The 108679-nt window shown below is 67.9% G+C and carries 114 protein-coding genes, 1 other RNA gene and 1 pseudogene (2 of these 116 running past the window's edge); 53 read left to right on the forward strand and 63 right to left on the reverse strand.

Features of this window, described 5'->3' with window-relative positions:
* The 3 genes in view from BLS74_RS03475 to BLS74_RS03485 are tightly spaced (each overlapping or abutting the next) and all read left to right on the forward strand, a layout consistent with a single transcriptional unit that may run on beyond the window.
* Positions 1-128: the final stretch of a branched-chain amino acid ABC transporter permease gene (locus tag BLS74_RS03475; RefSeq protein ID WP_093102977.1), read on the forward strand. Its footprint begins 901 nt before the window's first position; the window shows 128 of its 1029 coding nt (coding positions 902-1029); the start codon falls outside the window, past its left edge; the stop codon is at positions 126-128.
* On the forward strand, positions 125-1966 hold the full coding sequence (locus BLS74_RS03480) for a branched-chain amino acid ABC transporter ATP-binding protein/permease (RefSeq protein ID WP_093102979.1): 1842 nt from the start codon (positions 125-127) through the stop codon (positions 1964-1966). The genes BLS74_RS03475 and BLS74_RS03480 overlap by 4 nt, the downstream gene beginning before the upstream one ends.
* Positions 1963-2712 (forward strand): ABC transporter ATP-binding protein, encoded by a 750-nt coding sequence (locus BLS74_RS03485; protein WP_093102981.1) that lies wholly within the window; start codon positions 1963-1965, stop codon positions 2710-2712. The genes BLS74_RS03480 and BLS74_RS03485 overlap by 4 nt, the downstream gene beginning before the upstream one ends.
* Here the strand turns inward: BLS74_RS03485 and BLS74_RS03490 are convergent, their stop codons facing one another.
* Together BLS74_RS03490 and BLS74_RS03495 are read right to left on the reverse strand one after the other, a co-directional pair.
* Positions 2713-4908, reverse strand: a complete 2196-nt coding sequence (locus tag BLS74_RS03490; RefSeq protein WP_093103266.1) for a xanthine dehydrogenase family protein molybdopterin-binding subunit — start codon at positions 4906-4908, stop codon at positions 2713-2715. It abuts the gene before it with no gap.
* 14 nt (positions 4909-4922) lie between these two features.
* Positions 4923-5393: a (2Fe-2S)-binding protein gene (locus BLS74_RS03495; RefSeq protein WP_093103268.1), complete on the reverse strand. Its 471-nt coding sequence runs from the start codon at positions 5391-5393 to the stop codon at positions 4923-4925.
* A 211-nt stretch (positions 5394-5604) separates the two neighbouring features.
* On the opposite strand from BLS74_RS03495, the gene BLS74_RS03500 reads away from it, so the two are divergent.
* Positions 5605-6201 (forward strand): hypothetical protein, encoded by a 597-nt coding sequence (locus BLS74_RS03500; RefSeq protein ID WP_093102982.1) that lies wholly within the window; start codon positions 5605-5607, stop codon positions 6199-6201.
* Here the strand turns inward: BLS74_RS03500 and BLS74_RS03505 are convergent.
* The 6 genes from BLS74_RS03505 to BLS74_RS03530 form a co-directional block, all read right to left on the reverse strand.
* The gene (locus BLS74_RS03505; protein ID WP_093102984.1) at positions 6198-6869 is read right to left on the reverse strand and encodes a GntR family transcriptional regulator; all 672 of its coding nucleotides are present in this window, start codon (positions 6867-6869) and stop codon (positions 6198-6200) included. The genes BLS74_RS03500 and BLS74_RS03505 overlap by 4 nt on opposite strands.
* Before the next feature lie 79 nt (positions 6870-6948).
* The gene (locus BLS74_RS03510; protein WP_093102985.1) at positions 6949-7944 is read right to left on the reverse strand and encodes a TRAP transporter substrate-binding protein; all 996 of its coding nucleotides are present in this window, start codon (positions 7942-7944) and stop codon (positions 6949-6951) included.
* Positions 7945-7976: 32 nt separating this feature from the next.
* Positions 7977-9242 carry a TRAP transporter large permease gene (locus tag BLS74_RS03515; protein ID WP_093102987.1) on the reverse strand — a complete coding sequence of 422 codons (1266 nt, stop codon included), beginning with the start codon at positions 9240-9242 and terminating at the stop codon, positions 7977-7979.
* Position 9243: 1 nt separating this feature from the next.
* The gene (locus BLS74_RS03520) at positions 9244-9858 is read right to left on the reverse strand and encodes a TRAP transporter small permease (protein ID WP_093102988.1); all 615 of its coding nucleotides are present in this window, start codon (positions 9856-9858) and stop codon (positions 9244-9246) included.
* 35 nt (positions 9859-9893) lie between these two features.
* Complete coding sequence (locus tag BLS74_RS03525) at positions 9894-10808, reverse strand: dihydrodipicolinate synthase family protein (protein ID WP_093102990.1); 915 nt, start codon at positions 10806-10808, stop codon at positions 9894-9896.
* A gap of 212 nt (positions 10809-11020) precedes the next feature.
* A complete protein-coding gene (locus tag BLS74_RS03530) occupies positions 11021-12115 on the reverse strand; it encodes a substrate-binding domain-containing protein (RefSeq protein WP_093102992.1) in 1095 nt (364 codons plus the stop codon).
* A 129-nt stretch (positions 12116-12244) separates the two neighbouring features.
* Here BLS74_RS03530 and BLS74_RS03535 point away from each other — a divergent pair, with 129 nt between their 5' ends.
* The 4 genes from BLS74_RS03535 to BLS74_RS03550 are packed head-to-tail and all read left to right on the forward strand — an operon-like array spanning position 12245 to position 15309.
* Positions 12245-12994, forward strand: coding sequence for an ABC transporter permease (locus tag BLS74_RS03535; RefSeq protein ID WP_093102993.1), 750 nt, complete (start codon positions 12245-12247; stop codon positions 12992-12994).
* On the forward strand, positions 12991-13683 hold the full coding sequence (locus BLS74_RS03540; protein ID WP_093102995.1) for an ABC transporter ATP-binding protein: 693 nt from the start codon (positions 12991-12993) through the stop codon (positions 13681-13683). Before BLS74_RS03535 ends, BLS74_RS03540 begins: the two co-directional genes overlap by 4 nt.
* Positions 13680-14507: an ABC transporter substrate-binding protein gene (locus BLS74_RS03545; protein ID WP_093102996.1), complete on the forward strand. Its 828-nt coding sequence runs from the start codon at positions 13680-13682 to the stop codon at positions 14505-14507. The genes BLS74_RS03540 and BLS74_RS03545 overlap by 4 nt, the downstream gene beginning before the upstream one ends.
* Before the next feature lie 13 nt (positions 14508-14520).
* Positions 14521-15309 carry a molybdate ABC transporter substrate-binding protein gene (locus tag BLS74_RS03550; protein ID WP_244503736.1) on the forward strand — a complete coding sequence of 263 codons (789 nt, stop codon included), beginning with the start codon at positions 14521-14523 and terminating at the stop codon, positions 15307-15309.
* 20 nt (positions 15310-15329) lie between these two features.
* Here the strand turns inward: BLS74_RS03550 and BLS74_RS03555 are convergent, their stop codons facing one another.
* From BLS74_RS03555 to BLS74_RS34955, 3 genes and pseudogenes are all read right to left on the reverse strand, one after another.
* Positions 15330-15869: a methylated-DNA--[protein]-cysteine S-methyltransferase gene (locus tag BLS74_RS03555; protein WP_093102999.1), complete on the reverse strand. Its 540-nt coding sequence runs from the start codon at positions 15867-15869 to the stop codon at positions 15330-15332.
* A gap of 113 nt (positions 15870-15982) precedes the next feature.
* On the reverse strand, positions 15983-16492 hold the full coding sequence (locus tag BLS74_RS03560; protein ID WP_093103001.1) for a molybdopterin-dependent oxidoreductase: 510 nt from the start codon (positions 16490-16492) through the stop codon (positions 15983-15985).
* 15 nt (positions 16493-16507) lie between these two features.
* Positions 16508-16658: pseudogene (locus BLS74_RS34955) on the reverse strand (transcriptional regulator); the annotation flags it as partial.
* A 473-nt stretch (positions 16659-17131) separates the two neighbouring features.
* Here BLS74_RS34955 and BLS74_RS34735 point away from each other — a divergent pair.
* Positions 17132-19468, forward strand: coding sequence for a hypothetical protein (locus BLS74_RS34735; protein ID WP_212733617.1), 2337 nt, complete (start codon positions 17132-17134; stop codon positions 19466-19468).
* Between the two features lie 13 nt (positions 19469-19481).
* Here BLS74_RS34735 and BLS74_RS03570 read toward each other — a convergent pair whose 3' ends face one another.
* Positions 19482-19949 carry a winged helix-turn-helix transcriptional regulator gene (locus BLS74_RS03570; RefSeq protein WP_093103004.1) on the reverse strand — a complete coding sequence of 156 codons (468 nt, stop codon included), beginning with the start codon at positions 19947-19949 and terminating at the stop codon, positions 19482-19484.
* A 99-nt stretch (positions 19950-20048) separates the two neighbouring features.
* Here BLS74_RS03570 and BLS74_RS03575 point away from each other — a divergent pair, with 99 nt between their 5' ends.
* The 8 genes from BLS74_RS03575 (at position 20049) to rbsK (ending at position 26580) form a co-directional block, all read left to right on the forward strand.
* Positions 20049-21359 carry a D-amino acid dehydrogenase gene (locus BLS74_RS03575; RefSeq protein WP_093103005.1) on the forward strand — a complete coding sequence of 437 codons (1311 nt, stop codon included), beginning with the start codon at positions 20049-20051 and terminating at the stop codon, positions 21357-21359.
* Between the two features lie 68 nt (positions 21360-21427).
* On the forward strand, positions 21428-22207 hold the full coding sequence (locus tag BLS74_RS03580) for a FadR/GntR family transcriptional regulator (RefSeq protein ID WP_093103007.1): 780 nt from the start codon (positions 21428-21430) through the stop codon (positions 22205-22207).
* On the forward strand, positions 22204-22884 hold the full coding sequence (locus BLS74_RS03585; protein WP_212733618.1) for an amino acid ABC transporter permease: 681 nt from the start codon (positions 22204-22206) through the stop codon (positions 22882-22884). The genes BLS74_RS03580 and BLS74_RS03585 overlap by 4 nt, the downstream gene beginning before the upstream one ends.
* The gene (locus BLS74_RS03590; RefSeq protein ID WP_093103008.1) at positions 22884-23585 is read left to right on the forward strand and encodes an amino acid ABC transporter permease; all 702 of its coding nucleotides are present in this window, start codon (positions 22884-22886) and stop codon (positions 23583-23585) included. The genes BLS74_RS03585 and BLS74_RS03590 overlap by 1 nt, the downstream gene beginning before the upstream one ends.
* Entirely contained in the window at positions 23560-24321 is a 762-nt protein-coding gene (locus tag BLS74_RS03595; protein WP_093103010.1) for an amino acid ABC transporter ATP-binding protein, read from the forward strand. The genes BLS74_RS03590 and BLS74_RS03595 overlap by 26 nt, the downstream gene beginning before the upstream one ends.
* Positions 24322-24360: 39 nt before the next feature.
* Positions 24361-25152 (forward strand): transporter substrate-binding domain-containing protein, encoded by a 792-nt coding sequence (locus BLS74_RS03600; RefSeq protein WP_093103011.1) that lies wholly within the window; start codon positions 24361-24363, stop codon positions 25150-25152.
* A gap of 25 nt (positions 25153-25177) precedes the next feature.
* Positions 25178-25627: a ribose 5-phosphate isomerase B gene (gene rpiB / locus BLS74_RS03605; protein ID WP_093103013.1), complete on the forward strand. Its 450-nt coding sequence runs from the start codon at positions 25178-25180 to the stop codon at positions 25625-25627.
* Entirely contained in the window at positions 25624-26580 is a 957-nt protein-coding gene (gene rbsK / locus BLS74_RS03610; protein ID WP_093103015.1) for a ribokinase, read from the forward strand. The genes rpiB and rbsK overlap by 4 nt, the downstream gene beginning before the upstream one ends.
* 6 nt (positions 26581-26586) lie before the next feature.
* Here rbsK and BLS74_RS03615 read toward each other — a convergent pair whose 3' ends face one another.
* Positions 26587-27492, reverse strand: a complete 906-nt coding sequence (locus BLS74_RS03615; RefSeq protein ID WP_093103017.1) for a ketopantoate reductase family protein — start codon at positions 27490-27492, stop codon at positions 26587-26589.
* Between the two features lie 138 nt (positions 27493-27630).
* Here BLS74_RS03615 and BLS74_RS03620 point away from each other — a divergent pair, with 138 nt between their 5' ends.
* A complete protein-coding gene (locus BLS74_RS03620) occupies positions 27631-28008 on the forward strand; it encodes a nuclear transport factor 2 family protein (RefSeq protein WP_093103018.1) in 378 nt (125 codons plus the stop codon).
* Positions 28009-28011: 3 nt separating this feature from the next.
* On the opposite strand, the gene modC is transcribed toward BLS74_RS03620, so the two are convergent.
* From modC to modA, 3 genes are read right to left on the reverse strand one after another with little or no spacing between them, the layout of a single operon-like run.
* Positions 28012-29085, reverse strand: coding sequence for a molybdenum ABC transporter ATP-binding protein (gene modC / locus BLS74_RS03625; RefSeq protein WP_093103019.1), 1074 nt, complete (start codon positions 29083-29085; stop codon positions 28012-28014).
* The gene (gene modB / locus BLS74_RS03630; protein WP_093103021.1) at positions 29082-29756 is read right to left on the reverse strand and encodes a molybdate ABC transporter permease subunit; all 675 of its coding nucleotides are present in this window, start codon (positions 29754-29756) and stop codon (positions 29082-29084) included. Before modB ends, modC begins: the two co-directional genes overlap by 4 nt.
* 13 nt (positions 29757-29769) lie before the next feature.
* The gene (gene modA, locus BLS74_RS03635; protein WP_093103022.1) at positions 29770-30531 is read right to left on the reverse strand and encodes a molybdate ABC transporter substrate-binding protein; all 762 of its coding nucleotides are present in this window, start codon (positions 30529-30531) and stop codon (positions 29770-29772) included.
* 57 nt (positions 30532-30588) lie between these two features.
* Here modA and BLS74_RS03640 point away from each other — a divergent pair, with 57 nt between their 5' ends.
* A complete protein-coding gene (locus BLS74_RS03640; RefSeq protein ID WP_093103023.1) occupies positions 30589-31344 on the forward strand; it encodes a TOBE domain-containing protein in 756 nt (251 codons plus the stop codon).
* Positions 31345-31368: 24 nt separating this feature from the next.
* On the opposite strand, the gene BLS74_RS03645 is transcribed toward BLS74_RS03640, so the two are convergent.
* Complete coding sequence (locus BLS74_RS03645) at positions 31369-31836, reverse strand: nuclear transport factor 2 family protein (protein ID WP_093103025.1); 468 nt, start codon at positions 31834-31836, stop codon at positions 31369-31371.
* A 96-nt stretch (positions 31837-31932) separates the two neighbouring features.
* Between BLS74_RS03645 and BLS74_RS03650 the strand changes: the two genes are divergently transcribed.
* Positions 31933-32520, forward strand: a complete 588-nt coding sequence (locus tag BLS74_RS03650) for a TetR/AcrR family transcriptional regulator (RefSeq protein WP_093103026.1) — start codon at positions 31933-31935, stop codon at positions 32518-32520.
* Between the two features lies 1 nt (position 32521).
* On the opposite strand, the gene BLS74_RS03655 is transcribed toward BLS74_RS03650, so the two are convergent.
* Positions 32522-32872 (reverse strand): alpha/beta hydrolase, encoded by a 351-nt coding sequence (locus BLS74_RS03655; RefSeq protein WP_093103028.1) that lies wholly within the window; start codon positions 32870-32872, stop codon positions 32522-32524.
* 775 nt (positions 32873-33647) lie between these two features.
* Between BLS74_RS03655 and BLS74_RS34280 the strand changes: the two genes are divergently transcribed.
* Entirely contained in the window at positions 33648-34040 is a 393-nt protein-coding gene (locus BLS74_RS34280) for a hypothetical protein (RefSeq protein WP_170855487.1), read from the forward strand.
* A 448-nt stretch (positions 34041-34488) separates the two neighbouring features.
* Positions 34489-36207 (forward strand): tannase/feruloyl esterase family alpha/beta hydrolase, encoded by a 1719-nt coding sequence (locus BLS74_RS03665; protein ID WP_244503737.1) that lies wholly within the window; start codon positions 34489-34491, stop codon positions 36205-36207.
* A gap of 9 nt (positions 36208-36216) precedes the next feature.
* Here the strand turns inward: BLS74_RS03665 and BLS74_RS03670 are convergent, their stop codons facing one another.
* Both BLS74_RS03670 and BLS74_RS03675 read right to left on the reverse strand, forming a co-directional pair.
* Positions 36217-37440: a DUF418 domain-containing protein gene (locus tag BLS74_RS03670; protein ID WP_093103032.1), complete on the reverse strand. Its 1224-nt coding sequence runs from the start codon at positions 37438-37440 to the stop codon at positions 36217-36219.
* 34 nt (positions 37441-37474) lie between these two features.
* Positions 37475-37927, reverse strand: a complete 453-nt coding sequence (locus BLS74_RS03675; protein ID WP_093103034.1) for a carboxymuconolactone decarboxylase family protein — start codon at positions 37925-37927, stop codon at positions 37475-37477.
* 162 nt (positions 37928-38089) lie between these two features.
* On the opposite strand from BLS74_RS03675, the gene aspA reads away from it, so the two are divergent.
* Positions 38090-39514: an aspartate ammonia-lyase gene (gene aspA / locus BLS74_RS03680; RefSeq protein ID WP_093103035.1), complete on the forward strand. Its 1425-nt coding sequence runs from the start codon at positions 38090-38092 to the stop codon at positions 39512-39514.
* Between the two features lie 22 nt (positions 39515-39536).
* Here aspA and BLS74_RS03685 read toward each other — a convergent pair whose 3' ends face one another.
* From BLS74_RS03685 to BLS74_RS03695, 3 genes are all read right to left on the reverse strand, one after another.
* The gene (locus BLS74_RS03685) at positions 39537-39827 is read right to left on the reverse strand and encodes a GYD domain-containing protein (protein ID WP_093103037.1); all 291 of its coding nucleotides are present in this window, start codon (positions 39825-39827) and stop codon (positions 39537-39539) included.
* A gap of 149 nt (positions 39828-39976) precedes the next feature.
* Complete coding sequence (locus tag BLS74_RS03690) at positions 39977-40309, reverse strand: thioredoxin family protein (protein ID WP_093103038.1); 333 nt, start codon at positions 40307-40309, stop codon at positions 39977-39979.
* 27 nt (positions 40310-40336) lie between these two features.
* Positions 40337-41449, reverse strand: a complete 1113-nt coding sequence (locus BLS74_RS03695) for a helix-turn-helix domain-containing protein (protein WP_093103040.1) — start codon at positions 41447-41449, stop codon at positions 40337-40339.
* 131 nt (positions 41450-41580) lie between these two features.
* Between BLS74_RS03695 and BLS74_RS03700 the strand changes: the two genes are divergently transcribed.
* The 7 genes from BLS74_RS03700 (at position 41581) to BLS74_RS03735 (ending at position 49189) form a co-directional block, all read left to right on the forward strand.
* Positions 41581-42075 (forward strand): (2Fe-2S)-binding protein, encoded by a 495-nt coding sequence (locus tag BLS74_RS03700; RefSeq protein WP_093103041.1) that lies wholly within the window; start codon positions 41581-41583, stop codon positions 42073-42075.
* An 11-nt stretch (positions 42076-42086) separates the two neighbouring features.
* On the forward strand, positions 42087-44468 hold the full coding sequence (locus BLS74_RS03705) for a xanthine dehydrogenase family protein molybdopterin-binding subunit (RefSeq protein ID WP_093103043.1): 2382 nt from the start codon (positions 42087-42089) through the stop codon (positions 44466-44468).
* Positions 44469-44491: 23 nt separating this feature from the next.
* Positions 44492-45283 (forward strand): FAD binding domain-containing protein, encoded by a 792-nt coding sequence (locus BLS74_RS03710; protein ID WP_093103044.1) that lies wholly within the window; start codon positions 44492-44494, stop codon positions 45281-45283.
* A 9-nt stretch (positions 45284-45292) separates the two neighbouring features.
* The gene (locus tag BLS74_RS03715; RefSeq protein WP_093103046.1) at positions 45293-46222 is read left to right on the forward strand and encodes an AAA family ATPase; all 930 of its coding nucleotides are present in this window, start codon (positions 45293-45295) and stop codon (positions 46220-46222) included.
* Positions 46223-46340: 118 nt separating this feature from the next.
* A complete protein-coding gene (locus BLS74_RS03725; RefSeq protein WP_093103049.1) occupies positions 46341-47537 on the forward strand; it encodes a vWA domain-containing protein in 1197 nt (398 codons plus the stop codon).
* A gap of 13 nt (positions 47538-47550) precedes the next feature.
* On the forward strand, positions 47551-48159 hold the full coding sequence (locus BLS74_RS03730) for an SRPBCC family protein (RefSeq protein WP_093103050.1): 609 nt from the start codon (positions 47551-47553) through the stop codon (positions 48157-48159).
* A gap of 13 nt (positions 48160-48172) precedes the next feature.
* Positions 48173-49189 (forward strand): XdhC family protein, encoded by a 1017-nt coding sequence (locus BLS74_RS03735; RefSeq protein WP_093103052.1) that lies wholly within the window; start codon positions 48173-48175, stop codon positions 49187-49189.
* A gap of 17 nt (positions 49190-49206) precedes the next feature.
* On the opposite strand, the gene BLS74_RS03740 is transcribed toward BLS74_RS03735, so the two are convergent.
* The 4 genes from BLS74_RS03740 to BLS74_RS03755 form a co-directional block, all read right to left on the reverse strand.
* Positions 49207-49425, reverse strand: coding sequence for a hypothetical protein (locus BLS74_RS03740; RefSeq protein ID WP_093103053.1), 219 nt, complete (start codon positions 49423-49425; stop codon positions 49207-49209).
* Between the two features lie 73 nt (positions 49426-49498).
* Positions 49499-51133, reverse strand: a complete 1635-nt coding sequence (locus BLS74_RS03745) for a sulfatase-like hydrolase/transferase (RefSeq protein ID WP_093103055.1) — start codon at positions 51131-51133, stop codon at positions 49499-49501.
* On the reverse strand, positions 51130-51726 hold the full coding sequence (locus tag BLS74_RS03750; RefSeq protein ID WP_093103056.1) for a YceI family protein: 597 nt from the start codon (positions 51724-51726) through the stop codon (positions 51130-51132). The genes BLS74_RS03745 and BLS74_RS03750 overlap by 4 nt, the downstream gene beginning before the upstream one ends.
* Positions 51723-52505 carry a CDP-alcohol phosphatidyltransferase family protein gene (locus BLS74_RS03755; RefSeq protein WP_170855488.1) on the reverse strand — a complete coding sequence of 261 codons (783 nt, stop codon included), beginning with the start codon at positions 52503-52505 and terminating at the stop codon, positions 51723-51725. The genes BLS74_RS03750 and BLS74_RS03755 overlap by 4 nt, the downstream gene beginning before the upstream one ends.
* 18 nt (positions 52506-52523) lie before the next feature.
* Between BLS74_RS03755 and BLS74_RS03760 the strand changes: the two genes are divergently transcribed.
* Genes BLS74_RS03760 through BLS74_RS03775 form a run of 4 tightly spaced genes read left to right on the forward strand, consistent with a single transcriptional unit; the run spans position 52524 to position 55816 of the window.
* A complete protein-coding gene (locus BLS74_RS03760) occupies positions 52524-53522 on the forward strand; it encodes a zinc-dependent alcohol dehydrogenase (RefSeq protein WP_093103059.1) in 999 nt (332 codons plus the stop codon).
* Positions 53523-53547: 25 nt separating this feature from the next.
* Positions 53548-53946, forward strand: coding sequence for a 6-pyruvoyl trahydropterin synthase family protein (locus BLS74_RS03765; protein WP_093103061.1), 399 nt, complete (start codon positions 53548-53550; stop codon positions 53944-53946).
* Positions 53943-55013, forward strand: a complete 1071-nt coding sequence (locus tag BLS74_RS03770; RefSeq protein WP_212733619.1) for a glycosyltransferase family 4 protein — start codon at positions 53943-53945, stop codon at positions 55011-55013. Before BLS74_RS03765 ends, BLS74_RS03770 begins: the two co-directional genes overlap by 4 nt.
* A complete protein-coding gene (locus BLS74_RS03775) occupies positions 55010-55816 on the forward strand; it encodes a class I SAM-dependent methyltransferase (RefSeq protein ID WP_093103062.1) in 807 nt (268 codons plus the stop codon). The genes BLS74_RS03770 and BLS74_RS03775 overlap by 4 nt, the downstream gene beginning before the upstream one ends.
* 247 nt (positions 55817-56063) lie before the next feature.
* Here the strand turns inward: BLS74_RS03775 and BLS74_RS03785 are convergent, their stop codons facing one another.
* The 6 genes from BLS74_RS03785 to BLS74_RS03810 all read right to left on the reverse strand — a co-directional run bounded on the left by BLS74_RS03785 (position 56064) and on the right by BLS74_RS03810 (position 62513).
* Positions 56064-56921, reverse strand: a complete 858-nt coding sequence (locus BLS74_RS03785) for a RibD family protein (RefSeq protein ID WP_139191619.1) — start codon at positions 56919-56921, stop codon at positions 56064-56066.
* A gap of 23 nt (positions 56922-56944) precedes the next feature.
* Entirely contained in the window at positions 56945-57811 is an 867-nt protein-coding gene (locus tag BLS74_RS03790) for a hypothetical protein (RefSeq protein ID WP_093103065.1), read from the reverse strand.
* Positions 57812-57840: 29 nt separating this feature from the next.
* Entirely contained in the window at positions 57841-58512 is a 672-nt protein-coding gene (locus tag BLS74_RS03795; RefSeq protein WP_093103067.1) for a glutathione S-transferase family protein, read from the reverse strand.
* Positions 58513-58544: 32 nt separating this feature from the next.
* Entirely contained in the window at positions 58545-59522 is a 978-nt protein-coding gene (locus tag BLS74_RS03800) for a tripartite tricarboxylate transporter substrate binding protein (protein ID WP_093103068.1), read from the reverse strand.
* A gap of 26 nt (positions 59523-59548) precedes the next feature.
* Positions 59549-61543 carry an aconitase family protein gene (locus tag BLS74_RS03805; protein WP_093103070.1) on the reverse strand — a complete coding sequence of 665 codons (1995 nt, stop codon included), beginning with the start codon at positions 61541-61543 and terminating at the stop codon, positions 59549-59551.
* Between the two features lie 79 nt (positions 61544-61622).
* Positions 61623-62513: a LysR substrate-binding domain-containing protein gene (locus BLS74_RS03810; protein WP_093103071.1), complete on the reverse strand. Its 891-nt coding sequence runs from the start codon at positions 62511-62513 to the stop codon at positions 61623-61625.
* A gap of 65 nt (positions 62514-62578) precedes the next feature.
* On the opposite strand from BLS74_RS03810, the gene BLS74_RS03815 reads away from it, so the two are divergent.
* Complete coding sequence (locus BLS74_RS03815; protein WP_093103073.1) at positions 62579-63808, forward strand: NAD(P)/FAD-dependent oxidoreductase; 1230 nt, start codon at positions 62579-62581, stop codon at positions 63806-63808.
* On the opposite strand, the gene BLS74_RS03820 is transcribed toward BLS74_RS03815, so the two are convergent.
* From BLS74_RS03820 to BLS74_RS03840, 5 genes are all read right to left on the reverse strand, one after another.
* Positions 63809-64030, reverse strand: a complete 222-nt coding sequence (locus BLS74_RS03820; RefSeq protein ID WP_093103074.1) for a hypothetical protein — start codon at positions 64028-64030, stop codon at positions 63809-63811.
* A gap of 82 nt (positions 64031-64112) precedes the next feature.
* Positions 64113-65573: an MFS transporter gene (locus BLS74_RS03825; protein WP_093103075.1), complete on the reverse strand. Its 1461-nt coding sequence runs from the start codon at positions 65571-65573 to the stop codon at positions 64113-64115.
* Entirely contained in the window at positions 65570-66103 is a 534-nt protein-coding gene (locus tag BLS74_RS03830; protein WP_093103077.1) for an SRPBCC family protein, read from the reverse strand. The genes BLS74_RS03825 and BLS74_RS03830 overlap by 4 nt, the downstream gene beginning before the upstream one ends.
* A gap of 15 nt (positions 66104-66118) precedes the next feature.
* Positions 66119-66913 carry an SDR family NAD(P)-dependent oxidoreductase gene (locus tag BLS74_RS03835; protein WP_093103078.1) on the reverse strand — a complete coding sequence of 265 codons (795 nt, stop codon included), beginning with the start codon at positions 66911-66913 and terminating at the stop codon, positions 66119-66121.
* A gap of 123 nt (positions 66914-67036) precedes the next feature.
* On the reverse strand, positions 67037-67366 hold the full coding sequence (locus BLS74_RS03840) for a thrombospondin type 3 repeat-containing protein (RefSeq protein WP_170855489.1): 330 nt from the start codon (positions 67364-67366) through the stop codon (positions 67037-67039).
* Positions 67367-67532: 166 nt separating this feature from the next.
* Between BLS74_RS03840 and BLS74_RS03845 the strand changes: the two genes are divergently transcribed.
* Both BLS74_RS03845 and BLS74_RS03850 read left to right on the forward strand, forming a co-directional pair.
* Positions 67533-67721: a hypothetical protein gene (locus tag BLS74_RS03845; protein ID WP_139191620.1), complete on the forward strand. Its 189-nt coding sequence runs from the start codon at positions 67533-67535 to the stop codon at positions 67719-67721.
* Between the two features lie 107 nt (positions 67722-67828).
* Positions 67829-68653, forward strand: coding sequence for an alpha/beta fold hydrolase (locus BLS74_RS03850; protein WP_093103081.1), 825 nt, complete (start codon positions 67829-67831; stop codon positions 68651-68653).
* Here BLS74_RS03850 and BLS74_RS03855 read toward each other — a convergent pair.
* The 23 genes from BLS74_RS03855 to gyrA all read right to left on the reverse strand — a co-directional run bounded on the left by BLS74_RS03855 (position 68643) and on the right by gyrA (position 91349).
* Positions 68643-69164 (reverse strand): hypothetical protein, encoded by a 522-nt coding sequence (locus tag BLS74_RS03855; RefSeq protein WP_093103083.1) that lies wholly within the window; start codon positions 69162-69164, stop codon positions 68643-68645. The two genes, BLS74_RS03850 and BLS74_RS03855, sit on opposite strands and share 11 nt — an antisense overlap.
* A 75-nt stretch (positions 69165-69239) precedes the next feature.
* The gene (gene mnhG / locus BLS74_RS03860) at positions 69240-69587 is read right to left on the reverse strand and encodes a monovalent cation/H(+) antiporter subunit G (RefSeq protein ID WP_093103084.1); all 348 of its coding nucleotides are present in this window, start codon (positions 69585-69587) and stop codon (positions 69240-69242) included.
* Positions 69584-69862 carry a K+/H+ antiporter subunit F gene (locus tag BLS74_RS03865; protein ID WP_093103086.1) on the reverse strand — a complete coding sequence of 93 codons (279 nt, stop codon included), beginning with the start codon at positions 69860-69862 and terminating at the stop codon, positions 69584-69586. Before BLS74_RS03865 ends, mnhG begins: the two co-directional genes overlap by 4 nt.
* Positions 69859-70350: a Na+/H+ antiporter subunit E gene (locus tag BLS74_RS03870; protein ID WP_093103272.1), complete on the reverse strand. Its 492-nt coding sequence runs from the start codon at positions 70348-70350 to the stop codon at positions 69859-69861. The genes BLS74_RS03865 and BLS74_RS03870 overlap by 4 nt, the downstream gene beginning before the upstream one ends.
* Complete coding sequence (locus BLS74_RS03875) at positions 70350-72056, reverse strand: monovalent cation/H+ antiporter subunit D (RefSeq protein ID WP_093103087.1); 1707 nt, start codon at positions 72054-72056, stop codon at positions 70350-70352. The genes BLS74_RS03870 and BLS74_RS03875 overlap by 1 nt, the downstream gene beginning before the upstream one ends.
* Positions 72053-72406 carry a Na+/H+ antiporter subunit C gene (locus BLS74_RS03880; RefSeq protein WP_093103089.1) on the reverse strand — a complete coding sequence of 118 codons (354 nt, stop codon included), beginning with the start codon at positions 72404-72406 and terminating at the stop codon, positions 72053-72055. The genes BLS74_RS03875 and BLS74_RS03880 overlap by 4 nt, the downstream gene beginning before the upstream one ends.
* Positions 72406-75345 (reverse strand): monovalent cation/H+ antiporter subunit A, encoded by a 2940-nt coding sequence (locus BLS74_RS03885; RefSeq protein WP_093103090.1) that lies wholly within the window; start codon positions 75343-75345, stop codon positions 72406-72408. Before BLS74_RS03885 ends, BLS74_RS03880 begins: the two co-directional genes overlap by 1 nt.
* A gap of 43 nt (positions 75346-75388) precedes the next feature.
* Positions 75389-75766, reverse strand: a complete 378-nt coding sequence (gene crcB / locus BLS74_RS03890) for a fluoride efflux transporter CrcB (RefSeq protein WP_093103092.1) — start codon at positions 75764-75766, stop codon at positions 75389-75391.
* A gap of 5 nt (positions 75767-75771) precedes the next feature.
* Positions 75772-77085: a TRAP transporter large permease gene (locus BLS74_RS03895; protein WP_093103093.1), complete on the reverse strand. Its 1314-nt coding sequence runs from the start codon at positions 77083-77085 to the stop codon at positions 75772-75774.
* Positions 77086-77619: a TRAP transporter small permease gene (locus BLS74_RS03900; RefSeq protein WP_093103095.1), complete on the reverse strand. Its 534-nt coding sequence runs from the start codon at positions 77617-77619 to the stop codon at positions 77086-77088.
* 3 nt (positions 77620-77622) lie between these two features.
* Complete coding sequence (locus BLS74_RS03905) at positions 77623-78591, reverse strand: TRAP transporter substrate-binding protein (protein ID WP_093103096.1); 969 nt, start codon at positions 78589-78591, stop codon at positions 77623-77625.
* Positions 78592-78764: 173 nt separating this feature from the next.
* On the reverse strand, positions 78765-78935 hold the full coding sequence (locus BLS74_RS34960) for a hypothetical protein (RefSeq protein WP_244503738.1): 171 nt from the start codon (positions 78933-78935) through the stop codon (positions 78765-78767).
* Positions 78932-79102, reverse strand: a complete 171-nt coding sequence (locus BLS74_RS34965) for a helix-hairpin-helix domain-containing protein (RefSeq protein WP_244503739.1) — start codon at positions 79100-79102, stop codon at positions 78932-78934. Before BLS74_RS34965 ends, BLS74_RS34960 begins: the two co-directional genes overlap by 4 nt.
* 147 nt (positions 79103-79249) lie before the next feature.
* A complete protein-coding gene (gene lapB, locus BLS74_RS03915) occupies positions 79250-80434 on the reverse strand; it encodes a lipopolysaccharide assembly protein LapB (protein WP_093103098.1) in 1185 nt (394 codons plus the stop codon).
* Positions 80424-80735, reverse strand: a complete 312-nt coding sequence (locus tag BLS74_RS03920) for a LapA family protein (RefSeq protein ID WP_093103099.1) — start codon at positions 80733-80735, stop codon at positions 80424-80426. Before BLS74_RS03920 ends, lapB begins: the two co-directional genes overlap by 11 nt.
* Before the next feature lie 32 nt (positions 80736-80767).
* Positions 80768-81082 (reverse strand): integration host factor subunit beta, encoded by a 315-nt coding sequence (locus tag BLS74_RS03925; RefSeq protein ID WP_093103101.1) that lies wholly within the window; start codon positions 81080-81082, stop codon positions 80768-80770.
* A 48-nt stretch (positions 81083-81130) separates the two neighbouring features.
* A complete protein-coding gene (gene rpsA / locus BLS74_RS03930) occupies positions 81131-82816 on the reverse strand; it encodes a 30S ribosomal protein S1 (protein WP_093103102.1) in 1686 nt (561 codons plus the stop codon).
* Between the two features lie 169 nt (positions 82817-82985).
* On the reverse strand, positions 82986-84983 hold the full coding sequence (locus BLS74_RS03935; protein WP_093103104.1) for a bifunctional 3-phosphoshikimate 1-carboxyvinyltransferase/cytidylate kinase: 1998 nt from the start codon (positions 84981-84983) through the stop codon (positions 82986-82988).
* A gap of 2 nt (positions 84984-84985) precedes the next feature.
* On the reverse strand, positions 84986-85864 hold the full coding sequence (locus BLS74_RS03940) for a prephenate dehydrogenase (RefSeq protein WP_093103106.1): 879 nt from the start codon (positions 85862-85864) through the stop codon (positions 84986-84988).
* Between the two features lie 8 nt (positions 85865-85872).
* Complete coding sequence (pheA, locus tag BLS74_RS03945) at positions 85873-86991, reverse strand: prephenate dehydratase (protein WP_093103107.1); 1119 nt, start codon at positions 86989-86991, stop codon at positions 85873-85875.
* Positions 86992-87010: 19 nt separating this feature from the next.
* Positions 87011-88126: a 3-phosphoserine/phosphohydroxythreonine transaminase gene (serC, locus tag BLS74_RS03950; protein ID WP_280142598.1), complete on the reverse strand. Its 1116-nt coding sequence runs from the start codon at positions 88124-88126 to the stop codon at positions 87011-87013.
* Positions 88123-88704, reverse strand: a complete 582-nt coding sequence (locus tag BLS74_RS03955; RefSeq protein ID WP_093103109.1) for a DUF2059 domain-containing protein — start codon at positions 88702-88704, stop codon at positions 88123-88125. Before BLS74_RS03955 ends, serC begins: the two co-directional genes overlap by 4 nt.
* Positions 88701-91349: a DNA gyrase subunit A gene (gene gyrA / locus BLS74_RS03960; protein WP_093103110.1), complete on the reverse strand. Its 2649-nt coding sequence runs from the start codon at positions 91347-91349 to the stop codon at positions 88701-88703. Before gyrA ends, BLS74_RS03955 begins: the two co-directional genes overlap by 4 nt.
* Before the next feature lie 223 nt (positions 91350-91572).
* Between gyrA and ompA the strand changes: the two genes are divergently transcribed.
* The 16 genes from ompA (at position 91573) to ntrC (ending at position 107753) form a co-directional block, all read left to right on the forward strand.
* Complete coding sequence (gene ompA, locus BLS74_RS03965; protein ID WP_093103112.1) at positions 91573-92229, forward strand: outer membrane protein OmpA; 657 nt, start codon at positions 91573-91575, stop codon at positions 92227-92229.
* Between the two features lie 114 nt (positions 92230-92343).
* Positions 92344-93066, forward strand: coding sequence for a bifunctional 2-polyprenyl-6-hydroxyphenol methylase/3-demethylubiquinol 3-O-methyltransferase UbiG (gene ubiG / locus BLS74_RS03970; protein ID WP_093103113.1), 723 nt, complete (start codon positions 92344-92346; stop codon positions 93064-93066).
* Entirely contained in the window at positions 93066-93734 is a 669-nt protein-coding gene (locus BLS74_RS03975; protein ID WP_093103275.1) for an HAD family hydrolase, read from the forward strand. Before ubiG ends, BLS74_RS03975 begins: the two co-directional genes overlap by 1 nt.
* Positions 93735-93746: 12 nt before the next feature.
* Positions 93747-94134: a transfer-messenger RNA gene (ssrA, locus tag BLS74_RS03980) on the forward strand.
* Between the two features lie 173 nt (positions 94135-94307).
* Positions 94308-95900 (forward strand): class I SAM-dependent methyltransferase, encoded by a 1593-nt coding sequence (locus BLS74_RS03985; protein ID WP_093103115.1) that lies wholly within the window; start codon positions 94308-94310, stop codon positions 95898-95900.
* A 52-nt stretch (positions 95901-95952) separates the two neighbouring features.
* A complete protein-coding gene (gene ggt / locus BLS74_RS03990) occupies positions 95953-97662 on the forward strand; it encodes a gamma-glutamyltransferase (protein ID WP_244503751.1) in 1710 nt (569 codons plus the stop codon).
* Positions 97662-98420 carry a pseudouridine synthase gene (locus BLS74_RS03995; RefSeq protein WP_093103277.1) on the forward strand — a complete coding sequence of 253 codons (759 nt, stop codon included), beginning with the start codon at positions 97662-97664 and terminating at the stop codon, positions 98418-98420. The genes ggt and BLS74_RS03995 overlap by 1 nt, the downstream gene beginning before the upstream one ends.
* Positions 98421-98492: 72 nt before the next feature.
* On the forward strand, positions 98493-99437 hold the full coding sequence (locus tag BLS74_RS04000) for a YVTN family beta-propeller repeat protein (RefSeq protein WP_244503752.1): 945 nt from the start codon (positions 98493-98495) through the stop codon (positions 99435-99437).
* Complete coding sequence (locus BLS74_RS04005; RefSeq protein ID WP_093103119.1) at positions 99424-100221, forward strand: polysaccharide deacetylase family protein; 798 nt, start codon at positions 99424-99426, stop codon at positions 100219-100221. Before BLS74_RS04000 ends, BLS74_RS04005 begins: the two co-directional genes overlap by 14 nt.
* A 16-nt stretch (positions 100222-100237) precedes the next feature.
* Complete coding sequence (locus tag BLS74_RS04010) at positions 100238-101209, forward strand: sterol desaturase family protein (RefSeq protein ID WP_093103120.1); 972 nt, start codon at positions 100238-100240, stop codon at positions 101207-101209.
* Positions 101210-101245: 36 nt separating this feature from the next.
* Complete coding sequence (locus tag BLS74_RS04015; RefSeq protein ID WP_093103121.1) at positions 101246-102118, forward strand: EI24 domain-containing protein; 873 nt, start codon at positions 101246-101248, stop codon at positions 102116-102118.
* Positions 102115-102918 (forward strand): competence/damage-inducible protein A, encoded by an 804-nt coding sequence (locus tag BLS74_RS04020; protein ID WP_244503740.1) that lies wholly within the window; start codon positions 102115-102117, stop codon positions 102916-102918. Before BLS74_RS04015 ends, BLS74_RS04020 begins: the two co-directional genes overlap by 4 nt.
* A gap of 147 nt (positions 102919-103065) precedes the next feature.
* Entirely contained in the window at positions 103066-104481 is a 1416-nt protein-coding gene (gene glnA, locus BLS74_RS04025; RefSeq protein WP_093103124.1) for a type I glutamate--ammonia ligase, read from the forward strand.
* Between the two features lie 131 nt (positions 104482-104612).
* The gene (locus BLS74_RS04030; RefSeq protein ID WP_093103126.1) at positions 104613-105116 is read left to right on the forward strand and encodes a hypothetical protein; all 504 of its coding nucleotides are present in this window, start codon (positions 104613-104615) and stop codon (positions 105114-105116) included.
* Positions 105116-106192, forward strand: a complete 1077-nt coding sequence (gene glnL / locus BLS74_RS04035) for a nitrogen regulation protein NR(II) (protein WP_093103127.1) — start codon at positions 105116-105118, stop codon at positions 106190-106192. Before BLS74_RS04030 ends, glnL begins: the two co-directional genes overlap by 1 nt.
* 22 nt (positions 106193-106214) lie before the next feature.
* Positions 106215-107753: a nitrogen regulation protein NR(I) gene (gene ntrC / locus BLS74_RS04040; protein WP_093103129.1), complete on the forward strand. Its 1539-nt coding sequence runs from the start codon at positions 106215-106217 to the stop codon at positions 107751-107753.
* Positions 107754-107769: 16 nt separating this feature from the next.
* On the opposite strand, the gene BLS74_RS04045 is transcribed toward ntrC, so the two are convergent.
* Positions 107770-108282, reverse strand: a complete 513-nt coding sequence (locus BLS74_RS04045) for a hypothetical protein (RefSeq protein WP_093103131.1) — start codon at positions 108280-108282, stop codon at positions 107770-107772.
* A protein-coding gene (gene xth / locus BLS74_RS04050) for an exodeoxyribonuclease III (protein WP_093103278.1) crosses the window boundary here: on the reverse strand, positions 108279-108679 show its 3' portion. Its footprint extends 379 nt past the window's final position; only the last 401 of its 780 coding nucleotides appear in the window; its start codon lies beyond the right edge, outside the window — the gene reads right to left on this strand; its stop codon occupies positions 108279-108281. The genes BLS74_RS04045 and xth overlap by 4 nt, the downstream gene beginning before the upstream one ends.

Genomic DNA, 108679 nt, shown 5'->3' on the forward strand with positions numbered 1-108679 from the left:
TGGGCCAGCTCGAGGCCTTCTCCTCCTTCTGGGCCAGCGCCTTCAAGGAGGTCTTCGTCTTCACGCTGATCATCCCGGTGCTCTGGTGGCGCTCGCTGAGCAGCCGCCATGTGGAGGACGAGGAATGACGCGCCGGCATATGGCCATCGCCTTCGTAGTCCTGCTCGCGGCGGTGTGGGGTTTCCTGCCGGACTTCTCGGTCACCGTGCTCAGCTACATCGGCCTCTACGCGCTGGTCGCGGCCGGCCTCGTGATGCTGACCGGCGTGGGCGGCATGACTTCCTTCGGCCAGGCCGCCTTCGTCGGCACCGGCGCCTACGCGACCGCCTGGGTCTGCACCTCGCCCGCGGTCGCCGCCGCGATCGGCACGGTCGTGAGCCCCGCGCTGCTGCCGTGGATCGGGCTCCTGTTCGGCATCCTCGTGACCTTCTTCGTGGCCTGGGGGCTGGGCGCGATCACGCTGCGGCTTTCCGGGCACTACTTGCCGCTGTGCACCATCGCCTGGGGCCTGAGCTTCTACTTCCTGTTCGGCAACCTGGAATTCCTGGGCGGCCACACCGGCGTGGCCGGCGTGCCGCCGATCGTGGTGGCCGGCCTGTCCTTCGCATCGCCGCGCTCGTTGGGCCTGGTGATCTGGGGCGTGCTGCTGCTCGCGCTGTGGGCGTTGCACAACCTGCTGGATTCGCGCGAGGGCCGTGCCATCCGCGCGCTGAAGGGCGGCCGCGTGATGGCCGAATCGATGGGCGTGGACACTGCGCGCTACCGCATCAAGGTCTTCGTGCTGGCAGCGCTGCTGGCGGCGGTGTCGGGCTGGCTCTATGCGCACATGCAGCGCTTCATCAACCCCACGCCCTTCAACCTCAACATCGGCATCGAGTACCTCTTCATGGCGGTGGTCGGCGGCGCCGGCCATCTCTGGGGCGCGGTGCTCGGCGCCGCGCTGATCACCTTGTTGAAAGAGCAGCTGCAGGACATCCTGCCGCGCCTGCTGGGCTCCAGCGGCAACTTCGAGGTGATCGTGTTCGGCCTCCTGATGCTGGTGGTGCTGCAGCGCTTTGCCGACGGCCTGTGGCCGACCGTGGCGCGCCTGGGCGGGCGCTTCCTGAAGCCGGTGAAGCCGCGTGCTCCGCGCCAGACCCTCACGTTGCCCGAGGCCACCTTGCCGCCGCGCGGGCAGGTCGTGCTGCAGGCCGACGCCGTGACCAAGCGCTTCGGCGGCCTGGTCGCCAACGACGCGGTCAGCATGGATGTGAAGGCGGGCGAGATCCACGCGCTGATCGGTCCCAACGGCGCCGGCAAGAGCACCTTCTTCAACATGATTTCGGGCGTGGACGATCCCACCTCGGGCGAGGTGCGGCTGATGGACCGGCCGATGACCGGCCAGCCCTCGCGCGCCTTCGCCGCGCTGGGCCTGGGTCGGACCTTCCAGCACGTGCGTCTGCTGGGCCAGCGCCGCGTGATCGAGAACGTCGCGCTCGGCGCGCACCGCCGCGGGCGTCGCGGATGGATCGCCTCCATGCTGCGGCTGGATCGCGCGGAAGAGGCCGCCTTGCTCGCGCAGGCGCGGCGCCAGCTCGAGCGCTGCGGGCTCGGCGAGTTCGTGGAAGTGCCGGCGGGCTCGCTGGCGCTGGGCCAGCAGCGCGTGATCGAGATTGCACGCGCATTGGCGGGCCATCCCGCGGTGCTGCTGCTCGACGAGCCGGCCGCGGGCCTGCGCCATCTGGAAAAGCGCGCGCTCGCCACCCTGCTCGACCAGCTGCGCGCCGAGGGTCTGGCGATCCTGGTGGTCGAGCACGACATGGAGTTCGTCATGAACCTGGCCGACCGCGTGACCGTGCTGGAGTTCGGCGCCGTCATCGCGCGCGGAACGCCGCTCGAAGTGCAGGCCGATCCGAAGGTGCTGGACGCTTATCTCGGTGGCGTCGACGAGCCGGCGGAGCAAAAGCTGATGGAGCAGGTGGCATGAGCAAGGCACTCCTCCAACTCGAAGACTTCTGCGTCTCCTACGGCGCGGTGGAGGCCGTGCACCACATCGACCTGCGCGTCGACGCGGGCGAGATCGTCACGGTGATCGGGCCCAACGGCGCGGGCAAGACCACGCTGCTGTGCGCCGCGATGGGCTTGCTTCCTTCGCGCGGCGGCGTGCTGCTCGACGGCGAGCGCATGGCGCGCACCAGCGTGGAAGCGATGGTGGCGCGCGGCGTAGGCCTGGTGCCGGAAAAGCGCGAGCTCTTCGGCGAGATGTCGGTCGAGGACAACCTGCTCCTGGGCGGCTTCTCGCGCTGGTGGCGCGGCGAGCGCGACCAGCGCCAGCGCATGACGGAGGTCTTCGGCATCTTCCCGCGCCTGCAGGAGCGTCGCGCGCAGCTCGCGTCCACTCTGTCCGGCGGCGAGCGGCAGATGCTCGCGATCGGCCGGGCGCTGATGGCGCGGCCGCGCCTGCTGATGCTCGACGAGCCCTCGCTCGGCCTCGCGCCGCTGATCGTGCGCGAGGTGCTGCAGGTGGTGTCCTCGCTGCGCCAGCATGGCGTCTCGGTGCTGCTGGTGGAGCAGAACGCCCGCGCCGCGCTGCAGGTGGCGGACCGTGCCTACGTGCTCGAAATGGGCGCGGTCGCGCTGCAGGGACCGGCCAAGGAGCTGCTGCACGACCGCCGCATCATCGACACCTACCTGGGGCTGGGCGCGCGCACCGACGAAACGCCGGCGCGATAGCTAGGCCAGCAGCGCCTTCAGCTTCGCGCTGGTAAAGGGCACGCTGCGCAGCCGCACGCCGGTGGCGTCGAACACCGCGTTGGCCAGCGCCGCCGGCACCGGGCTGGAAGCCGCTTCGCCGGCACCCAGCGGCGGCTCTTCGCGCCGGTCGATCAGTTCGATCTCCAGCCGCGGCACTTCGGTGAAGTTCAGCAGCGGGTAGCTGACCCAGTCGACGCTGGTGACGCGCGAGCGGTCGAAGGTGGTCTCCTCGTGCAGCGTGCGCGAGAGCGTTTGCAGGATGTTGCCCTCGACCTGGGCGCGCACGGCGTCGGGGTTGATCATCAGCCCGCAGTCGTGGGCGCAGCAGACCCGGCGCACCGCGATCTCGCCGTTCTTGCGGTCGACCTCGACCTCCATCGCGATGGCGACATAGGTCTCGTTGTTCTTGTAGTGGATATAGGCCATGCCGCGGCCCCTCGCGATGCCGCCGCCGCGCGTGGCGGCAGGCGAGGGCCGGGCCTGCCAGCCGATCATCCGGCCCGCGCGCCGGATCACCTCGGCGCCGCGCGGGTTCGCGGTGTCGCGCAGGCGGAAGGCCAGCGGGTCCATGCGCGCCTTCGCCGCCAGTTCGTCGACGAAGCTCTCGACCGCGAAGCAGTTCGCGACCTTGCCCGGCGCGCGGATGTTGGAAGGCCTGAGCGGCGCCGGCCCCAGCCAGTGTGCCGTGACCTTGACCGCGTTCGCGCCGTAGGGCGGATCGCCGTTCTGCGACACCAGCCCGACGGACTGGCCCACCGGCTGGCGCAGGCCGGCGGCGAGCGGCGACAGCAGCGGTATCCATTCGAGGTTGGCCGTGGCGCGCGGCACCCACATGTCGGTTTCCCAGGCGTCGATGCGGCCCTCCGGCGTCAGCGTGGCCTTCATGTCGAGCAGCTGCGGCGGGCCCTTCGGGTCCCAGCCCAGCTCGTCCTCGCGGCTCCACTGCACGCGCACCGGCCGGCCGACCGCCTTCGACAGCAGCACCGCATCGGCCGCCGCGTCGTCGTGCCCGTTCATGCCGTAGCAGCCGGCGCCGTCGAGGTAGACCACGCGCAGCTTGTCGCGCGGCAGCTCGACCAGTGCCGCGAAGACGTTGAGGAAGCGATGGCTGGCCTGCGACGCCGTCCACACCGTGCCGCCGTCGGGGCGCACGTCGGCCACGGCGCACGAGGGGCCGATCGAGCCGTGCGACTGGATCGGCCACGCATAGCTCGCGCGCAGCACTTCCGCCGCATCGCGCAGGCCGGCCAGGCGTTGCGCGTCGCCCTTCGACGCGATGACTTCCTCGGCCACGAAGGGGCCGCTGCGGGCCCAGTCGACCAGCGCCGCGTGGCCGATCAGCGGCGCGCTGTCGCTCCATCGCAGCTCGAGTTCGCGCGCCGCGCGCACCGCGGCCCATTCGTCGGGGCTCACGACGCCGACGAAATCGGCGATGCGCACCACGCGCACGCCGGGCAGCCGAGCCACCGAAGCCTCGTTGACCGACAACAGCTTCGCGCCCACCGCCGGCGGCCGCAGCACGCGGCCGTGCAGCATGCCGGGCACCACGTGGTCGTGCACGTAGACATGGCGGCCGGTCACCTTGGCCGGCACGTCGGGCCGCGGCAGCGAGCGGCCGACCAGCACGTACTGCGAAGGCCGCTTGAGCGGTGCCTTCGGATTCATCTTCAGCTCGAAGCCGCGGCCGCCCAGGAGGACGGAGCAGCCGATGCTGCGGCCGTCGGCCGCGCGCACCGCGCCGTCGGCGAGCGTGAGCTGTTCGGGCGGCAGTTGCAGCTGCTGTGCCGCCGCCGCAATCAGCGCCTCGCGCGCCGTCGCCGCGGCCTGGCGCAGCTCGACGCCGCCGCGCATCACGCCGGTGCTGCCGGCCGTGGGCCCCTGGTTGGGCGTCAGCGCCGTGTCGCCCTCGATGAGTTCGATGCGCTCGACACCCACGCCGAGTTCCTCGCCCACCATCTGCCGCATTGCGATGCGGTGGCCGGTGCCGAGGTCGACCTTGCCCGAGTAGACGACCACGGTGCCGTCGGCACGCAGCGCCAGGAAGGAATCGACCTCGCCGAGCGCGAGCGAACGTTGCGCGCCGGCGATCGGCTGTGCATGCGCGGGCTGAATGGGCACGAGCCCGCAGCCCACGACCAGTGCGCCGGCTTCGAGCAGGGCGCGGCGTGTCAGCATGAGCGTCTCCATGCTCAGGCCCTCTCTGAATCGGCAGCGCGCTGCACGGCGCGCAACACCCGCTCGTGCGAGCCGCAGCGGCAGAGGTTGCCGGCGAGCGCCTGCTTGGCCTCGTCGCGGCTCGGCCGCGGCACGGCGCGCAGCAGCGCGACGGCCGTCATCACCATGCCGTTGGTGCAGTAGCCGCACTGCGCGGCCTGCTCGGCGATGAAGGCAGCCTGCACGGCGTGCGGCTTCTCGGGCGAACCCAGCCCTTCGGCCGTGACGACGCGGCGCCCGGCCGCATCGGCGATGCGAATGCTGCACGAGCGCACGGGCATGTCGTCGAGCAGCACGGTGCAGGCGCCGCACTGCGCGAGCCCGCAGCCGAACTTGGCCGCGTGCAAGCCCAGGTCGTTGCGCAGCGCGTAGAGCAGCGGCATGTCCGGATCCCAGGCCTCGAGGCTTTTCGAGGCGCCATTGACGATGAGGGTGATGCTGGGCATGCGGACCTCCTTGGGCGGCGGTGCAGATTGCCACAGCGTGCCCATCGCATCAAGCGACGTCCGGCATCGGGTCCATGACGAATTCTTTCAGGCTAATACCTTCGTAAGCCGCGCCAGATATGCGTTTGTCGCTATGGATTTGATAGCCAATTTGTCATCGACTCGCCTTAACATCGGCCGGTTTTTTCAACTCGCAAGAAAGGCGAACAACATGAGTGAATGGCTCTATCAGGTCACCGGCAAGGCTTGGCTCGCGCTGCTGTTCGGCATCGGCATCCTCGGGTGGGCCGGCTATGCGCAGTGGAAGGCCTCCGCCGACACGCACGGCACCGCGGTCGAAGACCTGGTCGTGCGCAGCGGCTCGATCACCGGCGGCAGCGAGGTCACCGAAACGTCCAAGCGCCGCCGCGGCGGCACGACGACCCGCCGCTACTTCGTGCTCGATGCCAAGCTGGCCAGCGGCAGCACCGAGAAATGGCGCGTCGACAACGCGGTCGGGCGCAGCAAGCTCGAACCGCTGATCGACGAGGCCATCGAGGTCAGGCTCGATCCGTCGGACAACAACATGGTCTACGAGATCAAGCACAAGGGCCGCACCGTGGTCTCCCTCGCCGACGTCCAGAAGATCATGGAATCGAAGGACAAGGTGGCCGCCACGATGGCCACCGACAAGGTGACGCTGGTCCTCGGCCTGATTGCCTTGCTGCTGGGCATCGTCGGCCTGGTGATCCGCCAGCGCCTGAACAAGGGCCTCGCCGCGGCGCAGGCCGCTGCCGTGCCCACGCCGGCCATCGGCGAAAAAACCTAGTTGTCGATCACCCTGCGGGCGAAGCGCTCCAGGTAGTCGAGCAGCCTGTTCGCGCCCGCGACGGCTGCCGCCTCGTCGCCGGTGGCGATGCCCTGGGCGAGTTCCATGTGGGCCTTGGCGGCTTCGACGATCTCGCCCTCGTGCTGGTAGGCGTACCAGAAGCGGCGGCACTGCACGATCAGCGGCGCCACGCTCTTGACGGCGGAGTGGTTCTGGCTGGCCTGGTGATTCACGCGGTCGAGCTCATGGTCGGCCTGCATGTAGTCGTCCAGGTGGCCGCGTGCGGCTGCCTTGACCATCTTTTCGGCGCAACGCAGGATTTCCTTGCGCTGCGCGGCGGTGGCCCGGCGTGCCGAGCAGCAGGCGATGAGTATTTCCAGCACGCGCCGCGTCTGCAGCACATCGAGATGGTCGGCCAGGTCGATGCTGGAGACCAGCAGGCCGCGCCGCGGCTGCTGCACGATCAGCCCGATCGAGCTCATGCGCAGCAGCGCCTCCCGCACCGGCGTGCGGCCGAGCCCGGTACGTTCGGCGATCTCGGCCTCGACCACCTGGCTGCCGGGTTCGAGTTGCAGCGTGCATATCAACGCCTCTATCGCGTCGTAGGCGATGTCGGCGGCGCGCCGCGGGGCGGCGGCACTTGGGAAAGACGTGGCTGCAACGGGCATCGTGGAGGGCTGAGGCTGGGGTCGGAAAGGCGGTCGCATTCTCCCATCGGCAGCGACCGGGTGGCGAAGGGGGCCTGGCTTACAGTGCGGCGCCGATCTTGCGCAGTTCGGCGATCTGCGGCGCCTTGGGCAACCAGAGCTTGTCGAACTCCCGGATGACCGGCGCAGGGTCGAAGCCGCTGTCGCTCTTGAAGGCGATGCCGCTCGCCTTGAACTTGTCGATCAGCCCGAGCTCCGTGGTCACGATGTCCTTGATCTGCGCGTCGAGCGATTGCTTGATCAGGTCGCGGATCAGCTCCTTGTCCTTCGCATCCAGCGTCTGCCAGATCCGGCCCGACACCAGCGGCGCGAAGGGCATGAAGAGCGCGTTCATCGGAAGCAGCACCTTCGACACCCGGTCGAAGCGCTGGTTCCACGAGAACTCGATGTCGGCCTCGAGGCCGTCCACCTGGCCGTTGGACATGGCATCGAACACGGCGGGCGTGGGAATGGGCGTCGGCGCCGCGCCCAGCAACTGATAGAAGTCGCGGTACACCGGCGTCGGATTGATGCGCAGCTTCAGGCCCTTGAGCTCGGTCGGGGTCGAGATGTTCTTGGTCGAGAACACCACGCGCATGCCGGTGATGCCCCAGCCCAGGCCGATGGTTCCGGTTTCGCGCGGCAGCACCTCGAGCAGCTTCAGCGCGGCCGGCGTGCGCACCAGCGTGGCGACGTTGGTGGTCGAACGCACCAGGTAGGGCGCATTGATGGCTGCCACGCTCGCGACGCGCGAGCCCAGCTCGGCCGCCTGGATCCAGCCCATGTCCAGCGCGCCCGATTGCAGCTGCTGCATCATGGCCGACTCGTTGCCCAGCTGGCCGGAGTGGAACACCGTGGCGCTCAGGCGGCCGTCGGTGGCCTTCTTCAACGCCTCGCCAAAGCCCAGCGCCGCGCGGTTCCACGAATGGCCCGCCGGCGTGATGAGGCCGAGTCGGAAATCCTTGGCCGCGGCCGCGCGCGACGGCGTACTGAAGAGAAGGGACGAGGCGGCGGTGCCGGCCGCAGCCTGGACGAAGTGTCGGCGTGAGAGGGACATGCAATGCTCCGGTTGGGGGGAAGAAAAGAGGCCTACTTGAGAAGACCGAGCGACAGGCTCGGGAAGATCGACAACAGCACCAGCGCCACGCAGCAGATGAGGAAGAAGGGCAGCGTGACGATGAACATCTTTCCGGGCTTGGCGCCGGTGACCGCGGCGGCGACGAAGAAGCTCAGGCCGACGGGCGGCGTCATCAGCCCCAGCACGAGGTTCACCACCACCACCACGCCGAAGTGGCGCGGGTCGATGCCGTAGATCTCGGTGGCGATCGGCAGCAGGATCGGCACCGTCATGATCAGGCCGGGAATGCCGTCGATCACCGTGCCGATCACCAGCAGGATCGCGTTCGCGAGCAGCAGGAAGGTGACCGGGTCTTTGGCGACGGTCTGGATCCATGCCGCGATGGCCTGCGGCACCTTGCCGTAGATCAAGAGCCAGGAGAACACCGCCGCGGCGGCCACCAGGAACAGCACGACCGCCGAGTAGATCGCCGACTTGAGCAGGATCTCCGGCATCGTCCTGAAGCTGAATTCCTTCGTCACGTAACGCCCGACCAGGGCCGCGGCCAGCGCGCCGACGGCCGCGGCCTCGGTGGGGTTGGCGAAGCCGGTGAGGATGGAGCCGACGATCACGATCGGGATCAAGAGCGTGGGGCAGGCCGTCGCGATGGTGTGCAGCCGCTGCCGGAGGGTCCGCTTCTCGGTGCGCGGATAGTTGTAGATCACGCCCATGCAGGCGATCACGACGAAGAACAGCAGCGTGAGCACGATGCCGGGCAGGATGCCGGCGATCAGCATGTCGCCGACCGCGACCTGCGCCAGCACGCTGTAGACCACGAACATCACCGAAGGCGGGATGATCGGGCCGAGCATGCCGCCGTACACGGTGAGGCCGGCGGCGAAGGTCTTGTCGTAGCCCTTCTTCTCCATCTCCGGCACCATGATCTGGCTCATGATGGCCACCTGCGCAGTGGCCGAGCCGATGATCGAGGACACCAGCATGTTGGCGAGGATGTTCACGTAGGCGAGGCCGCCCTTGACCGAGCCGATGAAGGCCAGAGCCAGGTCGACCAGGCGCCTGGTGATGCCGCCGCCGTTCATGATTTCGCCGATCAGGATGAACAGCGGAATCGCGATCAGGCCGTAGCTGTCGATCCCCGAGAACATCTGCAGGGGATAGGACTGGAACAGCACCGTGTCCCCGGAATTCAGGATGTAGACGATGCCGGCCAGGCACAGGCAGGCGCCGATGGGCACGCCGATCAGCATCACGACGAGGAAGAATGCGGAGGTCAGCATCTCAGTTCACCGCGTCGGCGTTGAGCACGTGGAACTCGCGGTGCACGCGCTTGGGCTGCAGGCCGAGGTCTTCCAGCAGGTTGGCCAGCGCATGCACGCTGAGCGTGAGCGAGAAGATCGGCAGGATCAGCTGCACGACCCAGGTCGGCCAGTTCAGCGTCTGCGTGGTTTCGGTGTAGAGGAAGTTGAAGGACTCGGCCGCGTAGTCCTTCGCATCGAAGCCGTGGCGCGCGATGCCCACCGGGTCCATCCAGACCCAGCACATCGCCAGCAGCCCGAAGCCGAGCAGCAGCACGCCGCCGGAGGCGCAGGCCTTGGCGGCCGCCGCTGCCTTGGCGCCGAGCTTGTCGGTCAAGAGCGTCACGGCGAAGTCCAGCCGCAGCCGGGTCATCGCCGAGGCGCCGATGAAGGTGAGCCAGACCACCGAGTACACCGATGCCTCGTCCACCCAGTACAGCGGTACGCCCGTGTAGCGCGTGACCACGTTCAGCAGGATCAGCGCGACGAGCAGGCCCATGAGGCCGGTGAGCAGATAGCGTTCGCAGCGCAGGATCGCGTCCGAGGCATCGAGCACGAAGCGGCTGATGCCCGGCGGTCCGAGGGCGTTGTTGTTCATGGCGTTCTTGCGGCCTGGCGGTGCTGCGGCCCGGATCAGGCGACCGACCGGTACTGCGCCGGGCGGGTCGCGAGCGCCTTGCCGACGATGGCTTCGATCGCTGCGCGTTCCTCGCCGACGAGCGGCAGGCGCGGGCGGCGCATGTGCTCGGTGCCGACGCCGACCAGCAGGTCGATGAGCTTCAGGTTCTGCACCAGCTTGGTCGACACGTCGAGATGGAGCATCGGCGTCATCCACTGATAGAGCTTGAGCGCTTCGGCGAACTGGCCGGCCTTCATCAGGTCGTAGAGCGCCACGGTCTCGCGCGGAAAGGCGCAGCCGACGCCGGCGAGCAGGCCGTCGCAACCCAGCGCCAGGCCTTCGTAGGCCAGGTCGTCCACGCCCAGGAAGAGCTGGTAGCGGTCGCCCACGGTGTTGCGCAGGTCGGTGATGCGGCGGATGTTGTCGGTGCTCTCCTTGATGGCGACGATCCATTCGCAATCGGCCAGCTCGACCATGTGTTCGGGCTTCAGGTCGACGCGGTAGGCGACCGGGTTGTTGTAGACCATCACCGGCTTCTGCGCGGCTTCGGCCATGGTGCGCACGTTGAGCATCGCCTCTCGCGCGTCGGCCACGTAGATCACGGAGGGCATCACCATGTAGCCGGCGACGCCGAGCTTGTTGGCGCCGTCGATGTAGCGCAGCGCTTCGCGCGTGCTGGTCTCCGAGACATTGGCCAGCACCGGCACACGGCCGGCGCTGGCTTCCAGCGCGATCCTGGCGACCTCCAGCTTTTCCTCCAGCGTCAGCGTGCTGGCCTCGCCGAGCGAGCCGCAAGTGACGAGGCCGTGAATGCCGTTCCTGATCTGGAAGTCGATGTGCTTCGCGGTACCTTCGGCATCGATGCGCTCGTCGGCGTGGAATTTGGTGGTGATGGCGGGGAAGATGCCTTGCCAGCGGGGGTTGCTCACGTGCTTGCTCCTGGGGATGGATAGGGTTGGAAGTGTCTTTTAAATATATTAGTGAGATATTAGAAATATCTTGCCAGGGTATTTAGCAGGTTGCATGCCAGGCTGTTTTGATGGAAATGGCGGGTACGGAGGGCCGCGGCGCGGCATGGCGATGCAAGGCGCATCGTTGAAGTGCGCGGCGCGCACTTGTTTGGTCCGTCAGGGATGCAGCGTCACTTCGGCCGCTTGAAGCTCCACCACGGCAGCAGGGCGTTCAGCGACTGCACCTCGCCGCTGCCGGCGCTCTCGTAGCCGGCGAGCGTGCCGAGGCGGTGCTGCCACGCGGCGCCGCGCAGCAGCGTGAGCAGGGCCAGGATCGCGGGCTGGTCGAGCGCCGACTTGAGGCAGGCTAGGTGATAGCGCTCGTGCACCAGCGGCACGAAGCCCAGGCCCGCGCTGCGCGCGACCGATTCGATCCCGAGCCCGGCGTCGGCCTGGCCGGCCGCCACTGCGTGGGCGACGGCCGCATGCGAAGGCTCGCAGTGCGCATAGCCTTCGAGCGCATCGGCGTCGAGCTTCTGCGCTTCGAGCAGCTCGTCGAGTAGCACGCGCGTGCCGGTGCCGAGCGCGCGGTTCACGTAGCGTGCGCGCCGGCTCGCGACATCGGCCAGGCTGCGCAGGCCCAGCGGATTGCCCGGCGCGACGATCAGGCCCTGCGTGCGCCGCGCGAAGCCGATGATCTTGTGCAGCCCGGGCTTGAGCAGCGGCTTGTAGGTGCGCTGCGCCAGCGAGCCGCGCGGCGGCCGCTCCAGTGTGTGGAAGCCCGCCATCACGCAACGCCCCTCATTGAGCGCGCTGATCGCGTCCACGCTGCCGGTGAAGCGAATGTCGAGCTGCAGGTGCGCGCTCTCGGCCGCGTGCGCGCGCAGCAGCACCAGCGCATCGTCATGGCTCGCATGCAGGCTCAGCACGTGGATGCTGTCGTCGAAGGCGAGCGCGAAGGCGCGTTCGAGATCGGCATGCAGCGCCTCGATCTGCGGTGCGAGCCGGGCCTGCGCCTGGCGCTCGGCCCACAGGAGCTTGTCGCCGAACTCGGAGAGCTGCGCCGAGCGGCCCTGCGCGCCGGTCACGAGCGGATGGCCCAGGGTCTGCTCCCAGCGCTTGAGTTCGCCCCACACGTGCCGGTACGACAGGCCCAGCACCCGTGACGCGGCCGAGATGGAGCCGTGCTCGCGCACCGCGTGCAGCAGCTCCATGAGCGGATTGCGGATCAGCGTCCGGCCGTTGCGGCGCGGTGCGATGGCATAGGAAAGTTCGATCTGTTGCACGGAGAAAAGAGGAGGGCGGGATGCCGCGAAGGATTATGCAGAGGCCGACCCTGACCTATGCATGCGATTGCATAAGTTGGCTCCCTGCGTTTGCCCATACTGCCCCGGCTTCCAAACTCCACCACCTGCATGAACACCTTCACCGACAGCGCCGCCGCGGCCTGGCAGCTCGTCGTCTCGGCCGATCCGGTGCTGCTCGCCATCGTCGGGCGCTCGCTGGCCGTCAGCGGCACCGCCTGCGCGCTGGCCTGCGGCTTCGGCCTGCTTCTGGGGGCCTGGCTCGCGGTGGCCCGCTTCGCCGGCCGCGGCCTGCTGCTCACGCTGCTCAACACGCTGCTGGCGCTGCCCTCGGTGGTGGTAGGGCTGGTGATCTACCTGCTGCTCTCGCGCTCGGGGCCGCTGGGCTTCCTGGGCTGGCTGTTCACCTTCAAGGCCATGGTGCTGGCGCAGGCGCTGCTGGTGCTGCCGGTGGTCACGGCCCTCACGCGCCAGACCGTCGAGGACGCCGATCGCGCACATGGCGAGCAGCTGCGCTCGCTCGGCGCCGGCGGGCTGGTGCGCGCGCTGCTCCTGGTGTGGGACGAGCGCTATGCGTTGATCACGGTGCTGATCGCTGCCTTCGGCCGCGCGGTGTCCGAAGTCGGCGCCGTGATGATCGTCGGCGGCAACATCGACGGCTTCACGCGCGTGATGACCACCGCGATCGCGCTCGAGACCAGCAAGGGCGACCTGCCGCTCGCGCTTGCGCTCGGGCTGGTGCTGCTGGGCGTGGTGCTGCTGCTCAACCTCGCGATCTCGGCCGTGCGCGGCTGGCGCGAGCGCGTCGACGGCGGCGCGGCCGATGCAGCAGCGGCTCGGCGGGTGGAGGTGCTGTCGTGAGCGAAGCGCTCTTCAGCCTGCACGAGATCGACGTGCATTACGGCCGTGTGCCGGCGCTGGTCCGCGCCACGCTGTCCATCCATGCCGGCGAGCGCGTCGCGCTGATCGGCGCCAACGGCAGCGGCAAGAGCACGCTGCTGCGCGTGCTGCACGGGCTGGTGCCGCATGCGTCCGGCGCCTTCGTCGGCAAGGTGCCGCTGCGTGCGCAGGCCATGCTGTTCCAGCGGCCGCACATGCTGCGCATGAGCGTGCGCAACAACGTCGCGCTCGCGCTCTGGCTGCATGGCGCGCCATGGCGCAGCGCGCAGCGCGAGGCCACGGCGGCGCTCGGGCGCGTCGGCCTTGCCGCGCTGGCCGGCCGCAACGCCCGCACGCTGTCGGGCGGCCAGCAGCAGCGCATGGCGCTGGCGCGCGCCTGGGCGTTGAAGCCGGCCGTGCTGCTGCTCGACGAACCGACGGCGAGCCTGGATCCCACCGCCAAGCGCGAGGTCGAAGCCCTGATCGCCGATGCGGCGCACGGCCGCACGCTGGTGTTCGCAAGCCACAACCTCGGCCAGGTCAAGCGGCTCGCGAGCCGCGTGATCTATCTGGAGCACGGCCGCGTGCTGGCCGACCTGCCGGTACACGATTTCTTCAATGGGCCGTTGCCGGAAGAGGCCCGTCTGTTCGTCAAAGGAGAGTTGGTATGAAGTCATTCAAGTTTCTTGCGCTCGCGCTCGTCTTCTCGGCCGGCGCCTTCTCGGCGAATGCCGAGACCATCACCATGGCGTCCACCACCTCGACCGAGCAGTCGGGCCTGTTCTCGCACCTGCTGCCGGCCTTCAAGCAGGCCAGCAACATCGACATCAAGGTGGTCGCGGTCGGCACGGGCCAGGCGATCGACATGGCCAAGCGCGGCGATGCCGACGTGCTCTTCGTGCACGACACCGCGGCCGAGGAGAAGTTCGTTGCCGAGGGCTTTGCGGCCAGGCGCTTCCCGGTCATGTACAACGACTTCGTGCTGGTCGGGCCGAAGAACGACCCGGCCGCGGTGAAAGGCAAGGACATCGCCGCCGCGCTCAAGAAGGTCGCGACCAGCAATGCGGCCTTCGTCTCGCGCGGCGACAAGAGCGGCACCGATGCCGCCGAGCGCCGGCTCTGGACGCAGGCTGGCGTGGCCGACGCAGGCCAGCAAGTGCCCAACGACAAGAAGGGCGCGGGCTACAGGGAATGCGGCTGCGGCATGGGCCCGGCGCTCAACATCGCGGCCTCGAGCAATGCTTACGTGCTGGCCGACCGCGGCACCTGGCTGAGCTTCAAGAATCGCGCCGACCTGGCGGTGCTGGTGGAAGGCGACAAACGCCTCTTCAACCAGTACGGCGTGATGGTCTTGAGCCCGGCGAAGTTTCCGCAACTCAACAGCGCCGGCGCGCAGAAGTTTGTCGACTGGGTGATCTCGCCGGCCGGGCAGTCGACCATCGCGAGCTACAAGATCGGCGGCGAGCAGCTGTTCTTTCCCAATGCGGGCCAGTAGGGCCTGGCGCGCGGTGGCTCTCGCCTCGGGTCTGGTCGCCGGCGCGGCCGCTGCACAGCAGCAGACGCTCGCGGTCCATGCGGCGGGCAGCCTGCGCGCGCCGATCACGCAGGCGGCGCAAGCTTTCGAACAGGCGAACCCGGGCACGCGAATCGCGCTGACTTTCGGTGCCTCGGGCCTTCTGCGCGACCGCATCGCGGCCGGAGAAAAGGCCGATGTGTTCGCCTCGGCCAACATGGCGCATCCGCAATCTCTCGGCGCCGACGGCGCATGGGGGCCGACCCGTGCCTTCGCTCGCAATGCGCTGTGCGCGCTCGCGCGGCCCGGGCTGGCGGTGACGCGCGACACGCTGGTCAAGACGATGCTCGACCCGGCGATCAAGCTCGGCACCTCGACGCCCAAGGCAGATCCCTCGGGTGACTATGCCTTCGAACTGTTCGAGCGCGTCGAGCGCACGGGCGCGGCGCCTGCAGGTTCGGCGCGTGCGCTGGCCACCAAGGCGCTGCAACTGAGCGGTGGCCCGAACTCGCCCGCACCGCCGCCGGGACGCAATGTCTACGGCATGCTGGTCGCGAGCGGGCAGGCCGATGTGTTCCTGACCTATTGCACCAACGCGGTGGTGGCCATCGCCGAGGCGCCGGGGCTTCAACTTGTCGAGGTGCCTGCGGCCATCAACGTGAGCGCGGAATACGGGCTGGCCGTGCGCAGCGGCGCGGCCCCGGCGGCGCAGGCTTTTGCGGACGACCTGGTCCATGGCGCAGGGCAGGGCGCATTGCGCAAGGCCGGCTTCCTCGCGCCCTGATATCGACAACCGGTCTTGCCCTAAAGGAGGCTGTGCGCGGCCGCGGTGGCTTCGAGCCTCAGCAATTTCCTCTTGCGCCGCACGCCCCAGCGATAGCCCGAGATCGATCCATCGGCCTTGAGCACGCGGTGGCAGGGGATGGCAACCGCGAGCACGTTGGCGGCACAGGCGGCGCCGACTTCCTGCGCGGTCGCAGTCACGGGCAAGGCCTTGGCGATCCGGCCGTAGGTGATGGTCTCGCCGGCAGACACGGCGCGCAAGGCTTGCCAGACCGCCAGCTCCAGTGCCGAGCCGCGGATGTCCAGCGGCAGATCCAGGCCCTCTTCCGGCGCTTCGAGAAAGGCGACGACCTTCGCCGCCGAATCCTCGAGCCCGGCTTCATCGAGCACGAGCCGCGCATCCGGAAACGCGCTCGCCAGCTCGCGGCGCAGCGCGTGCCGGTCGTCACCCATCAGGATGGCGGCGACGCCCGTGGCGCTGGCAGCGATCAGTGCGCTGCCCAGCGAGAAGGTTCCGTACGCGAAACGGAGTTCTTCCCGGTGATCAACAGTTGTGTTCATTGCGATGTCCTCATTGCTTCCTGTGAGGATTCACTGTGGCATCGCGTCAGCCTGATCGCACTCCGGTCCTTGCTTTCGAATCGCCGCTTCCTTGTGCCCTGCGCGGTGAGCGCTCAATCGAGCGCGCGCACCTCGATGCGCATCAGGTTGCGCACGTGCCGTGCACCCAGCCGATGGTCGGCCGCGGAGATCAGTGCGATGCGTCCCTCGCGTTCGTCGAGCGCCTTGCCGTCGCGTTCGAACAGCACCAGCACGCCTTCGCCCACCGCGGTGTTGCTGATCTCCGGCCAGGAGAAGAGGGCGCGGTAGCCGTCGGTTGCCGTCGCGACGACGACGAGGGTCTTCCAGTCGTTGCGCCCGGGTGCGGCGAGACCTGCGCGAGCGACCAGTGCGGAAACCTTGACCCCGCGCACCGAGCTGCGTGTTTCGGTGCCTTGCCCGCTGCGCGATTGCGTGAACTGGCCGATCTCCGCAGCCGGGAAGGCTGCGAGCGCTGCGGCGTCGAGCCGGAGTTGCTGCCGCACCGCGCCCGCCACTTCAAGCTGCTGGCTGGGCTGCGCCGTCGCGATCGCAGGGGCGGTGAACAGCGTCAGGCAAAGGATCAGACGGAGAAGGAGGTGCATCAGGGCTCCGGGGAGTCATCGATCCATCGGAAGGTACAGGCTTTCCTTGACCTCTTCCATCACGACATAGCTGTGCGATCGGCCGTCACCGGCAGCTTCTTCGGCAGGTCGTCGAAGCCACCCGACACGAGGTGCATTCCATCACCTCGGGCACGTGCAGCAACTCATGCGCGACCCATGACGTGCAGCAATGCGCCGGGGCCTGGCTTTTTGTCCATCGGCCGGGTTTCCAGAAATCCCTGAACGCCAGACCAGATCAGGAGTTCTGATGTAAGTATTTGCGTTTAACAGGTTACTAAATGAAACATACGTAACGCAAACGGCGATAAAAGGGCATAAACGAAACAAAATGCAAGCATTGTTGGAACGCGTATCAGACCGCTCCTGCACCCGGCCTCGATCCTTTTTGGAGGGTATTGGATGAAATCCACTGGAAAAAGCGCGCTTCTGCTTGTTACTGCAGCAGCCGCGCTCGCAGCGTGTGGGGGTGGAGGAGGCGGTGGAAGTGGATTTCCGGTGATGCAAGGGATGGCATCGGATACGACTGCAGCACCGTCCACCTCTGCTGCGCCAACCGACCCTGCCGTCGAAAAAGAAGCGGCACCGGTCGAGAAGGCGCTTGATTCGAGCTGGACCAAGGTGGCTGTCGAGAATCAGCGATTCACACTGGCTTCGACGACGACCGTGCAGTACGGGGCCAACTCGACCTGGAGGAAGAGATTGCTCTCGGGTTCGGTCGAGTGCAGCAATGCGACCTTTGGCGATCCGCTGCCCTATGTGGCGAAGGCGTGTTACATCCAAGGCCCCGCGCCCGCGCCCGCGCCCGCGCCCGCGCCTGCACCTGCACCTGCACCCGCGCCCACCGCGCCTGCAGCAGGCACGCTGCTCGCGGGCGAGGGCTCGTCGTTCACCGTCGCTGCTGCCACCCTTGTGCAGTACGGGTCCGGCTCATCGTGGGTTCAAAAGACAGTCAGCGGCACCGGCCAGTGCACGAACGAATTCTTCGGCAAAGACCCTTCGCCTTTTGTCGTGAAGGCTTGCTATTCCCTCGGCGCAGCACCCGGCACCGCTCCCGCTCCCGCGCCGGCTCCCGCCCCCGCGCCGGCTCCGGCACCCGCCCCGGCTCCAGCGCCGGCCCCGGCGCCCGCGCCCGCACCCGCACCCGCACCCGCACCCGTCTCCGGCGATGTCGTCGACAGCGCCGGCCGAGTGGTGGCCGATAGCTACCGCGCCCTGGCGCTCAAGTTGGCCACGGCGGAGGGCATCGCCTACCGCTACGGCAATGCGCCGTCCGTGAACAACACCGGCATCCCGACGCTGTTCAAGCGTGCGGACCAGACCATGAGTTACCACGGAGGCACCTGGCAACTGGGGGGACCTCTTCTCGAAGATCCCGGCCTCTACATGACCAACCAGGCCCACGTCGGTTTTGTCGCCGACAACACCGCGGTGCGCATGGGGGTGGGCGATCTGCAGATCTCCGCCATCGACCACAACACCTTCGCGCAAGCGCCGCAATTGCCCTGGCAGGAAGCGGCCGCGTGGGACGGCAGCGCCGGACGCACCAACTACAACGTCAGCACCTACAAGACCGCCGGCCTCACGACCGGCGAGCCGGTGGCGGTGGCGCGTTGCGGCGGGCGCGTAGGCTTCTGCGCCACCTCGCTGGTGGCTTTCCAGAACGGCCTGATCGGCACCGCCGGCAGCAACACGGCGAACAACCGGGGCTCGGTGAAACTGCCCGCCAACAAGGTGCCGACCGGCATGGCCATCACCAACACCAGCGAATACGCGCTGGTGACGGTGTGGGACACGACGGCGCTGAAGGGCCAGGTGGCGGTGATCTCGCTGGCGGGTCTGTGCAACAACTGCAACCCCTACAACTCGGCCCAGAACGGCAGCTACGACGCCTGGTACGACTGGTGGCACGAGTGGATGGGCGTGTACCCGGGCCTGCCGAACATGGGCAACATCGCCTTCATGAAGGTGCTGGGCTACATCGACCTGCCGGGCATGAACGCACCGACCGAGATCGCCGTCACCACGGGCTTCGACCAGTTCCAGACGGCACTGCCGGAAAAGTACGGCGAGTTCATGGGGCAGACCTACTCCCCGTTGACCGACCCGGCCAAGCGCGCGACGTTCTCGGGTTCCGGCACGAACGCCAATAGGTATGCCAAGGCAGGTGTGGCGGTGGTCATCTCCAAGTCGGAGAAGAAGGTCGCCTTCATCGACCTGAAGCCGTTGTTCAGCTACGTCAACAGCGTCTACTTCGGTACCGGTCCGACGGAGTTCACCAACCTGGGTCAGGCCGACAACCAGTGGCCGTACACCTTCGCGTACAAGCCGCAACAGACGCCGACGGTGATCACGACGGTGGCGCTGGACAGCAAGCCGACCGCGGTGAAGACCACCATCTTCGGGCCGACTCACCGCGCCTGGATCGCCACGGAAGAGGGTTCGCTGCGCATCTATGGCCTGGGCAACGTGCCCACCGGCACCACGGTCACGGACGTCGTCGAGAAGGGCCGTGTCGCGATCGGGAAGAACCCGACCTCGCTGGCGATCTCGAAGATCGACCCGGAGAACAGGACCTTGGAGCCCTTGAACGAGCAGGTGCTGGTGGCTTCGCGCGGCGATCGCAAGATCCAGTGGGTGAGGTTCGCAGGCGACGGCAACAGCGGCAGCGTGGTTCGCACCCTGCAGGACTCGCGCATCGTCGACCCGATCGCGGTCGAGGATGCCGACAACTTCGCAAGCGACAACATGGTCTTGAGCATTGCGGACTACACCGGCAAGGTGGTGTCGAACTACCGCTACGGCTCGGTGATCTTCGCGAACCGCGGCGGCTCCTGGGCCTGCCAGCCGCCGGGCGGCTGTCCGGTGCAGGGCACCGGCGGCATGAACATGGAGTTCGGCGGCAGCTTCACGATGGAGGGCCGGCCCTTCCATATCAGGACAGCCAACGTGCCCTGATCCGCCCGAAGCCTCAGCGATCGAGCGGCAGGTACAGGCTTTCCTTGACCTCTTCCATCACCACATAGCTGTTCGACTCGGCCGGCACCGGCAGCTTCTTCAGCAGGTCGCCCAGCAGGCGGCGGTAGTCGCTCATGGCGCGCAGGCGCGCCTTCACCAGGTAGTCGAAGCCACCCGACACCAGGTGGCATTCCATCACCTCGGGCACGTGCAGCAATTCCTTCCTCACCTTGTCGAAGACGTCGGCCGACTTGGAGGACAGCGTGATTTCCACGAACACCAGGAGCGTCTTGCCGATCGCCTGCGGATCGATGCGCGCGTGGTAGCCGGTGATCACGCCTTCGCGTTCCATGCGCCGCACGCGCTCGGAGCAGGGCGAGGTCGAGAGGCCGATCTGCTCGGCCAGTTCGGTCATGGAGATGCGGCCCTGGCGCTGCAGGATGTCGAGGATCTTGCGGTCGGTGCGGTCGAGTTCGGTCATGGGCAGCAAAAAGCACTGGAATGTGTCGATATTTCAGTGGAGTTTATGGCAGATGAATGAATACGCTTGACCCTTCTCTCGCAGCGAAGGTGTCTTGCCATGAAAGTGATCGTTCTGGGCGGCGGTGTCATCGGTGTCACGACCGCCTATTACCTGGCCCGTGCCGGCGCGGAAGTGACGCTCGTCGATCGGCAGAGCGGCCCCGCGGAAGAAACCAGCTTCGCCAACGCCGGCCAGGTGTCGCCCGGCTATTCCACGCCCTGGGCCGCGCCGGGCATTCCCTTCAAGGCCCTGAAGTGGATGTTCCAGAAGCACGCGCCGCTCTCGATCCGGCCCGACGGCAGCCTGTTCCAGTTGCGCTGGATGGCGGCCATGCTGAAGAACTGCTCGCCCGAGCGCTATGCGGTCAACAAGGAACGCATGATGCGCGTGGCTGAATACAGCCGCGACTGTCTGCGCGAGTTGCGCGCCGAAACCGGCATCCGCTACGAGCATCGCACCCAGGGCACGCTGCAGCTGTTCCGCACGCAGGCCCAGCTCGACGCCGTGCAACGCGACGTGGCCGTGCTGCAGGAGTGCGGCGTTCCCTACCAGTTGCTCGATCGCAGCCAGCTGGCGACGGTCGAGCCGGCGCTGGCGCGCACGGGCGACCTGCTGGCCGGCGGCCTGCGCTTGCCGAATGACGAGACCGGCGACTGCCACCTGTTCACGCGCGGACTGGCCGACGTCGCGCGCGGGCTGGGTGTGGATTTCCGTTTCGAACAAGACGTCGAAGGGCTCGCCACCGAAGGCGGCCGCATCACCGGCGTGCGCCTCGCCGGCCCGGCGCGCGAAGTGCTCACGGCCGATCGCTACGTGCTCGCCTTCGGCAGCTATTCGCGCGACTTCGCAGCCAAGCTGGGCCTGGACATCCCGGTCTACCCGGTCAAGGGCTATTCGATGACCGTACCGCTCGTCGACCCGGCCGCGGCGCCGCAGTCCACCGTGCTCGACGAGACCTACAAGGTCGCCGTCACGCGCTTCGACGACCGCATCCGCGTCGGCGGCATGGCCGAGCTCGGCGGCTTCGACCTGCGCCTGAACCCGCGCCGGCGCGAGACGCTGGAGCGGGTGATCACCGACCTGTTCCCCTGCGGCGACCTGCCGCGCGCCACTTTCTGGACCGGCCTCAGGCCGATGACGCCCGACAGCACGCCGATCGTCGGTGCCACGCCGTATGCCAACCTGTTCCTCAACACCGGCCACGGCACGCTGGGTTGGACCATGGCCTGCGGCTCGGGCAAGCTGGTGGCCGACCAGGTGATGGGGCGGCGGCCCGACATCCGCACCGACGGCCTGGCGATGGACCGCTACCTTTCGCCCGCGCCGCGTGGTCCTGTCGGCGCGTTGCCGAGCGGCGCCTCGGCCTGAGCCTTCGGGTTTTTCCGTAGAGGGATAGCCTGGATGCGCCGTGGTTTTGCCGCTGGTAAAACCACGGCATGACAAGAAAGATCCAGCCGCCCACGATCACGCGGACGCAAGAGGCCGAAGGCACCGGCTTCTCCAAGGTGTTCGCCTTCCTGCGCGACAAGCTGCTCGAAGGCAGCATCCGTTCGGGAGATCGGCTGGTGCCCGAACGCGAACTCGCGCTGCAGCTGGGCGTGAGCCGGCCCATCGTGCGCGAGGCGCTGCGCGCGCTGTCGATGATGGGCGTGGTCGAGATCCGCGAGCGCGTGGGCACCATCGTCCGCAAGCCCGACGTGTCGGTGCTCGGCGACTTCTTCGCGTTCTCGATGGCGCAGCAGGCCGATATCGTGGACGACGTGATGCAGGCGCGCATCGCGATCGAGGTGCAGGCCGTGCGCCTGGCCTGCCGGCACGCATCGACATCCGACCTGGAGCGCATCGCCGCGGCGGTCGACCGGATCGAGGCGACAGTCGACGACTCCGAAGAGGGCAGCCGCGCCGACTACGAGTTCCACACCGCATTGGTGCGGGCAAGCCGCTCCGAGACCTTGATGCAGCTGTATGCCGCGATGTCGACGCTCCTGATGCGCTCGCACCATGAGCGCCGCGACGTGGTCGGCGGCGATCCGGCGGTCAAGCAGTACCTGGTCGAAGACCATGCGCGCATCTTTCAGGCGCTCGTCGCGCGCGACGAAGACCGGGCCGACCAGGTGCTGCGCAAGCACTTCAGCATCGGCGACGAATACCGGCGCAAGGCCGCCACCGGGCCTGCCGCGCGCGGCCGGCCGCCGACGCGCGAGGAGGTGGCGTGATCGATTTCGACTTCGGGGTCGTGCTCGAACGCTGGCCGCTGTTCGTCGAGGGCGCGTGGCTGACCGTGCGCCTGGCATTGGTCGCCACGCTCTCGGGCTTTGCGATCGGCACGCTGTGCGCGGCCGGCAGGCGAAGCAGCCACCGGCTGCTGGCGCGTGCCTGCGGCGCCTATGTGGAACTGATCCGCAACACGCCGCTCCTGGTCCAGATCTTTCTCGTCTACTTCGGCCTGTCGAGTCTCGGCCTGTCGCTGTCGGCGTTCACCGTCGCGGTGATCGCGCTCGCGGTCAATGCCGGCGCCTATGCGACGGAAATCATGCGCGCCGGTTTCGATTCGGTGAACCGCAGCCAGATCGAGGCTGCCGAATGCCTCGGGCTCTCGCGGCTGCAGGTGTACTGGCACGTCGTGCTGCTGCCCGCGATGGAACGCGTGTACCCGGCGCTGACCAGCCAGTTCGTGCTGCTGATGCTGGCCTCGTCGATCTGTTCGCAGATCTCGGCCGAAGAGCTCACCGCGATCGCCAACCACGTGCAGTCGGACACCTACCGGCCTTTCGAGACCTTCATCCTCGTCGGCGCCGCCTACATCCTGCTGTCGCTGCTGATGCGCCTCGGCTTCTGGGGTCTGGGCGCGCTGCTGTTCCCGCGCCGCCGCAGACTGGGCACCGCGCTGTGATGACCGGCACCGCGTTCAACGCCAACCACCTGCTGTTCCTGCTGCAGGGCGCCGGGTGGACCGCGATCCTCTCGCTCATCGCCTTCGTCGGCGGCGGGCTGTGCGCGTTCATCGTCGCGCTGGCGCGGGTCTCGCCCCATCGCTGGGTGCGCGCGGCGACGGGGCTGTGGGTCCAGCTGGTGCAGGGCTCGCCGCTCCTGGTCATCATGTTCCTGGCCTTCTTCGGGCTGCCGACCCTGGGCATCAAGGTCTCCGCACTCGCCGCGGCCGGCGTGTCCCTGACGATCTACGTGTCGGCCTATCTCGGCGAGATCTGGCGCGGCGCCATCCAGGCGGTGCCGCGCGCGCAATGGGAGGCTGCGGAATGCCTGGCGCTCGGCCGCACGCAGCGCATGTTCAAGGTCGTGCTGCCGCAGGCCGTGCGGCTGGCCACGCCGCCCACGGTCGGCTTCATGGTGCAGATCGTCAAGAACACCTCGCTGGCGTCGGTGGTCGGCTTCGTCGAACTCGCGCGCTCGGGGCAGATCATCAACAACTCGATCTTCGAGCCCTTCATCGTCTACCTCTTCATCGCGGCGATCTACTTCGCGCTGTGCTATCCGCTCTCGGTCTGGAGCCGCCGGCTCGAGCGCAGGGCCGTCGCGTCTCCCACTGCGGCGAAAGCCGTCTTCACCCATGACCCAGTCCTCGCCCAATCCTGAGTGCGCCGCGGCGCCGGTCGTGCGCCTGCACGACGTGCACAAGAGTTTCGGCGCGCTGAAGGTGCTCGAAGGCGTCGGCTTCGAAGTCGGCCGCGGCGAGGTCACGGCGATCATCGGCCGCAGCGGCTCCGGCAAGAGCACCGCACTGCGCTGCATCGATCGCCTGGAACGCATCGACAGCGGCGAGATCGTGGTCTGCGGCCATCGCGTCGACGCGGCCGGCGTCGACCTCAAGGCGCTGCGGCTCGATGTCGGCATCGTCTTCCAGAGCTACAACCTCTTTCCGCACCTGACCATCGAGCAGAACATCATGCTCGCGCCGCGCTCGGCCAAGGGCGTGGCCAAGCAGGCTGCGCGCACGCTCGCACACGAGGTGCTGGCCAAGGTCGGCCTTGCGGAGAAGGCGTCCTGCTATCCCGAGCAGCTCTCGGGCGGCCAGCAGCAGCGGGTTGCCATCGCGCGCTCGCTGGCGATGCAGCCGAAGGTGATGCTGTTCGACGAGGTGACCTCGGCGCTCGATCCGGAACTCACCGGCGAGGTGCTGCACGTCATCGAGGACCTCGCGGCCGGCGGCATGACCATGGTCATGGTCACCCACGAGATGGCGTTCGCGCGCAAGGTCGCAGATCAGGTGCTGTTCATGCACCGCGGCAGGGTTTGGGAGCGCGGCGGCCCCGAGATCCTGTCATCCCCGCAAACCGCCGAGCTTCGGCAGTTCGTGGCCAGCGAGCTCTGAAGGCTGGCCTTCTTTCGAAAACATGGAGACAACACCGTCATGAAGCCTTTCCGTTCACTGCCCACCCTGTTGGCCGCCGCCTGCCTCACGCTGGCGGCTGCCGCGCATGCCGACGTGCTCGACGACGTGATGAAGGCGAAGAAGATCCGCATCGCAACGGACTTCTCGATTCCACCGTCCGGCATGCTCGACAAGGACCTCAAGCCGACCGGCTCCGACGTCGAAACCGCGCAGCTGCTCGCCAAGGACTGGGGGCTCGAACTGGAGTTCGTGCAGACCACCGGCGCCACGCGCATTCCGAACCTGCAGACCGGCAAGGCCGACATCGTGGTCTCGACGCTGTCGGTGACCCCGGAGCGCCAGAAGGTCATCGACTTCTCGAAGCCGTATGCGGCGCTGGTCTCCGTCATCGGCGCGCGCAAGGATCTGGCGATCAAGGACTGGCCCGACCTGAAGGGCAAGTCGGTCACCGTCACGCGCGGCACCACGCAGGACACCGAACTCACCCAGCTGGCGAAGGACAGGGACTTCAAGGTGGTGCGCTACGACGACGATGCGACCATGGTCACCGCCGGCGTCAGCGGCCAGGCCGACATCGTCTCCACCTCGGTCACGATCATGAATCAGATCACCGCGAAGAACCCGCAACGCCCGTTCGAGCAGAAGATCGTGCTGCGCAATCTCGATCTTGCCATCGGCGTCAAGAAGGGCGAGGAGCGCATGGTCGCCAAGCTCAACGAGTGGGTCACGGCCAATCTCCAGAACGGCAAGCTCAACGCCATCTACAAGAAGTTCCACGGCAGCGATCTGCCCGCGAACATGCGTCCCTGATCATTCACAACCCGAAGAGGAATTCATGCGTCTCGTCATCGGTTCGGACCACGCCGGCTGGGTGCTCAAAAGCGCTGTGGTCGACCACATCAGGAAGCTCGGCCACGAGGTCGTCGACGTCGGCAGCCACGACGACCGACCGGTCGACTTTCCGGATGTGGCGCGCGCGGTGGCCGCCAAGATCGTCGCCGGCGAGGTCGAGCGCGGCATCATGGTGTGCGGCACCGGCGTCGGCGCGTCGATCGCCGCCAACAAGATGAAGGGTATCCGCGCGGCGGTCTGCCACGACGTGCATTCGGCGCACCAGTCGGTCGAGCACGACGACGTGAACGTCATGTGCATCGGCGCGCAGATCGTCGGCCCCTGGCTCGCCGCCGACCTCGTCACCTCCTACCTGGGGGCGCGCTTCGCGGCGGAGGACGAGGATTTTCGCCGCCGCGTCGAGAAGCTCCACCAGATGGACGCCGAGTCTTGAACTCCGACCACGCCACGCCCGAGGTCGTGGTGTTCGGCAGCCTCAACATGGACCTGGTGCTCCGTGTGCCGCGCGTGCCGGATGCCGGCGAAACCCTCGAGGCTCGTTCCTTCATGAGCAATCCGGGCGGCAAGGGTGCCAACCAGGCCGTGGCGTGCGCGCGGCAGGGCGCCCGTGTGGCCATGGTCGGCCGCGTGGGCGACGACGCCTTCGGGCTTGCGCTGAAGGCCTCGCTCGAAGCCGACGGCGTGGATGCCCGCCATGTGGCCACCGATGCGGCGTCGACCGGCGTGGCCTTGATCATGGTCGACGACGGCGCGCAGAACCGCATTGCGCTGAGTCCCGGCGCGAACGCATCCGTCGGCACCGAAGACATCGGCCGGCTGCGCAGCGCTCTCGCGGCGGCGTGCATCCTGTCGCTGCAGCTCGAGGTTCCCATGCCGGCGGTGTGCGAGGCGGCGGCGATCGCGCACGCCGCCGGCTGCACGGTGGTGCTGAACCCGGCCCCTGCGCAGCCGCTGCCCGACGCGCTGTGGCCGCTCGTGGGCATCCTCGTGCTGAACGAAACAGAAGCCGCCATGTTGAGCGGCATCGCGGTCCGCGACACGGCGAGTGCCGCGCGCGCGGCCGATGCCCTGCGACAACGCGGTCCGGCGCAGGTGATTCTCACGATGGGCGGCGACGGCGTCGTGGTCGCCAACGCCGACGGCTGCCGCCACTTCGCGGCCTTGGCAGTCCAGGCGGTCGACACCACGGCGGCCGGCGACACCTTCATCGGCGCGTTGTGTGCCGCGCTCGCGAACAAGGAATCCATCGATGCAGGCATCGCGCTTGGCATCCAGGCCGCGGCGCTCAGCGTGACGAAGGCGGGCGCGCAGGTGTCGATGCCGCATCGGCAAGACCTCGCGGCACTGCCTGCGGTTCCGCGGCCGAGTCCGGTGGCACTGGGCTGATGCGGCTCAGGCCGCGGCCTCGGGCGACCGTCCCTCGATCAGCTTCACCAGCGTGTGCAGCACGCGATTGGCCGGCGTCGCGATGCCCAGCGCTTCACCCTTGCGCAGCACGTAGCCGTTGAGGTGGTCGATTTCGCTGCGTTTGCCGCGCGCCAGGTCCTGCGCGGTGGAGGAGAACTGGGTCGGCATCGATTGCGCGATGCGCTCGACGGCGGCCCAGCTGTCGCCGGGCACGGTCACGCCGCTGGCCTCCGCCACGGCCAGGCATTCCTGCACCACGTCCCGCATCACGGCGTCCACGCCGGCGCCCTGCACGAGCCGGCCGTAAGGCAGCTGTGAAATCGCAGACAGCGCGTTGTAGGCGCAGTTGAGGATCAGCTTGGCCCACAGCGCGCCCGCCACGTTGCCGGAGATCTGCGTCGGCACGCCGGCCTCGATGAAGAGGCGCGCGGCCTCATCGCTGCGGGGCGACGGCGCGATGACCAGCTCGCCGCGGCCGTGGTGCTTCACGTGGCCAGGCCCCGCCATCTCGGTGGCGACATACACCACCGTCGCCGCGACCTGCTGGCGCAGCGCCGCCTGCAGCCGGTCGGCGTTGTCGACGCCGTTCTGCAGCGTGAGCACCAGCGCATCCGGCATCAGGTGCGGACCCATCAGCGCGGCAGCGCTCTCGGTGTCGGTGGACTTGACGCAGAACAGCACCAGCTGCGCGCCCTGCACGGCGCTGACTTCCGTGCTGGCCTCGATCGGCACATGCGCCTTGAAGGACTGCGTATCGAGCAGCAGGCCGTCGCGGCGTATCGCCTCGACGTGCTGCGCCCTGCCGATCAGCACTACCGAATGGCCGGCGCGCGCCAGCATGCCGCCGTAGTAGCAACCCACTGCGCCCGCACCCATCACCGCGATCTTCATGACCTGCTCCGAAAAAGTCCTCCCTGCATGGTAGTGCCGTTGCGCCCATGACCTCCCACGTCATCGACCCGCGGCGCGCTCGCGGGGACCATTCATTCACCCCGCGCCGTTGCGGGCCCTGAACAGAAAGGAAACGCCATGAACACCGCCGCCCCCGATGCCGCGCGCATTGCCGAACACTACATCGCCGTCTGGAACGAGACCGACGCCGAGCGCCGCCTCGCGCTGCTCGAAACCCACTGGAGCGCCGACGCGCGCTACGTCGATCCGATCATGCAGGGCAGTGGCCGCGCGCAGATCAGCGCACTGGTCGGCGGCGTGCACCAGCGCTATCCGGGCTTCCGCTTCAGGCTCAAGGGCGAGGCCGATGCGCACGGCGACCACCTGCGCTTCTCGTGGACCCTGGGCCCGAGCGGCGCCGAAGACCTGATCGAAGGCACCGATTTCGTCCAGCTCCAAGCGGGCAAGCTGCAGTCGGTCACGGGCTTCCTCGACAAGGTGCCGGTCGGCGCCTGAGGCCTATTCGAGAATCGCGACGCCCTTGACCTGCGCATGCACGGCCGAGCCCACGCCAAGGCGCAGCAGCTCGGCCGACTTGCGCGTGATGCGCGCGAGCAGGCGTGCGCCGCCGAGGTCCAGCCCGACCATGACCTGGGCCGGTCCGTCTTCGGCCAGGTCGGCCACGGTCGCGGGCAGGATGTTGAGCACGCTGGTCGCGGCTTGGTGCTGCAGCGTGAGGCTGACGTCGCGCGCCTGGATGCGAACCCGCACCGCCTGCCCCACGCGCGCGCCGCTGTGCGGCAGGCAGAGCGTGCCGCCCGCGAACGCGAGCTGCGTCAGGCCGTAGGCGGCGTCGTAGCCCGTCACCACCGCGGCGACCACCGCACCCGCCGCATCGCCGTGCGCCAGCGGGAGGTCGAGCCGTGTCATCAGCGCGTTGGCCGGGCCGCTCGCAGTCACGCGTCCGGCGTCGAGCAGCACCAGGTGGTCGGCCAGGCGCGCGACCTCGTCGGGCGCGTGGCTCACATAGATCACCGGCATGTCGAGCTCGGCATGCAGCCGCTCGAGGTAGGGGAGGATCTCGCGCTTGCGCTGCAGGTCCAGCGAGGCGAGCGGTTCGTCCATCAGCAGCAGCCGCGGACTGGTGGCCAGTGCACGCGCGATGCCCACGCGCTGGCGTTCGCCGCCCGAGAGCGTGTCGGGCCGGCGCGCGAGCAGGTGGCCGATGCCCAGCAGTTCCACCGCCTGCGCGAGCGACACGCGCCGATCGGCTGTGGCGACCCGCTTCATGCCGTATTCGAGGTTGCGCCGAACGTCCAGGTGCGCGAAGAGCCGCGTCTCCTGGAACACATAGCCCAGCGGCCGCCGGTGCGTGGGCAGGAACATGTCGCCGTCCTGCCAGGCCTCGCCATTGACCGTCACCCGCGCACCGGGTGCGCGTTGCAGCCCCGCGATGGCGCGCAGGCAAGTGGTCTTGCCGCAGCCCGAGGGCCCGAAGAGCGCGCTCACGCCGCGGCCCGGCAGGTCGAGCTCGACCTGGAGCGAGAAGCCGGGGTGGTCGACCTTCAACCGCGCATGCACGCCATCGCTCATCGCCGCTGTCCCGTCGGATTGAGCACATAGAGCGCCAGCAGCACGAGGAATGAGAACGCCACCATGCCGGCTGCCAGCCAGTGCGCCTGCGTGTATTCGAGCGCCTCGACGTGGTCGTAGATCCGCACCGACACCACGCGCGTGTTGTCGGGGATGTTGCCGCCGATCATCAGCACCACGCCGAACTCGCCCACCGTGTGGGCGAAGCCCATCACGACCGCGGTGAGGTAGCCCGGCCGCGCGAGCGGCAGCACCACGCTGAAGAAGGAGTCGAGCGGCGAGGCCCTGAGCGTTGCCGCCGCCTCGAGCGGCTCCTGGCCGATGGCCTCGAAGGCGTTCTGGATTGGCTGCACCACGAAGGGCATCGAATAGACCACCGAGCCGATCACCAGCCCCGCGAAGGTGAACGGAAGCACCCCGATACCGAGCCATTGCGTCAACGCGCCGATCGGCCCGTTGGGCCCCATCGTCACCAGGAAGTAGAAGCCCAGTACCGTGGGCGGCAGCACCAGCGGCAATGCCACCAGCGCACCGACCGGCCCCTTCCATGCCGAGCGCGTGCGCGCCAGCCACCAGGCCAGCGGCGAGCCCACCAGCAGCAGGATCAGCGTGGTCAGCGCCGCGAGCTTCAGCGTGAGGACGATGGCGCCGAGGTCGGAGGCTGTGGGCATGCAGGATCGGCGCTCAGACGTCGTAGCCGAAGGACCGGATCACGGCCTTGGCTGCATCCGACTTGAGATACGCGATGAGCGCAGCGGCGGCCGCGTTGTCCTTGCCGCGGGCGAGCATCACAGCGTCTTGCCGGATGGGGCCGTGCAGTTCAGCGGGCACGATCCAGGCCGAGCCGCTCTTGAGCTTGCCGTTCTCCCAGACTTGCGAGAGCGCGACGAAGCCGAGTTCCGCATTGCCGGTGGAGACGAAGCTGAAGGCCTGCCCGATGCTCTCGCCCTGCACGAACTTGGGTTCGAGCTGTGCCAGCAGGCCGAGGCGCGTGAGCGTTTCCACCGCCGCCGCTCCGTAGGGTGCGAGCTTGGGCGCGGCCAGCGCGATGTGGGCGAACTTCGTGCTCCTGAGCACCTCGCCTTTGGCATCCACCAGATCGGGTTTGGCCGACCACAGCACCAGCTTGCCGGTGGCGTAGGTGAAGCGACTGCCCGGCACAGTAGCGCCTTCCTTGTCGAGCTTGGCCGGCGTCTCGTCGTCGGCCGCGAGGAACACGTCGAAAGGCGCGCCGCTCTGGATCTGCGCATAGAACTTGCCCGTCGCGCCCGAGGAGAGCACGGCCTTGTGGCCGGTCGTCTTCTCGAACTCGGCGGCGATCGCCTTCATGGGCGCGAAGAAGTTGGCCGCGACCGCGATCTGGACTTCCCCCGCCTGGCTGGCGAGCGACGCACCGAGCGTGAGCAGCGTGGCGGCGGCGAGGCGAAAGGCGAGTGGGAGCTTCATGGAGCGCTATTCATCAACGGAATAGCGCGAGTGTAGAGCCAACGGCACAATCCGCGCATGGCATCTCCCCGTTTCGGCGACGCGCTCGGCCATGGCATGAGCGACAAGCGCATCGACATCCTGCGCGGCATCGGCCGCACCGGCAGCATCTCCCAGGCCGCGCGCGAGGCGGCCGTGAGCTACAAGGCGGCCTGGCAGGCGGTCGCCACGCTCACCAACCTGGCCGGCGTGCCGCTGGTGGCGCGCGCGGTGGGCGGCGCGGGCGGCGGCGGCGCCGTGCTCACCGCGCACGGGGCGCAACTGCTCGAACTGGCGGAGGCGCTGGATGCGGCGCGCCGTGCCGTTCAGTCGCGGGCAGGCGCCAGTGCCGGCACGGCGGCGGCGCGGCTCTCGATCCGCACCAGCATGCGCAACCAGCTGCCGGCGATCGTGGCCGCGCTCGAATCCACCGGCCGCATCGTGCGCGTGCACATGAGGCTCGGCGGCGATGCGCAGCAGCCCATCGCCGCGCGCATCACGCACGAGAGCGCGGAACTGCTGGGGCTGGCAGAAGGCATGCCGGCGATCGCGCTGTGCAAGGCGACCGCGGTACGCGTGGAGCGCGTTGCGGCAGCGCGAAGGACCCGTGGCAATCAGCTCGGCGGCCTGGTGCAGGGCGCGGCGCGCGGCGAGGACGGCGACGAGATCGCGATCACGCTCGACAGCGGCCTGCAACTGGTCGGCTTCGCGCCGGCCGGCTCGGGGCTGCGCACGCGGCAGCGCGTGGTGGCCACCATCGACGAAGCGGCGGTGGTGGTGGCGCTGCCGGGGTGAGGGCGAGGGCCTGAACAGGCCCTTCTAGAGCCCGAGGTCGCTCAAACCCGGGTGATCGTCCGGCCGGGGGCCCAGCGGCCAGAAGAACTTGCGTTCGCTTTCCTTGATCGGCAGGTCGTTGATGCTCGCGTGGCGCTGCGTCATCAGGCCGTGCTCGTTGAATTCCCAGTTCTCGTTGCCGTAGCTTCGAAACCAGTTGCCGGCGTCGTCGTGCCACTCGTAGGCGAAGCGCACGCCGATGCGCGGGCCGCCGAAGGCCCACAGCTCCTTGATCAGCCGGTAGTCGAGTTCGCGCGCCCACTTGCGCTCGAGCAGCGCCTGCGCGGCCGCCCGGCCGACCGGGAACTCGGCGCGGTTGCGCCAGCGCGTGTCTTCGCTGTAGGCCAGCGCGACGCGGGCCGGGTCGCGCGAGTTCCAGCCGTCTTCGGCCAGGCGAACCTTCTGGGTTGCGGTTTCGAATGTGAAGGGGGGCAGGGGCGGGCGTGTTTCCATGGCGGCGGGTTCCCGAGGAGTGATTGGAGGAAGGTAGACAGAGCTGTCTACGTCGCCAGTCTAATGCACGTAGACAGATCTGTCTACAATGGCGTCATGCCAAGCCCCGTCGCTCCCGAGCTCAAGGACCGCCCTCCCAACGAGCGCATCCTGCTGACCGCGCACGACCTGTTCTACCGCGAAGGCATCCGCGCCACCGGCATCGACCGCGTGATCGCCGAGTCGGGCGTGACCAAGGTCACCTTCTACCGCCACTTCCCGAGCAAGAACGAGCTGATCCGCACCTTCCTGGCCTACCGCCACGAGCGCTGGATGAAGTGGTTCGTCGATGCGCTGGAGCGCCACGGCGCGAAGCGCGGCAAGGGCATCGATGCGCTGGTGCCCGCGCTGCGCGACTGGTTTGCGGATGCCGGCTATCGCGGCTGCGCCTTCCTCAACAGCGTGAGCGAGCTCGGCGGCGCCTTGCCGGAGGTGGTGGAGATCGCGCGCAGCCACAAGCGCGAGATGACGGCGGAGATCGAGAAGCTGCTGCCGCCGTCGCGCCAGCGCGCGAAGGACGCGCAGCTCATCGCGCTGGCGGTCGACGGCGCCATCGTTCACGCGCAGTTCGACGAAACGCCGGACGCAGCGCTGAAGACGCTGGACCGGCTCGTGAAGCTGCTGCGAAGCAGCGGCGAAGCCTGATTTACAGGCCGGCCTGGCGCGTGAACGACACCTTCGACTTCTTGTAGGCGGCCGGCACCTCGTCGCGATAGAAGGCACGGCGATCCAGGCTCTCGAACGGGTCGTGCGCCTTGGCGACCGCCTCCGCGCGAATGGTGGCGCGATCGGCGGTGGACGTGAAGGTCTGCGCACCGGCGCTGGCGCCATCGGCGTACTGATTGCCGGCGCGTGCGGCGGCGACGCCTTCGGCGGCCACTTCCGATCGGCTGGCCGCCGAGGTCAGGGTGTGCACGCCGTCATAGGTTTCCGCTTGCGCGCCGGCGGCGGCCACGAGCGAGAAGGCAGCAGCGGCGATGATCTTCGAGGCATTCATTTCGGTTCCTTCAAATCGGTTGGTTGGTGAGATGAAGTGTGGGTGCGAAGGCCCTCGAAAAAACGCCGCGAAAAGAACCGCGGCGTTTGCGACTTGGAAACAATGGGACGCGCGGTCCCTCGAGCGGCGCTACCTGGCGCGAGGCGCGCGGACCGGATTGGCCAGCGGTCCGGGGCCGATGGCGATCGGCGGTCCCGCGTCGTCGGCGGCCCATGCGGGCGTGCGGGACGAGCTGACGAGGGGGCCTGGACCGGGGACGACCGGTGGTCCCGGGTCGTCGAAGGTCGGTGTGGTCGCGCGAGAAGAGCTGACCAGCGGGCCGGGACCCGGCACGACCGGTGGACCCGGGTCGCGGAGCCACGCCGGTGCGGATACCGAGCCCACCAGCGGTCCGGGACCGGGCGCGATCGGCGGCCCCAGGTCGTCACGGTTCCATGCCGGAGCGCGCGCCTGCCGCGGGGCCATCGGCGGATTCGCGCGAGTGCGCTCCGAGAGCGCGGCGGAGCGAGAGGGGGCGGCTGGTGCCGCGGAGGATTTTTCTTCGTTGGACCGGGACGGCGCCGCAGCAACGGGCGTTGCAGGTGCAGCGGGTGCAGGTGCAGCGGCTGGTGCAGCGGCTGGTGCGGCGGCTGGTGCGGCGGGTGCAGCCGCGACGGGCACAGCCGGCGCAACGGGTGCAACGGGTGCAACGGGCGCAGGCGTCGCGGCCTGGGGCGGTGCTGGTGTCGATGCTGGCGCTGGCACCGCCACTGCAGCTTTTTCCGATGGCGGCGCCTTGGCTTCAGGTGCCGCCGCCGCCGCGTTCAGTTTCGGCCACCACGACGGTTCCGCGACATCGCGCGTGACATACAGATACCAGCCGATGAAAACCACGCTCATGGCCAATGCCGACAGTCCCAGGCGAAGCCAGAAGGCTGCCGTCTCGGCCGGCAGCAGCGCGAGCGAAGCGGCGCGGGGCCGCGAAAACGGCGCGTCCAAGGGGGACATCGGCGCGTCGAATGGCGAGATCGGCGCGGCGCGGCTGGTCTTGACGGCATCGAGGGCCGAAGGGCCGGTCGGCATGAAGCCGGGCAAGCGGCCCGCGCAGCCGCTGCAGAACATCGCCTTGTCGCGGTTCCGGCTTCCGCAAGTCCTACACACCACCGACATGAGCAAACTCCCTGAATAGCAAACAATACCTCCGCACTGTCCACACCGGCAGCCGTCTGTCTGTCAGCCGTTTCCCACGCAGCGCTTCGGAACGCGCGCGTCTTCGCCGCGTTATTTGCACAGCTCATGGATCCAACAGCCGGTTGCGGCCTCAACTGAACAGAGAAAGCAACGCGTAGAGCGCCGCGAAAAAACCAGTTCACTGCCTTTGCCGCGTCCGCGTTCTCCTTCGGCTGTAGGCCGCCGCTTCTCGCTGGCCGGTGGATTCGTCCTACGCTCGAAGACTTGTTTGCAGCGCATGACGCTTCAGACGCGCTGTCGCGGCTGCCGGGATAGAAGCGGGAGACATCATGCAAGCAAACAGCCGATTCGATTTGCGGACGAAGGCGCTGATTCGCGCAGCGTGCATTGCCGCTGCTGCAGGGCTCGCAGGATGCGGCGGTGGAGGCGGCGGTCATGGCGGCGGCGTGGTCTTCCCCCCGGGCCAGACGAAACTGAGCTGCGACGACTCGATCAAGAGCGCCTTCAAGCCGGATGCCAACACCAGCGTGCTGCTGGTCAAGTCCTTCAAGACAGGCGACCCGCTGCTCTTGTCCGGCACGCCGACGCCCACCACACCCACGGCGACCACCGACGTCTGCGTGGTGAAACTGCTGGTCGGACCGGGCAACTCCGGCCCGGCGGATGCCCCATCGACCTCGCCCGGCATCGGCATCGAAGTCTGGCTGCCCAACGAGGCGAAGTGGAACAAGCGGGTGCACGTGAAGGGCGGCGGCGGCTGGGCCGGCGGCGTCCACGCCTCCTTGACGGCGCTCGCGGGCGTCACGGGCGGCAGCGCCGGCGCGCCGGCGGAAACCGCGATGGTCGAAGGCGCGGTCTCGGCCAGCACCGACACCGGCCATGCCAACACGGCCAACGGCGGCTCCTTCGCGATGAAGCCGGACGGCACCATCAACACGGCGCTGTGGAGCGATTTCGCCCAGCGCGGCATCCACGAGATGGCGGTCAAGACCAAGGCGCTGGCCGCCGCTTTCTACGGCACGCCGGCCAGGTTCGCCTACTGGAACGGCTTCTCCACCGGCGGCCGCCAGGGCCACATGGAGGCGCAGGCAAATCCGGCCGACTTCGACGGCATCCTCGCCGGCGCGCCGGCCATCAACTGGACCAAGTTCATCACGGCCGAGCTGTACCCGCAGATCGTCTACCAGCGCGACCTGGGCGGCGTGCCGCTCACGCAGGCCCAGCTCACGCTGATGGGCAATGCCGCCATCAACGCCTGCGACGTGGTGAACGGGCAGCATCTAGGCTACATCCCGGACCTCACGCAATGCCGTTACGACCCGCTGCTGGACGCCAGCGTGCTGTGCGCGAGCAGCGGCGGGACGGGCCCCGCCGGCAGCTGCGTCACGGCCGCCCAGGCGCTGGCGATGAACAAGATCTGGTACGGCCAGACCAGCAACGGCTCCGTGCCTTCGCCCTCGGCGGACAACGGCTTCGCGACCTCGCCCTCCGCCTCGGCCAACCAGCGCTGGTACGGGCTCACGCGCGGCACCAACCCGATCGGGCTCGCGGGACCCACACCCTTCACCATCGCGAGCGACATGGTGGCGCTCGAGTTGCAGGACCCGACCTGGGCCCAGCCCAACTTCATCAACGCGACCGGCAACGGCGTGGACCGGTGGAAGACGCTGTCTTACGCGAATCTCTCGAACGCCTTCGACCAGGGCGTCGCCCTGCAATTCGCGTTCGCCAACATCAATACCGACGACCCGGACCTCGGCCGTTTCGCCTTGCGCGGCGGAAAGATGCTGGTCTACCACGGCCTGGCGGACACGCTGATCCCGCCGCAGGGCACCATCAACTACTACACGCGGTTGTCGGATCGGATGGGCGGCGATGCAGTGGTCCGCAACTTCTACCGGCTCTTCCTGGTGCCGGGCATGGCCCACGGTTTCAGCAACGGCACCACCAACGCGGCCGCGAATCCGCCGCTGCCGACGATCAACCTGCTCTACACGGCGCTCACGGCCTGGGTGGAGGGCGGCAACTCGCCGGAGCGCATTGACATCTCGGCCCCCGCCAGCGGTGGCACGCCGGCCAGTTCGCGGCCGATCTGCATGCATCCGACCAAGGCGACGCTGACCGGCGGCGATCCGCGATCGGCGGCTTCGTACGTCTGCTCCTGAACAGAGGCCCTAGCGCCGCGGTAGCTCCGACGTCCTGCGCATCGCCGGCCAGGCGCCGACCGTGAAAGCGCGCAGCGCCCATTCCACCGGGCCGTAGCCGAAGCGGCGCAGCCACAGGCGACTGGCCGCCAGCTGGCCCGCGAAGATGATCGACGCGATCAGCACGCAGGCCGCCGGCGAGACGCGGCCCATCCAGCCCAGCCCGTAGGCCGTGAAGATCAGCGCGCACAGGAGTGACTGCATGAGGTAGTTGGTCAGCGCCATGCGCCCCGCGGGCGCCAGCAGCCCGGCGATGCGCATGCCGCCCGCGCCCTCGAACAGCATCATCGCCATCCCGACATAGGCGGCGCTCAGGAAGGGCGCGGTCAGGAGGCTCGCGCCCAAGCCCGCGATCTCCCAGCCCGAGCCGACCCCGTAGACCGTGGCCGTTGCATAGAACAGCGCGCCGGGCAGGCCCACCGCCAGGCCCCAGACGGCCAGGCGTGGCCAGAGGCCGCGGTACCGGTCGTGTTGCGCGAACAGGTGGCGCTTGCCGGCCACCAGGCCGAGCATGAACATCGCCAGCGCGCATGGCCCCTGGATCAGCACCACGATCCACCAGGTTTGGCCCAAGTCCCGCAGGCGCTGCGCGACCACGGTGGCCGGCGTGCCCAGCCAGGCCTGCTGCGCGGCGCTCGCGCGGGCCATGGTGCCGGCGATGTCGGCCGTCTCGCCGGCGAGGAGCTGGAGTGCGCCCAGCGAGGCCAGGACGGCGGCGGGCAGCAGCGTGAGCACGCAGGCGAGCACCGTCGCCTGGGCGTCGGTCCGATGCCGCAACCGGAGCAGGATCAGGCCTAGCACGGCATAGGTGCACAGGATGTCGCCGTGGAACAGCCAGACGGCATGCGCGGCGCCGATGAGCCAGAGCCCGAACAGGCGCCGCAGCATCCTCGGCACGAAGGCCTTGCCGCTGCGCTCGGCCGCGTTCATCTGCAAGGTGAAGCTGTAGCCGAACAGGAAGGAGAAGAGCAGGTAGAACTTGGTCTCGAACAGGCAGGCCACGAGCCACCGCACGGCGCGGTCGATCGGCCGGGCGAAGGCCGGGTCGGGCACGGCCATGCCGAAGTAGGCCGAAGCGAAGGTCGCGATGTTGACCATCAGGATGCCCAGGAGCGCGAAGCCGCGCAGCGCATCCAGGTGCAGCAACCTCGGTGGCTGGAGCGCGCGGGCCCCGTATGAAGATGCGTCGACCATGACGCATCCTAGAGCCCGCGCTTGACGAAAGTGACTACACCTTCTCAGGCACCGGATTGCGGAAGCTCACGTTGAGGAGGTTCCAGGCATTGATGACCGCGATGGTGAAGCCGAGTTCGACGATCTCGACGTCGGTGAAGTGCGCCTTCAGGCGCGCGAATTCCTCGTCGCTCGCGTCGCTGTGCGGCGTGGCGTTGACGAGCTCCGCCCAGCGCAGTGCGGCGCGCTCGCGTTCGCTGAAGAAGGGCGCCTCGCGCCAGCCGGCCAGGGCATTGAGATGGCGCGGATCGATCTCCTGCCGGATCAGGTCGCGCCAGTGCATGTCGATGCAGTAGCCGCAGCCGTTGATCTGCGAGAGCCGCAGCAGCACGAGGTCGACGAGACGGCTGCCGAGCGCGCCCTTGTGGACGGCGGCAGAGGCGTCGAGCAGCCCCTGGAAAGCCTTGGGCGCGAGTTGATGGTAGGGAAGACGGGCGGTGTGAGCCATGAAAAGGTCCTTGGTTGCATCAGGACGGCCGCCCCATGCGGCCTTCCATGCATTCAAGACGCAGGAAGGCCTGCGTTTGTGACAGCGGTGGGAGTACGCTGTTGCGGGCGCGGCCCGATCCGCCGACCATCGCCTTCAATTCCATTCACCGAGGAACAAGCCATGAGCCAGAAGATGCGCATCGAACACGACCTGCTGGGTGATCGCGAGGTGCCCGACGAGGTCTACTACGGCGTCCATACGCTGCGCGCCAAGGAGAACTTCCAGATCTCGGGCACGACCATCTCGGCCTACCCGGAGCTGGTGGTCGCGCTCGCCTCGGTCAAGCAGGCGGCCGCCGAAGCCAACACCGAGCTGGGCCTCCTGCCCGCCGAGCTGCGCGACGCGATCGTCGCGGCCTGCAAGGAAATCCGCGGCGGCGCGCTGCACGAGCAGTTCGTGGTCGACGTGATCCAGGGCGGCGCCGGCACCTCGACCAACATGAACGCCAACGAGGTGGTCTGCAACCGCGCGCTCGAGATCATGGGCCACCGCAGGGGCGAGTACCAGTACCTGCATCCCAACGAGCACGTCAACATGGCGCAGAGCACCAACGACGTCTACCCGACCGCGATCCGCATCGCCACCTGCTTCGCGATCGAAGAGCTGCTCGCGGCCATGGAGCATCTGCGCGAAGCCTTCGACGCCAAGGCCAAGGAGTTCGCGCACCTGCTGAAGATCGGCCGCACCCAGCTGCAGGACGCGGTGCCGATGACGCTCGGCCAGGAGTTCTCGACCTATGCGGTGATGGTCGAGGAAGACATCGCGCGCCTGACCGAGGCCTCGGCCTTGATCCGCGAAGTCAACCTCGGTGCCACGGCCATCGGCACCGGCATCACCGCGCATCCCGAGTACGCGGGCAAGGCGCTGGCCGCGCTGCGCGGCATCACCGGCCTCGACCTCTCCACCGCACCCAATCTGATCGAGGCGACCCAGGACTGCGGCGCCTTCGTGCAACTGTCGGGCGTGTTGAAGCGCATCGCGGTCAAGCTGTCGAAGACCTGCAACGACCTGCGGCTGCTCTCCAGCGGCCCGCGCTCGGGCTTCGGCGAAATCAACCTGCCGCCGATGCAGGCCGGCTCGTCGATCATGCCGGGCAAAGTCAACCCGGTGATTCCGGAGGTCGTCAACCAGGTCGCCTTCGAGGTGTTCGGCAACGACCTGACCGTGACCTTCGCGGCCGAGGCCGGGCAGCTGCAGCTGAACGCTTTCGAGCCGATCATCGCGAGCGCGCTGTTCCGCAGCTTCAAGCACCTGACCAACGGCTGCATGACGTTGGCCGACCTCTGCGTGAAGGGCATCACCGCCAACCCGGACCGGCTGCGCGAGAGCATCGAGCGCTCGATCTCGCTGGTGACCGCGCTGAATCCGATCATCGGCTACAAGGAGGCGACCGAGGTCGCGGCCGAGGCCTTCGCCAACGGCACCAACGTGCGCGAGGTGGTGCTGCGCCGCAAGCTGATGACCGAGGCCGAGCTCGAAGACGCGCTGCGCCACGAGGTGCTGACGCAGCCGCGCGCCTACGAGAAGGCGCAGAAGGCCGGCTGAAGCGGCTTTCTGCGCGCGCGCCTCACGGCATCAGGCCGATGATCTTCTTGATTTCCGAGGCCGAGTAGGCGCGCAGCGTTTGCGAACGCACATTGCCGAGCGAGCCGACGCTGAGCAGCGTGGCCATCGCCGCTTCGTCGCTGCCTTCGGTCGTGACCACCAGGTCGTAGCTGCCGGAGGTCCAGTGGATGCTCTTGACGCTCAGGCCCAGCTTGCCTGCCAGGGCCGTGAACGCCTCGGCGCGGTTCGGCGACTCCTTGACATTGCGGATGCCCTGGTCCGTGAAGTTGATGAGCGAGATGTAGGTGGCCATGGCGCTTTCCCTCGTTGCAGGTGGAGGCCTGGCCGCCGCGGCCGCGGCACAAAGCCCTGGAGGGGATGACATCGAGCCGCGATCCCCGGAGACGGATCGCTGAAACTCAATATAGACGGCGTGCCCGCCGAAGTCCATTCAGCAACCGTTCATCGCCGAGCAGCATGGAGGAGCTCCCCGAGCTCGCGCCGGATCGCATCCGCGCTGTCGGGCCGCACCAGGCGCGCCAGTTCCTTGCCGTCGCGCATGAAGATCAGCGTCGGCCACAGCTTGATGCCGAAGGAGCGGCCCAGCGGCCGGCCGCTGGCGTCCTCGATCTTGAGGTGGCGCAGCGGCGGCACCTCGGCCAGCGCCTTGGCGAGCAGCGGCTGCGCCATCTTGCAGATGCCGCACCACGGTGCGCCGAATTCGATGAGTGTGGGGCCGGAGAGACTGTCGACTTCGCTGCGGGAGGGCTCGACCGGGGCGTAGGAATCGTTCATCGTGCGGATTTTGCGTCGGCCCGCAATTTATTGCCGGCGGCGCGCCAGCTTGCGGTACACCGTGGCACGGCTGATGCCGAGTGCGCGCGCCGCCTCGGCCACGTTGCCGCGCGCGTCGTCCACCGCGCGGCGGATCAGTGCCGTCTCGACGTCGCGCAGCCGCGGGCGCTCCTGGCTTGCGCCACGCGGCGCGCGGTCGGCGAGCTGCGGCCGCGCCTGCACGCGGAGGCCGGACCACAGCGGCACGTCCAGCGCGGCGTCACCGCGGCGTGCCGCATCGAAGAGCATCTGCGGCGGCAGCGCGAACAGATCGTTGCAGTGCAGCGTCGGATCGGTGCCGAGCGGTTGGTGGAGCATCTGGCGTGCCGCGGTATTGGCGCCGGTCACGCGGCCGTCGGCGTCGATGCACAGCAAGCCCTCGGTGCCCGGCCCTGCGGCATAGCCAGGCCAATCGATGCGCAGCAGCAACTCGCAAGGATGGTTCTGCATCAGCGCGTCCTCGATGCTGCGCGCCGAGAGCGCGGCCAGGTGCCTCAGCTCGGGGCGTTCGACCACTTGCACGCCGGTCAGGTCCAGCATGCCGACGCATTCGCCCCGCGGGCCGAAGAGCGGCGCACCGGCACAGCTGTAGACGCTGGTGTCGTCGAAGAAGTGTTCGCCGCGGTGCAGCCATACCGATTCGCGTTCGGCCAGCGCGGCACCGATGGCCGTGGTGCCCACCGCGCGCTCCGACAGGTCGACGCCGATGCGCGCGATGTCACGCGCGTGCCTGGCTGTGGCATCGCTGCCGCCGGGCAGGGCGCCCACATCGACCACGATGCCATCGGCATCGGTCAGGATCGCGAAATAGCGCGTGTCGGCGATGGCGCGCGACAGCTTGTCGAGCACCGGCCGCGCGGCCGAGACCAGGGCCCGGTTGCGCTCCGCGGCATGGCGGGCCGCCGGCGCCGAGACTGGATCGAAGCAGACGCGCTGCTGCGGCTGGTGGCCGGCGGCGAGGCAGCGCTGCCAGGAGCGCGCGAGCCAGGGCTCGATGCGCGCGCCCTGCGGACCCGCGTCATCGCCATCGAGCCATTCGCGCCGCGCCTGCGCGATGGAGAGGGAGCGCTCGGTCGGCGGCGTGGCGTGGGGGGCGGTCATCGTGTTTCATTTTGAGAATTTCAAGCGCGCGCTGCAAGCGCCTAGGGTTTTGCCTAGGATGGTGCCCCTGTCCGGCGTCCAAGATTCCAGTTGCCGATCCTAGCCATCTCACCCACAACGGAGACAGCCACATGCAGGTTCCATTCACGGTCAACGGCCGCGCGGTCACGGTCGACGCACCCCCCAACACCTTTCTCGTGCAGGCGCTGCGCGAGCATCTCCACCTGACCGGAACGCATGTGGGCTGCGACACCGCGCAGTGCGGTGCCTGCACCGTCCAGGTCAACGGCCGCGCGGTCAAGTCGTGCAACGTGCTGGTGGCGCAGGTGACTGGCGCGAAGATCACGACCATCGAAGGCATCGCCCAGCCCGACGGCACCATGCATCCGATGCAGGCGGCCTTCAAGGAGTGCCACGGCCTGCAATGCGGCTTCTGCACGCCGGGCATGGTGATGAGCGCGATCGACCTCTGCACGCACCATCCCAAGGCGAGCGAAACCGAAATCCGCGAACTGCTCGACGGCAACATGTGCCGCTGCACGGGCTACCAGAACATCGTCAAGGCCGTGCAGATGGGCGGCGAGGCCATGGCCGCCGCACCGGCCAAAGCCGCTGCCACGGCATAAGGAGCACCATCATGGGCGCACCCGATTTCGCCAGCCTGCCGCACATCGGCGAGGCACTCAAGCGCAAGGAAGACTACCGCTTCCTGACCGGCGCCGGCCAGTACACCGACGACGTGACGATGGCCAACCAGAGCCACGCCATCTTCCTGCGTTCGCCGCATGCGCACGCCAACATCAAGTCGATCGACACCGCCGCCGCCGAGAAGATGCCCGGCGTGGTCGGCATCTTCAGCGGCAAGGACATCGACGGCAAGATGGGCGGGCTGCCCTGCGGCTGGCTCATCAACAACCCCGACGGCACGCCGATGAAGGAGCCGCCGCATCCGATCCTCGCGATCGGAAAGGTGCGCTATGTCGGCGACCACGTCGCGATGGTGGTGGCCGAGACGGTGGAGCAGGCGAAGAATGCGGCCGAAGCGATCGTGGTCGACTACGAGGAACTGCCCGCGCTGGTGAGCGTGGCCGATGCCGCGAAGAAGGCAGGCGGCGTCACGCTCCACGAGGCCGCGCCGGACAACCAATGCTACAAGTGGGCGCTGGGCGACAAGGCGGCGGTCGACGCGGCCTTCGCCAAGGCGGCGCATGTCACGAAGCTCGACCTGGTCAACAACCGGCTGGTGCCGAACCCGATGGAGCCGCGCGTCGCGATCGGCAGCTACAGCCGCGCGACCGAGGAATACACGCTCTACGTCGCTAACCAGAATCCGCACGTCGAACGCCTGTTGATGACGGCCTTCGTGCTCGGCCTGCCCGAGCACAAGGTGCGCGTGATCGCACCCGACGTGGGCGGCGGCTTCGGCTCCAAGATCTTCCTCTATGCCGAGGACGTGGCGCTGACCTGGGCCGCCAAGCAGCTCAATCGCAGCATCAAGTGGACCGGCGATCGTTCCGAGTGCTTCCTGTCCGACGCGCACGGCCGCGACCATGTGAGCCATGCCGAGATGGCGATGGACAAGGATGGCAAGTTCCTTGCGCTGCGCGTGCACACCGACGCCAACCTGGGCGCCTATCTGTCGACCTTCTCGACCGCGGTGCCGACCATCTTGTACGCCACGCTGCTCGCGGGCCAGTACACGACGCCGCAGATCTACGTCGAGGTCGATGCCTGGTTCACCAACACTGCGCCGGTCGATGCCTACCGCGGCGCGGGGCGACCCGAGGCCACCTACCTGCTGGAGCGCCTGGTTTCGCGCTGCGCCTGGGAAATGAACCTGGGCCAGGACGAGATCCGCAAGCGCAACTTCATCACCGCATTCCCGTATCAGACGCCGGTGGCGCTGCAGTACGACACGGGCGACTTCCACGCCTCGATGGACAAGGCCAAGGAACTGGCCGAGGTGGCCAGCTTCGCAGAGCGCAAGGCGGCGACCGAAGCCAAGGGCAAGCTGCGCGGCATCGGCTACTCGAGCTACATCGAGGCCTGCGGCATCGCGCCCTCGAACATCGCGGGTGCGCTCGGCGCGCGCGCCGGCCTGTTCGAGTGCGGCGAGATCCGCGTGCATCCGACCGGCAGCGTGACCGTGTTCACCGGCTCGCACAGCCATGGCCAGGGTCACGAGACCACCTTCGCGCAGGTGGTGGCCGCGCGCCTGGGCATTCCGGTCGAGTCCGTCGACGTGGTGCACGGCGACACCGGCCGCGTGCCCTTCGGCATGGGCACCTACGGCTCGCGCTCGATCTCGGTCGGCGGTGCGGCGATCATGAAGGCGCTCGACAAGATCGAGACCAAGGCCAAGAAGATCGCGGCCCACCTGATGGAGGCGAGCGACGCTGACGTCGAGTTCAGCAACGGCGAGTTCACCGTCAAGGGCACCGACAAGAAGATCCCCTTCGGGCAGGTCGCGCTCACCGCCTACGTGCCGCACAACTACCCGCTCGACAAGCTGGAGCCCGGGCTCAACGAAACCGCGTTCTACGACCCGACCAACTTCACCTTCCCGGGCGGCACCTACATCTGCGAGGTCGAGATCGACAAGGGCACCGGCGAAGTGAAGATCGACCGCTTCACCGCGGTCGACGACTTCGGCACCATCATCAACCCGATGATCGTCGAAGGCCAGGTGCACGGCGGGATCGTGCAGGGCCTCGGCCAGGCGCTGATGGAGAACTGCGTGTACGACAAGGAGAGCGGCCAGCTGCTCACCGGCAGCTTCATGGACTACGCAATGCCGCGCGCCGACGACTTCCCGACCTTCAAGGTGGCCACCACCTGCACCCCCTGCACGCACAACCCGCTGGGCACCAAGGGGTGCGGCGAGGCGGGCGCCATCGGCTCGCCGCCGGCGCTGATCAACGCGGTGCTGGATGCGCTGGCGCCGCTGTGCGTCAAGGACCTCGACATGCCGGCCTCGCCCCACCGCGTGTGGGAAGCGATGCAGGCCGTGGCCAAGTAGAACCAAACGAGAAGGAAATCGCCATGTACGCCTTCACCCTCGAACGTCCCGCCACCGTCGCCGATGCGGCCAAGCTGGCTGCCGCCGGCGGCAAGGTCCTCGCCGGCGGCCAGACGCTGCTCGCTTCGATGAAGCTGCGCCTCTCGGCGCCCGAGCAGCTGGTCGACCTCGGCGGCATCAAGGAGCTCGCCGGCATCAAGAAGGACGGCAATGCCTTCGTGATCGGCGCGATGACGCGCCACCTCGACGTCGGCGCCAACGCCGAGATCAAGGCGGGCTTCCCCGCGCTGGCCTGGCTGGCCGACCACATCGGCGACCGGCAGGTGCGTGCCATGGGCACCATCGGCGGCTCGGTGGCCAACAACGATCCGGCGGCCTGCTACCCGAGCGCGGTGCTGGCCTCGGGCGCGACCATCGTCACCGACAAGCGCGAGATCGCGGCCGACGATTTCTTCCTCGGCCTCTTCACCACCGCGCTGGAGGAGGGCGAGCTGATCACCGCGATCCGCTTCCCGATCCCGAAGCGGGCTGCCTACGAGAAGCTGCGCCAGAAGGCCTCGAACTTCCCGCTGGTCGGCGTGTTCGTCACGCAAGGCGACAGCGGCGTGCGCGTCGCGGTTACCGGTGCCGGCAATGGCGTGTTCCGGCACAAGGGGCTGGAAGATGCGCTCGCGAAGAGCTTCACCCCCGAGGCCGCGGCCGGCGTGAAGATCGACGCCAGCGATCTCAACAGCGACCTGCATGCCTCGGCGGCCTACCGCGCCAACCTGATCAACGTACTCACACAGCGCGCTGTGAAAAAGGCGCTGGGCTAAGCTGGCGAGATGACCGACACCACGCCTGCCGCGACCTCCCCGTTCAACACCATCGACGCGGTCGTGCAGGCGCTGGAAGGCGCCGCCTACTACGCCGACCGGCGGCTCGCGACGGCGGTGTTTCTCGCGCTCAAGCTCCAGCGTCCGCTGCTGCTGGAGGGCGAACCCGGCGTCGGCAAGACCGAGCTGGCCAAGGCGCTGGCGACCGCGCTCGCGCGCGAGTTGCTGCGCTTGCAGTGCTACGACGGCCTGGAGCAGCGCGAGGCGCTCTACGAATGGAACTATGCGGCGCAGCTGCTGCACATGCGCGCGGCCGAGGCGCACGGGGCTTCGAGCGACGTCGAATCGGAGGTCTACCAGCCGCGCTACCTGATCCGCCGGCCGCTCTTGCAGGCCCTGCAGGCGCCGGCGCCCGGTGCCGTGCTGCTGATCGACGAGGTCGATCGCGCCGACGAGCCCTTCGAGGCGTTCTTGCTCGAGTACCTGGGCGAATACCAGGTCAGCATTCCCGAGCTGGGCACGGTGCAGGCGCTGGTGCCGCCGGTCACCATCCTGACCAGCAATCGCACGCGCGAACTCAACGATGCCGTCAAGCGGCGCTGCCTCTACCACTGGCTGGACTACCCGGAGCGCGATCGCGAGCTGGCCATCGTGCGTGCGCAGGTGCCGAAGGCGAGCGCCGTTCTTTCCGAGCAGGTCGCAGCCTTCGTCGGGCGCTTGCGTAGCGCGCCCTTTGCAAGCGCCTTCCAGCGCGCACCGGGCATTGCGGAAAGCGTCGAATGGGCAAGGGCGCTGATCGCGCTCGACACCGTCGAGCTCGACCCCGAGATCGTGGTCGATACCGCCGGCATTCTCTTCAAGCAGCGCGACGATGTGGCGGCGCTGACGCACGAGCTGGCCTCCGACCTGCTGAAGCCCAGCGAAGAAGCGCAGGCATGAACGCTCGCCGGTTTGTTCCAGGAACACCGCGGAACCGGCTTTGCCGGGCCGCTGGTGTTGCCCCCTGCAAGGGGGTTGGCGAAGCGACACGAAGTGCGCGAAGCCTGGGGGTGGGCTGATGATTCCGCAACTCGGCGACGCGCGGCGCGGCAAGCTGGCCGGCAACATGATGGGCTTCGGCCGGGCGCTGCGCCGCGCCGGCGTGCGGACCGATTCGGCACGCATCGCGCTCGCTGCCGAAGCCGCTGCGCTGGTCGGGGTCGACAGCCGGCTCGACCTGGCGGCCGCGATGGAAGCCGTGATGATCAGCCGCGAACAGGATCGCCTGGTGTTCCGAGAACTCTTCGATGCCTGGTTCCGCGATCCCGAGCTTGCCAACAAGCTGCTCGCGCAGATGCTGCCGAGCGCCGAAGGCAAGGCCGAGCCCTCGAAGCGCCGGCCACGCGTGCGCGAGGCACTTGCGGCGCCGCGCGATGCGGTGAAGCCTGCGCAGACCGAGCGCGAGGTCGACTTCGATGCCGCGATGACGGCAAGCGATCGCCAGCGGGTGCACCACGCCGACTTCAACGCGCTGGGCGCCGCCGAGTACCGCCTGGTGGAGCGATTGGCCCGCGACATCGCGCTGCCGGTGCCGGCGCTGCCCTCGCGCCGCCTGCGCGTGACCGGCGATGCGGGCGCGCATTCGCGCATGCACTGGCCCGGCGTCTGGCACGAGGCCGGGCGCACCGGCGGCGAGATGCTGCTTCTGCCGCGGCTCTCGCGGCAGAAGCAGCCGCTGCCCCTGCTGGTGCTGGTCGACGTCTCCGGATCGATGGAGCGTTATGCGCGCCTGCTGCTGGCCTTTCTGCATGCGTCGACGCGGCGCGCCGGCCGGCGCGACGTGTTCGCCTTCGGCACCCAGTTGACCGACCTGACCCCGGCCTTCCGGCTGGCCGACACCGATCTGATGCTGGCCGCAGCCAGCGAGGCCATCGCCGATTTCGCCGGCGGCACGCGTTTCGGCGCCTCGCTCGGCGAACTGCGCGAGCGCCATGCGCGTCGCCTGACCGGCCGCCGCACGCTGGTGCTGGTGATCAGCGACGGCCTGGACACCGGCGAACCCGAAACCCTGGAGCGCGAACTGCTGTGGCTCAAGCGCCATTCGCGGCGGGTGCTGTGGCTCAACCCGCTGCTGCGCTACGAGGGCTATGCGCCGCTCGCGCGCGGGGCGGCCGTTCTGCACCGCCATGCAGACGCGATGCTCGCGGTCCACAATCTCCTGGCACTCGAACAATTGGCCGCGAGTCTCGCGGCCCTGATGCGGTCCGGCCGCTAGAAGGAACCTCACGATGGAAATGCTCGGCAACCGCCGGCTCGGCATCACGCAGCAGCAAGCCTGGGAGGCGCTCAACGATCCCGAGACGCTGAAGAAATGCATCCCCGGCTGCGACAAGTTCGAGGCCGTAGGCGACAACCAGTACGCGGTGGCGCTGGCCGTCAAGATCGGCCCGGTGTCGGCCAAGTTCAATGGCAAGGTCGCGCTGGCCGACATCTCGCCGCCGGACAGCTACAAGCTGTCCTTCGAAGGGCAGGGCGGCGTTGCCGGATTCGCCAAGGGTTCGTCGAGCGTGACGCTCAAGCCGGTCGCCGATGCGAGCCCCGGCTGCGAGCTCGACTACACGGTGCAGGCGCAGGTGGGCGGCAAGATCGCGCAGTTGGGGCAGCGCTTGATCGACGGCGCCGCCAAGTCGACGGCCGACGATTTCTTCAAGCGCTTCGAGGTCGAGATGCAAAGCCGCTACGGCCCGCCGCCGGCCGCGGTGGCCGAGAGCGCCGAGGCGCCCGCTGCCGCCGAGCCGTCCGAGAAGACCGGCGCGATGGCGGGCTTCATGCGCAAGATCGGCATCGGCAGGAAGTCCGACAGATCGGCGAGCGATACGGAAGAGCCGGCCGACTAGGAAGACGAACATCATGGAGAACCTCGACGTCATGGTTCTGCGCACGCTGCGCGACTGGCGGCTCGCGGGCCGCCGCGCGCTGCTCACGACGGTGGTGCGCACCTGGGGATCTTCGCCGCGGCCGATCGGCTCGATCATGGCGCTGGCGGAAGACGGCGCCGTGATCGGCTCGGTCTCGGGCGGCTGCATCGAAGACGACCTGATCGCGCGCTACAGCCGTGCCCACGGCGCGCCGGGCGAGATGCCTTCGGGCGCGCCGGCGCTGGTCAAGTACGGCATCACGGCGGATGAGGCGCACCGCTTCGGCCTGCCCTGCGGCGGCACGCTGGAACTGCTGCTCGAATACGACCCGGACGCCGCCTCGCTCGAGACGCTGGTGGCCGCGCTCGAAAAAGGGCGGCTGATGCAGCGCACCGTGTCGCTGGCCGATGGCACCGTCGGCGTGGCCGAGGCGAGCGCGCCGGCCGAGCTCTCGATCAGCGACACCGAGCTGGTCAACACCTTCGGGCCCGAATACCGCATGCTCCTGATCGGCGCCGGCCAGCTGGCCGAGTACCTGTCGACGATGGCGAAGTTCAGCGGTTTCGCGGTGACGCTGTGCGATCCGCGCACCGAGTACCGCACCGCCTGGGCCGTGCCGGGCGTGACGCTCAGCACCGAGATGCCCGACGACGCGGTGAGCGCCTTCAAGCCCGACCGCCGCAGCTGCGTGGTCGCGCTCACGCACGACCCGAAGCTCGACGACCTGGCCCTGCTCGAGGCCCTGCAAAGCGAAGCCTTCTACGTCGGCGCGATCGGCTCGCGCCGCAATGCCCAGGCGCGGCGCGAACGCATGATCGAGCACTTCGAGCAGACCGAGGCATCGCTTTCGCGCCTGCGCGGCCCGATCGGCATCTACATCGGCAGCAAGACGCCGCCCGAGATCGCGGTGAGCGTGATGGCCGAGATCCTGGCGGTGAAGAACGGCGTCAGGCTGCCGCGCGAGACCGAGGTCGCGCATGCCAAGGAGGCCGCGGGCGCCGGCAAGTAGCAGCGGGTGAGCCGCCGTCAGTGCCTGCGCAGGCCGGCGAGGAAGGTGGTGCTGCGGCCGAAGGCGCGCTGCATCTCCTTGGATTCGCGGGCTTCCTTGCGGGCCCTGGAGAAGATGAAACTCGCAGCCGCCAGTGCGAAGCACGCGCCGATCGCGATCAGCAATCCGACGAAGGATCCCAGCCACCAGGCGAGGCCGAGGATCACGATGCTGGCGAGAAGAAGAATGGCGCGCATGGGAGAGAGGCTAGCAGAGCCCTGGCCGAACAGGGTATGAACTATTGCTCGGAAGCTGTGGGCGCGCCAGCTTTCATTCTGCGCTGCCCAACGGTGCGTCGGCAGTCGCGTCGAATGCGGCGATCAGCACCGGCGTCAGGTCATGCATACCTGCGGTTGAGGGCCGCATCGGCAGCAGACCCGGCGTGAAGCCGAGGGCCTCGAAGCGTTTGAGCAGTTGCGTGTCCGTGCTGATGATGTGGACCGGTACGTCCCACGAAGCGCCCGCGCCGCTCACGCCCGCCATCGGCTGGTGGTCGCCGATCACGATGGTGAGCAGCTGCCGCGGCGCGCGACCCGAGAGGTAGTCGCCCAGCCAGTGGAAGGTGTAGGCCAGCGATTCGAGGTACGCGGGCACGGGCTGCAGCCACGAACCCGGTTGCGCGACGGCCTGTGCGACTTCCGCCGCCGTGTAGGCGTCGGCGCGCAGCAGCCGCTGCCAGTCCGGCACGTAGGGCGCGATCGGGCGGAAGGGTGCGTGGCTCGTCAGGGTCGGAAAGACGATGAAGCGCGGCGCGCGTTCCTCGCGCGGCTCGGCCAGTTCCTGCGCGTGCAGCAGCGCCATCGAGGCCTGGTCGGGAACGCGCCAGTAGCCGAAGGGCGGCCCGCGATAGCCGATGCGGTCGGCGTCGGCATAGCGGTCGAAGCCGTAGAAGCTGCCTTCGGGCCAGGGCTTCTGCAGGCCCGGCATCCAGTTCACGGTGCGCCAGCCATGGGCCTTGAAATGGCGCACCAGCGTCGAACGATCAGTGGTCAGCAGCAGTTCGTAGGCGCCGGGGTCCTGCATGTCGACGCCGCTGAGCAGCGCCGCATGGGCCAGCCAGGAGGCGCCGCCGAAAGTGGGGGAGCGCACGCGCGCCGAGACCGCCTGCCGGCCGCCGGCCGCGAGCGCCTGCATCAGCTGCGCGCGCGCCGGCGCGAGCGCGGCGGCCTGCTGCGGGTCGTCCAGCGCGGTGACGCCGTAGGACTCGGCAAAGATCAGCAGCACGTCGGCGCCGCGGAGGCCTGCGAGCGAGCTGTGCTCGAAGGCCGGGCTGGGCGAGAGCTGCGAAGCCGCGTGGCCGGGCAGCAGCTGGCCGGCCAGGATTGCGGCCTGCTGCGCAAGAATGGGCGCGACCGGCATCGAGAAGAACCAGCGCGTGTCGCGCCCCCCGATGCCATGCGCGGCAAAGTTCGTGAAGAGCAGAAGGCCGATGAGGCCGATCGCGGGCCGCGGCGTGGGCCAAGCCAGCTCGCGCGCAATCGCACGCCAGCATCGCCATGCCAAGCCGTACAGCAGCACAGGGATGGCCAGCGCGGCGAGCGCTGCCAAGCCGATCTGCCAAGCTGCGAGCTCGCCCATGCGCAGCACGTCCAGCGCGTGCCTGCTGTCCCAGTAGAGGTTGATCTGCCGGCCGAATACGGCCGACACCGTCACGTCGAGGTAGCGAGCGAGGATCCAGAAGGCGGTGACGCTCGCCAGCAAGCGCAGCATGCGTGCGCCCGGCTGCCCGCGCCAGGCGATCCAGGCCGTGAGCATCACCAGAACCATGACGAGTTCGAAGGACACGCGCAGCGCCAGGCGCGGCCACAGCCCCGGCCCGTGGTTCTCCATCGTCAGCAGCGCATTGAGCAGCAGCAGGGGCAGGGCGAAGCGCGGCAGCCACCCGCCCCATGCGGCGGGCCTCATTTGCGCTTGGCCTCGAACTCGATGATGAGCGGCACCTCGTCGCCGACCCAGCCGTTGCCGACCGCGTAGTTCATGCCGTAGCTGCTGCGCTTGAAGCTGCCGCGCGCCGACACGCCCATCACGTAGCTCTTCTCGATCGGCGAGGGCCCGCTCTTGTTCCAGGTCGCGGCGAGCGTCAGCGGCTGGGAGCGGCCCAGCAGCTCGAGCTGGCCGGCGATCTCGAAGGTGCGATCGCCGGTGCGCTTGGCTCCGGCCGCGGTGAACACCATGCGCGGGAACTCGGAGGTGTTGAGGAAGTCGGCGCTCTTCAGATGCTGGTCGCGCTTGGCGTAGTTGCTGAAGACGCTCTGGGTGTCGACCTCGATGCGCACGTTGCTGAGCGTGGCCGTGGCTTCGTCGAAGCTGTAGCTGCCGCGCGCGGCGCGGAACATGCCCAGCACCTTGGCGTAGCCGATGTGATCGACCAGGAAGGCGATGGTGAGATGTTCGGGGTCGAGCTCGTAGCGTGTGGCCTCGGCGCGCGCGGGCAGGGCGTTCGCCATGAGGCATGACACGATCAGGGCGTACGGCAAGCGGGCCGCGAGTGCTTTCATGAGGCAGGCTCCAGTGGGGATGCGCGATGACGGATCAACCACGCGATGTCGATCGCGAAGGACGCAGTGAGCGCGGCCAGGCTCGCGGCCGCGATGGCCCGGCTCCAGGGCAGCGAGATGATCGGACCGAGGCAGACGAGCAGGCTGGTGATCTGCGCCACGCACACCGCCTTGCGCCGCTGGCTCGGCGCGAGCGGCCGCGCCAGCCAGGGCCAGGGCTTCATCGCCAGCACGAAGGCGTAGCGCATCAGGCCCGCGGCAAGGATCCATGAGCCGGCCTTGTCGAAATGAAAGACCAGCAGGCAGAGCGCGAAGGTCAGCAACGCATCGGTCTCCATGTCGAAGCGCGCGCCGAATTCGCTGGTCAGACCGCTGCGGCGCGCGAGCGGGCCATCGAGGGCATCGAGCAGCGCGGCGGTCGTGCCCACGACGATGGCGCTCCACGCCATCGCTTCGGCATCGGCCAGGGGCTCGCCGATGCCCGCCGCGAGCAATGCGGCGAGCGCCAGGCGCGCCAGCGTCACGCGGTTGGCGGCACCGAAGCGCGCATTCGGCGCATGGGCCGCAAGGCCATGCAGCACCCACGCGAAGGCTGCCGCAAAGACGGCGGCTGCCTTGAGCTTGAACCAGGGACTGAGCTCGCCCAGCACCGTCAGCCCGCCAGCCGCCACGGCGAGCAGCAGGAAGCAGGGCACGGCCTCGCGCCAGGCATCGCGCCGGAGCGCCGCGAGCCGGCCCGCACTGAGTGCGGGGCCATCGGCAGGAGGATGGGTGAGCATCGTCATAAGATCCGTTGCATGCCAGCATATCTCTCCCGTGTTGCTTCTGCCGAGTCCTGGGCCTGCTGGATCGAAGCCCCGGGCCGGGCCGGCATCCGGCGCGCTGCATTCGATGCGCCCGGTCCCGAAGAGGTGCAGGTTCGTGCGCTGCACAGCGGCATCAGCCGCGGCACCGAGCTGCTGGTGTTCGGCGGCGAGGTGCCTGCCAGCGAATTCGAACGCATGCGCGCGCCCTTCCAGGAAGGCGAATTTCCAGCGCCGGTGAAGTACGGCTATGCGAGTGTCGGCACGGTCGAGCGGGGGCCCGAGGCGCTTCTCGGCCGCGAGGTGTTCTGCCTCTATCCGCACCAGACCCGCTACGTGGTGCCGGCCGATGCCGTGCACCTGCTGCCCGAGGGCCTGCCGCCCGCGCGCGCGGTGCTGGCCGCCAACCTGGAGACCGCAGTCAATGCGCTGTGGGATGCGGCACCGCGCGTCGGCGACCGCATCGCCGTCGTGGGCGCAGGTGTGGTCGGCCTGCTGGTGGCCTGGCTGGCCGGGCGCATGCCCGGTTGCACGGTCGAGGTGATCGACACGAATCCCGCGCGCCGTGCGGTGGCGGAACGGCTGGGCCTCGTCTTTGCGAGTCCGGAGGCTGCGAGTCTCGAGGCCGATCTGGTGCTGCATGCCAGCGGCAGCCCAGCAGGCCTGGCCACGGCGCTGCGGCTGGCCGCCTTCGAGGCCACGGTGCTGGAACTGAGCTGGTACGGGCAGCGCGCGGTGACGCTGCCGTTGGGCGAAGCCTTCCATTCGCGGCGCCTCACGCTCAGGAGTTCGCAGGTCGGCCAGGTGGCCACCGCGCAGCGCGCGCGCTGGAGCCATCGGCGCCGGATGGCGCTGGCGTTGTCGCTGCTGCGCGATCCGGTGCTCGATGCGCTCATCACCGACAGTGCGCCTTTCGCCGAACTGCCGGCGGTGCTCGGCCGGCTCGCCGCGGGCGCGCCGAACACCTTGTGCCACCGCATCGACTATCCCTGACCCCTTCACCCTGGAAAGACTTCGCATGTACAGCGTCAACGTCCGCGACCATTTCATGATTGCCCACAGCTTTCGCGGCCAGGTCTTCGGCCCCGCGCAGCGCCTGCATGGCGCGACCTATGTGGTGGATCTCGAACTGCGCCGCGCCGAGCTCGATGCCGACGGCGTGGTGGTCGACATCGCGCTCGCCACCGAGGTGCTGCGCAGCGTGCTGGGCGAACTCAACCTGCGCAACCTCGACGACGATCCGGCCTTCGAGGGGCGCAACACCACCACGGAATTCATGGCGCGCGTGATCTTCGATCGCGTTGCCGCGCGCATCGCGGCCGGCGAACTCGGGCCCCACGCAAGCGGCCTCGCGAGCATGCGCGTGAAGTTGAACGAATCGCATGTGGCCTGGGCGGCCTACGAGGGCGCACTTTGACCATCAAGCGCTGCAGCTTCCTGGTGCCGGGAGACTTGAACACCCGCACCGGCGGCTACACCTACGACCGCCGCGTCATCGATGGCCTGCGCGCGCAGCAGTGGGAGGTCGAGGTCCAGACCTTGGGCGAAGGCTATCCGGCGCCCGCTGCGGCAGCGCTCGCGCAGGCCGGCCGCGTGGCCGATGCCTTGCCCGATGGCGCGCTGGCAGTGGTCGACGGCCTCGCCTTCGGCGTGCTGCCCGATCTGGCGCAAAGGCATGCGCAGCGCCTTTGCTGGATCGCGCTGGTGCATCACCCGTTGTCGCTGGAGACCGGCCTCGACGCGGCGCAGCAGCGCGCCTTGTTCGAGAGCGAGCGGCGCGCGCTGGCCAGTGCGCGCGGCGTGATCGTCACCAGCTCTTCCACGGCACGTGCGCTGGCAGCCTTCGACGTTCCGGATTCGCGCATCGTCGTGGTCGAGCCCGGGACCGAGCCGGCCCCCTTGGCCGCAGGCTCGGGCACCGATGCCTTGTCGCTGCTGTGCGTGGCGACCGTGACGCCGCGCAAGGGGCATGCTCTGCTGATCGAAGCGCTGGCCGGGTTGAAGGACCGGTGCTGGACGCTGCATTGCGCAGGCAGCCTGGTCATGGACGCTGCATGCGCATCGGCATTGATGCAGGCCATCGAACGTCACGGCCTGCGCGAACGCGTGGTGCTGCATGGCGAGCAGGACGAGGCGGGCCTGTGCGCGCTCTATGCGAAGGCCGATGCCTTCGTGCTGCCCTCGTTCCATGAGGGTTACGGCATGGCCCTGGCCGAGGCGCTGGCGTACGGCCTGCCGGTGATCAGCACCCGCGCGGGCGCCATTCCGGACACGGTGCCGGCCGATGCGGGCCTGCTGGTGTCGCCCGGCGACGCGATCGCGCTGCGTGCCGCGTTGCAGCGGCTGATGGACGATGCTGCGTGGCGGGCGCAGCTGAAGGCCGGCGCGCAAAGAGCGCGAGGCCGCCTGCCGACATGGCAGCAGAGCGGCGCGCGCTTTGCATCGGTGCTCGCCGATTTCCGGCAGCCGGCAGGAGGCGCATGACAGGCTTCAGCGCCGACTGGCTCGCGCTGCGCGAGCCCTTCGATCGCGCGGCGCGCAGTGCGTCGGCTGCGCTGCTGGATCTGCACGCGATGGCGGCCCGGCTGCGCGGCGACGACCCGGTCCTGCGCGTGATCGACCTGGGCTGCGGCACCGGCGCCAATCTGCGCGAACTGGCGCCGCGGCTGGGCGGCGCCCAGCAGTGGCTGATGGTCGACCACGACCCGCGCCTGCTGGCGGCGTTGCCGGAATCGCTCGAAGGCCCGGGGTGGCATGCGAAGGCGCGTCTGCTCCGCATCGATCTGGCGGCGGCGCTTGACGCCGTGCCCTATGGCGCGGCGCGGCTCGTCACGGCCTCGGCGCTGCTGGACCTCGTGTCCGCATCGTGGCTCGACGCGCTCTTGAACCATGTGCGAATGGCGAATGCGGCCGTGCTCTTCGCACTGACTGTCGATGGCCGTGTCGCGTGGGCGCCTGGTCTTGCAGGCGACGCGGAGGTCCACGAACTGTTCGCCACCCATCAACGGCGCGACAAGGGTTTCGGACCCGCGCTCGGCGGCGAAGCGGTTGCGCTGGCGGTCGCCCGCCTCGATGCGATGGGCTACAGCGTCACGCAGGCGCGAAGCGATTGGTGCATCGAGGAGGCGGCGATGCTGCGCGCGATGATCGAAGGCATGGCTCATGCCACGCTGGAACAGGAACCGGCTGCGCACGAGCTCGTCGGCGCATGGAAGGCGCGGCGGTTAGCGCTTGTCGATCGCACCTGCCTGCGCGTGGGGCACGTGGATCTTCTGGCGATGCCTTAGCGAGGTTTTCGTGTCTTGGGTGCCACGAAACCTATGGGGCGCTTGGCTGGCTCGGGTGGTGTCATCAATTCGCGCAGCGCATCGAAAACCTGCCGAAGCTGGTTGCGCGTGTTGCGGCTGAAGGACTCATGCTGCATCGCCACAAGCTCCGTCTTCTTTTCGAGTTCGGCCAGCCGCTACTTTGCTACATACAAGGGTTAGGGTGAGGGCTCAGCAACCGGCGCCATCGCCACCACGGCCGCAGCCCTCACCCCTGCCCTCTCCCAGAGGGCGCAAGGCGCAGATCCAGATCCCACATCACATCCGCCCCCATGCGAAAGACGCGGCTTGCGGGACGCGGGCAATCGCGCATCGCCGCGCTTTGCGGCAGCAGCAGCCCGGGACGCCCGCCGCCGATCAGCACCGGCGCGACGCTGAGGTGCAGGCGGTCCATGCACCCCTGCGCGATGAAGCGCGAGATCGTGATACCCCCGCCCTCGACGAACAGCACGCGCAGGCCGCGCTGCTGCAGCGCGGCCAGCAGGGCGCGCAAGTCCATTGCGCCCTTGGCGTCCACCAGGCCCGGCACGCCCAGCACCTGATCGGCACCCACGCGCTGCGCTGCTTCGGCTTCACGTGCCGCGTCGCACACGAGCAGGGTCGGCGCCTGGCGATCGGTGAAGACGCGCAGCGTCGGCGTCAGGCGCAGGGCCGGGTCGAGCACGACGCGCACCGGGTTGTCGCCCGCCACGCGGCGCGTGGTGAGCTGCGGGTTGTCGATGGCCGCGCTGCCGGCGCCCACGATGACCGCATCGCTGAGTGCGCGCAGCCGGTGCAGGTGCAGCAGCACCTGCTCGCCGTTCACGTAGTTGGAGTCGCCGCCCCGCGTGGCGATACAGCCGTCGAGGCTCTGGCCCAACTGGCCGATCACCCAGGGCGTGGCCTCGGCCGTCCGCTCGAGCAGGGGCTGTAGCAGTGCCAGGAGCTCGACAGCTTCGTCGTCCCAATCCTCGCCCGGCACCAGTGGCGTCGCCGGCGGCTCCCCGCTGCGGCGACGCCGGACGATGTCCAGACACAGCGGCCACAGCGCTTCCATGCCGAAGCTGCGGGGTTGGGTCGAGCTCATGAGCGGGCGCGGGTTGCGGGCATTCACCACCTGGGCTTGTAGTAGGGATCGTCCATGTTAGCGGCGGGCCCGTCGACCCCGCCGCCCCAATGCGCCAATGCCAGCGCGGCTGCAACCCACAAGGCGGCCACCGCGGCCACGATCAGCGTTTCGACCCAGGGGCGGCCCTCGCCGCGCCGCAGGCGCCGATGTCCCCATCGCACCAGCGAGCCGGAGGTGAAGGATGCAGCCAGCAGCAGCAACGCGCCCGGCCGGGCCGGCGTCAGCAATGCCGTGGCCTGTGCCAGCGCCAGCCAGGCCAGCAGCGCGACGACCGCGCCGCTGGCGCCGAAAGCGATGCGCCCCACAGGCCAGAGCCACAGCGCGCAGCCCGCCAGCGCGGCGCCCAGCCCGAGGCTCAGCTCGAACAGCAGGGCAGAGCCGGACATCATCGCGAGCGCCGCCAGCCCGAAGCTCGCGAGCACGAGCATCGCGATCGCATCGGCGCGCCGCGGGGTTTCCTTCAACACGGCGCGGATCACCGCCAGACCCAGCAGCCAGATGCCGATCTTGAGCGGCAGCGGCTGCCAGGCCAGGATCGCCAGCACCAGGGCCCACAGGATGCCGGCTGCCAGCCACTGCGCGCGCCGGCCGGCGCGCATGGCTTCGAGGCCGAGGCCAAGCAGCGCAGCCGCCGCATAGACCCACGGCAGCTTCTCGGTCAGCGCGCCCGGCATCAGCCGCCAGCCCAGCACCCACAGCACCGTGCCGACGATCGCCACCGCGACGCCCACTGCGGCCCAGCGCGCGGCCTGGACCGGGCCCAGCACGCCGCGCAGAAACCCCGTCGCCGCGAATGCAATGCAAAGCGGCAGCGCCAGGCTCTGGAACAGCGGGTGGTGGAAGTCCATCCCTACGGTTATGCAGGTGCAATGCCGATTCAGTCAACGCTGGCATCTTGGGGCGAAACGCCCTGTGCCAGGGCCGCATCGTGCTGCGCGTCGAGGGCGCGCCTGAAGCCGTCGCGCTGCTGCAGGCGTTGCCAGTAGGCGGCAACGGCGGCCGGAAGCTGCGCAACCAGGTCCAGCTTGCTGGCCAGCATCAGCGCATAGCCGACCGAGATGTCGGCGGCGGTGAAGCGTCCCGCGCTGAGGAAGTCTTCCTGCTGCAGCACCGCATCGATGCCGCGCAGCCGTGCCAGGAACCATCGCGTGTAGTCCTCGGCCGCCTGCGGCAGCTTGCGCTCGTCGGGCTCGAAGCGGCCGTAGCGCAGCACGATGGTCTGGGGGAAGGTCAGCGTGGCTTCGCCCTGGTGCAACCCATTGAGCCAGGCGCCGAAGCCGGGCTCGTGGGGGCGAACGGCCAGGCCGTGCAGGTTGTCCGGGTCGAAGCGCTCGGCCAGGTACTGGCAGATCGCGGCCGACTCCGTCATCCGGGTCTCGCCGTCGATGAGGTAGGGAATGGTGCCGAGCGGATTGATCTCGAGGTAGCTGCGCTGCAGCGCGCGCGGCGGGAAGGGCAGCATGCGCAGCTCGTAAGGTGCGCCCAACTCTTCGAGCATCCACAGCGGGCGGAAGGAGCGGGCGCTGACGCAGTGGTAGAGGACGACCATTTGGGCCGACTCTACCCGCGTCCGCAGCCCATTCAATCGAGCGTTGCTCCGGATTGCTTTACCAGCTTCTGGTGCTTGCTCAGCTCGGCCTGGAAGAAGGCCGGCGCCGCGTCGGGGCCGGTGTTCAGCACCATGAGCCCCTGGCCGGCGATCGCGTTCTGCGCCTCGGGCGAGGCCAGCGCGGTCTTCATCGCGCCGCTGTAGCCGTCGACGATGTTCTTCGGCAGCCCGGCCGGCCCGATCAGCGCGATCCATGCGTCGAAGCTGTAGCCGGGCACGCCGGCCTCCGCCGCGGTCGGGACCTCGGGCAGCGCGCCGGAACGCGTGGGCGTCGACACGGCCAGCGCGCGCAGCGTGCCGGCCTTGATCTGCGGCGCCACCTGCGACACCGACACGAAGCCCAGCTGCACCTGGCCACCGATCAGGTCGGTGACGAGCGCGCCGGTGCCGCGGTAGGGCACATGCTTCATCTCGATGCCGGTCTCGCTGACCAGCAGCTCGCCGGCCAGGTGCAGCGTGCTGCCGTTGCCGGCCGAGCCGAAGTTGAGCGTGCCGGGCTTGGCCTTGGCGAGCGCGATCAGTTCCTTGACGTTCTTCGCCGGTACCGAGGGGTGCACCACCAGCACCAGCGGCACGGTGGCGATCACCGCGATCGGCGTGATGTCCTTCAGCGTGTCGTAGGGCACGGTCTTGTAGATGCCCGGGTTGATCACGTGGTTCGACGAGATCATGCCGAGCGTGAGGCCGTCCTTCGGCGCCTTCGCGATCTGCGTGGTGCCTGGGATGCCGCCGGCGCCGGCGATGTTCTCGACCACGACCGGATGGCCCGCGGCCTTGCCGAAGGACGGGCCGATGGCGCGCGCGACCGCGTCCACTGTGGAGCCGGCCGCCAGCGGCACGACCATGCGGATCGGCTTTTCGGAGGCCGGTGCCTGGGCGAGCGCTGCGGTCGCCAAGGCGGCGCTGGCGAGCGATGCCGCGATGCGGCGGATCAGGGGGGCTTTCATCATCGTCACGTGTGTCTCCTTGTCTTGTTTCATGGATGCCGGCGTCGCAGTTCCTCGAAGGACAGCAGCTCGCCTGCGATGGCGCTCGCGGCCACGGTCGGCGGGCTCGCGAGCCAGACCTGGCCCGGTCCGCCGCGGCCCGGAAAGTTGCGGTTGATCGCGCTCACGGTGACCTCTTCCTTGCGCACCGAGGTGCCCGGGCCGCAGTTGCCGCAGGCGCCGCACGACGGTTGCAGGATGCGCGCACCGACCCGCGCGAAGGCATCGAGGTAGCCGCGCGCCGCGCAGTGGTCGCGCACCGCGGTCGTGCCGAATTGGAGGTAGAGCGACACGCGATCCGGCACGCGCAGGCCGCGGTCGGCCGCCCAGCGCAGCACCTCGTGATAGTGGTCGAAGTCTTCGCGCTTGCCCGCGGTGCAGGAGCCGCCGTAGGCGATGTCGATGCGCACCGGCTCCTCGAGCGCCGCCAGCGGCAGCCCGTTGCCGGGGTCGCCAGGGCGGGCCACCATCGGCGGCACCGCGGTGCAATCGACGCGGATCGTCTCCGCATAGACCGCGTCCGCATCGCTGCGCATCCACGGCTCGAGCACGAAGTCGATGCCGCGCCGCTCGCGCAGGAAGCGCACCGTTTCCGCGTCGGGCGCGACGATGCCGGTGAAGCCTCCGAGCTCGGCCGTCATGTTGGTGAGCGTCGCGCGCTCGTCGGTCGACAGCTGCGCGACCACCTCGCCGGTGAATTCGAACACCCGGCCCACGCCGCCGCCGGCGCGGATGCGCGGCTCGGCCAGCAGGTGCAGCACGATGTCCTTGGCGGTCACGCCGGGCCGCAGCGCGCCGTCGAACACGATGTGCAGCGACTGCGGCACGGTGAGCCGCAGCGCGCCGGTCACGAAGGCATTGGCCATGTCGGTAGTGCCGACGCCGAATGCCACGCAGCCCAGCGCGCCGCTGTGCGGCGTGTGCGAGTCGGTGCCGACCACGACCTGGCCCGGCAGCGCGTAGCGCTCGGCCATCATCGCGTGCGAGATGCCGGCGATGTTGCTGCCGTCGTCGGTGCGCGCCTCCTCCTCGGTCAGGGTGCGGTGCGAGCGCAGGCCGTACGCGGCCGCGAATTCGCGCTGCGCCTCGACCATGCGGTGCACGTTGGGCACCAGGCCGCCGCGCACGTGGGCCGGGCTTTCCTCGACGTAGGAGGTGTGGTCCTCGAACACCACGATCGATGCCGGCTCGTGCAGGTTCAACGGCTTGCGGAAGGTCGCATGCAGCATGTGCGCCGCCATGCCGGTGTAGTACTCGTGGATGAAGCGCCAGTCGGCACGTACGAAGGCGCCGTCGCCGGGCGCCGGGTGCGCCTCGGTGAGCTCGGTCGCGAGCGCATGGCGGGCCACGATCTTCTCGAACAGCGTGCGTGGCCGCTCGGGCGGCGCGCCCTCGGCGCTCCGGATGCGGCACATGAAGTGCTGGCCGAAGCGCAGCAGGCCGCCGCTTTGCAGGATGGCCGCGGCGAGCGCATCGCGGCCGGCGACGAGTTCGGCGAGCGGAATCGCCTCGCCGGCGCGGATGCGTTCGACCAGCCCGAAATCGGTGGAGGTGAAGAGGCCGATGTTGTCGGCGTTCTGGCGGTAGATGCGCTCGAAGCTCTCCCCGATCACGAGCCGCACGCCGGCCAGTTTCTCGGCCGCGGGGCTGTGCTCGCGCGACGAGCCCTTGCCGTAGCGCCTGCCCGCGACCACTACCTCGATGCCGCTCGCGCGGACCGCATCGGTGCCGACGGGCAGGCGGTCACCGGTCTTGAAGCCGGTGTAGGGGTAGCGGCCGAGCTTGTCGTCGTAATGGGTGAGGATGGGCAGCGGTGTGATCTCGTCGGTCGAGATGTCGTCGCGCAAGGGCATGGCTTTCGCCAGTGCCGGCGTTTCGCCGCGCAGGCATTGTTCGACGACTTCGGGTGAGCTGCTCAAGAAGAGCAGCCTGGGCGCGAAGCGAAGCGCCGGAAGATCGTCGGAAGCTGGCGCAAGGGCTGGCATGCCTGATCTTCGCGTCAGGCCCTCGGGCCGAAAAGCGCCAAGGCGGCACAGGGGCTCTCGCGAAATGCGAGATGGGGACTTACCCGCGCAGCGCGTCGATCAATGCCGCGACCGAGCGCGGCCTTGGCGTCTTGCGCAGCGCGTAGAGATGCAGCTCGCGCGCCGCCCACGCTTCGTCGAGCGGCCGGCGCACGAAGCGCGGGCTGCCGGCATAGGCCGCGGCGGCGCTTTGCGGAACCACCGCAATGCCCAGGCCCGCCTCGACCATGCGGCAGACCGCATCGAAGCTGCTGACCGACACGGTGGGCGCAAAAGGTTTTTCTTGCAGTGCCTGGGCACGTTCGTGCAGGCAGCGGTCGAGCGCGCCGCCCTGGTGGACGCCGATCAGCGGATGGTCCAGCAGCTCGGCGAAGCCGACGGCCTTTCGTTTGGCCAGCGCATGGCCGGCGGGCAGCACCACCTGCAGCGGATCGGTCGCGAAGCGCCAGGCATCGAGCCCGGCGGGTACCGGCGCCTCCACGCCCACGCCGACGTCGGCACGGTCGTCGAGGCAGGCGCGGATGACGTCGCGCGTGTCTTCTTCATGCAGCGAGATCTGGACGCGCGGATATCGGGCCATGAAGGCCTGCAGACGTTCGGGCAGGAAGCCGATCACGGCCGACATGTTGGCGTAGAGCCTGACCGTGCCGCGCACTTCGTCACCCTCGATTTGCACCTCGCGCACCAGCGACTGCAGGTCGTTGTCGATCTGCTGCCCGCGCTCGAGCACGAGGCGGCCCGCATCGGTGAGCGCGATGCCGCGCGGCGAGCGCACGAAAAGGGCAGTGCCGAAGGCGTGCTCGAGATCGGCGATGCGCCGGCTCAGCGCCGAGGGCGCGATGTGCTCGAGCGCCGCGCCGCGCACGATGGAGCCGGCGCGCGCCGTCGAGACGAAGAGTCGCAGGCTGTAGGCATCGATGCGGCGGGTCATGCCGCGCATCCTAAGGGCGCGGCCCGCCGAGCGAGAATCTGCAGGCATCAACGAAAAAGCCAACCATGCATTCAAGCAGAGACATCGTGATCGTCGGCGGCGGCCATGCCGCGGCACAGCTGTGCGCCGGCCTGGCGGAGGCGGGGCAGGGCGCCCGCGTGCACCTGGTGTGCGAAGAGAGCTCGATCCCCTATCACCGGCCGCCGCTGTCCAAGACCTTCCTCAAGAGTCCGGACGAGGCGCCGCAGCTCCACCGCGCCGAGGCGTGGTATGCCGAGGCCGGGATCACGATGCACCTGGGCGACCCGGCGCTTGTGATCGATCGCGCGGCGCGCACCGTCACGCTGCGTTCAGGCACCGTGCTCGGCTGGGAGCGGCTGGTGCTCGCGACCGGCACCCGCGCACGACGGTTGCCGGCGCTGGTGGGGCTGGAGAACGTCGCGCTGCTGCGTGCCGCCGATGAGGCCGCGCAGCTGCGCTCGATGCTGATGGCGGCAGAGCACGTCACGGTGCTCGGCGGCGGGTTCATCGGCCTCGAAGTGGCGGCGACGGCGCTGGCGCTCGGCAAGCGCGCGAGCGTTCTGGAAAGCGCGCCGCGGCTCTTGAGCCGGGCCGTGTCGCCCGCCTTGTCCGAGCATGTGCTCGCGACCCATCGCGCCGCGGGCATGGACATCCGCACCGGCGTGCAATGCGGCGCCTGGCAGACCGAGGGCCGGCGTCTCGCGGCGATCGAGCTCGACGGCGTGGCGCAGCCGGTCGACCTGATGCTGCTCGGCATCGGCGCCGTGCCCGAGACCGCGCTCGCGCAGGCCGCCGGGCTGGAGTGCGCCGATGGCATCGTGGTCGACGCCTACATGCAGACCAGCGACGAGGCCGTGCTCGCGGTCGGCGACTGCACGCGCTTTCCGGATCGGCGCGCAGGCCAGGCCTTGCGGCTGGAGTCGGTGCAGAACGCCAATGACCAGGCGCGCACGGCCGTCGCCACCCTGACCGGCGCGGCCCGTCCGCACGACGCGGTGCCGTGGTTCTGGTCGGATCAGGGCAGCCTGCGCTTGCAGATGGCCGGGCTGGTCCCCGCCGAAGGCACGGCCGGCGCGAGCATGGTGCGGCGCCCGGGCGCCAATCCGGCTTCGTTCTCGCTGCTGCACTACGTGGACGGCGTGCTGCGCTGCGTCGAGTCGGTCAATGCGCCGGTAGACCACATGATGAGCCGCAAGCTGCTGGAAGCCGGACGCAGCCCGGACCCGGCGGTTGCGGCAGACTCCGCCGTGCCCCTGAAGACGCACCTGGCCTGATCAGTTCGTCATGCTGCGGCGCCGCGGGGGCGCAGCGCTCCTGCGCAGCTCGGCATCCATCACGCGGGTTCCGGCCGCTAGCGCGGCCTCGTAAGTGTCGGCGTCGTATTCCGCCGATTTCAGAACCTTCCGCGGCGCGCCGTCGGTGTCGGTTTCGAGCAGCGTCCAGACGAAGGATCCGGGCACCGGCTCATCGATGGTGAGTTTGATCGGATTTTTCATGGCCCACTCATCCTGGGCGCCGAGGTCCTCGATTTCTGTAGGCGAAGACCGATCGTCGCGCCGGTTACATCGACTGGCGGTTCTAGCTGGTGCGTGCGGCGCCGACCGGCTCTTTTTCCTCTTCGGTTTCGGCCGACAGCGATCCGGCACGCAGCAGCAAGGCGCCGAGCAAGGCCGCCGCGGCCGCGAAGACGGCGCCGACGATGAAGGCCACGTGATAGCCGCCATTGAGCGCGGCCAGCGCATGCGCCCCGGAGCCCGTGAGGCGGTCGGTGCGCGCCGAGGCAAGGCTCGCGAGCACCGCGAGGCCCAATGCGCCGCCCATCATGAAAGCCGTGTTGACGATGCCCGAAGCCAGGCCCGATTCGCTCGGCGCGACGTCGCTCATCGCGACCAGCAGCATCGGGTTGAGCGCGATGCCGGCGCCGAGGCCGAGCAGCGTCATGCCTGGCATCACGTCGAGCAGGAAGCTGCCGTCCACCGGCGCGCGCGCGAACAGCGCCAGTCCCGCGGCCGCCAGCAGCAGCCCGAACGCGAGCGGCCCGCGGTTGCCGAAGCGCATCACCAGCTTGGCCGAGAGGCCGAGCGAGAAGACTGCCATGATGAGGTTGGCCGGCAGGAAGGCGAGGCCGACCTGCATCGGGCTGTAGCCCAGCACCAGCTGCAGGTAGAGCGCCGAGATGAAGAACCACGCGAACATCGCGGCGGCCCACAGCACGCCCATCACGTTGGCGACGGCCACGTTGCGCAGGCGGAACAGGCGCAGCGGCATCAGCGGATGGCGCACGCGCGCCTCGATGGCGATGAAGACCGCCAGCAATGCCGCCGCGATGCCGAGCAGGCCTAGCGTCTGCGTCGAAGTCCAGCCGATCTCGTTGCCGTTGACGATTGCATACACCGCCAGCATCAATGAAAGCGTGACGCTCACCGCGCCGCCGACGTCGAGCTTCTCGCCGGCCGCATGCCCGGGCAGGTGCGGCAGCAGTGCGAGGCACAGCGCATAGACCGCCACACCGATCGGCAGGTTGACGAGAAAGATCCAGTGCCAGCTGAGGGCGTCGGTCAGGAGGCCGCCCAGCAGCACGCCGATGCTGCCGCCGCCGGCGCACACGAAGCCGTAGACGCCCATCGCCTTGGCGCGTTCGGCCGGTTCGGTGAACAGGTTCATGATCAGCGAGAGCGCGACCGCCGAGACCACCGCGCCGCCCAGGCCCTGCACCGCGCGCGCGGCGACCAGCAGGGCTTGCGAGTTCGAGAGACCGCAGGTCAGCGAGGCGACGGTGAACAGCGTGATGCCGAGCAGGAACAGCCGCCGATGCCCGAACAGGTCGCCCAGCCGGCCGCCCAAGAGCAGGAAGCCGCCAAAGGTGAGCATGTAGGCGTTCACCACCCAGACCAGCGAGGTCTCGGTGAAACCGAGGTCGGTGCGGATCGAGGGCAGCGCCACGTTCACGATCGTGGTGTCCAGCACGATCATCAGGACGCCGAGGCAAAGGACCATGAGCGCCAGCCAGCGCCGGCGACCTTCGATGTGCTGGCTCATCCTTGCTTCTCCGCGGCCGTCTTGAGGTTGCCGAGGCCGGTCTCGAAGTCCTTGCCGACCATCGTGTCCATGTCGAAGAACACCTGCATGAGCTTCGCCATGTAGGGATTGGGCCCGTACATCGCCCAGGTCAGCTTGGTGGCATCGCCCTCGGGCTGCATCGTGAATTCGGCGGTGTTGTGGGACTCGAAGGGCTTGCTGAAGTCGAGCTGGATCTTGACGCGTGACGCCGGCGCGACCTCCGTGATCTCCATGCGTCCGGCGCCGGCCTTGCCTTCGCCTTCCCATGCGTACACGGCGCCCTTGCCGCTGGGCGGGCCGCTCAAGGTTCTTTTCATTCCCGGCTCCAGGTTCTCGTAGGGCGACCAGGCGCGCCAATTGCGGAAGTCGCTGATGAGGGTAAGGATTTTTCCCGGCGGCGCCTTGATGGTGGTGCTGCGCTCGACGCGGAAGGTGTCGGGCTTGGTGGCCGCCCACCCGAGCAATGCGGCCAACAGGACGACGATGGCGATGACGATGGTCTTGAGCATGAAAAAAATCTCCGTTCAATCGACAAGAAAGCCGCAGCTGAGGTTGGCGACGGTGCCGGTGATGGCGCCGGCGTAGCCGGAGGCCAGGAACACCGCCGTGTTCGCCACCTCGTCCAGCGTCGGCAGACGTTTCAGCAACGTGCCGGTGGCCGCGCCTGCGAGCATCTGGTCGATGCTGAGGCCGGCGCGTTCGGCCAGCGGACGGAACACCTCACGCGTGTGCGAAGTCGCCACCGCCTCGGGAATCGCATGGGGCCGCATGCAGACGACGCGGATGCCCTGCGCGCCGAGCTCGCCGGCCAAGTGGCGGGACATCGCCTCGACCGCTGCGCTCGCCACGCAGTTTCCCATGTAGCCGGGCCCCGGCAGGCGAGCGCCTGGCGTCGAGAGGGTGAGGATCACGCCCGAACCCTTCTTCGCCATGTGCCGCGCCACGGCCTGCGCGGTGATGAAGTTGCTGCGCGTGTAGATGGTGATCGGGTATTCGTAGTCCTGCAGCGACAGGTCTGCGAAGGGCGTGCCCTGGACGTGTGCAACGCCGATGGCATTCAATGCGATGTCGATGCCGCCGGCCTTCTGCGCCACGGCATCGGCGTGCCGGTCGACCGCTTGCGCATCGAGGGCATCGACCACCGCGCTTTCGGCCGTGCCGCCCGCGGCCTCGATGTCCGCTGCGACGGCTTCGAGGTGGGCCAACGTGCGGCCGGCGAGAAACACCTTGGCGCCTTCTCGGGCGAAGGCGCGTGCGACGGCACCGCCGACGGCGCCTCCGGCGCCGTGGATCACTGCAGTCTTGTTGGCGAGCAGCATGCGTATCTCCTCGGGTTTGTGTACGCCATCCACAAACCTTAGCAGAGATACTGGACGGTGTCCACATGCACCGTCTACGAGTATTCGGAACGCCGTCGAGCGCCGTCGCCGGCGCGAGGCTACCTAGTAGCGATAGGGGTTGTTCGGGCGGCGGTCGTAGCGATTGGGCACGCCGTCACCGTCGCGATCGCGGTCGTAACGGTTCGGTATGCCGTCGCGGTCGTTGTCCCCCCAGCCGCGGTGGCGGGAATCCCAGCGATCGTCGCCGTGCCAGCGCTGCTGCGGCTGGCCGTAATAGGGCTGCCCGTAGTAAACCTGCGGCGGCGGAGGCGGCGCCGGAACCACGATCACGCGGTGCGGATAGCGCTCGCCGTATTCAGCATGGGCCGGAGCCGTGATCGCGCCGAGCGACAGCAGGGCGGCGGCGCCAAGAGTGAAAGTGATCTTTCTCATGCGAGCTCCTTGTGCTTGGAAGGAGCCTTCATCGTGCTCCTGCCATGTGAAGCAGGCGTAAGGCACAAGCGAAATCTTGTATAGCCCTGTGTCGCCCCGGTGTTGTCCCTGCCAGGCTTAACGCCGGCCCTGCAAGTTTTGCTTACATGTAGTTATAATGTATTACATGAACACCGAGCGCGACAACTTCCACGACTGGGCACGAGACAAGCAGGACACCTCGTTCGACACGCTCGCGCGACCCGACCTGGATGATGCCCCGGAGCACCGTGCCGTGCGTTGGGGCCGGCTCGTGGTTCTGGCGCTGCTGGGGGTGGCGCTCATCGTCGGCTTCAAGTGGCTCGCGGGACTTTAAGTCTCCCCAAAGTCATAGAGCGGCGCTACTCTTCCTGCGGTTCTTCCGAACCCTGTCGGCGTCTACGCTTGGCAAGGCGTCGCATCACAAACCGCGGAGAGCAAACCATGAGCAACATCATCACCGTCCAAGACGGCACGCAGATCTACTACAAGGACTGGGGCACGGGCCAGCCGGTCGTTTTTTCGCACGGCTGGCCGCTGACCGCCGACGCCTGGGACGCCCAGATGGTGTTCCTCGGCGAGCGCGGCTTTCGCGTCATCGCTCACGACCGGCGCGGCCACGGCCGCTCCAGTCAACCCTGGAACGGCAACGACATGGACACCTACGCCGACGACCTGGCCGAGCTGATGAACAAGCTCGACATCAAGGACGCGGTGATGGTGGGCCATTCCACCGGCGGCGGCGAGGTGACGCGCTACCTCGGCCGCCACGGCACGAAGCGCGTCGCCAAGGCCGTGCTGCTGGGCGCCGTGCCGCCGCTGATGCTGAAGACGGCGGCCAATCCGGGCGGCCTGCCGCTCGAGGTTTTCGACGGCATCCGCGCCGGCGTCACGGCCGACCGCTCGCAGTTCTTCAAGGACCTGACCGCACCTTTCTACGGCGCCAACCGGCCCAACGCCAAGGTCTCGCAGGGCTTGCGAGATTCGTTCTGGCTGCAGGGCATGATGGGCGGGCACAAGGGCCTGCTGGATTGCATCAAGCAGTTCTCGGAAACCGACTTCACCGAAGACCTCAAGAAGATCGACGTGCCGACCCTGATCGCGCATGGCGACGACGACCAGATCGTGCCGATCGGCGCTTCGGCCATGCTGTCGTCCAAGCTGGTCAAGGGCTCGACGCTGAAGATCTACCCGGGCCTTTCGCACGGCCTGGCCAGCACGCACGCCGAGCAGTTCAACGTCGACCTGCTGGCTTTCATCAAGGGCTGAGCTCTCCGGTAGCTGCGACCGCCAGTCGGTTCGCGGCACGCAGGCGGCGCACCTGCAGGAAGGCGCCGATCAGGAACAGGATGAAGATCGGGCCGATGACCTTCTGCAGGCCGGGATCGTCGGCGTTGGCGAACACCGGAGATCCCAGCGGCACGCGCGTGAAGGTCTCGGTCACGCCGGGAATCATGTGGAAGAAGAAGGTGAGCGAATAGCTCACCACTTCCACATAGGCCGACGCCTTGCCGAAGGCACGCGAGCGGCCGGCCAGTACCGCAATGCCCAGCACCACGAGCGTGGCGATGCCCAGCACATGCGGCTTGCCGAAGCCGCCGTGCTGGAAGATGCCGAAGCCGGTCAGGCAGGTCAGGACGGTGGTCCACAGGTAGACCTGCCCCGCGCGGGTCGCCAGGGTGATTTGCTTGTAGCGGAAGAAGGCCACGATGCCCGCGGCGACCGCGAGGAGGCTGATGGCGGTGTGCACGACACCGAGCGGCGTGAGGCCGTAGAACATGGCGCGCTCCTGGGATTGAGTCCCGCGAGCGTAGCGATTAAGCCGTCCGAAGCCCAGCCCCTTGATGGAATGGCGCTAGGTGGGCGGCGGAATGTCGCGGCCCTTCTGGCGCTCGCGGAACAGCGCGGCGCGCATCAGGAAGATGGTCGTGACCGGCGCCGTGAGGGCGACGAAGAGCGCGATCAGCACCGCGTGCAGGAACAGGTTTGCGCCCTGCACGGAGAAGTAAATGATGGTGGCCAGCGTGATGCACCACACGCCGAGCGTCGCACCGAGCGTGGGCGCATGGATGCGGTGAAAGAAGGTTGGCAGCCGCACCAGCCCGAAGGAGCCGATAGCGGCAAAGGCGGCGCCCAGCACGGTGAATACCGCGGCCAGGATCTCGGCCCAAAGCGGCAGCGGGCCCACGATGAAGTCGCTCATTCGATCACCTCGCCGCGCAGCAGGAACTTCGCGAGCGCGGTCGAGCCGACGAAGCCGAACAGCGCGATCAGCATCGCCGCCTCGAAGTAGACATTGCTCGCATAGACGATGCCGAGCACCAGCATCATCAGCATGCCGTTGATGTAGAGGCAGTCGAGCGCCATCACGCGGTCTTGCGCGGTGGGGCCGACGAGCAGGCGCGCCAGTGCGCACAGCATGGCCACCGCAAGCAGCAGCAGCGCCAGCTTGAGGGCCCAGAAGAGCACGGGGGTCATGATTCGAAGATCTCCATCAGCGGGCGCTCGTAGCGCGCCCTGATCGTGGCGACGAAGGCTGCTTCGTCCTCGACGTCGAACGCGTGGATCAGGAGCGTGGAGCGGTCGAGCGAGATCTCGCCCCAGGCCGTGCCCGGCGTGAGGCACAGGATCATCGCCAGCACCGCCAGCGCATTGGGATCGCGCAGGTGGAGCGACACGCGCACGAAGCGTGGCGACATGCCGCTGCCGCGCCGCGTGAGCAGCAGCCGGGCCACGGTCAGGGCCGAATGGACGAGGTCCAGCGCGACGACGCCGGCGAGCCGCAGCGCCAGCCCCGGACGGCGCATGCGCACCGTGGCGGGCCTGAGGCTCTGGGTCAGGATCGGGACCGCGATCGCGAGGATGGCCGCCAGCAGCAGCGTCGCTGCATCGAGCGACTGGTTCAGCAGCACCCACACGACGAAGAGTGCCAGCGACAGCGGCGGCGAGGGGAGCCAGCGTTTGATCATCGTGCGCTGCCTCCTGCTTGCGTGGTGGGGCCCGGGAGCTGCCGCGCGCCGAGCACGGCCTCGCGGTAGGAGGCGGGCGAACGCAGGCCTTCGGCCGTGGCGGCGGCGTGCCGCATCACCGGCTCGGCCGCGAGCGTCAGCGCGAGGCAGGCCGCCAGCAGCGCCGCCACCGGCAGCACTTCGACCGCAGGCAGCGAAGGCAGGGTGGCGTGCGGCTGGGTCCAGAAGTGGCGGATGCCGGTGCGGCTCAGGGCGATCAGCGAAAGAAAACCCGAGACGATCAAGAGCGCGATGAAGGCCCAGCCCGCCGGCGTGATGCCTTGTTCCGCGCCGAGCAGGCCCGAGAGCATCGCGAACTTGCCGACGAAACCCGACAGCGGCGGCAGTCCTGCCAGCAGCAGCGTGCAGCCGACGAAGCCGAGGCCGAGGAAGGCGATGCCGGCCGGAATGGCGCGGCCGTAAAGCGCTTGCGCATCGTCGTCGAGATTCACGTCGTCCAGGCGACTCAAGTCTTCCGAGAGAAAGGGTGCATCGCCGGCCGCCTCGTGCGGCGCGACGCTCATGCCTGCATTGCGCCAGCGCTCGATCATGTCGATCAGGAGAAAGAAGGCGCTGGCCGCCAGCGTGGACGTCAGCAGGTAGTAGAGCGCACCCGCCCACACCGCCGGCTGCCCGAGTCCGATGGCGGCCAGCAGCGTGCCGGCGGAGATCAGCACGCTGAAGCCGGCAAGGTTGGACAGCCGCTGGGTGCCGACGATGCCGAGTGCACCGACGAACAGCGTGGCCAGCCCGGTCGCGACCAGCACGGCCTGCCCGAACTGCGCCGAAGCACCGGTGTCGGGCGCGAACAGCACGGTCCAGAGCCTAAGCACCGTGTAGACGCCGAGCTTGGTGAGGAGCGCGAACACTGCGCCCACCGGCGACACGGCGGCGCTGTAGGCCGGCACCAGCCAGAAGTTGAGCGGCCAGGCCCCGGCCTTGGCGAAGAAGGCGGTCGCGAGGATGGCCGCGGCCGCATGCACCAGGCCGCGATCGGCCGGCGCGAGCTGCGCAATGCGCATGCCGAGGTCGGCCATGTTGAGGGTGCCGGTCACGCCGTAGAGCAGCGCTGCGCCCACGAGGAACAGCGACGAGGCCGCGAGGTTGATGGCCACGTAGTGCAGGCCGGCCTGCACGCGCAGCCGGCCGGAGCCGTGCAGCAGCAAACCGTAGGAGGCGGCGAGCATCACTTCGAAGAAGACGAAGAGGTTGAACAGGTCGCCGGTCAGGAAAGCACCGTTGAGTCCCATGAGCTGCAGCTGCAGCAGCGGATGGAAGTGCACGCCGGCCCGGTCCCAGCGCGAGGTCGAGTAGATCGAGGCGGCGAAGGCGACGCCGCCGGTGAGCGCCACCATCATCGTCGAGAGCCGATCGGCCACCAGCACGATGCCGAAGGGTGCACGCCAGTTGCCCGGCAGGTAGACGCCGATCGAGCCTGCGCCGCTGCCGGTGTCGGCGGCGTTGACCCAGCGAAGCAAGGCCAGCGCGGCCAGGAGGCCGACCAGGCCGGAGACCACGCTCAGGAAAGACTTGGTGCGCCGGCGCTGTTCGCCCAGGAGCAGCATCAGCGCGGCCGTGAACAGGGGCAGCAGGATCGGCACCGCCACGAGATGCGGCATGCCGAGCTCGAGCAGGTGGTCGAGGAAGCGGAAGAGGCCTGTCATTCCTGCGGCTCCTTGCGCTCTTCGCCGTCCACGTGGTCGGTGCCGCTGAGCCCGCGCGAGGCCAACAGCACGACCAGGAACAGCGCGGTCATCGCGAAGCCGATCACGATCGCGGTGAGCACCAGCGCCTGCGGCATCGGATCGGCGGTGTTGGCCAGCGTGGCGGCGAAGCCCGGGATCAGCACCGGTTCGCTATCGATCTTGACGCGGCCCATGCTGAAGATGAACAGGTTCACCGCATAGGAGATCAGCGTGAGGCCCATGATCACCTGGAAGGTGCGCGGGCGCAGCAGCAAGTAGACGCCGGAGCCGGTGAGTACACCGATGGCGATGGCGAGCACGGCCTCCATCAGGCGGCGCCTTTGGCATCGGCCGCGGCGCGCTCGGCTTCTTTCTCGGCTTGTTCGTCAGCCCAGCGGTGACTGCGGATGGACTGATGGGCCAGCGCGGTGAGGATCAGCATGGTCGCGCCCAGCACCAGCGCGAACACGCCGATGTCGAAGAACAATGCGCTCGGCACGTGCACCTCGCCGAGCACCGGCAGGTGCAGGTGCGCGGTGTGCGTGGTGAGGAAGGGATAGCCGAACAGCACCGCGCCCGAGCCGGTGGCCAGCGCGAGCAGCAGGCCGATCGCGATCCAGCGCCGCGGGTAGATGCGCAGGTGTTCTTCCACCCACTCGGCGCCGGAGACGATGAACTGCAGCACCAGCGCCACCGACATCACCAGCCCGGCGACGAAGCCGCCACCCGGCTGGTTGTGACCGCGCATGAAGAAGTAGATCGACACCAGCACCGAGAGCGGCAGCAGGAAGCGCACGAGCACGGCCGGCACCATGAGGTAGCCGACGGCGGTGTCCTGGGCACGGCGCGGGTTCAGCAGGTCGCTGCTGCCGTCGTCGGTCTGCGCGCGCTGCTGCGCGGGCAGGGCCATGGACTCGGGCGCCGGCCGGAAGCGGCGCAGCAGTGCATAGACGGCGAGGGCGACGATGCCGAGCACTGCGATCTCGCCGAAGGTGTCGAAGCCGCGGAAGTCAACCAGCATCACGTTGACCACGTTGGTGCCGCCGCCCTCGGGCAGGGCGCGCTCGAGGAAGAAGGGCGAAATGCTTTGGGGGAAGGGGCGCGTCATCACGGTCCAGGCCAGCGCGGCCATGCCGCATCCGGACAGTGCCGCAATAGTCAAGTCGCGCCCGCGCCGCCCCCAGAGCCGGATTCGCACCAGTGCGGGCTGCGGCTTGGCGGTGCGCATCGGCAGCCAGCGCAGGCCCAACAGGATCAGCACCACGGTCACGGTCTCCACCACCAGCTGCGTGAGCGCGAGGTCGGGCGCCGAGAACCAGATGTAGGTGGTGCAGCACACCAGGCCCGCGCCCGAGGCCAGCATCAGCGAGGCCAGCCGGTGGAACTTGGCCTGCCAGGCGGCGGCCAGCGCGCAGATGCCGCCGATGACCCAGGTCATCGCGAACATGGTCGAGAAGGGCAGCAGTTCGCGCGTTCCGCGCTCGGCAGGCGTGAGCCACAGCGAGGCCGCCGCGCCGGCGAGGGCGACGACGACCAGCAGCAGCAACTGCATTTGCAGCCGCCGCGTGCCGAAGAGGCGCCGGCTGCGCCGGCCGGCTTCGCTGAGGCGCGCGAGCAGGTTCTCGAACATGCGCTGGCCGTCGAAGCGATGCAGCAGCGGCGTGTACTCGAGATCGCCGCGGGCGCGCCCGCGCCGCTGCAGCATGTAGAGTCCCGCGCCGCCCGCGAGCGCGACGAAGCTCATCAGGAGCGGCGTGTTGAAGCCATGCCACACGGCCAGGCTGTATTCGGGCAGCACGCCGCCGACCACCGGCGTCGCTGCCGCGGCGAGGAAGGCGCCCACCGACCAGGCCGGCGCCACGCCGACCACGAGGCAGGTCAGCACCAGCAGTTCGACCGGCACGCGCATCCAGTGCGGCGGTTCGTGCGGCTGCTTCGGCACGTCGGGGCCGGGGGACGGGCCGAAGAACACGTCGAACACGAAGCGCGCCGAATAGGCCACGCTGAACACGCCGGCCAGCGTCGCGATGACCGGCAGGCTCAAGTTGACCCAGGGGGTGGCCCGGATGAACACGGTCTCGGCGAAGAACATCTCCTTGGAGAGGAAGCCGTTGAGCAGCGGCACGCCGGCCATCGAGGCGCTGGCGATGATCGCCAGCGTGCCGGTGATGGGCATCAGCCGGAGCAGGCTGCTCAGCTTGCGGATGTCGCGCGTGCCGCTCTCGTGGTCGATGATGCCGGCCGCCATGAAGAGCGAGGCCTTGAAGGTCGCGTGGTTCATGACGTGGAACACGGCCGCGACCGCGGCCAGCGGGCTGTTGAGCCCGAGCAGCAGCGTGATGAGCCCGAGGTGCGAGATGGTCGAGTAAGCGAGCAGCGCCTTGAGGTCGCGCTGGAACATCGCGACATAGCCACCCAAGAGCAGCGTGGCGGCGCCCGCACCGCTCACGAGCCAGAACCAGGCCTCGGTGCCGGAGAGCACCGGCCACAGCCGCGCCATCAGGAACACGCCCAGCTTCACCATGGTGGCCGAATGCAGGTAGGCGGAAACGGGCGTGGGCGCCGCCATCGCGCGCGGCAGCCAGAAGTGGAAAGGGAATTGCGCGCTCTTGGTGAAGGCGCCGAGCAGCACCAGCACCAGCACCAGCGGATAGAGCCGGTGCGCACGAATCTCCTCGCCCGAGGCCAGCACCACGTCGAGTTCATAGCTGCCGACGATGCGGCCCAGCACCAGCACGCCCGCGAGCAGGCACAGGCCGCCCGCGCCCGTGACCGTGAGCGCCATGCGCGCGCCGCGCCGCGCGTCGCGCCGGTGGTGCCAGTAGCCGATGAGCAGGAAGGAGAACAGGCTGGTGAGCTCCCAGAACAGCACCATCTGGATCAGGTTGCCCGAAAGCACCACGCCGACCATCGCGCCCATGAAGGCGAGGAAGAAGGCGAAGAAGCGCGGCACCGGGTCCGAAGGCGACATGTAGTACCGCGCGTAGAGCACGACCAGTGTGCCGATGCCGAGCACCAGCATGCAGAACAGCCAGGCGAAGCCGTCCATGCGGAACACGAGGTTGAGGCCGAGCGCGGGCAGCCACGCGATCTCCTCGCGGATCACATTGCCGTCGGCGAGTTGCGGGAAGAGCCATGCAGCCTGCACCGCGCAACCCAGCGCGACCAGGCCCGCCAGCGTCGACTCCCGGTTGCGTGCATCCGACGGCAGCAAGGCCGCGAGCACGCTGGCAACAAAGGGCAGTGCGACGAGGAGGACAAGGGGCATCGCGATCGATTCTATCGAGCGCCCCTCGGAGAAAGCCCTCGAATCAGCCGGCGAACTGCTGCACCGTGCGAATGCCCATCCAGGTGAGGACCAGCGAGCCGCAGACATGCAGCGCCGCCGTGCCGAAGGCCAGCGCGAGCCGGTCCTGCATCAGCATGGCGATCACCTCGGCGGAGAAGCTGGAGAAGGTGGTGAGCCCGCCGAGAAAGCCGGTGATCAGCAGCAGGCGCCAGACCGGGTCGAGTTGCGGTATGGCCTGGAACATGGCGACCGCAACGCCGACCAGATAGCCGCCGATGAGGTTGGAGGCAAGCGTGCCGTAGGGAATCGACGCGCCGGGGGTGCTGAGCCAGAGCCCCAGCCCCCAGCGTGCCAGTGCGCCCAGCGAGGCGCCGATGCAGATCGCGAACACCGGCAGCACGGCGCCTACTTCTCGACGCCCATCACCGCGTTGGGCAACACGGTCACGATGCCCGGGAACAGCGTGATCAGCGCGATGCACAGCACCAGGCAGAAGAAGAAGGGGATCGCGGCCTTGGCGATCACGTTGCTGTCCTTGCCGGTCATGTTCTGCAGCACGAACAGGTTGAAGCCCACCGGCGGCGTGACCTCGGCGATCTCGACCAAGAGCACCACGAAGATGCCGAACCAGACGAGGTCGAAGCCGGCCTTCTGCACCATGGGCAGCACCACGGCGGCCGTGAGCACGATCATGCTGATGCCGTCGAGCGCGGTGCCAAGCACCAGGTACACCACCACCAGCGCGCCGATCAACGCATAGGGCGAGAGGTGCATGCCGTCCACCCACTCGGCCAGCTGCATCGGGATGCCGGTGAAAGCCATGGTCTTGGTGAGGAAGGCGGCGCCGGCCAGGATGAACATGATCATGCAGCTGGTGCGCGTGGCGCCCATGATCCCGTCCTTGAAGTTCTGCCAGGTAAGGCTCTTGCCCCACGCCGCGATGGCCAGCGAACCCAGCACGCCGAAGGCCGCGCACTCGGTGGCCGTGGCCCAGCCCGCGACCAGCACCCATACGATGAAGACGATCAGCAATCCGCAGGGAATCAGGTTGCCCGAGAGGCGGATCTTTTCCCTGAAGCCGGTCGGCGGATCGGCCGGCGGCACCTTGTCGGGGTTGCGCAGGCTCCACCAGCCGATGTAGCCCGAGAACAGCAGCATTAACAGGAAGCCCGGCAGGAAGCCGGCCAGGAAGATGCGGATGATCGAGGCGTCGGCCGCCACCGCATAGACCACCATGGTGATCGAGGGCGGGATCAGGATGCCGAGCGTGCCGGCGGTCGCGAGCGAGCCGATGGCCAGCTTCTCGTTGTAGCCGCGGCGCTTGAGTTCGGGCAGCGCGACCTTGGCGATGGTCGCGCAGGTCGCGGCCGACGAACCCGAGACCGAGCCGAACACGCCGCAGCCGAGGATGGTGGTGTGCATCAAGCGCCCCGGCACGCGGTTGAGCCAGGGGCGCAGGCCTTCGAACATCTCTTCGCTGAGCTTGGTGCGAAACAGGATCTCGCCCATCCAGATGAAGAGCGGCAGCGCCGCGAGCTCCCAGCTGGCATTGCTTTCCCAGAAGGCCGAGAACAGGTTCTTGCCGGGCAGCGTGTTGGTGAAGAAGGCCTGGCCGACCCAGCCGACGATGGCCAGCGTCATCGCGATCCAGACGCCGCCGGCCAGGAGCAGCAGCATGATGGCGAGCAGCAGCGCGCCCATGAGGAGGGTATCGAGCATCTAGATATCCGAGGAGAAGTCGCCGGCCGCGTGCCGTTCTTCGACTGCGCGCTGGTAGCTCGGCTTCTCGCCGCGCACCACGCCGACCAGTTCGTCGATCATCGCGACGAGCAGCAGCCAGCAGCCGATCACGAAGGTCGATTGCGGAATCCAGATCGGGATGACCAGGAGGCCGGTCGCCATCTCGGCGAATTCGTAGCTCTCCCAGGTGAAGCTGGTGGCCCAGTAGGTGAGGTAGGCCACCGAGACCGCGGCGATCAGCAAACACGTGACGTCGAGCACGCGCCGCATCTTGAGCGGCACGGCATCGAGCAGCAGCGTCACGCGCACGAAGTCGCCGTGGCGGAAGGCATGGGCCATCGCGAAGAAGGAGGCCGCGGCGCAGAGCCAGGACACCGCATCGTTGAGCCCGCTCACATGCCAGTTCATCTGGCGGCCGACGCCGGCCACGACCATCAGCACGAAGATCAGGAACACGCAGAACGCGCCGAGCGCACCTGCGCCGCCGTACAGACGATCGAGGAATCGGCGCATGTCTTATTTCTTCTTGTAGGCGTCGACGATCGCTTGGCCATCGGCGCCGGTGGCCTTGAGCCAGTCGGCCTGCATGATGCCGCCGACCTGGCGCATGTCGGCATCGAGCTTGGGCGAAGGCTTGTGGATCTTCATGCCGCGCTCGGCCAGCAGGCGCTTGTATTCGTCGTTCTTTTCCTGGGCGACCTTCCAGCCGCGTGCCTCGGCGTCGGCCGCGACCTTGGTCACTGCGGCCTTGGTGGCGGGGTCGAGCGCGTCGAAGGCCTTGGCATTGACCAGGATCGCGTTCTTCGGGATCCAGGCCTGCGTGTCGTAGAAGTTCTTGATGTGCTCGTAGGTCTTGGTGTCGTAGCCGGTCGAGCCGGAACTCATGTAGCTTTCGATCACGCCCGTGGCCATCGCCGCGCTCAGCTCAGCCTGCTGGATCTGCACCGGCTGCGCGCCGATCAGTTCGGCGATCTTGGCCGTGGCGGGGCTGTAGGCGCGCCACTTGATGCCGCGCAGGTCGGCGACGGAGCCGATTTCCTTCTTCACGTAGATGCCCTGAGGTGCCCATGGCACCATGAACAGCACCTTGATGCCCTGTGCGGCCAGCAGCTTCTCCATGGCGGGCTTGGAAGCCTCGTAGAGTTTCTTCGCTTCGGGATAGGTGGTCGCAAGGAAGGGCACGCCGTCGAGCGCGTAGATCGGGTTCTCGTTGGCGAAATTGGCCAGCAGGATCTCGCCGGCCTGGGCCTGGCCGCTTTGCACGGCGCGCTTGATTTCGGGCGCCTTGAACAGCGATGCGTTCGCATGCACGGTGATCTTGAGCTTGCCGCCGGTGGCGGCGTCGACGTCCTTCGCGAACTGCGTGATGTTCTCGGTGTGGTAGTTGGTGGCCGGGTAGGCGGTGGGCAGGTCCCACTTGGTTTGCGCCAACGCTGCTGCGCCGAGGGTCAGGCCAGCGAGGGCAATGCCGAACTTGTGATTCATGGGCTCTCCAGAACGTACGAAAGTAAAAAGGCGACGGGGAGCATACGTGCAAATATCGGGCCATCGCGTGGGGCTTTCCCCTGCCGTAGGCGCATGGCCGACGCCTCGGCGCGAATGAAAAAGCCGCCCGTAGGCGGCTTTGGATCAGCGCGGCGAACCGCGGCGGAGATGGTTCAGGGCTTGGCGTCGGCCTTCTTGGAGGCGCCGTCGGCCTTGGGGGTCTCGGACTTCGCGACCTTGGCCGCAGGTGCCGCGGCGCCCGCGAAGCTCTGGCCATTGACGGTCAGCCCTTCGGCAGACAACTTGGCGGCCGCCTTCTCCTTCACGCCCTTGACCCGGCTCATGAGGTCCGGCCAGTCCTGAACGCGCCTTGCTTGCGTGCTTCGATGATGCGCTTGGAGACCGCGGGGCCCACGCCCCTGAGCGCATCGAGCTCTGCGTGCGCCGTTTTGTTGACATCGACTGCTGCCCAGGAGGCGGTCGCAACGAGCATGGCCATGATGGCCAACATCTTCTTCCTTGAGATTCCCTGACATTGTTGTGAAAGGGATGCCGGGGCATCCCGCCGCGAGCGGCATGCGCACGGCGCGGGTTTCAACGGCAGGTTCTGAGCTGCGGTTGACGCCTCTGCGACGAAGTCAGAATTGATCAGATTTGTTCAGAGCTCTTCGACGCGCCGGGGCGGGTAGCTGTCCCAGGCCTGGCAGCCGGGGCAGTGCCAGAAATGCTGATGGGCTTCGAAGCCGCAGGCTGCGCAGCGGTAGCGCAGCAGCGGCCGCGTGGCCTGGTCGAGCGCGCGTTGCACCTGCGGATGGAACTGCTCGTGCGTGAAGTGCTCGCTCGCCAGCCAGCGGGACGCCGCCACGAGGGAGGGCTGGTGGGCCAGGTGCGCGATGTAGCCGTCGCGCGGTTCCGGCGCCGCTGGCGCGCTGGACGTGGTGTCCTCCGGCAGCACCGGCGCGCCGCCCAAGGCCATGATTGCCTCGAGCACGTCGATCGAGGGCGATTCTGCATAGCGGCGCTGGAGCAGGATCAGCGCCTCGCCCGCGCGCTGCGAAGCGACCGAGGCCTGCTGCAGCATCGCCGCGTAAAGAGGCAGCGCCAACGGCGCGTTCTCGCTGAGGGCGGCGAGCGTTTCGAAGGCCTTGGCGGAGTCGCCGTTGCGCAGTTGCAGCGTGGCCGTGTCGATGGCCGGCCGCGGCGCCTGCGGCGCCAGCGCGACCGCCTGCTCCAGCAACTGCGCTGCGGCGTTCAGGTCGCCGGCCGCCGCCTGCTCGGCGGACTGCTCGCAGAGGTGATGGGCCCGGCGCACGCCGTAGCTGGCCTGCTCGGTCTCGTCAAGCTTCTGCGCCACTGCGGCGGCTTGCGCCCACTCGCGCGAGCGTTCGTAGATGGCGAGCAGGGCGAGCCGGGCCTCGTTCTCGTAGCGCGTGCCTTCGAGCTTCTGCAGCGCGGCTTCGGCGCGATCGAGCAGGCCGGCGCGCAGGAAGTCCTGCGCCAGCGCATGCTGCGCGCGATCGCGGTCGGCGCGGCTCAGGTCGCCGCGGCCCAGCAGGTGCTCGTGCACGCGCACAGCACGCTGGTATTCGCCTCGGCGGCGAAACAGGTTGCCCAGCGCGAAGTGCAGTTCCTGGGTGTCGGGGTCGTTCTGAACGGCTTCGATGAAGGCATCGATGGCCTGGTCCTGCTGCTCGTTGAGCAGGAAGTTGAGGCCGCGAAAGTAGGCCTTGGGCGCCTGCCGGTTTTCGATGCGCAACTGCCTGAGATCGAAACGCGAGGCCAGCCAGCCGAGGACGAAGGCGAGGGGCAGGCCGAGCAGCAGCCAGCTGAAATCAAAGTCCATGTTGGCGTACGGCGGGAAGGTCGGTGGCGGCGGCTGCCGGGGCAGGGGCTGCCGTGACGGGCGAGACCGGCGCCGCGGGCAGTTGCGCCGCGGCGCTGCGGTGCTTCCACCAGCCCGGCAGCATGCCGAGCGCGCCGACCACGAGTCCGCCGGCAAAGGCCGCAAGTACCACCAGCACGAGCGGGGCGCGCCAGTGGGTGCCGAAGAAGAAGTAGACGGTGGCGTCGTGCTGGTTGTTCAGCGCGAAGGCGAAGAGGGTAAAAAAAATGGCTGCCTTGAGCAGCCACAGGAGGTATTTCATGCGCGTCCCCGTTGGCGGGGGAATTCTATGCTTCAGGCTTCGCGTTTCTGCGCGTCGAGTTCGGCCGTGCGGGCGTCGACCGCCTCGCGCAGCGCCTTGCCCGGCTTGAAGTGCGGCACCCGCTTTTCGGGAATCTGCACGCTCTCGCCCGACCGCGGATTGCGGCCGATGCGCGGCGGACGCCGGTTCACCGTGAAGCTGCCGAAGCCGCGGATCTCGATGCGGTGCCCGCGCACCAGCGCGTCGCTCATCGCATCAAGAATGGTCTTGACGGCGTATTCGGCGTCGCGGTGCGTCAGTTGAGCGAAGCGCGCCGCCAATTCTTCGACAAGGTCAGAACGAGTCATAAACCACAGAAGGACACGGTGAGCAACGCTCACCGTGTTTTCCTCTGTTTACTTCTCGTTGTTGTCGAGCTTGGCGCGCAGCAGAGCACCCAGGCTGGTCGTGCCCGCGTTCTCGCGTGCCGACTGCTGGCTCAGGCTGGCCATCGCGCCTTGCTCGTCGACCATGTCCTTCTGCTTGATCGACAGCTGGATGTTGCGGGTCTTGCGATCCACGTTGACCACCACGGCCGTGACTTCGTCGCCTTCCTTGAGCACGTTGCGTGCATCTTCCACGCGGTCGCGGGAGATTTCGCTGGCGCGCAGATAGCCGATGATGTCCTCACCGAGGTCGATCTCGGCGCCGCGGGCGTCCACGGTCTTGACCTTGCCGGTCACGATCTGGCCCTTGTCGTTCACCGTGGTGAAGGTGGTGAACGGGTCGCTGTCGAGCTGCTTGATGCCGAGGCTGATGCGCTCGCGGTCGACGTCCACGGCCAGCACGATCGCTTCGACTTCCTGGCCCTTCTTGTAGTTGCGCACGGCGGTTTCGCCGGGCTCGTTCCACGAGAGGTCGGACAGGTGCACCAGGCCGTCGATGCCGGCAGCCAGGCCGACGAACACGCCGAAGTCGGTGATCGACTTGATCGGGCCCTTGACGCGGTCGCCGCGCTTGGTGTTCTGCGCGAATTCCTGCCACGGGTTGGCCTTGCACTGCTTCATGCCCAGGCTGATGCGGCGCTTGTCTTCGTCGATCTCGAGGACCATGACTTCGACTTCGTCGCCCAGCGAGACGATCTTGTTCGGGGCGATGTTCTTGTTGGTCCAGTCCATTTCGGAGACGTGCACCAGGCCTTCGATGCCGGGCTCGAGCTCGACGAAGGCGCCGTAGTCGGCGATGTTGGTGACCTTGCCGAACAGGCGCGTGCCTTGCGGGTAGCGGCGCGAGACGCCCATCCACGGGTCGTCGCCCATCTGCTTGAGGCCCAGCGAGACGCGGTTCTTCTCGGTGTCGAACTTGAGGATCTTGGCGGTGATTTCCTGGCCGGCCTGCACCACTTCGCTCGGGTGGCGAACGCGGCGCCATGCCATGTCGGTGATGTGCAGCAGACCGTCGATGCCGCCGAGGTCGACGAACGCACCGTATTCGGTGATGTTCTTGACGACGCCGCGCACGACTGCGCCTTCCTTCAGCGTTTCCATCAGCTTGGCGCGCTCTTCGCCCATGCTGGCTTCGACCACGGCGCGGCGCGAGAGCACCACGTTGTTGCGCTTGCGGTCGAGCTTGATGACCTTGAATTCGAGGGTCTTGTTCTCGTAGGGGGTCAGGTCCTTGATCGGACGCGTATCGATCAGCGAGCCCGGCAGGAACGCGCGGATGCCGTTGACCAGGACGGTGAGACCGCCCTTGACCTTGCCGCTGGTGGTGCCGGTGACGAAATCGCCGGATTCGAGTGCCTTCTCGAGAGCGAGCCACGAAGCCAGACGCTTGGCGGTGTCGCGCGAGAGGATGGTGTCGCCGTAGCCGTTTTCAACGCTGCCGATGGCAACGGAAACGAAATCGCCGGCCTGGACTTCGAGTTCGCCCTTGTCGTTCTTGAACTCCTCGATCGGCACGTAGGCTTCGGACTTGAGGCCTGCGTTGACCACGACGTGGTTGTGTTCGACACGCACGACTTCGGCGGTGATGACCTCGCCGGTGCGCATTTCGGAACGCTTCAGGGATTCTTCGAACAGGTCGGCAAAAGATTCAGACATTGAGTTTTCCTTCCGTCACGCAGGGTTTGCAGTCGCAAATGCAATATCGCGGGCGACTGCGTCGGATCTGGAGACGGCGGTTGTTGGGCTTGGGGCCCGGTTGAGGTTGAACAACCAGCAGGCCGGTGCGCTGTCGCGCGGCGGGGACCTGCTGGACCGAAACGCCTTTTCAAGAAGACTTGAAAGGCTGTATTTCCTGCCACCAGTCCAGCACCCGGTCGACCGATTGCTCGATCGAAAGAAGGGAGTTGTCCAGGAGGCGGGCATCAGGCGCCGGCTTCAGCGGCGCGACGCTGCGGGACGAATCCCGAAGGTCACGCGCTTCCAGGTCGGCGCGAAGACCGTCGATTGTAGTCGAAATACCCTTTGAAATCAACTGCTTATGACGCCGGTCGGCGCGCTGGGCGGCGTTCGCGGTCAGGTAGACCTTGAGCGGGGCGTCGGGGAAAACGACGGTGCCCATGTCGCGGCCGTCGGCCACCAGGCCGGGCAGGCGCCGGAAGCTCTTCTGCAGCGTCATCAGCGCATCGCGCACGGCCGGCAGCGCCGACACGCGGGAGGCGTCCATGCCGGCGGCCTCGGTGCGGATGGCATCGCTCACGTCTTCGCCGGCCAGCACGATCTTGCCTTCGCTGAAGCGAAGGGGCAGGGTGCGGGCGAGCGTGGCAATCTGTGCCTCATGCGCGGCATCTGCGCTGAGCCCCGCGCGGCGCATCGCGAGACCGGTCACGCGGTAGAGCGAACCCGAATCCAGGTAGTGATAGCCGAGCCGGTGCGCCAGCTCGAGGGCCAGTGTTCCCTTGCCGGAGGCGGTGGGGCCGTCGACGCAGATCACCGGCACTTCGACGGCCTCGGCCACCGAGAACAGGGTCTCGAAATAGTCGGGGAAGGTCTTGGCGACGCACTGCGGCTCGAGGATGCGCAGCGGTACGCGGGCCGGATTGAAGGCCGCGAGCGAGAAGCACATCGCCACGCGGTGGTCGTCGTAGGTACGGATGCTGGCCGCGCGCCAGCCGGCCGCGGCCAGCGGGTGCACGCGGATGAAGTCGGGGCCGTCCTCGACCGTGGCGCCCAGCTTGCGCAGCTCGTTGGCCATGGCGTCGATGCGGTCGGTTTCCTTGACGCGCCAGCTCGCAATGTTGCGCAGCAGGCAGGGGCCGTCGGCATAGAGCGCCATCACCGCGAGCGTCATCGCCGCGTCGGGAATATGGTTGGCGTCGAGGTCGATGGCCTTGAGCGGCCAGGCGCCACGCGAGACTTCGAGCCAGTTGGGGCCGCTGTCGACGCGCGCGCCCATCTGACGGGCGGCTTCGACGAAGCGGATGTCGCCCTGGATCGAGCCGGCGCCGACGCCTTCGATGCGGATGCCCGCGCCGCTCGCGATCGCACCGAGCGCGATGAAATAGCTGGCCGAGGATGCATCGGCCTCGACGTGGATGTCGCCGGGTGAACGGTAGCGGCTGCCCGCGGGAATCGTGAAGCGCTGCCAGCCGTCGCGCCGGACCTCGATGCCGAAGCGCGCCAGCAGGTTGAGCGTGATCTCGATGTAAGGTTTGGAAATCAGCTCGCCGATCACCTCGATCACGATGTCGCGCTGCGCTGCGGCCAGCGGCAAGGCGAGCAGCAGCGCGGTGAGGAACTGGCTGGAGACGTCGCCGCGCACGCGGATCGGCGTTTCGAGCTGCAGAGCATCGAGGGCCACCGGATGAATGTGCAGCGGGGGATAGCCGGGGTTGCCGGTGTAGTCGATGCGGCAGCCGAGCTGGACCAGCGCGTCGACCAGATCGCCGATCGGCCGCTCGTGCATGCGCGGCACGCCGCGCAGCTCGAAATCGCCGCCGAGCAGGGCGAGGGCTGCGGTCAGCGGACGCATCGCGGTACCGGCGTTGCCGAGGAACAGCGAAGCGCCCGGCGTCTGCGGCTTGCCGTCGAGGCCGTCGATGCGCAGCGCATTGCCGGTGCGCTCGATGCGGCAGCCGAGCGCGGCCAACGCATCGAGCATCACGCGGGTGTCGTCCGAATCCAGCAGGTCGTGCACCGTGGTCGTGCCGTCGGCGAGCGCCGCCAGCAGCAGCACGCGGTTGGAGATGCTCTTGGAGCCGGGAAGCCTGACGGTACCGCCGGCGGCGACGAGCGGCGGGATGTCGAGGAAAGGTGTTTCGAACATGGTCAGTCGGGCGAAGCGGCCGCCCCCGGATGCCATTTGCTGCGAACGCGGCTGGCTGCCGCGATCGCGTCTTCCAGGCCCTGCGTATCGCCCGCGTTCATCAAGGCCTCGAACTGCGACAGTGCCGCGCGAAAGGCCAGCGAATGCTGCAATACCTGATCGCGATTGGCCAGCAGGACGTCGCGCCACATGGCCGGATCGCCGGCCGCGATGCGCGTGAAGTCGCGAAAACCGGGACCCGCCAGCTCCAGAAAGCGATGGCCGTCGGGCTGGGCGGTGATGGCTTTGACGAATGCGAACGCGAGCAGGTGCGGCAGGTGGCTCACGGCCGCGAAGGCGCTGTCGTGCGCCTCGGCCGTCATCGTCACGACCTTGGCGCCCACCCCCGTCCAGACCTGCGTCGCGCGCTGCACGTTGGAGCGCCGCGTGGCCTTGATCGGCGTGAGCACGACCTGGCGCCCGGCATACAAGCCGGCATCGGCATGCTCGACGCCGGCGAGCTCCTTGCCGGCGATCGGGTGCGCGGGGACGAAGGCGCCGAGCTGGTCCTGCAGGCCGCGCCGCGCGGCCTCGATCACGTCGCCCTTGGTCGAGCCCACGTCCATCACCAGCATCTGGTCGGTGATGCCGTGGCGGATCGCCTTGAAGGTGGCTTCCGAAGCGCCCACCGGAACGGCAATCAGCACCAGGTCGGCACCCGACACCGCGAGCAGGGCGGACGGCGCGGCCACGTCGATCACGCCCAGCTGGCGCGCGCGTTCCGTGGTCGATGGCGACTTGCTGTAGCCGACCACGCGCTTGACCAGCCGCGCGCGCTTGAGCGCCAGCGCGAAGGAGCCGCCCATCAGGCCGCAGCCGATCAAGCCGAGCTGTTCAAACATGGGCGGCCTCAAGCGGTGACGGGGTAGGCGCCGATGACTTTGTAGAACGCGCAAAGCTTGCGCAGTTCGGCGAGGGCGGCGGCGACATTGGGCTGTGACGGATGGCCGTCGAGGTCGATGTAGAAGTAGTACTCCCACTGGCCGGTGCGCGCCGGCCGCGACTCGAAGCGCGTCATCGAGACGTTGTTGGTCTTGAGCGGCACCAGCAGGTCGTGCACTGCGCCGGGCCGGTTGGGCACGGAAACCACCAGGCTGGTGCAGTCCTTGCCCGAGGCCGGCGGCATGGCCAGGGTCTGGGGCAGGCAGATGACGGCGAAGCGCGTGCGGTTGTACGAGTCGTCCTGGATCGCGTGGGCGACGATGTGCAGCCCGAAGCGGGTAGCGGCCCGTTCGCTCGCGAGGCCGGCCCAGGCCGGATTGCCGGCCGCGAGCCGGGCACCCTCGGCGTTGCTGGAAACGGCGCGCCGCTCGGCGTTGGGCAGATGCTTGGAGAGCCAGGTCTGGCACTGCGCGAGCGCCTGCGGATGCGCCAGCACCGCTTCGATGCCTTCGAGCTCGTTGCGCGTGCGCAGCAGGTGATGGCGCACCAACAGGCTGACCTCGCCGACCACGTGGGTGGGCGAGTGCAGGAACAGGTCGAGCGAGCGCGTGACCACGCCTTCGGTGGAGTTCTCGACGCCGACCACGCCGTACTGCGCGCTGCCGGCGGCCGTGGCGTGGAAGACCTCGTCGAAGGATGCGCAATAGATCAGGTCGGCGGCGCCGCCGAAGTATTCGATCGCGGCCTGTTCGCAGAAGGTGCCTTCGGGGCCGAGCACGGCGACGCGCTGCGGCGATTCGAGGGCCAGACAGGCCGACATGATCTCGCGCCAGATGGCCGCCACGTGCAGCGCCTTGAGCGGCCCGCCGTTGCTCTGCTGCATCTTCTCGATCACCTGCGCCACGCGATCGGGCCGGAAGTAGGGCGTGCCCTCGCGCTTCTTGACCTCGCCGACCAGCTCGGCGACGTGCGCGCGGCGGTTCAGCAGGTCGAGCAGTTGCTGGTCGAGCGAATCGATCTGCACGCGCAGATCGGCGAGGCTGGCGGAATTGTCGGAGGCAGGAGGCTGTGGGGTGGGTGCGGTCATCGGTCAGGCACGCATGCATCTAGGCATGCGACCGCTCGAATTCTCGCATGTAGCTCACGAGTGCCTGCACGCCTGCCAGCGGCATCGCGTTGTAAATACTGGCCCGCATGCCGCCGACCGACTTGTGCCCCTTCAGCTGCAGCAGACCCGCTTCGCGCGCGCCGGCGAGGAAGGCCTCGTTGCGGCTTTCGTCCTTGAGGAAGAAGGGCACATTCATGCGCGAGCGGCAGTTGGCGGCGACCTTGTTCTCGTAGAAGCTGGAAGCGTCGATGAAGCCGTAGAGAAGCTGCGCCTTCGCGATGTTGCGCTGCTCCATCGCCTCGACGCCGCGGAGCTCGCCCTCCGTCTGCTGCAGCAGCCATTGGAAGGTCAGGCCGGCGACGTAGATGCCCCAGGTCGGCGGCGTGTTGTACATCGACTTGTTCTCTGCCACCGTCTTGTAGTTGAAGGCCGTGGGGCAGATGTCGAGCGCGCGTCCCAGCAGGTCGTCGCGCACGATAACGATCGTGAGGCCGGCCGGGCCGAGGTTCTTCTGCGCGCCGCCGAAGGCGAGGCCCACGCGGCGCCAGTCGACCGGCCGCGACGCGACATGGGAAGAGAAATCGATGACGAGCGGGGCGTCGCTGCCCAGTGCGGCGAGATCGGGCAACTCCTGGAATTCGATGCCGTGGATCGTCTCGTTGGAACAGATATGCACGTACGACGCGTCGCGCGCGAGCTGCCAGGTCGCGGGGTCGGGCAGCCGCGTGTGCTGGCTGTCGGCATTGGACGCGGCGACGTTCGCCTTGCAGTAGCGCTGCGCTTCCTTCTGCGATTTGGCGCTCCAGCTGCCGGTGATCACGAAGTCGGCGCCGGCGCCGCGCGACAGGTTCATCGGCACGATCGCGTTCTCGCCGAGGCCGCCGCCCTGCATGAAAAGGATGTGGAAGTGCGCAGGTACCGCGAGCAGCGTCCGGATGTCGGCCTCGGCCTGCGAGCAGATCGCGCCGAACTCCTTGCCGCGATGGCTCATCTCCATCACGCTCATGCCGCTGCCTTGCCAGTCCAGCATGTCGGAGGCGGCGCGTTGCAGCACTGCCTCCGGCATCGCGGCCGGACCGGCGGAGAAGTTGTACGGGCGCGGACCCTGCGTCACTTCTTGGCGGGCGCCTTGGGCGCCGGCTTGGCCGGTGCTGCCGCGCCGTTGCCGGTCGGGGCGCCCAATGCCTTGGCAACGTTGGTGTCGAGCGTGCGCATCTTCGGTTCGATGCTCGTGCGGGTCTCGGCCACCAGCTTTTCCGTGAGTGCGGTCTGCATCTTCGGATTGAGTTCCTGGTACTTCTTGCTCAAGGGCGAGCTGATCCAGGCCAGCAGCTGGCGCAGTTCTTCGTCGCTGAAGTTGTCGCGCAGGATCGGGCCCAGGGCGTCCGGCGCGAGCGCCACCGCCTTGTCGCGCACGATGGGGTAAGCCTCGTCGAAGTACTTCTTGAGCTCGGCGTCGGCGGCCTTTGCGGCGGCTTCGCGCTTCTCGGCCGGCACCTGCGTCTGCAGATACTGCGAACCCGCTTGAGCGATGGGGGCGCTGGACTGCTCGACCAGGCCGCGCGCCAGCGCTTCGATGCCGGGGCGCTGCAGATCGATGAATTGCTTGACCATCGCCGCCTTGTCCTGTGCCATGGCCATCGAGCTGCCGGCGAGCGCGACCGTCAAGAGCGCGAGTTTGAGTTTTTTCACTGAGGGTTCTCCGTTGAAGATGATGAGGAAGTGTCGTCGGCGTCGGGCTCGTTCTCCACGTTCGCGTCGTTCTCGACGATGCGCTGCAGCCCGCTGAGCTTGGCGCCTTCGTCGAGCCCGATCAGCGTGACGCCTTGCGTCGCGCGTCCGAGTTCGCGGATTTCGGAGACACGGGTGCGTACGAGCACGCCCTTGTCGGTGATGAGCATGATCTCGTCGTCGGCATGCACGAGAGTCGCGGCCACTACCTTGCCGTTGCGCTCACTTTGCTGAATCGCGATCATGCCCTTGGTTCCCCGGCCATGACGCGTGTACTCGGTAATGCTTGTGCGTTTTCCGTAACCATTTTCCGTCGCGGTCAGGACGCTCTGCTCCTCGTCCTCCGCGACCAGCATGGCGATCACGCCCTGGCCGTCCTCGAGCGTCATGCCGCGCACGCCGCGTGCGTTGCGGCCCATCGGACGCACATCGTTCTCGTCGAAACGCACGGCCTTGCCGCCGTCGGAAAACAGCATCACGTCGTGCGCGCCGTCGGTCAGCGCGGCGCCGATCAGGTAGTCGCCCGGGTCGAGATCCACTGCGATGATGCCGGCCTTGCGCGGGTTGCTGAATTCGTCGAGCGCAGTCTTCTTGACCGTGCCCATCGAGGTCGCCATGAACACGTATTGATTGGCCGGGAAGGTGCGCTTCTCGCCGGTCAGGGGCAGCACGACGTTGATCTTCTCGCCTTCCTGCAGCGGGAACATGTTGACGATCGGGCGTCCGCGCGAGCCGCGCGATCCGGCGGGCACCTCCCACACCTTGAGCCAGTACAGCCGGCCGCGGTTGGAGAAGCACAGGATGTAGTCGTGCGTGTTGGCGATGAAGAGCTGGTCGATCCAGTCGTCTTCCTTGGTCGCCGTGGCTTGCTTGCCGCGCCCGCCGCGTTTCTGGGCCCGGTATTCGCCCAGCGGCTGGCTCTTGATGTAGCCGCTGTGCGAGAGGGTCACGACCATGTCGGTGGGCGTGATCAGGTCTTCCGTCGAAAGATCGAAGGCGCTGTGCTCGACCTGGCTGCGGCGCAAGCCGAGCTTGGTCTGACCGAACTCCTGTTTGATCGTCGCGAGCTCGTCGCCGATGATCACCGAGACGCGCTCGGGCTTGGCCAGGATGTCCAGCAGATCGTCGATCTCCGCCATGACTTCCTTGTACTCGGCCACGATCTTGTCCTGCTCCAGGCCGGTCAGGCGCTGCAGGCGCATCTGCAGGATTTCCTGGGCCTGCGTGTCCGACAGCTTGTAGAGCCCGTCGGCGCTCATGCCGTATTCGATCTCGAGTCCGTCGGGGCGGTAGTCGTCGGCGTTGATGACGCCGCCGTCGGCCCGCGTGCGGGTGAGCATCTCGCGCACCAGCTTGCTGTCCCAGCGGCGGTTCATCAGCTCGGCCTTGGCCACCGGCGGCGTCGGCGCGTTGCGAATGATGGCGATGAATTCGTCGATGTTGGCGAGCGCGACCGCCAGGCCCTCGAGCACGTGGCCGCGTTCGCGCGCCTTGCGCAGCGTGAACACCGTGCGGCGCGTCACGACTTCGCGGCGGTGCTGCAGGAAGACCTGGATCAGGTCTTTGAGGTTGCACAGCTTCGGCTGGCCGTCCACCAGCGCCACCATGTTGATGCCGAAGGTGTCCTGCAGTTGGGTCTGCTTGTAGAGGTTGTTGAGCACCACTTCGGGCACTTCGCCGCGCTTGAGCTCGATCACCAGCCGCATGCCCGACTTGTCGGACTCATCCTGGATGTGGCTGATGCCTTCGATCTTCTTCTCGTGCACCAGCTCGGCCATGCGCTCCTGCAGCGTCTTCTTGTTGACCTGATAGGGCAGCTCGTCGACGATGATCGCCTGCCGCTGGCCGCGGTCGATGTCCTCGAAGTGGCACTTCGCCCGCATCACCACCTTGCCGCGGCCGGTGCGATAGCCGTCCTTGATGCCGTTGATGCCGTAGATGATCCCGGCCGTCGGAAAGTCGGGCGCCGGAATGATCTCCATCAGGTCGTCGATGCTGGCGTCCGGGTGGCGCAGCAGGTGCAGGCAGCCGTCGACGACTTCGTTCAGGTTGTGCGGCGGGATGTTGGTCGCCATGCCGACCGCAATGCCGCCCGAGCCATTGACCAGCAAATTGGGCAGCTTGCTCGGCAATACCAGCGGTTCTTTCTCGCTGCCGTCGTAATTCGGACCGAAATCGACGGTTTCCTTGTCAATATCGGCCAGCATTTCATGCGCAATCTTCGCGAGCCGAATTTCCGTGTAGCGCATCGCGGCCGCGTTGTCACCATCGACCGATCCGAAATTGCCCTGGCCATCGACCAGCATGTGGCGCATGGAAAAGTCCTGCGCCAGCCGCACGATGGTGTCATAGACCGACTGGTCGCCGTGCGGGTGGTACTTACCGATCACATCGCCGACGATACGGGCCGACTTCTTGTACGCCCGGTTCCAGTCATTGTTGAGCTCGTGCATCGCATACAGCACGCGCCGGTGCACCGGCTTGAGGCCATCCCTCGCATCGGGGAGCGCACGCCCCACGATCACGCTCATCGCGTAATCGAGATAGCTGCGGCGCATTTCCTCTTCGAGGCTGATGGGTAGAGTTTCTTTGGCGAACGAGGTCATGGGCAGCAGGCTGACGGCAAGGGGCCGAATTTTACGCCGCGAAGGGTGTCGCACCGCCGCAACACAAGGCCGGTATTCCGCCTCCGTCCTACGTTTCAGGGGCGCCTCGCGGGCGGTTTGCCAAAGACCCTATGGCACAATCGCCTCAACGTTTTGGGTGGTGGTCACTTAAAGCGTCCTTGATTCGCAGCGCGGCTGCGGCTTTTTCCCCAAGAGGAGAACCATGAAGAAACTGAATAAAGTGGCGATGATGTTTGCAGTCGCTGCGCTCGCCACTGCCGCCGGCGCGCAGACCCGCGTCACCGCCGCGAACGGTGGCCCCGTGATCGACAACTGGCAAAACGGCACCAGCGAACTGGTCTGGAAAAACGGCACCAATGAACTGTGCTGGCGCGATGCCAACTGGACGCCCGCCACGGCTGCCGCTGGTTGCGACGGTGCGCTCGTTCCCGCTGCACCTCCCGCCGCTGTGGCCCCGGCTGCTCCGGCACCTGTCCCACCTGCAGCTCCGGCTGTCGCCGCTTCGAAGGTCACCTTCGCTGCCGACGCGTTCTTCGATTTCGACAAGTCGGTCCTCAAGCCTGAAGGCCGCGCCAAGCTGGACGACCTGGTCTCGAAGATCCGTGACGTGAACCTCGAAGTGATCATCGCCGTCGGCCACACCGACTCGATCGGCACCGATGCCTACAACCAGCGCCTGTCGGTTCGCCGCGCTGAAGCCGTCAAGGCCTACCTGGTCTCGAAGGGCATCGAACGCAACCGCGTTTACACCGAAGGCAAGGGCGAGAAGCAACCCGTCGCCGACAACAAGACCAAGGAAGGTCGCGCCAAGAACCGCCGCGTGGAAATCGAAGTGGTCGGTACCCGCGCCAACCGTTGATTCGCAAGAATCTTCAAAAAGAACCCCGCCTCGGCGGGGTTTTTTTATGGGCGATCGCATTGCGATTTCGCGTTGCGGGATTCCCAGCAATTCGCGTCGTTTCATAATCTGCATATGACCGATACCGTGAATGCCGACCCGGCAGAACTTGCCAAATTTTCCGAACTCGCTCACCGCTGGTGGGATCTGGAAAGCGAATTCCGACCGCTGCACGAAATTAATCCGCTGCGCCTGGAGTGGATCGAAAGCATTGCACCGATTGCAGGATGCAGGGTGCTCGATGTGGGCTGCGGCGGCGGGATTCTGGCCGACGCCATGGCGCGGCGAGGCGCCGACGTCCTGGGCATCGATCTGGCCGACAAGGCTCTCAAGGTCGCCCAACTGCATGCGCTCGAGGCAGCGACGCGTGGCGTGAAGTACCGCGAAATCAGTGTCGAAGCGCTGGCCACCGAACAGCCTGAGAGCTTCGACGTCGTGACCTGCATGGAAATGCTCGAGCACGTGCCTCAGCCGGCCTCCGTCGTGAAGGCCTGTGCGCAGCTTGTCAAGCCCGGCGGCTGGGTGTTCTTCTCGACCATTCATCGGAACCTGAAGTCCTTCCTGTTCGCGATCGTCGGCGCCGAGTACGTGCTGGGCATGCTGCCCCGGGGCACGCACGAGTATCAGAAGCTGATCCGGCCGAGCGAGCTGGCTGCGCATTGCCGCGCTGCAAACCTCGATTTGCGCCATACGCGCGGCCTGCAGCACAACCCGGTGACGCGGCGCTACTGGCTCAGCGACGACACCAGCGTCAACTACATGTTTGCAACCCGCAAACCATCGGCGCCCCAGCCATGATGGCGGCCGATGCGACACAGGCCGTCCTGTTCGATCTGGACGGCACGCTGATCGACAGCGCTCCGGACCTGGGCGCCGCGGCCGACCAGATGCGAACGGATCGGGGCCTGGCCTCGCTGCCCCTGGAGCGCTATCGCCCCATGGCCGGCGCCGGCGCGCGCGGGATGCTGGGCGTGGCTTTCGGCATCACACCCGATGCGCCGGAGTTCGCGCCGCTGCGCGAGGAGTTCTTCGTCAACTACGAGAATCGAATGCTGCGCAACACGCAGGTCTTCGAAGGCGTGGCCGAACTGATCGAAGCGCTTTGCGCGCGCGGGCTGCAGTGGGGCGTGGTGACCAACAAGTCGGTGCGCTTCACTGGCCCGCTGACACGCGCGATACCGCTGTTCGGCACGGCGCGCGCGATCGTCAGCGGCGACACGACGCCATATGCCAAGCCGCATCCCGAACCTTTGTTCGAGGCGGCGCGACAACTGGGGGTGCCGCCCGCTCGTTGCATCTATGTGGGCGACGACCACCGGGACATCATGGCCGGCCGGGCCGCGGGTATGGGAACGGTGGCCGCCGCCTACGGCTACATGGGCGCGGAGGCGGATGTGACGCTGTGGCAGGCCGATGCCGCCATCGCATCGCCCATGGAGCTCTTGCAACTACTCAAACCGGCCTAGAATGCAGCGCTTGGGGCTGCACTGGTTTCGACGTGGGTTCGGAATCGCAGCGGGGCATGTCGAGCTGAATGCGCTCGTAAAACAGATTCAAACAAACTAACTGCAAACGACGAACGTTTCGCACTCGCCGCTTAATTGCCGGTGAGCTTTGCAACAGCAGGCCGATGGGCTGGGCAAGGGGGCGCTAGAGCAATCTGACGCCTCCCGGCTGCAAAGATAATCTACATTGGCTGGCTCCGATCCGGGTACCTTGGGTCGGAGCGAGAACATAGGGTGCTGGCGGCCGGTGTAGCGTGCGACTGCGCGACACCGGTGGCGAGACCTAAATCAGATCGCTAAACATGTAGATCTGCGCGACGAAGGCTTGCGGACGGGGGTTCAAATCCCCCCAGCTCCACCATACATCCAGCGAGTGACACCTCGAGCGGCCCATGCGGCCGCAAGACACCGCTTCGGCGCATGCCGGCTCCGGCTTCGCGCATCAGTCAAGGTCCATTGGATTCTTCGGGCTCACGAGGTCCGCGCTGCTCCGCGCGCGAGCTATAGTCGGCGTCGCTCGCCCAGAGGACACCCATGGATTCAATGACGACCGCGCTCACGAGTTACTACGACACCGTGCCGTACGACTCGCATCCGTTTCCTCAGTCTGCGGTGGAGCACCTGGAGGCGCTGGCCTTCCTGTTCGGGCTGGAGGCGCCTGCGCCGGCGCAGGCACGCGTGCTCGAACTCGGCAGCGCGGCCGGCGGCAACCTGATCCCTTTCGCGGCACGCCACCCGGAGGCGAGAGCGCTCGGCGTGGACCTTTCGCCGGTGCAGATCCGGCAGGGCGCGGCAGCCATCGAGCACTCGGGCCTGAAGAACGTCGAACTGCGCGCTCTCGACATCGCCAGCATCGACGCCTCCTTCGGTCAGTTCGACTACATCATCTGCCACGGCGTCTACAGCTGGGTGCCGGCGCCGGTGCAGGACGCGATCCTGCGCGTGTGCTCAGAGAACCTCGCGCCCAACGGCGTGGCCTACGTGAGCTACAACGTGTACCCGGGCTGGAAGGCGCGCGAGATCGTGCGCGACGCCATGATCCTGCGTGGCGCCCCGCGCGACGAGCCGGACGAGAAACTCTCCTACGCGCGCGGCATGCTCGAGTTTCTCGAACAGTCGGCGCGGCCGGACAGCGTGCTCAAGAAGACGCTCGAAGAGACCATGCCGATCGTGCGTGCCGCGAACAGCTCCTACCTGCTGCACGAGTTCCTCGAGCCCTGCAACTCGCCCTGCTACTTCAAGGAGTTCGCCGCGCGTGCGAGCACGCACGGGCTCAGCTACCTGGCGGACGCCGAGCCGTCGACCATGTTCGTCCAGAACTACGGCGAAAAAGTGCGCGATCCCTTGCTGCGCGAATGCGGAGGCAGCCAGATCATGATGGAGCAGTACCTGGACTTCCTGGTCAACCGCACCTTCCGTCAGACGCTGCTCGTGAAGCAGGAACGTGCCGCCGAGATCCGCTATCGCCTTGTCCCGGAGCGCATCCGCGCGCTCGAATTCGCCGGCGTGTTCGCAGCCGAAGGCGGTGGCGTGCTGACGCTCGATGCGCAGGAGCAGCCCTGCAATGCGATGCGCAACCTCAAGATCACGCTGCGGCTGCCGCTTCAAAAAGCGGTGGCGCAGGTGCTCGACGAGCGCTACCCGGCCACCGCCTCGGCCGACGCGCTGATTGCCGAGGTCTCGGCGCGGACCGGCGAACCGCGCGCCGCGGTCGAGCCGCTCGTCATGGCGATGCTCGAAGAGCTGCTGATCCTCGGCGCCGTCCGCATCCGGCGCGCCGCGCCGCAGGCGGGCGCGCAAGTGTCGGAGTTCCCGCGTGCGCTGGCCGCGGTGCGCAGGACTCCCGGTCTCGCGCTGAATGCCGGACCCTCGGCCATTGCCTGCAACCTGTGGCATGAGCCGGTGGGCCTTTCTTTGCTCGAGCGCTGCCTGCTGCCGCTGCTCGACGGCGAGCATTCGCACGAGTCCCTGGCATTGCACCTGGCGGTTGAAGCCCGCGCTGAGCGCCTGCGCTTCATCAAGGACGAAAAGCCGCTCACCGAAGCAGGGGCGCTGCGCGAGTTCACGCAGCAACAGGTGGCGCTTGCCCTTCGGGACTTGCGCCGCAAGGGGCTGCTTGCGGGCTGATCCATTCTTCAAAGGAGATAAAACCGTGAAACAACTTCAGTGGACTTCGGTCTTGCGAGGCGCCGTCGCGGCGGCGCTCGCGCTGGCAGGCGCGGCACAGCTGCACGCGGCCTCGCAGGCGCCCGTGGCGGCCGAGAACGGCATGGTCGTGAGCGCCCAGCATCTGGCGACCAAGATCGGCGTCGACGTGCTCAAGCGCGGCGGCAATGCGATCGATTCCGCGGTGGCGGTCGGCTATGCGCTGGCGGTGGTCTACCCGGCGGCCGGGAACCTGGGCGGGGGTGGTTTCATGACGGTGCAACTGGCCGACGGCCGCAAGTCCTTCCTCGACTTCCGCGAGAAGGCGCCGCTGGCCGCCACTGCCAACATGTATCTCGACAAGGATGGCAACGTCGTCAAGGGCCTGAGCACGAACGGCCACCTCGCCGTCGGCGTGCCCGGCACCGTCTCCGGCCTCGAGCTGGCGCGCGAGAAGTACGGCACCATGAAGCGCGATGCGCTGATCGCGCCTTCGATCGCGTTGGCCGAGCGTGGCTTCGTGCTGGAGCAGGGCGACATCGACTTGCTCGCCACCGCGACCGCCGACTTCAAGAAAGATCCGGCCTCCGGCGCGATCTTCCTGAACAAGGGCGAGCCTTTCGCGGTCGGCCAGAAGCTGGTGCAGAAAGACCTCGCGAAAACGCTCAAGGCCATCAGCCGCAACGGCGTCGACGGCTTCTACAAGGGCCCCGTAGGCGCCGCGCTCGTGGCCTCCAGCCAGGCCGGCAAGGGCATCATCACGCAGGCCGACCTGAACCAGTACACGACCCGCGAACTGGCGCCGGTCGAATGCGACTACCGCGGCTATCACGTGGTCTCGGCGCCGCCACCGAGCTCGGGTGGGGTGGTGATCTGCGAGATGCTGAACATCCTCGAGGGCTATCCGCTCAAGGACCTCGGCTTCCGCTCGGCGCAGGCCGTGCACTACCAGATCGAGGCCATGCGCCATGCCTATGTCGACCGCAACAGCTACCTCGGCGACCCCGACTTCGTGAAGAACCCGCTCGACCGGCTGCTCGACAAGGGCTATGCCGAAAAGATCCGTGCCGTGATCGACCCGAAGAAAGCCGGCGTCTCGAAGGACATCAAGCCCGGCGTCGCACCCCATGAAGGCAGCAACACCACCCACTATTCGATCATCGACCAGTGGGGCAATGCGGTCTCGGTGACCTACACGCTCAACGACTGGTTCGGCGCCAAGGTCACGGCCGCCGGCACCGGCGTGTTGCTCAACGACGAGATGGACGACTTCACCGTGAAGATTGGCGTGCCCAACCTCTACGGTCTTGTGCAGGGCGAAACCAACGCCATCGCCCCGGGCAAGCGTCCGCTCAGCTCGATGAGTCCTACCATCCTGACCAAGGACGGCAAGCCGGTCTTCATCGTCGGAACGCCGGGCGGCAGCCGCATCATCACCGCGGTGCTCCACACGATCCTTAACGTCGTCGACTACGAAATGAACGTGCAGGAGGCCGTCGACGCGCCGCGCTTCCACCAGCAATGGCTGCCCGACGTGACCAACGTCGAGACCTTCGCGCTCAGCCCCGACACGCGCAAGATCCTGACCGACATGGGCCACAACCTCGGCGTGCCGCAGCCGGCCAATCACGTGGCGGCAATCACCATCGGTGCGCCTGCGCTGGGCGGCAAGCCGGTCGGCAAGAACCGCTTCTACGGCGCCAACGATCCGCGGCGCAACACCGGCCTGGCCCTCGGGTATTGATGCGGATCGACGAGATTCTTTATACCCAGGGCTTCGGCACCCGGCGCGTCTGCGCCGGGCTGGTCCAGCAAGGGCTGGTAAGGGTGGCGGGCACCGTCGTCGCAGATCCGGCGACGGAATTCGAGGCGGAGGGCCTGCTCCTCACTGTGCAGGGCACCGAGTGGGCATATCACGAGAAGGCCTACCTGATGCTGCACAAGCCGGCCGGTACCGAGTGCTCGCAGAAGCCGTCGACCTATCCCAGCATCTACACGCTGCTGCCGTCGCCGCTGCGCCTGCGTCCCAACAAAGGCGCAGTGCAGGGCGTGCAGGCCATCGGCCGGCTAGACCAGGACACCACCGGCCTGCTGCTCCTGACCGACGACGGCCAGTTCATCCACCGCATGGGCTCGCCCAAGCATCATGTGCCGAAGGTCTATGAGGTCGGCACCAAGCATGCGATCGACGACACGCAGGTGGCCCGGCTGCTCGCCGGCGTGGTGCTCGACGACGATCCGAAGCCGGTGCGCGCGGCGGCCTGCGAGCCGGTCGGGCCGCTGCAGCTCCGACTCACGCTGACCGAAGGCAAGTACCACCAGGTCAAGCGCATGCTGGCCGCCGTGGGCAATCGGGTCGAGACCCTGCACCGCTCGCGCATCGGACCGCTCGCGCTGCCTGAAGACCTGGCGCCGGGCCAGTGGCGCTGGCTGGAGTCGGCGCAGGTCGAGGCCTTGCGAACGGCGCGCCCAAGTCAGCCAGCGAACAGGGTCGATCGTTAAAATCGCAAGCCTGCTTCTGGAACTTCCCCCTTGCGCTTCTCTTTACCCCCGATAGGCCGCCTCGCGGCCTTTTTGTTTGCCTGTGCGGCGCTGCCGTCGCTTGCTGCTGAACCACCGCCGGTCTTCGTGCTCAATTCGCTCGATGCCACGGTGAGCGTGGTCGATCCGGTCAGCTGGACCGAGAAGCTGCGCATCCCGACCGGCAAGGAGCCGCACCATCTCTACCTGTCGCCCGACGAGAGTTCGTTGATCGTCGCCAATTCGGCCGGCGACTCGCTCACCTTCCTGAACCCGCGCACGGCCGAGGTTCAGCGCGTGGTCTACGGCATCATCGACCCTTATCACCTGCGCTTCTCGCCCGACATGAAGTGGTTCGTTACCGCCGGCAACCGGCTCAACCACATCGACGTCTACCGTTGGGACGGCAAGGAGCCCAAGCTGGTCAAGCGCATCCCCTCGGGCAAGACGCCGAGCCACATCTGGATCGACGGCAAGAGCACCACGGCCTACGTCACGATGCAGGACAGCGACGAACTGGTCGCGGTCGATCTCGCCACGCAGACCATCCGCTGGCGCACGCCTACCGGCCCGATGCCGGCCGACATCTTCGGCGTCCACGACGGCAAGACGCTGCTGGTGGGCCTCACGGGCAGCGACGGCGTGCAGGTCTTCGACGTGGCCGGCCGGGAGCCGAAGCTGGTCGGCAAGATTCCCACCGGCAAGGGCGCCCACGCCTTCCGCTCGGCCGGCGACGGCCGCAGCGTCTTCGTCAGCAACCGCGTGGCCAACACCATCAGCCGCATCGACCTGCAGACGCTGCAGGTCAGCGATACCTACCCGGTGGGCGGCGGACCCGACTGCATGGACGTCTCGGCCGACGGCAAGACGCTCTACGTGACCTCGCGCTGGGCCAGGAAGCTCAGCGTGGTCGATCTGGCCGCCCACAAGGTGGTGCGGCAGGTGCCAGTCGGCCGCTCGCCCCACGGCGTCTGGACCCTCGATCATGCAAAACGCTAGATACGCGCTCGCGCTGCTCCTGCTCGCTGCGGGTGCGGCGCCAATCAGCGCCGTCGCACAGGCCAGCTGCGCCAAGCCGGTCTACCTGAGCTTCGACACCGGCCACATGGGCGTGGCGCCGCTGGTGGCCGAGGTGCTCAAGCGCCAGGAGGTGCGTGTCACCTTCTTCGGCGCGGCCGAGCGCACGCTGAGCGGCGGCGACAGCCTCGACAACCAGTGGGCGCCGTGGTGGAAGGCGAGGGCGGCCGAAGGCCACGAATTTGCATCTCACACCTACGACCATGCCTACTGGCGCGGCGACGTGAAGGGACTCGCGCCGCGCTTCCGCATCGCACCCTCGGCCGGCGCCTTTGCCGGCCGGCAGTTCACCTGGGACGCGGAACAGTACTGCGCCAATATCACCAAGGCTTCCGAGCGCCTGCAGTACGTCACGGGCAAGAAGCCGCTGCCGCTGTTCCGCGCGCCGGGGGGCAAGACTTCGCCCAGGCTGCTGGCGGCCGCCAAGGCCTGCGGCTATGCGCACGTGGGCTGGGCGCCGTCAGGCTTGCTGGGCGACGAGCTGCCGAGCGAGAAGTTCAGCAACGAGAAGCTGCTGCAACAGGCCCTCGATCACATCCAGCCCGGCGACATCCTGATTGCGCACCTGGGCATCTGGTCGCGCAAGGACCCGTGGGCGCCGGCCGTGCTGGAGCCCTTGATCGTCGGCCTCAAGGCCAAGGGCTTCTGCTTCGAGACGCTGCGCCAGCATGCGGCGTATCGTGAATGGATCGCGTCTCATCCCTGAATCGTGCGGTGTTCCGATGGACTGGCTGACCGACCCCTTCTCCAACCTGCAGCAATGGCTTTTCGAGGCGGCCGTGCAGCCGCTGGTCTACGCCATCGGCCTCGGCGGCTGGGTCGAGGACGCCTTCGACGCCACCGGATGGCTGCTGGTCGGCCTGATCCAGATAGGGGTGCTGGTGGCCGTGTTCGGTCCGCTGCAGCGCTGGCGGCCGGCGGAGCCGGTGCTCGATCGGCCCGCCATCCGCACCGACATCCTCTACACGCTGATCCACCGGCTGGGGCTGTTCCGGCTGGCCATGTTCTTCGCGCTGGACCCGCTGTTCGACGAGATCCTCGGCACCGTGCGCGCGGCCGGCTGGGGCTCCTTCCACCTCGACCAGCTCTGGCCCGGTGTGACCGACATTCCCTGGGTCGCGTTTGCGATCTACCTGGTGGTGCTCGACCTGGTCGAATACTTCATCCATCGCGGCCAGCACGGCTTCCAGTGGTGGTGGGCGCTGCATTCGCTGCACCATTCGCAGCGCCAGATGACGATGTGGAGCGACAACCGCAACCACCTGCTCGACGACGTGATCCACGACACGATCATCGTCGTCGTCGCCCAGCTGATCGGCGTGGCGCCGGGGCAGTTCATCGCGATCGTGGCCTTCACCCAGCTCAGCGAGAGCCTGCAGCATGCCAATCTGCGGCTCGGCTTCGGCGCGATCGGCGAACGGCTCTGGATCAGCCCGCGCTTCCACCGCGTGCACCACAGCATCGGGATCGGGCACGAGTCGCAGGGGCCTCGTACGCTCGGCGGCCACAACTTCGGCGTGCTGCTGCCGTGGTGGGACATGCTGTTTCGCACCGTCAATTTCGAGGAGCGCTACGACCCGACCGGCATCCGCGACCAGGTCGAGCCCGACGCCGGGGGCCGCGTACGCGACTACGGGCGCGGTTTCTGGGCGCAGCAGTGGCTGGGGCTCAGGCGTCTTGTCGGCCGCGGCTGATCTCGATTCCACGCGACAGGGTTATCCTCGGCGCCGATGCGTCTTCTTCTCGACTCCTTCTGGCGTTCCGTGGCCTATTGCATGCACCCGCGGGTGATCGTGCTCTCGCTGCTGCCGCTCGGACTCATGGTGCTGCTGGCGGCGCTGTTCGGCTATTTCTACTGGGACGCGACCGTGGCATGGACGCGCGAGGCGCTCGACGCCTGGCCGCTTCTGTCCAGCTTCTGGGGCTGGATCGGACGCCTGTTCTCCGGTGACGTCACGGCCGTGCTGGCGCCGATGGTGGTGGTGATCGCGGCCACGCCGCTGATCGTTGTGGTGTCGCTCCTGATCGTGGCCGGGTTCATGGCGCCGCCACTCACGCGGCTGGTGGCCGACCGCCGTTTCCCGTCGCTGGAGCAGAAGAGGGGCGCCTCCTTCTTCGGCAGCGTCGTCCGCTCGCTGGGCCTCACCGTGCTGGCGCTGCTCGCGCTCGTCGTCTCGATGCCGCTATGGCTCATTCCGCCGCTGGTGCTGATCCTGCCGCCGCTGATCTGGGGCTGGCTGACCTACCGCGTGATGAGCTTCGACGCCCTGGCCGAGCATGCGAGCCCGGAGGAGCGCGAGGCCTTGCTGCGCGCCCATCGGCTGCCGCTGCTCGGCGTCGGCGTGCTGTGCGGCTACCTGGGCGCCGCCCCCAGCATCGTCTGGGCGTCGGGGCTGCTGTTCGCTGCGGCTTTCTTCGTGCTGGTGCCGCTCGCGATCTGGATCTACACGCTGGTGTTCGCCTTCTCCGCGCTCTGGTTCGCGCACTACTGCCTGGATGCCCTGGCCCAATTGCGGGCGCAGCGCGCGGCGGCGGCCGTTTCACCTTCCGCGGCCGAGATGGCAGATGTCCATGCGGCCGCCACCCAATGGGGCGCACCATGAGCACACGTTCGTTCGGTCTTCTCGTCGTCGGCGACGAAATCCTGTCGGGCAAGCGTGCCGACAAGCACATGCCCAAGGTCATCGAGCTGCTCGCCGCGCGCGGCCTGCAGCTGGCCTGGGCCGAGTACGTCGGCGACGTGCCGGTGCGCATCACGGAAGCGCTCGCGCGCGCCTTCGCCTCGGGCGACGTCGTGTTCTCCACCGGCGGCATCGGCGCCACGCCCGACGATCACACGCGCCAGTGTGCGGCCGCGGCGCTGGGCGTGCCGCTGGGGCTGCATCCGGAAGCCGAGGTGCTGATCCGCGAACGCATGCAGGACACCGCGCGCGAGCAGGGCACGGTCTACGAGCCCGACCGTCCGGACAACGTGCACCGGCTCAACATGGGCGTGTTCCCGCTCGGCGCCAACATCATCCGCAACCCCTACAACAAGATTCCGGGCTTCAGCGTCGGCGACGTGCACTTCGTGCCGGGCTTCCCGGTCATGGCCTGGCCGATGATCGAATCGGTGCTCGACGAGCGCTATGCGCACCTGTTCGCGCACGGTCGGGCGATGGAGAAATCGGTCATCGTCTACGGCGCCATGGAGGCCGCGCTCACGCCGCTGATGGAAGCCGTCGAACTCGCGCATCCCGGCATCAAGGTCTTCAGCCTGCCGAGCGTGGACCATGCCGAGCACGGCCGCCACATCGAGCTCGGCGTCAAGGGGGATGCCGAGCGCATCGATGCCGCCTACGCACAGCTGCTCGAGGGCCTGCACGCCTTTGGCGTGCGTCTCGGACCCGAATTGGTGCGTTAATCTTGATTGCACCAGTTTGGTTACAACTTGCCTGCTTTTGGGGTTTCGGCGCAGTGCCGGGTACCCCTCTTCGGCAGTGACAATGGGCACAAAAACTGCATTCCCAGTCCCGCAATTCCAACCAACCATCCAAACCAGGAGAACCTGATGGCAAAGACCGTCGCCGATGTACTCAAACTCGTCAAGGAAAACGAGGTCAAGTTCGTCGACTTCCGCTTCACCGATACCCGCGGCAAAGAGCAGCACGTGACCGTGCCCGTGTCCGCATTCGACGAGGGCAAATTCACCGACGGCCATGCCTTCGACGGTTCGTCGATTGCCGGGTGGAAGGGCATCGAGGCTTCGGACATGCTGCTCATGCCCGACCCGAACACGGCCAATATCGATCCCTTCTTCGAAGAAACGACGCTGCTTTTGACCTGCGACGTGGTCGACCCGACCGACGGCAAGCCCTACGAGCGCGATCCGCGTTCGCTCGCCAAGCGTGCCGAGGCCTACATGAAGGCCTCGGGCCTGGGCGACACGGCTTACTTCGGACCGGAGCCGGAATTCTTCGTGTTCGACGGCGTGCGCTGGCAGAACGACATGTCGGGTTGCTTCGTCAAGATCGAATCCGAAGAGGCTTCCTGGAACAGCGCCAAGGAATTCGAGCACGGCAACACCGGCCACCGTCCGGCGGTCAAGGGCGGCTACTTCCCGGTTCCCCCGGTCGACAGCTTCCAGGACATGCGCTCCGAGATGTGCCTGGTGCTCGAGTCGCTGGGCATCCCGGTCGAAGTGCATCACCATGAAGTGGCGAACGCCGGCCAGATGGAACTCGGCACCAAGTTCAGCACGCTGATCCAGCGCGCCGACTGGGTCCAGCTGCAGAAGTACGTGATCCACAACGTGGCCCACGCCTACGGCAAGACCGCGACCTTCATGCCCAAGCCGATCGTCGGCGACAACGGCTCGGGCATGCACGTCCACCAGTCGGTCTGGAAGGACGGCAAGAACCTGTTTGCCGGCGACGGCTACGCCGGCCTGAGCGATTTCGCGCTGCACTACATCGGCGGCATCATCAAGCACGCCCGTGCGTTGAACGCCATCACCAACCCCGGCACCAACAGCTACAAGCGCCTGGTCCCCGGATTCGAAGCGCCGGTGAAGCTGGCCTACTCGGCCAAGAACCGCTCGGCCTCGATCCGCATCCCCTTCGTGGCCAACCCGAAGGGCCGCCGCGTCGAAGCGCGCTTCCCCGATCCGATGATGAACCCGTACCTCGGCTTCGCCGCGATGCTGATGGCCGGCCTGGACGGCGTGGAGAACAAGATCCATCCGGGCGAAGCCGCCAGCAAGGACCTCTACCACCTGCCGCCGGAAGAAGACGCGCTGATCCCGACCGTGTGCCACAGCCTCGACCAGGCGCTCGACTACCTCGACAAGGACCGTGCCTTCCTGACCAAGGGCGGCGTGTTCACCGATGCCTACATCGACGCCTACATCGACCTCAAGATGCAGGAAGTCACGCGTTTCCGCATGGCGACGCATCCTGTCGAATTCGACATGTACTACTCCCTGTAAGCCAGCTTTTCGGCTTTGGCGTTAAAAAGGGACGGCCTTGGGCCGTCCCTTTTCCTTTTGGGGCAAGCTTGCGCGGCCGAACTCCCGAATTGCAGGAAAATGCCGGTTTGCTGCGCACTACATTCACGACCATGAAGACTTCTTCCGTTTTCCTCCTGGCCGCCTTGGCGGCGGCCGGCGTGCACCTCCAGGCCCAGGCCCAGCAGGAGCGCGTCTGGCGCTGCGGCAACGAATACACCAACAACGCGACCCTCGCCCAGCAGCGCGGCTGCAAGGTGATGGAGGGCGGCAACGTCACCGTGGTCCAGGGCACCCGCCCGATCGCGGCGGCTGCGGCAGGCAGCACCGCCGCGCGTGCGCCGGCCGGCAGCCCGCGCGTCGACGGCGCTGACCAGCGCGCACGCGACGGCGAAGCCCGCTCGGTGCTCGAGTCCGAGCTCAAGAAAGCCGAAGAGCGCCAGGCCCAACTGCTCAAGGACTACAACAACGGCGAACCCGAGAAGCAGGGCAGCGAAGCCCGCAACTATCAGAAGTACCTCGACCGCGTGGCCGAGATGAAGGCCGAGATCGCGCGCAACGAAAGCGACATCGCGGGCATCCGCCGCGAAATCGGCCGCCTGCCGGCCAATCGTTGATGGCCTTTGGCAAATCCGCCGCTGCCGCCAAGCGTTTTCAGGCCTTCGACCTTCTTTCCACGCTGATCGCGGTGGTGCGCACCGACGGCGCGGTGCTGTTCGCCAATGCCGGCCTCGAAGACGCGCTGGGCACCTCGCGCCGCACGCTCGAAGGCTCGCAGTTCGGCGCCTGCTTCCATGAGCCGCAGGTGCTGCGCACGGCGATCGACGGCGCGCGCAGCAACGACTTCGCCACGCTGCGCTACGAGGCCTTCCTGCGCCGCGTCAACCACGAGCTGATGCCGGTGCAGGTCACGCTCGCGCAGGGCGACCGCGCGGGCGAACTGATCATCGAAATGTCGCCGCTCGAGCAGCAGGTCCGGCAAGACCGCGAAGAGCGGCTGCTCGACCAGGCGCAGGCCAACAAGGAGCTGATCCGCAATCTCGCGCACGAGATCAAGAACCCGCTGGGCGGCATTCGCGGCGCGGCGCAGCTGCTGCAGATGGAAGTCGAGTCGCGCGACCTCATCGAATACACCCAGGTCATCATCCACGAGGCCGACCGCCTGCAGACGCTGGTCGATCGCCTGCTCGCGCCGCACCGCCGCCCGCACGTGGTGGGCGACGTCAACATCCACGAGGTCTGCGAGCGCGTGCGCTCGGTGATCCTTGCGGAGTTCCCGCGCGACCTGCACATCGAGCGCGACTTCGACGTCTCGATTCCCGAGTTCCGCGGTGATCGCGAGCAGCTCATCCAGGCCACGCTCAACATCGTCCACAACGCGGCGCAGGCATTGGCCGAGCGGCGTGCAGCCGGTGACGCGTGCATCACCTTCAAGACCCGCATCGCACGTCAGGTGATCTTCAACAAGCAGTGGTATCGACTGGCACTGGAATTGCATGTCATCGACAATGGACCGGGTGTGCCGGACGCGATCAAGGACCGCATCTTCTACCCGCTGGTGTCGGGCAGGGAAGGCGGAACAGGCCTTGGATTGACGCTGGCGCAAACTTTCGTGCAACAGCACCACGGCGTGATCGAGTGCGACAGTGTCCCGGGCCGGACCGATTTCAAGATATTGATACCGCTGCCTTAGCTAACAGGGAACAAGGAACTGCATGAAGCCGATTTGGATAGTGGATGACGACCAATCGATCCGCTTCGTGCTGGAAAAGGCGCTGTTGCGCGAAGACCTGCCGACCCGCAGCTTCACCAATACGCGCGAGGTGCTGGCCGCGCTCGAAGCCGCGGCCGACGACGAGATGCAGGGCCCGCAGGTCCTGGTGAGCGACATCCGCATGCCGGGCGGCTCCGGCCTCGACCTGCTCGACAAAATCAAGGCCAAGCATCCCGGCCTGCCGGTCATCATCATGACCGCCTTCTCCGACCTCGACAGCGCCGTCTCGGCCTTCCAGGGCGGCGCCTTCGAATACCTGCCGAAGCCCTTCGACCTGCCGCGCGCGGTGGAACTGATCCGCCGCGCGGTCGACGAAAGCCAGCGCGAGGAAGTGTCCGAGGAACGGATGGCCGCTGCGCCCGAGATGCTGGGCCAGGCGCCGGCGATGCAGGACGTGTTCCGCGCGATCGGGCGCCTGTCGCAAAGCAACGTGACGGTGCTGATCACCGGCGAATCGGGCTCCGGCAAGGAGCTGGTGGCGCGCGCGCTGCACAAGCATTCGCCGCGCGCCAGCGGCCCCTTCGTGGCGATCAACACCGCCGCCATTCCGAAAGACCTGCTCGAAAGCGAGCTCTTCGGCCACGAGCGCGGCGCCTTCACCGGTGCGCAGACCATGCGCCGCGGACGCTTCGAACAGGCCGAAGGCGGGACCCTGTTCCTCGACGAGATCGGCGACATGCCTTTCGACCTGCAGACGCGCCTTCTGCGCGTGCTGAGCGACGGCCATTTCTACCGCGTCGGCGGCCACAACTCGGTCAAGGCCAACGTGCGCGTGATCGCGGCCACCCACCAGGACCTGGAACAGCGCGTCAAGATCGGCGGCTTTCGCGAAGACCTGTTCCACCGACTCAACGTGATCCGGCTGCGGCTGCCGGCCCTGCGCGAGCGCGGCGAAGACATCCCCGCGCTCACGCGGCACTTCCTGCAGCAGAGCGCCAAGCAGCTCGGCGTCGAGCCCAAGCGCATCTCCGATGCGGCGCTCGCGCAGCTCGCGACCTTCTCTTTTCCCGGCAACGTGCGGCAGCTGGAGAACATTTGCCACTGGCTGACGGTGATGGCGCCGGCACAGCTGATCGAAGCCAAGGACCTGCCGCCCGAGGTGATGGCCGGTGCTGCTGCTGCCGTTGCAGCGCCCGGTGCCTCCGCCGCTGCCGCCACAGCTGAACGCGAACCCGTTGCGGCGCCTTCCACGTCTGCTGCCGCGGTCTTGGCCTCGGCTTCCCCGACGCCATCCGCGCCCGCTGCCGGCGCTGCCCCGGTCGGTTCGGGCTCGTGGGAGGCCGGGCTCGAGCAGGAGGCCCAGAGCCTGCTGGCGGCCGGGCGCAACGACGTCTGGGACGTGCTGTCGCGCCGTTTCGAGTCGCGCCTGATCCTCACGGCGCTGGCCAACACGCGCGGCCGCCGCATCGAGGCCGCGCAGAAGCTCGGCATCGGCCGCAACACGATCACGCGCAAGATCCAGGAGCTCGGCCTGGAATAGCGAGTGGCGCCGGCGCTCAGCGGCTGCGCTGCCCGAGGGTCAGCGTATCGAGCTGGAACTGGCCGCTCCTGTCCCAGAGCCAGGTGTCGACGTAGGTGTGCGCGCCCAGCTTGCCCGGGGCCGGCAGGGGCGAGGCCTCGCGGATCAGCTCTGCGATCTTTCCGCTCACCTCCGGCGCATGGCTCGGTGTGCGGCTGAAGTGCACGCCCGTGACGCGCCCGCTGCTGTCGACTTCGGTTTCGGTCACCACCACCGCATACACCAGCGGCGGAATCTTCCCCTTGTAGATGCGCTGGGGGTACTTGTTGTAGATGTGCCGGGCGCCGATCTTGCGGTAGGCGCGCACGGCCGGCGTCTGCACGGTGATGAGCCGCGCGGTCGGCACCTTTTCCGATGGCTGCGAGGGTTGTTCCGCGGGGGCTTTGGCGCCGGGGGAGGGCACTTCGTCGGTGGCGCTCGGCTTCAGCGCCGAGCAGGCGGAAAGGCCGAGCACGGCCGCGAGCAGGGCGAGGTGGAGGATCCGTTTCATGCGTTGAGCTCCAGGGTTACAGGTGCGTGGTCGCTGGGCTTGTCCCACTTGCGCGGCACGCGGTCGATCGTGCAGCTCTTTGCATGCGGCACCAGCGGCTCGCTCACCAGGATGTGATCGATGCGCAGCCCCCGGTTTTTCTGGTAGCCCAGCATGCGGTAGTCCCACCACGAGTAGCTCTTCTCGGGCTGCTCGAAGAGGCGGAAGCTGTCGGCGAGGCCGAGCCCCAGCAGAGCCTTGAAATGGTCGCGCTCCTCGGTCGTGTGATGAATGGTCTCGGCCAGCCCGACGGGGTCGAAGCTGTCGCGGTCCTCCGGCGCGATGTTGAAGTCGCCGAGCAGCACCAGCCTCGGATGCGTCGCGAGCTCCTCGCGCAGCCACTCGCGCATGGCGCGCA

Origin of the sequence: Variovorax sp. CF079 (assembly GCF_900101545.1) — a bacterium.
Lineage (GTDB): Bacteria > Pseudomonadota > Gammaproteobacteria > Burkholderiales > Burkholderiaceae_C > Variovorax.

Excerpts from the sequence above, each read along its gene's own strand:
- BLS74_RS03515 (WP_093102987.1), bottom strand. The coding sequence starts at position 9,242 with ATGCTGACCTCCGCATTCTTCCTCGTCGTGATGCTGATCGGCGTGCCC.
- BLS74_RS03920 (WP_093103099.1), bottom strand. The coding sequence starts at position 80,735 with ATGAAATACCTCCTGTGGCTGCTCAAGGCAGCCATTTTTTTTACCCTC.
- BLS74_RS04045 (WP_093103131.1), bottom strand. The coding sequence starts at position 108,282 with ATGAAACGGATCCTCCACCTCGCCCTGCTCGCGGCCGTGCTCGGCCTT.
- modC (WP_093103019.1), bottom strand. The coding sequence starts at position 29,085 with ATGAGCGATGGCGTGCATGCGCGGTTGAAGGTCGACCACCCCGGCTTC.
- BLS74_RS04015 (WP_093103121.1), top strand. The coding sequence starts at position 101,246 with ATGCGTCTTCTTCTCGACTCCTTCTGGCGTTCCGTGGCCTATTGCATG.
- BLS74_RS03995 (WP_093103277.1), top strand. The coding sequence starts at position 97,662 with ATGCGGATCGACGAGATTCTTTATACCCAGGGCTTCGGCACCCGGCGC.
- BLS74_RS03750 (WP_093103056.1), bottom strand. The coding sequence starts at position 51,726 with ATGAAAGCACTCGCGGCCCGCTTGCCGTACGCCCTGATCGTGTCATGC.
- BLS74_RS03760 (WP_093103059.1), top strand. The coding sequence starts at position 52,524 with ATGCCAGCATATCTCTCCCGTGTTGCTTCTGCCGAGTCCTGGGCCTGC.
- BLS74_RS03825 (WP_093103075.1), bottom strand. The coding sequence starts at position 65,573 with ATGAGCCAGCACATCGAAGGTCGCCGGCGCTGGCTGGCGCTCATGGTC.
- BLS74_RS03885 (WP_093103090.1), bottom strand. The coding sequence starts at position 75,345 with ATGCCCCTTGTCCTCCTCGTCGCACTGCCCTTTGTTGCCAGCGTGCTC.
- rpsA (WP_093103102.1), bottom strand. The coding sequence starts at position 82,816 with ATGTCTGAATCTTTTGCCGACCTGTTCGAAGAATCCCTGAAGCGTTCC.
- BLS74_RS03490 (WP_093103266.1), bottom strand. The coding sequence starts at position 4,908 with ATGCTGACACGCCGCGCCCTGCTCGAAGCCGGCGCACTGGTCGTGGGC.
- BLS74_RS03560 (WP_093103001.1), bottom strand. The coding sequence starts at position 16,492 with ATGCACCTCCTTCTCCGTCTGATCCTTTGCCTGACGCTGTTCACCGCC.
- glnA (WP_093103124.1), top strand. The coding sequence starts at position 103,066 with ATGGCAAAGACCGTCGCCGATGTACTCAAACTCGTCAAGGAAAACGAG.
- BLS74_RS03650 (WP_093103026.1), top strand. The coding sequence starts at position 31,933 with ATGCCAAGCCCCGTCGCTCCCGAGCTCAAGGACCGCCCTCCCAACGAG.
- BLS74_RS03615 (WP_093103017.1), bottom strand. The coding sequence starts at position 27,492 with ATGAAGATCGCGGTGATGGGTGCGGGCGCAGTGGGTTGCTACTACGGC.
- BLS74_RS03700 (WP_093103041.1), top strand. The coding sequence starts at position 41,581 with ATGCAGGTTCCATTCACGGTCAACGGCCGCGCGGTCACGGTCGACGCA.
- BLS74_RS03480 (WP_093102979.1), top strand. The coding sequence starts at position 125 with ATGACGCGCCGGCATATGGCCATCGCCTTCGTAGTCCTGCTCGCGGCG.
- BLS74_RS04010 (WP_093103120.1), top strand. The coding sequence starts at position 100,238 with ATGGACTGGCTGACCGACCCCTTCTCCAACCTGCAGCAATGGCTTTTC.
- BLS74_RS03620 (WP_093103018.1), top strand. The coding sequence starts at position 27,631 with ATGAACACCGCCGCCCCCGATGCCGCGCGCATTGCCGAACACTACATC.
- BLS74_RS03670 (WP_093103032.1), bottom strand. The coding sequence starts at position 37,440 with ATGGTCGACGCATCTTCATACGGGGCCCGCGCGCTCCAGCCACCGAGG.
- BLS74_RS03800 (WP_093103068.1), bottom strand. The coding sequence starts at position 59,522 with ATGATGAAAGCCCCCCTGATCCGCCGCATCGCGGCATCGCTCGCCAGC.
- BLS74_RS03795 (WP_093103067.1), bottom strand. The coding sequence starts at position 58,512 with ATGGTCGTCCTCTACCACTGCGTCAGCGCCCGCTCCTTCCGCCCGCTG.
- ompA (WP_093103112.1), top strand. The coding sequence starts at position 91,573 with ATGAAGAAACTGAATAAAGTGGCGATGATGTTTGCAGTCGCTGCGCTC.
- BLS74_RS03775 (WP_093103062.1), top strand. The coding sequence starts at position 55,010 with ATGACAGGCTTCAGCGCCGACTGGCTCGCGCTGCGCGAGCCCTTCGAT.
- rpiB (WP_093103013.1), top strand. The coding sequence starts at position 25,178 with ATGCGTCTCGTCATCGGTTCGGACCACGCCGGCTGGGTGCTCAAAAGC.
- BLS74_RS03575 (WP_093103005.1), top strand. The coding sequence starts at position 20,049 with ATGAAAGTGATCGTTCTGGGCGGCGGTGTCATCGGTGTCACGACCGCC.
- BLS74_RS04030 (WP_093103126.1), top strand. The coding sequence starts at position 104,613 with ATGAAGACTTCTTCCGTTTTCCTCCTGGCCGCCTTGGCGGCGGCCGGC.
- modB (WP_093103021.1), bottom strand. The coding sequence starts at position 29,756 with ATGCCCACAGCCTCCGACCTCGGCGCCATCGTCCTCACGCTGAAGCTC.
- BLS74_RS03805 (WP_093103070.1), bottom strand. The coding sequence starts at position 61,543 with ATGCCAGCCCTTGCGCCAGCTTCCGACGATCTTCCGGCGCTTCGCTTC.
- BLS74_RS03845 (WP_139191620.1), top strand. The coding sequence starts at position 67,533 with ATGAACACCGAGCGCGACAACTTCCACGACTGGGCACGAGACAAGCAG.
- BLS74_RS03820 (WP_093103074.1), bottom strand. The coding sequence starts at position 64,030 with ATGAAAAATCCGATCAAACTCACCATCGATGAGCCGGTGCCCGGATCC.
- BLS74_RS03705 (WP_093103043.1), top strand. The coding sequence starts at position 42,087 with ATGGGCGCACCCGATTTCGCCAGCCTGCCGCACATCGGCGAGGCACTC.
- BLS74_RS03690 (WP_093103038.1), bottom strand. The coding sequence starts at position 40,309 with ATGAACGATTCCTACGCCCCGGTCGAGCCCTCCCGCAGCGAAGTCGAC.
- BLS74_RS04005 (WP_093103119.1), top strand. The coding sequence starts at position 99,424 with ATGCAAAACGCTAGATACGCGCTCGCGCTGCTCCTGCTCGCTGCGGGT.
- pheA (WP_093103107.1), bottom strand. The coding sequence starts at position 86,991 with ATGACCGCACCCACCCCACAGCCTCCTGCCTCCGACAATTCCGCCAGC.
- BLS74_RS03535 (WP_093102993.1), top strand. The coding sequence starts at position 12,245 with ATGAACACCTTCACCGACAGCGCCGCCGCGGCCTGGCAGCTCGTCGTC.
- BLS74_RS34965 (WP_244503739.1), bottom strand. The coding sequence starts at position 79,102 with ATGTTGGCCATCATGGCCATGCTCGTTGCGACCGCCTCCTGGGCAGCA.
- BLS74_RS03745 (WP_093103055.1), bottom strand. The coding sequence starts at position 51,133 with ATGAGGCCCGCCGCATGGGGCGGGTGGCTGCCGCGCTTCGCCCTGCCC.
- BLS74_RS04020 (WP_244503740.1), top strand. The coding sequence starts at position 102,115 with ATGAGCACACGTTCGTTCGGTCTTCTCGTCGTCGGCGACGAAATCCTG.
- modA (WP_093103022.1), bottom strand. The coding sequence starts at position 30,531 with ATGAAGCTCCCACTCGCCTTTCGCCTCGCCGCCGCCACGCTGCTCACG.
- BLS74_RS03735 (WP_093103052.1), top strand. The coding sequence starts at position 48,173 with ATGGAGAACCTCGACGTCATGGTTCTGCGCACGCTGCGCGACTGGCGG.
- BLS74_RS03495 (WP_093103268.1), bottom strand. The coding sequence starts at position 5,393 with ATGCCCAGCATCACCCTCATCGTCAATGGCGCCTCGAAAAGCCTCGAG.
- ntrC (WP_093103129.1), top strand. The coding sequence starts at position 106,215 with ATGAAGCCGATTTGGATAGTGGATGACGACCAATCGATCCGCTTCGTG.
- BLS74_RS03835 (WP_093103078.1), bottom strand. The coding sequence starts at position 66,913 with ATGCTGCTCGCCAACAAGACTGCAGTGATCCACGGCGCCGGAGGCGCC.
- BLS74_RS03485 (WP_093102981.1), top strand. The coding sequence starts at position 1,963 with ATGAGCAAGGCACTCCTCCAACTCGAAGACTTCTGCGTCTCCTACGGC.
- BLS74_RS03940 (WP_093103106.1), bottom strand. The coding sequence starts at position 85,864 with ATGTTTGAACAGCTCGGCTTGATCGGCTGCGGCCTGATGGGCGGCTCC.
- BLS74_RS03935 (WP_093103104.1), bottom strand. The coding sequence starts at position 84,983 with ATGTTCGAAACACCTTTCCTCGACATCCCGCCGCTCGTCGCCGCCGGC.
- BLS74_RS03600 (WP_093103011.1), top strand. The coding sequence starts at position 24,361 with ATGAAGCCTTTCCGTTCACTGCCCACCCTGTTGGCCGCCGCCTGCCTC.
- BLS74_RS03975 (WP_093103275.1), top strand. The coding sequence starts at position 93,066 with ATGGCGGCCGATGCGACACAGGCCGTCCTGTTCGATCTGGACGGCACG.
- BLS74_RS03710 (WP_093103044.1), top strand. The coding sequence starts at position 44,492 with ATGTACGCCTTCACCCTCGAACGTCCCGCCACCGTCGCCGATGCGGCC.
- BLS74_RS03785 (WP_139191619.1), bottom strand. The coding sequence starts at position 56,921 with ATGAGCTCGACCCAACCCCGCAGCTTCGGCATGGAAGCGCTGTGGCCG.
- BLS74_RS03715 (WP_093103046.1), top strand. The coding sequence starts at position 45,293 with ATGACCGACACCACGCCTGCCGCGACCTCCCCGTTCAACACCATCGAC.
- BLS74_RS03580 (WP_093103007.1), top strand. The coding sequence starts at position 21,428 with ATGACAAGAAAGATCCAGCCGCCCACGATCACGCGGACGCAAGAGGCC.
- BLS74_RS03725 (WP_093103049.1), top strand. The coding sequence starts at position 46,341 with ATGATTCCGCAACTCGGCGACGCGCGGCGCGGCAAGCTGGCCGGCAAC.
- mnhG (WP_093103084.1), bottom strand. The coding sequence starts at position 69,587 with ATGAGCGACTTCATCGTGGGCCCGCTGCCGCTTTGGGCCGAGATCCTG.
- BLS74_RS03510 (WP_093102985.1), bottom strand. The coding sequence starts at position 7,944 with ATGTCCCTCTCACGCCGACACTTCGTCCAGGCTGCGGCCGGCACCGCC.
- BLS74_RS03685 (WP_093103037.1), bottom strand. The coding sequence starts at position 39,827 with ATGGCCACCTACATCTCGCTCATCAACTTCACGGACCAGGGCATCCGC.
- BLS74_RS03590 (WP_093103008.1), top strand. The coding sequence starts at position 22,884 with ATGACCGGCACCGCGTTCAACGCCAACCACCTGCTGTTCCTGCTGCAG.
- BLS74_RS03595 (WP_093103010.1), top strand. The coding sequence starts at position 23,560 with ATGACCCAGTCCTCGCCCAATCCTGAGTGCGCCGCGGCGCCGGTCGTG.
- BLS74_RS03875 (WP_093103087.1), bottom strand. The coding sequence starts at position 72,056 with ATGACAGGCCTCTTCCGCTTCCTCGACCACCTGCTCGAGCTCGGCATG.
- BLS74_RS03840 (WP_170855489.1), bottom strand. The coding sequence starts at position 67,366 with ATGAGAAAGATCACTTTCACTCTTGGCGCCGCCGCCCTGCTGTCGCTC.
- BLS74_RS03675 (WP_093103034.1), bottom strand. The coding sequence starts at position 37,927 with ATGGCTCACACCGCCCGTCTTCCCTACCATCAACTCGCGCCCAAGGCT.
- BLS74_RS03640 (WP_093103023.1), top strand. The coding sequence starts at position 30,589 with ATGGCATCTCCCCGTTTCGGCGACGCGCTCGGCCATGGCATGAGCGAC.
- BLS74_RS03645 (WP_093103025.1), bottom strand. The coding sequence starts at position 31,836 with ATGGAAACACGCCCGCCCCTGCCCCCCTTCACATTCGAAACCGCAACC.
- BLS74_RS03925 (WP_093103101.1), bottom strand. The coding sequence starts at position 81,082 with ATGACTCGTTCTGACCTTGTCGAAGAATTGGCGGCGCGCTTCGCTCAA.
- BLS74_RS03505 (WP_093102984.1), bottom strand. The coding sequence starts at position 6,869 with ATGCCCGTTGCAGCCACGTCTTTCCCAAGTGCCGCCGCCCCGCGGCGC.
- BLS74_RS03655 (WP_093103028.1), bottom strand. The coding sequence starts at position 32,872 with ATGAATGCCTCGAAGATCATCGCCGCTGCTGCCTTCTCGCTCGTGGCC.
- BLS74_RS03810 (WP_093103071.1), bottom strand. The coding sequence starts at position 62,513 with ATGACCCGCCGCATCGATGCCTACAGCCTGCGACTCTTCGTCTCGACG.
- BLS74_RS03900 (WP_093103095.1), bottom strand. The coding sequence starts at position 77,619 with ATGCGCCGATTCCTCGATCGTCTGTACGGCGGCGCAGGTGCGCTCGGC.
- BLS74_RS03695 (WP_093103040.1), bottom strand. The coding sequence starts at position 41,449 with ATGACCGCCCCCCACGCCACGCCGCCGACCGAGCGCTCCCTCTCCATC.
- BLS74_RS34960 (WP_244503738.1), bottom strand. The coding sequence starts at position 78,935 with ATGAGCCGGGTCAAGGGCGTGAAGGAGAAGGCGGCCGCCAAGTTGTCT.
- BLS74_RS03730 (WP_093103050.1), top strand. The coding sequence starts at position 47,551 with ATGGAAATGCTCGGCAACCGCCGGCTCGGCATCACGCAGCAGCAAGCC.
- BLS74_RS03830 (WP_093103077.1), bottom strand. The coding sequence starts at position 66,103 with ATGCTCAAGACCATCGTCATCGCCATCGTCGTCCTGTTGGCCGCATTG.
- BLS74_RS03555 (WP_093102999.1), bottom strand. The coding sequence starts at position 15,869 with ATGAACACAACTGTTGATCACCGGGAAGAACTCCGTTTCGCGTACGGA.
- BLS74_RS03570 (WP_093103004.1), bottom strand. The coding sequence starts at position 19,949 with ATGACCGAACTCGACCGCACCGACCGCAAGATCCTCGACATCCTGCAG.
- BLS74_RS03905 (WP_093103096.1), bottom strand. The coding sequence starts at position 78,591 with ATGAATCACAAGTTCGGCATTGCCCTCGCTGGCCTGACCCTCGGCGCA.
- gyrA (WP_093103110.1), bottom strand. The coding sequence starts at position 91,349 with ATGACCTCGTTCGCCAAAGAAACTCTACCCATCAGCCTCGAAGAGGAA.
- BLS74_RS03520 (WP_093102988.1), bottom strand. The coding sequence starts at position 9,858 with ATGAACAACAACGCCCTCGGACCGCCGGGCATCAGCCGCTTCGTGCTC.
- BLS74_RS03755 (WP_170855488.1), bottom strand. The coding sequence starts at position 52,505 with ATGCTCACCCATCCTCCTGCCGATGGCCCCGCACTCAGTGCGGGCCGG.
- BLS74_RS03815 (WP_093103073.1), top strand. The coding sequence starts at position 62,579 with ATGCATTCAAGCAGAGACATCGTGATCGTCGGCGGCGGCCATGCCGCG.
- BLS74_RS03545 (WP_093102996.1), top strand. The coding sequence starts at position 13,680 with ATGAAGTCATTCAAGTTTCTTGCGCTCGCGCTCGTCTTCTCGGCCGGC.
- lapB (WP_093103098.1), bottom strand. The coding sequence starts at position 80,434 with ATGGACTTTGATTTCAGCTGGCTGCTGCTCGGCCTGCCCCTCGCCTTC.
- ubiG (WP_093103113.1), top strand. The coding sequence starts at position 92,344 with ATGACCGATACCGTGAATGCCGACCCGGCAGAACTTGCCAAATTTTCC.
- glnL (WP_093103127.1), top strand. The coding sequence starts at position 105,116 with ATGGCCTTTGGCAAATCCGCCGCTGCCGCCAAGCGTTTTCAGGCCTTC.
- aspA (WP_093103035.1), top strand. The coding sequence starts at position 38,090 with ATGAGCCAGAAGATGCGCATCGAACACGACCTGCTGGGTGATCGCGAG.
- BLS74_RS03880 (WP_093103089.1), bottom strand. The coding sequence starts at position 72,406 with ATGGAGGCCGTGCTCGCCATCGCCATCGGTGTACTCACCGGCTCCGGC.
- BLS74_RS03985 (WP_093103115.1), top strand. The coding sequence starts at position 94,308 with ATGGATTCAATGACGACCGCGCTCACGAGTTACTACGACACCGTGCCG.
- BLS74_RS03740 (WP_093103053.1), bottom strand. The coding sequence starts at position 49,425 with ATGCGCGCCATTCTTCTTCTCGCCAGCATCGTGATCCTCGGCCTCGCC.
- BLS74_RS03765 (WP_093103061.1), top strand. The coding sequence starts at position 53,548 with ATGTACAGCGTCAACGTCCGCGACCATTTCATGATTGCCCACAGCTTT.
- BLS74_RS03865 (WP_093103086.1), bottom strand. The coding sequence starts at position 69,862 with ATGACCCCCGTGCTCTTCTGGGCCCTCAAGCTGGCGCTGCTGCTGCTT.
- BLS74_RS03500 (WP_093102982.1), top strand. The coding sequence starts at position 5,605 with ATGAGTGAATGGCTCTATCAGGTCACCGGCAAGGCTTGGCTCGCGCTG.
- BLS74_RS03895 (WP_093103093.1), bottom strand. The coding sequence starts at position 77,085 with ATGCTCGATACCCTCCTCATGGGCGCGCTGCTGCTCGCCATCATGCTG.
- BLS74_RS03790 (WP_093103065.1), bottom strand. The coding sequence starts at position 57,811 with ATGGACTTCCACCACCCGCTGTTCCAGAGCCTGGCGCTGCCGCTTTGC.
- BLS74_RS03855 (WP_093103083.1), bottom strand. The coding sequence starts at position 69,164 with ATGTTCTACGGCCTCACGCCGCTCGGTGTCGTGCACACCGCCATCAGC.
- BLS74_RS03850 (WP_093103081.1), top strand. The coding sequence starts at position 67,829 with ATGAGCAACATCATCACCGTCCAAGACGGCACGCAGATCTACTACAAG.